The sequence below is a fragment of the Bradyrhizobium sp. MI1.10 genome, from assembly GCF_055811035.1.
Genome location: NZ_JBVVPN010000004.1, coordinates 1 through 113,500, shown reverse-complemented (window position 1 = coordinate 113,500; position 113,500 = coordinate 1). Strand labels below are relative to the sequence as shown.

The window sequence follows — 113,500 nt, the reverse complement described above, 5'->3', positions numbered from 1 at the left end:
TCTCGGTGTTGTCGGCGGTCGAGGGTCTGAAGCTCGCCACGCCCGCCTTCGAGCACTATGTGGTTCCCCTGACCGTCCTCATCCTGGCGCTGCTGTTCGCGGTCCAAAGCAAGGGGACGGCGCTGGTGGCCTCGGCCTTCGGGCCGGTGATGGTCGTCTGGTTCACCGTTCTTGCCGTGTTGGGCGTCGTTCACATCGCCGACGATCCGTCGGTGCTGGCAGCGATCAATCCCTATTACGCGCTGCAATTCCTGCTGTCGCACGGCACGATCGGCCTGGTGACATTGGGCGCGGTGTTCCTCGCGGTGACCGGCGGTGAGGCGCTCTACGCAGATCTGGGCCATTTCGGCCGCAAGCCGATCCAGTCAGCCTGGATGTTCTTCGTGCTGCCCTCGCTCCTGATCAACTATTTCGGGCAGGGCGCGCTGGTGCTGTCCGATCCCAGCGCGATCGAGCACTCTTTCTATCGCATGGTCCCCGAGCACTTCGTGCTGCCGCTGGTCGGGCTTGCGACCGCGGCGACGGTGATCGCGAGCCAAGCGGTGATCACAGGGGCCTATTCGCTGGTCTATCAGGCGGTGCAGCTCGGCCTCCTGCCGCGCTTCGAGGTGCGCTTCACCTCGGAAACCCACGCCGGCCAGATCTATCTGCCGCGTGTCAACCGGCTGCTCCTGATCGGTGTGATGCTGCTGGTGCTGTTGTTCCACACCCCCAGCAATCTGGCTTCGGCCTACGGTATTGCGGTCTCCACCACCATGGTTGCCGACGGCATCATGGGCTTCATCGTGATCTGGAAATTGTGGAACTGGCGCGCCGCGACGGCCGCAGCGGTGATCCTGCCCTTCGTCGTGGTCGACATAAGTTTCTTCAGCGCGAATCTTCTGAAGCTGCTTGAAGGCGCCTGGGTGCCGCTGCTGTTCGGCGCGATCATGGCCGGGACAATCTGGACCTGGCGGCGAGGGTCCGCGATCCTGATCCAGAAAACGCGCCGCATCGAGGTGCCGCTGGACGATTTGATCCGGAGCCTGGAGAAGCGGCCGCCGCACATCGTCAAGGGCACCGCGGTGTTCCTGACCAGCGATCCCTCCTTCGTGCCGACCGCGCTGTTGCACAATCTCAAGCACAACAAGGTGCTGCACGAGCATAACGTGGTCCTGACCATCGAGACCGCGCATACGCCGCGGGTCGATCTGTCGGAGCGTTTCCGGATGGAGAAGATCAGCGACAAGTTCTTCAAGGTCCGCCTGCGCTTCGGCTACATGGAGCAGCCGAACGTGCCCAAGGCGCTCGCGATCGCGCGCAAGCAGGGCTGGCAGTTCGACATCATGTCGACCTCGTTCTTCGTGTCGCGGCGCTCGCTGAAGGCGTCGGCGCAGTCCGGCATGCCGCTTTGGCAGGACCATTTGTTCATCGCGCTGAGCCGGTCCGCCAACGACGCCACCGACTATTTCCAGATTCCCACGGGCCGGGTGGTTGAAGTCGGAACCCAGGTCACCATCTAAGCGGCGATTGGCAGAGACATGTCAAATTGCATACCTAAGCCCCAAAATCGGCCTAGGCTATGCCGGTAGCGCAGGCCTATAAGCCCCGCGCTCCCCGCCGTTGTGCAGTGAAGCATTTTTTAGAGGCCATCAGGCTCTCCCATGACAAGTGATGTAGCGATTTCCGCCCCGGAAACGGCGGCGGCCAATGGGCATGGCGACGCCCACACCACCGCCGGTTTCGGTGCGCTGACACTCGGCAGCATCGGCGTCGTCTATGGCGATATCGGCACCAGCCCGCTCTACGCGTTCCGCGAGGCGGTGATGGCGGCGTCCGGCGCGGAGGGGGTGCCGACGCCGGCGGCCGTGCTCGGCGTGCTCTCCCTGATCCTGTGGGCGCTCATCATCGTGGTGACGCTCAAATACGTCGTGATCCTGCTCCGTGCCGACAACAACGGCGAGGGCGGCACGTTGGCGCTGATGGCGCTGGCCCAGCGCGCAGTCGGCACCCGCGGAACAACCATCGTCCTGCTCGGCATCATTTCCGGCGCCCTGTTCTATGGCGACGCCGTGATCACGCCGGCGCTCTCGGTGCTGTCGGCGATCGAAGGCATGAAGGACATCACCCTGCTCGAGCCCTACATCGTACCGCTGACCGTGATCATCCTGGTCGGTCTGTTTGCTGTGCAATCCCGCGGCACCGCTCGCGTCGCCGCCTTCTTCGGCCCCATCATGTGCGTCTGGTTCGCTGTGATCGCGATCGCGGCGATCCACCCGATCATCCAGCAGCCGCAGGTGCTGTTGGCGCTGAACCCGCTCTACGCGGTGTCGTTCATGCTCCACCACGGCATCATCGGATTCGTGACGCTGGGAGCGGTGTTCCTGGCAGTCACGGGCGCGGAGGCGCTCTATGCCGACCTCGGCCATTTCGGCAAGCGGCCGATCCAGACCGCCTGGCTGTTCATCGTGCTGCCGTCGCTGGCGCTGAACTATCTGGGGCAGGGTGCGCTCGTGCTCGGCGATCCCGGGGCGATCGTCAGCCCGTTCTTCCAGCTCTTTCCGCAAGGTTTTTTCCGCGGCTGCATGGTCGTGCTGGCGACCGCCGCAACTGTCATCGCGAGCCAGGCGGTCATCACCGGTGCCTATTCGCTGACGCGTCAGGCGATCCAGCTCGGTCTGTTGCCGCGCTTTGAAATTCGCCATACGTCTGAAGCCCATTCCGGCCAGATCTTCATCCCGCGCATCAACCAGCTCCTGCTGGTCGCGGTGGTCCTGCTGGTGCTCTTGTTCCGCTCCTCCAGCGCGCTGGCCTCGGCCTACGGCATCTCCGTCACCGGGACCATGGTGGTCACGGCGATGATGGGCTTCGTGGTGATCTGGAAGGTATGGCGGTGGTCGCCGTTCACGGCTGCCGCCCTGATCGCGCCGTTCCTGTTTCTCGACCTCACCTTCCTGGCCGCCAATCTGCTCAAGGTGTTCGAGGGCGGCTGGGTGCCGCTGGCGCTCGGCGCGCTCATGATCATCCTGATGTACACGTGGCGGCGCGGCAGCCGGCTGCTGTTCGAGAAGTCGCGCAAGCTCGAATTCCCGCTCGCCGACCTCGTGGCGATGCTGGAGAAGCGGCCGCCGCAGCGCGTGCCCGGCACCGCCGTGTTCCTGACCAGCGATCCCCTCAGCGCGCCCACGGCGCTGATGCATAGTCTGAAGCACTACAAGGTGCTGCACGAGAAGAACGTCATTCTCACCATCGAGACCGCGCAGACCCCGCGCATCGATCCGGCCGAGCGGGTGAAGCTGGAGCAGATCTCGCCGACCTTCTCCAAGGTGACGCTGAAGTTCGGCTTCATGGAATCGCCCAATGTGCCGAAGGCGCTGGCGATCGCCCGCAAGCTCGGCTGGCAGTTCGACATCATGTCGACCTCTTTCTTCCTGTCGCGGCGGGCGCTCAAGCCGGCCGCCCATTCCGGCATGCCGCGCTGGCAGGACCGGCTGTTCATCTCGCTCAGCCGTTCCGCCAACGACGCCACCGACTATTTCCAGATCCCCTCCGGCCGCGTTGTCGAGGTCGGCACCCAGGTCACCATCTGAAGCGACGATCTGATCCTCCATTTGAAGGTCGCACTTCAAGTCGCTGCGATTTAGCTTTAACTTGCGCAAGGCAGCTCAAGCCTTTGTAGCGCTTGATTTTCACCGGCCGAGAGGCGAGGTTGCCGGCCGCCGGGATCGCCCCGGCAGCGGCCCGCGACGTTGGAGGATGATGTGGCAAATCAAGTACAGGATCTGACCCCGGACGAGGTCTCCAAGGGTGTCGCGGAGGGCCGCTATCTCCTCGTCGACGTGCGCGAGCCGAACGAGGTCGAGGCCGAAGCCTATCCTTTCGGCGTGGTCGTGCCGCTCTCGACCTTCGATCCCAAGGCGATCCCCGATCCCGAGGGTAAGGAGGTCGTGTTCGCCTGCCGTTCGGGCAAGCGTTCGGTGACGGCCTCGCTGGCGGCGCAGGCGGCAGGGCTGCCGTACGACAAGCATCTGGCCGGCGGCATGCTCGGCTGGAAGGCGGCGGGTCTTCCCAGCAAGGTCGGCGGCTGACCCCGCCGATGTCCAAGAGCTCGTCCCTCAACAAGGTCTTCGCGGACCTTCCGGTCACCATCTTCGAGGCGATGTCGCAGGCCGCGCGCGACAACGCCGCGATCAATCTCGGCCAGGGCTTCCCTGATGATCCCGGCCCCGAGGACATCCGCCGCGCCGCGGCCGAGGCTTCGCTGAACGGCTACAACCAGTACCCGTCGATGATGGGCCTGCCGGAGCTGCGCCAGGCGATCGCGACCCATTACGGCCACTGGCACGGCCTCGAGCTCGATCCGATGAGCGAGGTGATGGTGACCTCCGGCGGCACCGAGGCCCTGACTTCGGCCATCCTCGCCGTCGTCCAGCCCGGTGACGAGGTGGTGTGCTTCCAGCCGGTGTACGATTCCTACCTGCCGATCATCCGCCAGGCCGGCGGCATTCCGCGCCTGGTCCGGCTCGAGCCGCCGCATTGGCGGCTGAATGAGGACATGCTGAAAAGCGTCTTCAATTCAAAGACCAAGGCGGTGCTCTTCAACAACCCCCTGAATCCGTCCGCAGTGGTGTTTCCGCGCGAGGACCTCGAACTGCTGGCGCGCTACTGCCAGGAGTTCGACGTCATCGCGATCTGCGACGAGGTCTGGGAGCACGTCACTTTCGACGAGCACAAGCACATCCCGCTGATCACCATCCCCGGCATGCGCGACCGCACCATCAAGGTCGGCTCTGCCGGCAAGATCTTCTCGCTGACGGGCTGGAAGATCGGCTTCGTCTGCGCCGCGCCGCCGCTGCTGCGCGTTGCCGCCAAGGTGCACCAGTTCCTGACCTTCACCACCGCGCCGAACCTCCAGGCCGCCGTCGCTTACGGGCTCGGCAAGCCGGACGAGTATTTCCTGTCGATGCGCAAGGACCTGGCGCGGAGCAGGGACCGCCTCGCCAAGGGACTGGAGAGCCTCGGCTTCCCGGTGCTGAAGTCGCAGGGCACCTACTTCCTCACCGTCGACCTGTCCCCGCTCGGGCTGAACGAGAGCGACACCGAGTTCTGCTGGCGGATCGTGAAGGACTACAAGGTCGCGGCAATTCCGGTGTCGGCCTTCTACGAGCAGGACCCTGTGACCTCGGTGGTGCGCTTCTGCTTTGCCAAGAAGGACGAGACGCTCGACACCGCGCTGGAGCGGCTGTCGGACGCGGTGCGCGGGCGCAAGAGGTAGGAGAGATGACGAACGTCAGCCGCTTTGGTTTTGGCCTCGCGATCGCCGCCGCGCTGACGTTGCTCTCCGCCCCCGCACGGGCCGAGGAGCGGGTCGTCAACTTCTACAATTGGTCGAACTACGTGGCGCCCGACATTCTCGAGGCCTTCACCAAGGAGACCGGCATCAAGGTGGTCTACGACACTTTTGATGCCAACGAGACCCTGGAGACGCGCCTGATGGCCGGCAAATCCGGCTATGACGTCGTGGTGCCCACCGCCTATTTCCTCCAGCGCCAGATCAAGGCCAACATCTTCCAGAAGCTCGACAAGTCGAAGCTGCCGAACTTGGCCAATGCCTGGCCGGTGGTGACCGAACGTCTCGCGATCTACGACCCCGGCAATGTCTACGCCGCCAATTACATGTGGGGCACGACGGGCATCGGCTACAACGTCGCAAAACTGAAGCAGATTCTCGGAGCGGATGCGAAGATCGACAGCTGGGACATCGTGTTCAAGCCGGAGAACCTCGCAAAATTCAAAGACTGCGGCGTCCACATGCTCGATTCCGCCGACGACATTTTTCCGGCGGCGCTGAGCTGGCTCGGGCTCGATCCGAACTCGACCAAGCAGGCCGACCTCGAGAAGGCCGCCGATGTCGTCGCCAAGGTGCGGCCCTCCGTGCGCAAATTCCACTCGTCCGAATATCTCAGCGCGCTCGCCACCGGCGAGATCTGCTTGGTGGTCGGCTGGTCCGGCGACATCATGCAGGCCCGCGCCCGCGCTGCCGAAGCCAAAAGCGGCATCGAGATCGGCTACGCCATCCCGAAGGAGGGCGCGCAGATGTTCTTCGACAATCTCGCAATCCCCGCGGACGCCAGGAACGTTAGGGAGGCCTACGAGCTGATCAACTATCTCTACCGTCCGGACGTGGCCGCCAAGAATACGGACTTCCTGTCCTACGCCAACGGCAACCTCGCCAGCCAGAAGCTGGTCGACCCGAAGATCCTGAACGACAGGAACATCTATCCGGACGAGGCGACGCTCGCAAAGCTGTTCGTGATCACGGCGCGTGATCCGGCGACCCAGCGGGTTATCAATCGGCTCTGGACCAGGGTGAAGACGGGAAGGTGAGACGCCGCGGTCGTGCTGGGATTAACCCGGCAAGTCATTTTCTGCAAAACAACCCCATCACAGTAGAATCGCGACTGGCGCGCCGCTGGCAGTGCCCAAGCCGTAGTGCGGCTTGGCTTAATCGACGCGCCGGCGCAATGACCCGAAGCAGCGCGCGTGCGGGCGCGAAATGAAGCGCGATGGAGGCCGAACGCGCGTGACGTCACAGGCTCCGCTCATTTGCCTCGTTGGCAAAACAGCGGCAAATTGCATCGTGGCCATCGGGCTTAGATAAGTGACGCGTTGGACGCGTAGCCGTCAGGTCGATCAATCGTTCGCAGCAACTTCTTGAATTCCTTGCCACTGGAACACAAGCACGGATCATAAACCTTCGTGTTCGCGGCAAGCTCGACCGCACTGCTGTCTCGGCGAAGCCCAGGGGTCATGCGCCGCTGTTTGCGCATACGCAAACCCCCGTCCAACGAAGGAGAAGTTTGTGCAAAGGAGCTTGCGTGCTCCGACGTCAATACCGAATTACCGTCTCATGGCCCCCACCGGCTCGTTGAAAAAGCTCAACCTAGGCTAGACGGCGCCTGGCCGAGGTGAAACAGTACGAGCTTTCAATCGTGGGATGAATTTAACGTCGGGAGTTTGGGGGCTGCTTTGTTTAAGTGTGCATTTGTGCTGTCATCCGTTTTCTTGTCCGTGTTGTGTGGGGCTTGTACCCGAGCCGAGCTCGTGAACAAGGCCGATGCTTACGACGCGGCCATCTGGGACTCCAACAATAGGCAAATCCTGTTGAATGCCGTTCGTGCGAGCCAGCGCGCGCCTATGTCGTTCGTGGGGCTCGGCGATGTCTCCGCCAGTCCGGTGTTCTCAGGCAGCACCAACGGTACTTTCAATTTAAGCCCGAGTGCCCTCACAGGCTACTCTTTGAATCCTACCGTGTCCTATGGAGGAGGGTTCACGTCGTTCCAGATGAACAATCTGAACCATGTGCAGTTTGCGAGCACGATGCATCAGCCATTGAGCCGCAAGATCGTTGATTACTTCAATTCAGAGAAGTGGCCCGAAGAAGTCGTTCAGCGCATCCTTTTTCAGCGGGTTGAATTGACACCTGCAGAATATACCAAGGCTCGCAGCATGAAGGACCTCAAATGCCGCGAGTCCGATCCGCGCACCATGGAAATATGCCGTCAAATTGCGGAAGATGAATATCTACAGGACCATTCCGAATTCAATTGTCCGCCGCCCCGCCTCTCGAAGGGACGCTACGAATTTGTCAACTCGGCACGTGAATTCTGCTCGATGAACCAGTTTCAGATTTTGCTGAGAACATACCGACTGTTGGGTTATGAATTCAAATCCACCTACATGCGGTCGGCAGAAGGCATTCTATATTTCTTGGGCGAACTCATCGCTGCGCAGAACTACTCGGCACAAGGTTATGAGCCGAAGGTCCTTCTCGGAGGCCCGGACGGACACCATCATCTGGTGAACTTGTTTGTCGTCAGGCGCGGCAACCCCGGACCACCGGTCGCGGCCGTACAAGTCAATTTCAACGGTGAAGACTTTTTCATACCGCGACCGCAGCTCGGCGCTCTTGATGAAGACCGATCGCTTCAGGTGCTTGATCCCGCCGCGACGGCGATCGTCTTGGCCACCCTCAAGGAAGACTTGCCGAAATCGAGCAATATCAACTTGGTCTCGGCACGGTAATCCAGCGCGCACTACGGTTCATTCGCTCTGATTGTCGCATAAATGAAACTTGCGACATCTAACCTGTCTTCGGAGGCGACATGTCTGAAATCGATAGAGCCCGCGACCGCAGATTAGAAGTCGTGCGCACTGCCGCCAAACGCTGGCAAGCCCGCACACAGAGCCGAACGTCCGATGCCGCTACGATCGCGCGTTCGGGGCCGGGCACGGCGGACAGTCCGATGCGGCAGGCGAGGTTTGCCGTACGGCAAGACCTTCTGGCGCATGCCGCCAATCTCCGCGAACGAGGCCGACTTCCAATCTTCATCGAGCGAAAAATTGGTCCGACACTCGACTTGATTTCAATGGCACCGAGCGAGGCGGCCCGCAAGGTTGGGCGACCCGTCGCTCGCATCGTCAGCTCTGTCGATCCAAGGGTCCAACCGGAGGGGTTTGCGTCGGGGTTTCTGGTCTCGCCGAGGCTGCTTTTGACGAACTGTCACGTGTTTCCAGATGCAGCCTCGTCTCACGGTACTGGCGCCAATTTCTTGCACGAGTTCGACGAGCATGGTCTCAAGGTGGGTGTGACGTTTGCGATCGATGCCAGCAGCTTCTTTGTCTGTGACAATCATCTTGATTTTGCCTTGGTCGGGGTTAGCCCCATCGCGAATACGGGTGAGCCGATCGAGAGCCTCGGAGCAATCCCGCTCTCGGAGGCAACGTCCAAAGTCCTCAAGGGCTACCCCATTGGGGTGATCCAGTATCCTGACGGCGGTGGCAAGCAATATGCCATCATGAACAACCGGCTGCTCGACGTTCTCGATGAAGGCTTCCTACATTACGAGACCGATACTTTGGAGGGATCATCAGGATCGCCGGCCTTCAGTGAGGCGTGGGAACTGGTTGCCCTTCACCACGCCGGGATACCTGAAATGCGGGGCGATGACATCGTCGCAACCGATGGCTCCGTCTGGACCGAAGATATGGGTGAAGACAAGGTTCATTGGGTCGCCAACGAGGGTATCCGCATCAGCTCAATCGTCCAGGCGTTGGGCAAGGTCAAATTGACCAATGCCAAACAGGCGAAAATCCTAAGCGATCTGCTCGCGGGCACGACGGACCCCGCCGATGATGTCAGTCAAATGCTGAGGGGAGCCGCTCCTACCAGTCTCTTTGCGGCAAGCTCTGGCGGCTCGGAAAACAACCAATTACTAACCCAAAGAGTGGCATTTGAGGAGAGAAGCATGTCCGGTACAAACATGAATTTTAGTGGCCCTGTCACCATCCATGTTTATGCGGAGCAAACGGCTCCGCCACAGCCGGGTGCGGAGTCCGCTGTCGCCGCCCTCGAAAAGACGTTGCGGTTCGATCCGAACTATGAGGATCGCGAGGGTTATCAAGAAGCATTCTTGGGTACTGACGTGGTCGTACCCGTTCCAGGAATCGTGGCCGCGCGGTCTGGCGAGATGTACAAGGAAAATGGTGAAATCCTAATTCTCAAATATCACCACTATAGCCTTGCGATGAATAAAGCTCGTAGGCTCCAGATGTGGTCGGCCGCAAATGTGGACTACAATCCCGATCTTCGAAAACAAAATGGTCGGGCATTTTTCGGAACCGACCGCTGGGTCGCCGATCCGCGGATACCCAACAAATTCCAAATTGCCGATCCAGATTTCTATAAGCCTGCCGGGCAGATCGATCGTGGACATATCGTTCGCCGCGAGGATAGCGCCTGGGGCGAAACCGCAAAAGAACTCGAGTTCTCGAACTCGGACACCTTTCATTGGACGAATTGCACGCCACAGCACCAGGCTTTCAATCGTGAGTCTCCCGGGTCGGCGTACGGCGGCATCAAGGGCCTGTGGGGCGGCTTCGAGGCCTATATTCAAAAGAGCCTGCAGCACGATGATACGAGGGCTTGCATCATCGCTGGGCCGATCCTCGCCGCCGATGATCCAACGGCGGACTTCGGCTCAGGACCGATCGCTTACCCTGTTCTGTTCTGGAAGGTTGTGGCGGTGGCCGCCAAGGACGCTGGAAGCCGATCGCGGCTCTTAACCTACGGCTTCCTTCTTAGTCAGAAGAACGTGGTCGACGATTTCGGCATCGAGTTTGCCCCCGGTCAGTATGCTCGGTATCAGCGGCCACTTGCCGAAATTGCCGAGCTTGCAGGTGTCACTTTTGATGAAAGACTTCTGGCCGCCGATGCCAAGGCACAAGCCGGAGCCTGATTGCGACCGACTGCGCGGCTGCGGCCCGGCACGACCTGGCTCAACGTCTCGCCGCCGATGAAGAACGCGCAAGTCCGATCTGTATCGCAGCCTGGGATCGCGTCGTTCAGGCCGAAGTCGGCGCGGAACTGCCGGAGCGGTGAGTTCTCCGTCATCCGGGATGGTGCGTCAGCACCAGACCCGGAATCTCGAGATTCCGGGTTCGATGCTTTCGCATCGTCCCGGAAAGACGATCGAGCGCCTACCGCCACCTTCGGTGCAGCCACAGCCACTGCTCGGGATGCTCGCGCACCCAGCCTTCCACCACGCTCGTGATCGCCTGGGTCGTGCCCTGGATGTCGATCTTGCCGTCGGCGTCGCGCACCGGCTGGACCTCTTCGGTGATCTCGGCGGTGAAGCGGCCGCCGGGCAGGCGGATGACGCGGACGCCGTGGATCGGGCATTCGACCTGGCGCAACAGGCGCGCCAGCATTGGATTGGCGCGGGTCTTGCGGCCGAAGAAGGTGACCTCGACGCCGCCGGTCAGATATTGGTCGATCAGCATCGCGACGTGCTTGCCGTCTTTGAGCGCCTGCGCGAGCCGCAGCGGCGCGTCGCGCCCCGCGGGGATCAGTGTGCCCATGTTGACCTGGCGCATCTCCTGGATGATGCGGTCGGCGGAGGCGATGTTCGGGCGGCGGTAGAGGATCGCCGCATCGAGCCCGTGTGCGACGGCGGCGAGCGCCGGCAATTCCCAATTGGCCAGATGCGCGGCGAAGATCAGCGCCGGCTTGCCGTCGTCGCGGATGCGGTCGAACAGCTCGATGCTGCGGTCGGGCAGTTCGATCCGGCTGTTGTCGGGATGATCGCGGTCATAATCCCAGACGTGGTCCATGTGGGCGAATTCGGCGCCGACGCGGCCGAGATTGTCCCAGACGCCCATCAGGATGGATTCGATTTCCTCGGGCGACTTGTCCGGAAAGGCGGCGGTGAGATTGGCGCGGCCGATGCGGTGCTCGCGAAGGCGCGGCCCGATCAGCCTGGTGACGCGTGCGAAAAAGTCCGAGGTCTTGGCCGGATCGAAGTAACGCGTGGTGCGCAACATGCCGACGGTGGCAGCCCCGATCAGGCCTCCACCGATCGATTTGGCCGTCTGCCGCGCGCGCGCCTTCGTCCTCGCAGGAAGCAGCGCCATGCGTCCGGTCAGGCCGGTTCGCGGGTCAGGATCAGCGAGGCGTTCTGGCCGCCGAAGCCGAACGAGTTCGACATCACCGCGGTGACGCGGGCATCGCGTGCCTTATTGCCGACGACGTCGAACAGGATCGTGGGATCCGGATTGTCGTAGTTGATCGTCGGCGGGATGCGCTGATGCTCCAGCGTGAGCAGCGAGAAGATCGCCTCGACCGCGCCGGCGGCCGAGATGGTGTGGCCGACCATCGACTTGTTGGAGGTGACCGGAATCTTCGAGACGAGCTCGCCGAACACGGCCGATGTCGTATTGTACTCCATCTTGTCGTTCTCGGGCGTCGCGGTGCCGTGCGCGTTGATGTGGTCGATCTGGTCCGGCGTCATGCCGGCATCGGCCAGCGTCTTGTTCATGCAGCCGATGATCGGCTTGCCGTCGGGCGAGGAGCGGGTGCGATGGAAGGAATCGGTGAGCTCGCCGCAGCCGGCGATCACGCCGAGGATTTTTGCGCCGCGCGCGGTGGCGGCTTCATAGCTTTCGAGCACCAGCGCACCGGCGCCTTCGGCCATGACAAAACCGTCGCGGTTCTTGGAGAAGGGACGGGAGGCCGCCTGCGGCGGGTCGTTCTGGGTCGACAGCGCCGAGAGCAGCGAGAAGCGCACGAGCGCCTCCGGATTCACGGTGCCGTCGGTCGCCACGCACAGCGCGGCATCGGTTTCGCCGCGGCGGATCGCCTCGACGCCGAGTTGGATCGAGGTCGCGCCCGAAGCGCAGGCCGTCGACAACGAGATCGGCGAGCCCTTAGTGCCGAAGGTCTCGGCGAGGTAGGCCGCGACCGAACCGAACATGAAGCGGTGGTGATAGGCGCTGTACTTGCCGCCGCCGGAGATGCGCAGCAGATCGTCGTAGTTGAAGTCGAGCTTACCGACGGCGCGGCCGAGCTCGCGGCGCTGCGGCCATTCGACTTCGACAGGTGCGACCGCAAGGAAGAGAGGACCCGGGAAATCCGCCTTGGCGCCGATGCCGGCCTGGTCCAGCGCCTCCTGCGTCACCAGTTCGGCCATCCGCTCGGACAGGGCGGTGGAGGAGAACGGATCGACGCTGACGAAATCCACCGTGCCGGCCATCGTGGTTTTCAGGCCGTCGACCGGAAAGCGCGTGATGGTGCGGATGCCGGATTCGCCGGCGACGAGCTTCGCCCAATTGTCGGTCTTGCCGTTGCCGAGCGAGGTCATGATGCCCATGCCGGTGACGACGACGACGGGACGCCCGAGTTTGTCGCGTGGTGCAGTCATGTCGATCCCCGCTTGAGCTGGAGCAAGATCCGAAAAAGCGTGACGCGGTTTTTCGAGAAGATCATGCCCAAACAATAACCTGCCAAAGCGCAACGCGCTTTAGCTTACTGCCTCGACCAGCGCCATGCCTTCGCCGCGCCAGTGTCCGGCCCCCACCACCACAATCTGGGTGGGCGCTCCCTGCATTTCAATCTCGGTGCCCGTGGAATCGTTCGGCGGAAACAGGGCGCCGCGCGAGATCGACAGCGCGGCGAGCGCGATGCCGAGCGGGAATTGCGTCTCCATGGTGTGGCCGAACATCGTGCCGGTCGAGCGCACCGGGAACTCGGCGTGGCCCTTCAGGAAGCCGCGCTCTTCCGATGTCGCCGGCTCAGCGCCGGTCGCACCCGATATGATCGCGCCCTTGCCGTCGCGCTTCGGCAACTTTGCCCAAAGCTTCTCCAGCGTCGCGGCCATGTCGCCGGGGGTCTTGCGCCGGGCAAGGTCGGCAACGACGCTCGACAGCTTTGCGAATGGCTTTGCGCCGCGCGCTTCCGCATGCGCCTTCGACTCCAGCACCAGGAACGCGCCAGCGGAGCCGAGCGCGAAGCCGGCGTGATCCTTGCGCGCCCACACGGGGGCGAACTTGTCCTTCAGATTGAAGTCGCCGAATTCGTAGAGGACCATGAGGTCCTTGCGCTCGCCATTGTGCGAGCCGCCGATCAGCGCGATGTCGCTCTCGCCGGAGGCGATCCGCGACAATGCAATGCGGGCGGCATCGGCGCCGGCAACCTCTTCACCCATGAAGGTGCGTGAGGTGCCGCCAATGCCATGCACGATGGCGATATTGCCGGCGAGCAGGTTGGAGAGCTGGGCCAGGAACAGCGTCGGCCTGAGATCGCTCATCAGCCGCTCGTTGAGGAAGCCGGGCGCGTTGGCGCCCTTGGCCTCGGCCGTGAGCACGCCGGTGTCGACGTTGAGATCGCGCTCGCCGCCGCCGGCGGCGACCACCATGTCGATCTTCGACAGGATGTCCTTGTTGCCCTTGATCCCGGCGGAGTCGAGCGCAAGCCCGGCCGCATAGGTGCCGATGCGCTGCCAGGCTTCCATCTGGCGCTGGTCGCCCTTCTTCGGAATCTGGCTGTCGAAGGTAACAGGCATCAGGGGGTGCACGATGTAGGGCGCAAACCCCTTCTCGTCGACATTGATGCGCTTCTCCTGAAGCGCGGCCCAGTTGGCGTCCAGGCCCTCGCCGAGCGAGGTGGCGAGGCCAATGCCGGTGATCCAGACTTCCGTCTGGGCGGGCTTCGAAGCAGTCTCGGTCATGGCGATACGGCCTGTTGCGGAAAGCCGACGCGTTTGGCGACCGCGTCCATGTGGGCGCGCATATCCGCATGGGGAAAGGGAATCTGCGTGAAGGTCAGCGTCGAATTCGCGCGCAGCTTGCCGCCGACCTTGATCTTGGCTTCGGTCACGGCGTAGCCCGAGCCCTGATGGGTCAGGCTCGCCTCGATGCTCATGAGATCGCCGGGGAAGACCGAGCCGCGGACCTTGGCCTCCTTGACGGCAGCCAGGATCGGCATGCGCTCGAATTTGAGCACGCCAAGCTGAAGCCAGCCCGAGGCCTGCGCCATCGATTCGATCAGGAGCACGCCGGGCATCAGGGGATAGCCCGGGAAGTGCCCCTCGAAGATGGTGCTTTCCATCGGGACCTGAGCCTCGACGACAATCGTCTTCGCGTCGACGTTGAGGTCGACGACGCGATCTATCATGTGAAAGTATTCGAGTTGCATGACCGCGCGCTTAGGCGCTCGCGCCCTTGGCCGCAACCAGTTCGTCGATGCGGGCACACAGGTTTTTCAGCACGAAGTACTGCTCGGTGGTCGCTTTGCCGTCGTTGACCTCCTGGGTCCACTTTTCCAGCGGCAGCTTGATACCGAACTGCTTGTCGATCGCGAACGCGATGTCCAGGAAATCGAGGCTGTCGATGCCGAGGTCATCGATGGCATGGCTATCCGGCGTGATCGTGTCGCGCGGGATGTCGCAGGTTTCAGCGATGATCGTAGCGACCTGATCGAATGTGGAGGACATCACTAAGCCTTTGATATTTTGCAGATATTTGTCAGATTGTCCAGAGTGGAACGGTGGGTGGGCATCGCGCCCCGATGACGCCCTCAACCCCCCTCTGGCCGGGTCGAAAGCCCGTATATCGGAGCGCCGCCCTGAGTTCAATGGAGCCGGCGGGTGTGGGGACAGGGCAGGGATGCCCGGCTGAGCCGTTTCCGCCGAAGTACCGCCGGCGGGCCTCGCCAGACGTCTTGCTCGCCAGACGCCTTGCCTAGATGTGCGGCGTCGTGATCTTCACGCAGTCGCGGCGGCCCATCAGCACGCAATCCTGGGTCCGACGCAGGTCGGCGATGCTCACCGCGAGCCATATCCCGATCGCGGTCAGTGCGATGGTGAAGGCCAGCGCCGCGATGTTGGCGAGCATGCGATGGCGGAAATCGTCCGGTTCAGTGCGGGGCTGCTCGTAGCGCGACAGGTCGAGCGGCTCGGGCGCGACGCGCAATTGCTGCACGCTACCGTTGCCGCGGTAGCCCGTCGGGGAAGGCGAGGTGCGCGGCCTGAACTGGAGCACCCGGTGCTCGTCATCCGAGCTTATGGGCCGCTGGGTTGTCATGGTGCAGGGATCACTCCGAAGCAGCGATTTTTAGATAGCATACGTGGTGAACGCGTTGCAGAAAATCTTCTCAACGCGCACGTGCATTGCGCGTCCGCACTATCCTGCAGGGCTGCGAACGAAGGATCGTGGAACCGTGGTCGTTCCGGCATGCAGAGGGTGCGATGCAATAATCCCACCGAACCGAATGCATTTGCCGGCGCGATGCCCATGGCATAGTCCAGGGAACCTGACCACGCAGTTGCAACCATGTTAAAGGCCTTTCGACCATGACCAATACGCGCGAACCGAGAGTGCATCCGGTGTCGATCCTGTCGCTGCGGCCGACGCAGATGACGGTCGGAATGCGCGAGGTCAAGGAGAAGCGCAAGCGCTGGCGCGAGCACGACAAGAAGAAGCAGGCCGATCTGCTCGGCAAGCATATGATCCCCGTCGTGCACGGCCCCGACGAGCGCTATTACGTGATCGACCATCATCATCTCGGTCGCGCGCTGCACGACGAGGGCGTCAAGGAGGTGCTGGTCACCATCGTCGGCGACCTCAGGATGGTCGAGCGCGAAGCTTTCTGGGGCGTCATGGACAACAAGCGCTGGGTCTATCCCTACGACGCCAAGGGTGAACGGCGACCGTTCCGCGATTTGCCCAAATCCGTCGTCGATCTCAAGGATGATCCCTTCCGGAGCCTTGCCGGCGAGCTGCGCCGCATGGGCGGCTTCGCCAAGGACACCACGCCGTTCTCCGAATTCCTGTGGGCCGACTTTCTGCGGCGAAAGCTGTCGCGCAAGGCTGTGGATGCCAATTTCGACAAGGCACTTGAGAAGGCGATGTCCTCAGCCAAGAGCAAGGATGCGATCTATCTGCCCGGCTGGTGTGGGCCAGCGGAGGATGATTAGACGCAACGCTCGCAGCAGTACGGCATGCAGCTGCGCAAACCTGATCTGATCACAGCCTCTTGAGCGAAACCATCTTCCGTCCGCGCGAAGCCGTGCTGAAACAAAACCGTGCCATCTGTTGGGATTGTCGAGCTCTCATAGGAGGCCGAAATGCGCCGTCTGGTTTTCGCCGTTGCCCTGCTCGTGGTCGCTTCAGCCGGGATATCGGCATCGTTCGCGGCAGTTCACCATGCCAAGACATTGACGTTTTCAGAGCGCTTTGCCCCGGCGCTCGAGTTGATGGCGAACCGCTAGGACAGATTCACGCCGGTTCAACCAGCAGCGTCGCGATCGATTTTGCGCAGCCGCACAAAGGCGGCCCAGGCCCGCGGATAATCCTTGTCCGTGGGATCGATCGTAAGAAGCGCGCGGCATGCTTCCTTGATCTCCTCAGGCGAAGGACGCTTGGCCGGAACGCCGGATGATTTGGCGTCCTCCCATCGACCCTCGATATCTTTCGCGAAAGCCAGGGCCTCGGCGCTCGTCCGCTTCTGGGTCGATTTCGCCAGCGGATGGTCCGACGGGAAATTCGGCCATGCGTTCGGCGGCTGGTCGACACGCCACGTCAGTTCATCTGCTTGTCGTGACTCCACGCCCGAACTCGAATGCTGGGCTGCTGGCGCCCATCCTGCCCCTGCTGAGCCTGCCGAACCCGATGAGCCGGCCGATCTCCGCGGGACCGCCGAACCTGGCGCGACCGCCGCTGTCTGTCCGGCCAGCTGGCCAAGCTGTTGTTCCATCGTTCCGCCGCTGGACTTGGGGATGATTTTTTCGACGGTCTTGATCATCGACAGCGCGCCGGGGGATATCAGCGTGTTCTGGTCGGCAATTTTGTCGTCGGCCGCGTCTGGGCAGGGCCTGTAAGCAGAGCGCTGCGACGTCATCCGGCCGTCGTCGTCGATACGGGCAAAATCGATCGCGACGGTGTAAACGAACGCGGCCTCGACATACTGCCTCTCCTTATCCATCGCCTTTACGGAGCCGCATACGTATCTTGCCTTGTCTGCATCGACCGTTCGCAGGCCGTTGAAGTGAGCTGAATTCGGCGCAATGAGGACGCGTAAGACGGCAGCCCGTGCCTTGCCATGCTCCGATTCGAACATGCTCCATATCTCGTTCGCGTTGATGATCTCCGGCTGATAGTTCCAGGCGTATCCGACCGCGAAGAATGCCGTGCCGATACAGGTCGCGACAACAAATGCCCGCACGTTCATGAGAAGCCCCCAACAGGCACGACTCATCCACGTCTCCGGTGACGGAAACTACGCAAGTTGTGCCAAAGCGTTTGTGCTAGTTGAGGGTGAGATTCTTAATAAAACGTATGCGATTGCGAAAACACAGAGTTCCCGTCAAACGGGAGCTCATCCACTGCGTTTGTCGGCGACCCGGTCCTTACCGCGTTCGCGGCAGTCGGTCATTTCTTCGGCAGCCGTCCCATCAGATAGAATTCGTCATTCGGCCGCATACCGGTGAAATTCGCCAGCCGGTTCGACAGTGCGAAGAAGGCTGAGATTGCGGCGATGTCCCAGATGTCGTCGTCGCTGAAGCCATGCGGCGCGAGCGCGGTGAAATCGTCCTCGGAAATCCGCTGCGCATCGGCCGAGACCTTCATCGCGAAGTCGAGCATCGCCTTTTGCCGCGGCGTGATGTCGGCCTTGCGGTAGTTCGTGGCGATCTGGTCCGCGATCAGCGGGTTCTTGGCGCGGATACGCAGGATCGCGCCATGCGCGATCACGCAATACTGGCACTGATTGGCCGCCGAGGTCGCGACCACGATCATCTCGCGTTCGGCTTTGGTAAGGCCGCCGTCCTTCTCCATCAGCGCGTCATGGTAGGCGAAGAAGGCGCGGAACTCGTCCGGGCGGTAGGCCAGCGTCAAGAACACGTTCGGCACGAAGCCGCTCTTCTCCTGCACGGCGAGGAGACGTGTGCGGATGTCGTCAGGGAGCGCATCGAGGGCGGGAGCGGGGAAGCGTTGCGCGGGCTTTGTCATGGGCATGGATTCCGGCTTGGGGCCGGCAACCATAGTCGATGCCGGTGCCATGCTCAACGTGACGCCGGGCTGGCAATGCCGGAGCTGGAAAACGAGTGTTGCTTTACCGCAGCGGCTTCTTCAGCAGCGAGAAGCGGTCCGGATCCAACCCCATCGACGGTTGCAGCATCGGGGCTTCGACGTTGGAGAGCGTCTTCGCGGGCGGCGCCGAGAACACCGGATCGTTCGGCACGTCGCGCTGCGAGGTGGCACCGCGCCAGCGCTCGAGCACGGCGCCGACGAAATGCATGTCGTGACCGGAGGTGACGGACGGCACGCTGCTGATGGTGGCTTCGCCGCGCGGCAATTGATGCGGCGGTACCTCCTTGAAGCGCAGCCGCGTCGGCAGTGCGACACCTTCGCCGAACGCCAGCACTTCGCGGGTACCGAGCGAGGGCACGAACGAAAGCAGGTTCGCGGCTGCATCCGACACCGCGGCGCGCAGCAGCGCCTGGTCGCGCTCGTTGGCAAGACGCATCGTGAACAGCGTGTTGCACTGGGAGATGATGGTGGCGTCGAGCTCGGCCGGACGCTGGGTGATGAGGCCGAGATAGACGCCGTATTTGCGGCCTTCCTTGGCGATGCGCGACACCGCCTTGCGGGTCGGCCCGAAGCCGACATTGCGATCGGCGGAGGCGTAGCGGTGAGCCTCTTCGCAGACGAACAGCATCGGCGAAACGCCGTCGCTCCACAGGCCGAAGTCAAAGGCCATGCGGCAGAGCACCGAGACGACGGAATCGATGACCTCGGCCGGGAAGCCGGCGAGCTGCATCACCGTCATCGGCTTGCCGTTGGCCGGCAGGCGGAACAGATGACTGATCACCTCGGCCATGGTGTCACCGCCGACATTGGCGTTGTCGAACATGAAGGCGTAGCGCGGGTCGTTGCGGACCGCCTCGATGCGGGAGATCAGCTTGTGATAGATGATGCGCGAGGAGCGGTTCTCGAGCTTGCCCATGCGCTCGTCGATCAGCGACATCAGATCGACCAGGCGATAGGGCACCGGCGTATCGACGGTGTAGCCGATCTGCTTGGGATCGATGCGCTTCAAGCCGATGCGGTCGGCGTTCTGGTATTGGGTGTAGACGCCCTTGGCGAGCGGAATGACTTCTGCGAGGACGTCGAGCTCTTCAGGCACGCCGGCGCGGCCGCCGAACAGCACGTCGACGATTTCCTCGAAATTGAACAGCCAGAACGGCAGTTTCAGATTGCGCGGGTTGAGCACCAGCGCGCGGTCGCCGAAGCAGCGGCCATATTCGTTGTGCACATCGAGCAGGAAGATGCGCAGGTTCGGGCGTGCCTTGAGGATCTCGTTGAGCAACAGCGACACGCCGGTCGATTTGCCGACACCGGTCGATCCCAGCACCGCAAAGTGCTTGGAGAGCATTTCCTCGATGTCGACATAGGCGACGACGGAGCTGTCCTGCTGGAGGAAGCCGACATTGATCTGGTCGGAACCGGTGGGCGCGTAGATCGTGCGCAGCTCCTGGCTCGTGATCAGATCGACCGAATCGCCGATGGTCGGATAGTTGGTGACGCCGCGCTGGAATTTGGCCTTGCCGGTCGCGTTGAGGATTTCGCCCAGCAGGTCGACCGAGGCGATGGCGATCAAATTGTCGTTGCTCGAGAGGTTCTCGCAGGACACCTCGGTGATCATGGCGACGATGACCGAGCTGGCGCAGCGGATGCTGACGAAGCGGCCGACAGTGGCCCGAACTTCCGAGACCGGCATCCGGCTTTCAGCCAGCAGCCCGACCCGGGCGAGCGACCCGCGAACTGAAATCACGCGTCCAAAGGATGTCACAATGAATGAACCTGGCAAGAGCAACGGGTTGCCCCGGACTATGCACGGCCGCCGCTGGACAAACGGTTAAACGGCAGGCGCCGGCGCTTCGTTAAATCCGCGACAATTCGGGTGCGAGGTTTGTTCCCAATACATACTTGCGGGCAGAAACGGCCGTAAAATGCTGCTTTTTTCCGGCCGGCGGGCCTGGGAGTGCTTAAGGAAGATTTTACCATTCAGGCAGTCGGTCCGCCGTTCGGGGGACGAGTTGTCATCCTGGATGGCCCGTCATTCGCTCGGGGGCGATGTTTGATTTGTTGACGGGACCTAATCATTTGTACATTAGTACAAATGAACCGGCGACCCCGGTGCCGCCCGCCGGCGCGTGAGCGGATTACAGCCGGCGCCAGATCGCGGGATCCGGTCCAGCGGATCGCAAGCCACGCCTCGGAGGACACCATGCAGCCCGAACCGATCCTCGATCTCGCTCATCTCGGCCACATGGAGCTGTTGACGCCGAAGCCGGACGAGAGCCTGAAATTCTTCGTCGACGTCATGGGCATGACCGTCAGCGGACAAAAGGGCGAGTCGGTCTATTTGCGCGGCTGGGACGATTACGAGCGCTATTCGCTCAAACTGACGGCGTCGAAGACGTCAGGCATGGAGCACATGGCGTTGCGTGCGCGCAGCCAGCAGGCGCTGGAGCGCCGCGTTGCGGCGCTGAAAGGGTCCGGCTTCGACATCGGCTGGATCGACGGCGATATGGGGCAGGGGCCGACCTTCCGCTGCCGCGATCCCGATGGACACATCGTCGAGCTCTATTACGAGACCGAATGGTATCAGGCGCCACCCGAGCTGAAGCCCGCACTGAAAAACCAGGCGCAGCGCTTTCCCGCGCGTGGCGTCAACGTCCGGCGCCTCGACCACCTCAATTGCCTCGCCGTGGACATCAAGGCGAACCGCGAGTTCTTCGAGAATTATCTCGGCTGTCGGCTCACCGAGCAGATCGTGCTCAACGACGGCCGCGAAGCGGCGATGTGGCTGACGATGTCGAACAAGAGCTACGATTTCGCCTATTCGCTCGACCATTCCGGCACGCCCGGCCGCTTCCACCACGTCACCTACGCGCTCGACAGCCGCGAGGAGATCTTGCGCGCCGCAGATATCTTCCTGGAGAACGGTATTCACATCGAGACCGGGCCGCATAAGCACGCGATACAGCAGACCTTCTTCCTCTATGTCTACGAGCCCGGCGGAAACCGCGTCGAAGTCGCCAATGCCGGCGCCCGTCTCATCCTCGCGCCCGACTGGAAGCCGATCGTGTGGACCGAGGAGGAGCGCAAGAAGGGACAGGCGTGGGGCCTGAAGACGATCGAGTCGTTCCATACTCACGGCACGCCGCCGGTGGACGTGAAGAAGCACGCTTAATGTGCTGAGGTCCGGAGGCGCGTGACTGTCTCGCGCACGCCGGTCCATGCTGGCCTGTCCGGTGCGAACTGCTTGCGCAGGAACGTGACGAGTTCCTCGACCTGTGCGTCGCTCATGCTGTTCTTGAATGCCGGCATGTAGCCGAGATCGCTCGACACCGGCTCGGCGATGCCGTGCAGGATGATTTGAACGAGATTGTCCGATGTCGCGCTGTGCAGATTGCTGTTGAGCGCGAGCGAGGGGCGGCTGCCGAACAGCGGCAGGCCGCCGACCTCGTGGCAGACGGCGCAGGCGCCCTGATAGAGTCGCGCGCCGGCTGAGGACGCCATCGTGACTTGCGTTGAAGCTTCGAGCTTTAGAGCAATCGCATCCTGGGCTTTCCCGTCGGTCGCGGCGTCACTGAACGAGTTGAGATAGACGGCCATGGCGCGGATGTCCTGGTCGGGCAGGGCCGCGAGATCCCTGACGATCGGCGCCATCGGTCCGGCGGCGACGCCATGATATCGCGAGTGGCCGGTGCGCAAATAGGCGAAGAGCTCGTCCTCGCTCCATGGGATCGGCGCATGCGAGAGCGAGGTCAGCGGCGGCGCCTCCCAGCCTTCGGCAAAGCCGCCGGCGAGATAAGCGCCACGCTGCTCGGCGCCGAGTGCGTTGCGCGGCGAATGGCAGCCGCTGCAATGGCCGAGGCCCTCGACGAGATAAGCGCCGCGATTCCAGACCTCGGATTTGGCGGGATCAGGCTTGAACTCCCGCGTCTGGTGGAACAGCGCATTCCAGCCCGCGAGCAGCGGGCGGAGATTGAACGGGAAGGCGAGCGTATTCGTAGGCTGCGTCGAGCGCACTGCTGGTTGCGCCATCAGATAGGCATAGAGCGCCTGCATGTCGGCATCGCCAGTCTTCGAAAAGTGCGTGTAGGGGAAGGCGGGATAGAGCTGCCGTCCGTCGCGATGCAGCCCGTCGCGCATCGCGCGCTCGAACGCGGGATAGGACCAGGCGCCGATTCCGGTCTCGATATCTGGCGTGATGTTGGTCGCGTAGATCGTGCCGAACGGCGTCCCCAGGGCGCGGCCACCGGCGTTGAGCGCACCGCCGATCATGGTGTGGCACTCCGCGCAATTGCCGAGTGCGGCCAGTTGTTGCCCGCGCGCGATCGTTGCGGCGGAATAGACGGATGCATCGGGTCGGGTGATCGGCGCGATGGCCCGGCCCGGCAAAAGAGCCGCACCGATGCCGATTGCCGCGGTGCAGACTGCCGCGATCGTCGCGAAGACGCCGGCGCGTTTCGCGAAGGGATTTTCCCAGATGCGGGATGGCTGTGGCGTAGCGGGAGCTGGCAGCGCCTGCGGCGTGGCCGGGGCGCCGCCGTGCAGCCCCTTGAGGATACGCTCAGGCGTGAACGGCGGCTCGCGAAATCGGACGCCGGTGGCATCGAAGATCGCGTTCGCAATCGCGGCCGCACTCGGGACCGAGGCGGATTCGCCGACGCCGAGCGGCGGTTGGTCCTGCCGCGGCAGCAACAACACGTCGATTTTGGGCACGTCAGGGAAGGGGATGATCGGATAGGCACCCCATTCACGCGCCGAGACTGCGCCGCGCTCGAACGAGACCTCCTCCATCAGCGCGCGGCTGGTGGACTGGATGACGTTGCCGTGGATCTGGTGGCGCACGCCGTCCGGGTTGATCATCAATCCGGAGTCCTGCCCGGCGACCACGCGCGTCACGCTGACGTCGCCGGTGGCCTTGTTCACGGCAACGTCGGTGACCCAGGCCGACCACGCCGCGCCGTAGCCGGGGAATTTGCTGTGGACGTAGAGCGCATAGGCAAAGCCGCGCCCATGCACGATCTCGCCGTCTTTCTCTTCGCGCACCGGCCGCGGCGTCCAGCCCGCCCGCTCGGCGACCGCATGGACGAGATCGACGGCGCGCTGGTCCTTCAGGTAACGCAGGCGATATTCGATCGGGTCGACGCCCGCCTCGGTTGCGGCCTCGTCGATATAGGATTCATGCGCAAAGGTGTTCGGCAGGGCCGAGACGCCGCGAAACCAGGACGCACGCACGATCGGCGCCATGTCGTGTGCGACGACGCGCATGTGGTCGTAATCGTAAGGCGGGATCGCGGTGCGGTCGCCCATCTGGAGGACGTCCGGCCTCGGCGATATCCGCCCCGTCAGCAACAGCGCCAACGTCGGGGCGGCATTCGACGGATAGCGCGTGGCGAGATCGTAGGCGGCGACGTCGCCCGCCGCGTCTAGGCCGCCATTGACGTCGATGAGCTGCGCGGCGCCTTTGGGCTCCCAGGCGTGCTCCTGTTCGCGCGTCAGCTGCACGCGCACGGGCCGGCCGACCGCGCGCGAAAGCAACAACGCGTCCGCGGTGACATCGTCGGCGCAGTTGCGGCCGTAGCAGCCGGCGGCCTCCAACCTGATGACCTCGATCTCGCTCTCGGGACGCTCGATCAGCAGCGACAGGTCTGCGCGCAGCACGTGCGGGTTCTGCGTGCCCGACCAGACACGGATGTTACCGTCCTGGAAGTCGGCGACCGCGCAAGACGGGCCGATCGAGGCATGCATCTGATATGGCCAGACGTAAGTGCGCTGCATCGGTTTGGCCGCACCGGCAATGGCAGCGTCGACGTCGCCCTTGTCGATCAGCGTCCGCGGCGTCGATGGATTGGCGCGCAGCGCGTTCTCGACGTCGGCGAGATCGGTCAGTTCAGGCGTCGGTCGCCAGCTCACCGCAAGCTGCTCCGCCGCGCGGATCGCGTTCTCCTCGCGCTCCGCGACGACGCCGACGAAATCGCCAATCCGTACGACGGCCATGATGCCGGGAATGTCGCGCACCGAGGATTCGTCGACCGAAATCAGGCTGGTGCCGACGAACGGGCCGGCGTCGACCCCGGCATAGGGCGGGCGCACCACGCGGCCGTGCAGCATGCCGGATACGCGGATGTCGTGCACGAAGGTCAGCTCGCCCGTGGCCTTGGCCGGGAGGTCGACACGGGGCATCGATTGGCCGACAATGGCGTAATCGCCCACCGGCTTGAGGGCGACGTCGTCGGCAAGCTCGAGACGAATGGTCTCTCCACCGATCAACTCGCCATAGCTGATGCTGCGATTGTCGTGCCCGCGCACGAGGCCGTCTTCGATCCTGAGATCGGCTGCCGGCAGCTCCAGGTGCTCGGCCGCACGTGCGATCAGGAAGTGTCGCGCCTGCGCGGCGGCTTTGCGCAGGGGAACGGCGGTAATCTGGATGGTCTCGCTCGCGATCGTCGCGCCCTGGTTCGGCGCCGTTGCGGTGTCGCCGAGCACGACGACGACGCGGGCAAAGGACACATCCAACTCCTCGGCCACGATCTGGCCAAGCGCCGTGCGGATGCCGGTGCCGAGATCGACATGACCATTGTAGGCGCTGACCAAACCCTCCGCGGTAATGCGGACGAAGGTCTCGGAGGTGCACTCGTCCACCGTGCGGACGACGACGAGCGAGCCGGATTGCAGCTCAGCTCCGTTCGGATGCGGGGAGGCCATCAATCACCGGCCTCGGCGAGCTGGCCAGACGCACGCATCACGGCGCGAAGAATTTCGATATGCGTGCCGCAGCGACAGAGATTGTAGCGCAGCGCCGCCAGCGCCTCCTGCTCGGTGGGCCGCGGGTTGATCGCAAGCAGCGCCTTGGTGGTCATGATCATGCCATTGAGGCAATAGCCGCATTGCGCGGCCTGCTCGTCGATGAAGGCCTGCTGCACCACATCCGGGTTGTCGCGGATACCGAGCCCTTCGAGCGTCACGATGTCGCGGCCGGCGCAGCCACTGATCGGAATGACGCACGAGCGCGCCGCCGCGCCATCGATCAGGACAGTGCAGGTGCCGCATTCACCGAGGCCGCAACCGTATTTCGGACCGTTGAGCGCGAGATCGTTGCGCAGCACATAGAGCAGCGGCGTGTCTCGCGCCGCAGTGAGCTCGTGGATTCTGCCGTTCACGGTGAGGCGGATCGGTGTCTGCGTCATCCTCGTTCCCAAGTCGACTCGTTGAGCGCCGCGGCCAAAGCTTCGCGAATTCCAAGTCCGCTCAAAATCTACGTTGCGACGATACCGTTTGTACACAAACGTGCAAGCCGTGCATGCCGCAGTGCAGCGCGAATGCCTTCTTTGTGGACAGGGCGGGTAGGCAAATGAGGTTTTATGCGGCAGGCGTATGTTTTGCGCCGCACCGCCGCTTGACAGCCATCGGGAGGGCGCGCAACATCGTTCGTGTACAAATGATAACTGCACTGTCGGCTGGCTTTGACATGGTGACTGAACCTACGAGCGCCGCCATCGACAAGATCCGCTGCGATGCGTGTCCGGTGATGTGCTACATCAAGCCGGGCGCGGCGGGCGCCTGCGACCGCTATGCCAATCACGAAGGCAAGCTCGTCCGCGTCGATCCGCATGTGATCCTGGAGCGCACCGTGTCGCATGGCGGCAAGCTCGTTCCGTTCAGCCGCACCGAAGATTGGGACGGCAAGATCGTCCACGAGCCTTCCACCTTTGTAACGGCGATCGGCGCGGGGACGACCTATCCCGACTACAAGCCGGCGCCGTTCATCGTCTCGGCCGAGGTCGACGGCGTCGACATGGTGACTGTCGTCACCGAGGGCATCTTCTCCTATTGCGGCATCAAGGTGAAGATCGACACCGACCGCTATCTCGGGCCGGAGACCGCGACCGTCCGTGCACAAGGCGAGGCGGTCGGCCATGTCACCACCAGCGAATACGGTTCGCAGATGCTGTCGCTCGGCGGCGTGCATCATCTGACCGGCGGCTCCAAGAAGGAGGGCCGCGTCACCTGCGACACGCTGATGGATCTCGCAAATTGCAAGGCGGTCGAACTCACCATCGACGGTGGCGCGAGCGTGGTGGTGCAAGCCGGCCAGCCGCCGATCGTCAACGGCATGAAAGAAGAGCGCATGCGCGTCGGCTGCGGCTCGGCGACGATCGGCATGTTCGCCAAGCAATGGCACGGCAAGGTCGACGAGGTCGTCGTGGTCGACGACCATATCACCGGCGTGCTCTCGGAGCACCAGGCCGGCAAGCTGCTCGACATCGCCGATACCGGCATCAAGATGAAGGGGCGCCGCTCGACGCCCGGCCGCTATTTCCAGGTCGCCGATCCCGGCACGGGTTGGGGCGGCACCAATATCTCCGATCCGCTCGCAATCCTGGGACCGTTCGACGCGAAGGAGGCCAAGCCTGGCCTCACCATGCTGATGGTCTCCACGACGGGCGAGCATTCGTCCTATTACGTGCTCGACGAAGCCTTGAAGCCGGTCGAGACCGAAATGCCTGACGACCTCAAGTTCTCGGTCGAGCGCATTCAGGAGAATTGCGAGCCAGCGCTGTGTACGGTGCTGTTCATGGCCGGCGCCGGTGGTTCCTTGCGGGCGGGCGTGACCGACAATCCAGTGCGGCTGACGCGCTCGGTGAAGGACGCCCTGACGCGCGTCACCAGTGGCGGCGCGCCGGTCTATGTCTGGCCGGGCGGCGGCATCACCTACATGGTCGACGTGACGCAGATGCCGGCGGGGGCGTTTGGTTACGTGCCGACGCCGGCGCTGGTCGCGCCCATCGAATTCACGATGAAGCTGTCGGACTATGCGGCACTCGGCGGGCACATGGATTATGTGAAACCGCTCTCCGAAGTTCAGGGCGGCGAGGATGTCCGCCAATTGCCCTGGCAGAACCCGATTCCGGGGCCTCGGGCATGACAAGGCTCCCGCAAATCGCGTTGCTGTCTGATGGCCGGCGGCTGCATTTGCAGGATGGACCGATTGATTTGATCGTCGAGGCGAGGGGGGCTGCCGACGCAGTGCGCGCGGCCTATGAGGCTGCGGCCCGGCGCTTCACGGGTTTGCTGGACGAGCTCTGCGCGGAACTGCCAGAACTGCGGGCGGCAGCTGAGCCGGAGCGGACATTGCTGGTAGGCGTCGTGGCGCGCCGCATGCACGCCGCGGTGGCGCCCTATGCCGCTGATGACTTCATTACGCCGATGGCGGCGGTTGCCGGCGGCGTGGCGGAGGAGATTCTCGGCGCAATGCTGAACGCTGCGGCGCTCGATCGAGCCTATGTCAATAATGGCGGCGACATCGCCCTGCATCTCGGCGACGGCCAGCATTTTTCGGTCGGCCTGATGGACCGGCCCGATCGCGGCGGCGTGATGCGGGCAATCAGGGTGGATGCCGATGATACCGTGCGGGGCATTGCGACCAGCGGAAGGCACGGCCGCAGCTTTTCGCTCGGGATTGCCGATGCGGTGACCGTGTTGGCCGGAACGGCCTCGCAAGCCGATGCCGCCGCGACGATCGTTGCGAATGCCGTCGATCTGCCGGGGCATTCGGCGATCATCCGAAAGCCAGCGTGCGAGCTTCAGCCCGACAGCGATCTCGGCGCGCGGCTCGTGACCCGCAACGTTGGTGGATTGTCGCAGAACGAGATCGCCACCGCGCTCGAATCTGGCGCGGAATGTGCACGGCAATTATTCGATCGCGGATTGATCGAGGGTGCCGTGTTGCAGCTTTGTGGTGATATGCTTGTCATCGGGACCAAGGATATTGAACGGCAACGATCGCGCCCGCTTGTACAAGAGAACGCGGTTCATGCCTGAACAGGGAAGCGGCTCGAGGAAAAAATCATGAGCGCGATCATCCGCAAGATCGTCACCGTTGTCGAAGAGACGCAGATGGAGATGGGCCGCCAGGTCTCGCCGGCGACGCGGCGTGCGGCGGCAATCGCCGTGATCGAGAACCCGTTTGCCGGAAAATATGTCGAGGATCTCTCGCCGCTGATCGCGATCGGCGAGGAGCTCGGCGAGCTGCTGTCGAAGCGCGCGGTGGCGGCGCTTGGCATCGACGGGTCCAAGGCGCAGAGCTATGGCAAGGCCGCGGCCGTCGGCGAAAACGGCGAGCTGGAGCATGCAGCCGCCATCCTTCACCCGAAAATGGGTGCGCCGGTGCGCAAAGTGCTAGGCAAGGGCGCTGCGCTGATCCCGTCGTCGAAGAAGCGCAGTGGACCCGGCACGACGCTGGACATTCCGTTGGGCCACAAGGATGCAGCCTTCGTGCGCAGTCATTTCGACGGCATGGAAGTGCAGATCAACGACGCGCCGCGCGCCAACGAGATCATGGTCGCGGTCGCCGTCACCGACAGCGGCCGTCCTTTGCCGCGCGTCGGCGGGCTGACCGTTGCGGAGATCAAGGGCGAAGACGGACTGCGTTAATCTTTTCAGAAAAGTGGAGGTTGGGATGCGAGCAAAGAACTATTTTGTCGGCGCGGCGTTCGCGCTGTTGGCAAGCGGCATGGCTCATTCGGCCCTGGCGGAAGACATCAAGATCGGCGAGATCAACAGCTACTCGCTGCTGCCGGCATTCACCGAGCCCTATCGCAAGGGCTGGCAGCTTGCGGTCGAAGAGATCAACGCAGCCGGCGGCATCAACGGCAAGAAGCTCATCGTCGTGTCCAAGGACGACGGCGGCAAGCCGGCGGATGCGCAGACCGCGGCCAACGAGCTGGTGTCGAGCGAGGGCGTGGCGATGCTGACGGGTACGTTCCTGTCGAACATCGGTCTTGCGGTCAGCGACTTCGCCAACCAGAAGAAGGTGTTCTTCCTGGCGGCCGAGCCGCTGACGGACGCCATCACCTGGTCGAAGGGCAACAAGTACACGTTCCGACTGCGCCCCTCCAATTACATGCAGGCGGCGATGCTGGTGGAAGCAGCCAGCAAGCTGCCGGCAAAGCGCTGGGCGACGATTGCGCCGAACTATGAATACGGCCAGTCCGCGGTCGCGGTGTTCAAGAAGCTGATGTCGGAGAAGCGGCCCGACATCCAGTGGGTCGACGAGCAGTGGCCGCCGCAGGGCAAGATCGACGCCGGCCCGGTGGTGCAGGCGGTTGCCGCGGCCAATCCCGAAGCGATCCTCAACGTCACCTTCGGCGCGGACCTCGTGAAGCTCGTGCGTGAAGGCAACACCCGCGGCCTGTTCAAGGGACGCGAGGTCGTCTCGTTCCTCACCGGCGAGCCCGAATATCTCGACCCGCTCAAGGAGGAGACGCCAGAGGGCTGGATCGTCACCGGCTATCCCTGGTACTCGATCAAGACGCCCGAGCACGACGCGTTCCTGAAGGCCTATCAGGCCAGGTACAACGACTATCCGCGCCTCGGCTCGATCGTCGGCTACCAGACCATCAAGTCGGCGGCGGCGATCCTGGCGAAGGCCAATTCGACCGATCCGGAGAAGCTGATCACTGCGGCGGAAGGGCTGTCGATGCCGTCGCCGCTGGGCGAGATCACCTTCCGCAAGATCGATCACCAGTCGACGCTCGGTGCCTATGTCGGCAAGACCGCGCTGAAGGACGGCAAGGGCGTGATGGTGGACTCGTCTTACAAGAAGGGCGCGGATTATCTGCCAAGTGATGCCGAAGTCGAGAAGCTGCGTCCGAAGGATTGATCTCCGCTGCCGTAGGGTGGGTTAGCCGGAGGCGTAACCCACCACGGTCTGTACCCGCAGAACCAGAAGAGGTGGGTTACGCTGCGCTAACCCACCCTACGAAGCTCTCTCTCCCCGCAAGCGGGGAGAGGTGATGCAACACTAACCCGGACCGCCGATGGCCTTTTATGTCGTACAGTTTCTGACCGGTCTCGCCAGCGCAGCGTCGCTGTTCCTGGTGGCGTCGGGCCTGTCGATCATCTTTGGCGTGACGCGGATCGTGAATTTCGCGCACGGCGCCTTCTACATGATTGGTGCCTATATCGCCTTCACGCTCACCGAGCGCCTATCGGGGACGTTCGGCTTCTGGGGCGGGATCGTCATCGCTGCGCTTGCCGTGGCGGTGATCGGCGTCATTGTCGAGATGGTGCTGCTCCGGCGGATCTATCACGCGCCCGAGCTGTTCCAGCTGCTTGCGACCTTCGGCCTGACCTTGATGGTCGAAGACCTCGTCGTCCTGATCTGGGGCCCGGACGATCTCGTCGGGCGCCGTGCACCCGGCTTCAAGGGGGCGATCGACTTCTTCGGCCAAAACATCCCGAGCTATGATTTATTCCTGATCGTGCTCAGCCCGGTCGTGCTCGGCATTCTCTGGCTTTTGTTTCAGCGCACGCGCTGGGGCGTGCTGGTGCGCGCAGCGACGCAGGACCGCGACATGGTCGCAGCGCTCGGCGTCAATCAGAAATGGCTGTTCACGAGCGTGTTTGCGGTCGGCGTTTTCCTCGCCGCTCTCGGCGGTGCGCTCCAGATCCCACGCGATGCCGTGCATCATGCGATGGATTTGCGCATCATCGTCGAGGTCTTCGTTGTCGTGGTGATCGGAGGCCTCGGCAGCATCATCGGTGCTTTCGTCGCGGCGGTGCTGGTCTCCGAGCTCAACGCCTTCGGCATCCTGATCTTTCCCAAAATCTCCATCATCCTGGTGTTCCTGGTGATGGCGGCGGTGCTGATCGTGCGGCCCTGGGGCCTGTTCGGCAAACCAGAGGCCCCCGCGCGCAAGACGCCGGGTCTCACCGTCAATCCCTGGCGGCCGCTGATGTCGAATGAGCGGCTGGCTGCGCTTGCAGCGCTCGTCATCGCAGCGACGCTGCCGCTGTTCGCCGGCAACTATGCACTGACCGTCGGCTCGGAGATCGCGATCTCCGTGATCTTCGCCGTCAGCCTGCACTTCCTGATGTCGGTCGGCGGGCTCGCGTCCTTTGGCCACGCCGCCTATTTCGGCCTCGGCGCTTACGGCGTCGCTTTCCTCGCCAAGATGGCGGGGCTGCCGATGATCGTCTGCCTGTTGCTCGGTCCGCTGCTCGGCTGCATGGGCGCTGCCGTGTTCGGCTTCTTCGCGGTACAGCTCTCGGGCGTCTATTTTGCGATGCTGACGCTCGCCTTCGCGCAGATCGTCTGGTCGATCGCGTTCCAGTGGGTGAGCGTCACCGGCGGCGACAACGGCATCCTGGGCGTCTGGCCCGCGAGCTGGGCCGCGAGCCCATCGCATTTCTATTGGCTGTCGCTCGGTGTTGCTGCGCTCGTGACGATCGCTTTGCGGGCAATGGTGTTCTCGCCATTCGGCTATGCGCTGAGAGCAACGCGCGACTCGCTGCTGCGCAGCGAAGCGGTCGGCATCAACGCCAAGCGCATCCAGTGGACGGCCTTCGTGATCGCGGGCACGACCGCGGGCATCGGCGGCGCGCTGTTCGCCTACCTCAAGGGTAGCGTCTTCCCGGACAATCTCGGCATCTCGCTCTCGGTCGATGCGCTGGTCATGGTGCTGCTCGGCGGCGTCGAGACGGTGTCGGGCGCGGTGATCGGCGCCATCGTCTACAAGGCCTTGAACATCTGGCTGGTCAGCCAGACCGATCTGTCAAAACTCGTGCTCGGCGGCTTCATCGTTCTGATCGTCGTCGTCTTCCCCAAGGGCATCGTCGGCATGCTGGAGATGCTGGCGCAGCGCCGCAGGAAGGCATCGCCGCCGGGCTCCCCCTTGCTTGCCAAGCCGATCGAGTCCGCCGAATGAGCGTCGCCCCCCCACTTCTCGCGGTCGAAGGACTGACCAAATCCTACGGCGGCGTCCACGCCGTGCGCGGCGTCTCGTTCTCGCTGCGATCAGGCGAGATCCTGGCGCTGATCGGACCGAACGGCGCGGGCAAGAGCACTTGTTTCGATATGCTCAACGGACAGAACAAGCCTGACACCGGCCACGTCCGCCTGCTCGGCGAGGACACAACCGGCAGGAAGCCGCGCGAGATCTGGCGGATGGGCGTGGGCCGCACCTTCCAGATCACCGCGACTTTCGCGACCATGACGGTGCGCGAGAACGTGCAGGTCGCGCTGATCTCGCACGGCAAGCAATTGTACAATCTTTGGGGCTCGGCACCGAACTTCGACCGCGGCGAAGCCGGGCGACTGCTCGAACTGGTCGGCATGGGCGGCTATGCGGATCGCCCTTGTGGCGAGCTTGCCTATGGCGATCTCAAGCGGCTCGAGCTCGCCGTCGCGCTCGCCAACCAGCCAAAGTTGCTGCTAATGGACGAGCCGACCGCCGGCATGGCGCCGCGCGAGCGCGTCGATTTGATGCGACTGACCGCGCAGATCGCCCGGGAAAAATCGATCGGCGTTCTCTTCACCGAGCACGACATGGACGTGGTGTTCGAGCACGCCGATCGCATCATCGTGCTCAACCGCGGCACGCTGATCGCCGAGGGCTCGCCGGCCGAGGTCCGCGGCAATCCGCAGGTGCAGGCGGTCTACCTTGGCGAGGGCCTGCTATACGATGCCGGGCATCGCGAGGGAGCATCGGCATGAAGCTCACGGTGCAAGACCTCAATAGTCATTATGGCCCGGCCCATATCCTGTTCGACATCGGCTTCGAGGTCGGCGAGGGGGAAGTCGTGGCATTGCTCGGCCGCAATGGCGCCGGCAAGTCGACGACGTTCCGCTCGATCGTCGGGCTCGTCGCGCAGCGCTCAGGACGGATCATGTTCGAAGGCAAGGATGTCTCGGCGCGTCCAACGCATGAGATCGTGCGCGATGGGCTTGGTTACGTGCCGGAGGAGCGGCGTATCTTCACCGATCTGACGGTGGAAGAGAATCTGGAAGTCGGCCGCCAGCCGAAGCGCCCGAACGCGCCGCACTGGACCCGCGACAAGCTGTTTTCGCTGTTCCCCAACCTCGGCGAGATGAAAAATCGCCCGGGTGGCCGCATGAGCGGCGGCGAGCAGCAAATGCTCACCATCGCACGCACGCTGATGGGCAATCCGTCGCTGGTGCTGCTCGACGAGCCCTCGGAAGGCCTGTCGCCGAAGATCGTGGAGCAGATGGTTGAGGCCATCCTGACCATGAAGAAGGAGGGCGTCAGCATCGTCGTCTCCGAGCAGAATCTGCACTTTGCGCGGCTGATCTCCGATCGCGCCTATATCATCGAGCGCGGCCGCATCTGTTTCGGCGGCACCATGGCCGAGCTCGATGCGCGTCCGGATATCCGCGACGCACATTTGTCGTTGTAGGGGGCGGGGAGCGGATGGCGAGAAGCGTCGCGGCGAAGAAAAGCGTCAAACCGGCAAAGCCGCCTTACGTGCTCGATGAGCAGGTTGGCTTCATCCTTCGACAGGTCTGGCAGCGTCACAGCGCGATCTTCTCTCGCGAGATCGGCACCAATATTACGCCGACGCAATGGGCGGCGCTGTCGAAGCTCGCCGAGGCCGGGCCATGCTCGCAGAACCAGCTCGGGCGCCTGACGGCGATGGATGTGGCGACCATCAAGGGCGTGATCGATCGTTTGACGGCGCGCGGCCTGACCGAAACCAGCCAGGATCCCGAGGACGGACGGCGGCTTCTGGTCAGCCTGACGCGCGCGGGCCAGCAGCTGGCGGAAAAGGTCGCGCCGAATGCGCTCGCGATCACCCGGGAGACGCTGGCGCCGCTCGAGGCAAAGGAGCGCGAGATGCTGATGGCGCTGTTGAACAAGCTGCGGTGAGGCGCGACTAACCTCGATGAAGGTCTTGTCGAGGTTTTTCGGTATGAGAGCGGCGACGCAGTTTGCGACGGTTCTGAGTATGAGCGCGGTGCTTGCGGGCCAGTGTGCTCCAGCCCTCGCGGCGCAAGCCTATGAGGGGTTCTGGGCGTCAACCAAAAAGGATTGCCGCGACCAGGACAGCGCCAACCGCATGAGCATCGAGGGCGGCAACCGCCTCTATTGGTACGAGACCAGGTGCCGCGCCAGCGAGATCACCGCCGATGGAAAGCTCAGCTGGAAAATGAAGCTCGCCTGCGAAGGCGAGGGCGAGAAGTATCGCTCTAGTCCCCGGGTTTCCATTGCCGCTGATGGCAAGCTGGTGATGGACAACAGCCCGGTCGGGCAAGGCAAGCGCCAGACCTACGTGCGTTGTGAAATCGCTAAGCGCCGTTGATTGGGTGATCTGCTTTTCCCGAGGGACCGCGCGGAGCGGCGAGCCGCTCCGGCTGCGTCACTTCGCCACCACCTCCGGCACCCTGCCGGCCGGCGGAGTGTTGCGGCTGCGCTGGGTGCGCACGATACCGTCGATGATGGTCATGCCGATGCCGGGCAGGTCGCCGAGCTGGACGCTCTCCAGGATGTTCTTGCCGGCCGAATGCTGCGCCTTGTCCATGATGACGAAATCGGCGGAACGGCCGACTTCGATCAGGCCGCAATCCAATTCGCGCATCCGCGCGGTGTTGCCGGTGGCAAGGCAAAACGCGACCTCGGCCGGCAGGTCGCCAAGCGAGGACAGCATCGACACCATGCGGAGAATGCCGAGCGGCTGCACGCCGGAGCCGGCCGGCGCGTCGGTGCCGAGGATGACGCGGTGCAGATCGCCCATCTCGCGCGCGATGCGCAACGTGAACAGCGCCGAGCGCTCGTTGCCATTGTGGACGAGCTCGAGGCCGCGCTTGCAACCCTCGCAGATGCAGCGGATCTGGTCGTCGGGAAGCGCGGTGTGGCCGCCATTGATGTGGCCAACCACGTCCGTGTCGGCCTCCAGCACCACGTCCTTGTCGATCAATCCGGAGCCGGGGATCGAGGGACCGCCGGTGTGGATCGTGCTCTGGATGCCGTATTTGCGGGCCCAGCCGACCATTTTTCGCGCTGTGGGGCCGTCCTTGACGCCGCCCAGGCCCACTTCGCCGAGCAGCTTGACGCCGGCTGCGGCCAACTCCTTGAAGTCCTCCTCCACCATCTCGCACTCGATCACAGGCGCGCCGGCGTGAACCTTCACGCCGCCAGGCCGCAGATTCCAGAATGCGCGCTGGGCGAAGATTGCCATCGCCTTCAACCCGACGACGTCGCGCGGGCGGCCGGGCATGTGCACCTCGCCGGCGGAAATCATCGTGGTGACGCCGCCATGCAAATTGCTGTCGATCCAGCCGATCTGGTTCTGGCGCGGCGTCCAGTCGCCCGCAACTGGGTGGACATGGCTGTCGATCAGGCCGGGCGCCACCGTGGTGCCGTTGGCCTCGACGATGGTGGTCGCGCCTTCGGCGTTGAGGTCCTTGAAGCGGCCGATCGCGGTGATCTTGCCGTTCTCGGCGACGATGGTGTCGCCGTCCAGGATCGGCTTTTCCAGCGCGCCGGACAGGATCAGGCCGATATTGCGGATCACGAGCTTCGAGGGTCCGGCGGCCTGGGGTGCGTCATGCGCCATGGAATGGGTCCTTATCCTTAACTGCAACGCTTCCGATCTTGGGCAGCCTTGACCCCGGGATCAAGCCGGATTATTCATTAGTATACAAATGATCGTGTACAAACGACGCATAGCTGCCGCCTTGAAAACCGCCACGACACACCACGGAAGGGTGAGATGAGCAATTTCAATCGGGAAGCCGTTTTGAGCGTCCACCACTGGACCGACACGCTATTCTCCTTCAAGACCACCCGCAGCCCGACCTTCCGCTTCCGCAACGGCGAATTCACCATGATCGGCCTCAAGGTCGGCGAGAAGCCGCTGCTGCGGGCCTACAGCGTCGCCAGCGCCAATTACGAGGACACGCTGGAGTTCTTCTCGATCAAAGTGCCGGACGGCCCGCTCACCTCCCGGCTCCAGCATCTGAAGGAAGGCGACGAGATCATCGTCAGCCGCAAGGCCACCGGCACGCTGGTGATCGACAATCTGGAGGACGGCCGCAACCTCTACCTCATCGGCACGGGCACGGGCCTTGCGCCGTTCCTAAGCGTGATCAAGGACCCCGAAACCTACGAGCGGTTCGAGAAGGTCGTGCTGCTGCACGGTTGCCGGCACGTGAAGGAGCTCGCCTATGGCGAGATGATCACGGAGACGCTGCCCAAGGACGAGCTGATCGGCGAGTACATCCGTAGTCAGTTGATCTACTATCCGACCGTGACGCGCGATCCCTTCCGCAATCGCGGCCGCATCACCGACCTCATCACCTCGGGGAAGCTGTTTTCCGACATCGGCCTGCCGGCCTTGGAAGCCGCCCACGACCGCGTCATGATCTGCGGCAGCCCGGCGCTGGTGGCGGATACCCGCGTGCTCCTCGGCGAGCGAGGGCTTGTCGAGGGCAATCACGGCGAGCCGGCCCAATTCGTGGTCGAAAAGGCCTTCGCCGAACGCTAGGCCCGGAATTTTCGCGCAATAAGACCGTATTTTCGCCGCCGGACGCCCGTTGCGGCGCCGATTCGGCGCGCGATACACTGTGGGAACGAATCAGCGGAGTTCCCACATGGTTGCGGACAGCGACAGCAACATCGCCTGGCACCGGGTTCAGTTGAAGAAGAACCGCGCCGAGCTGAAGGCGCTCGAGACCGCGCGCTTCACGATGGGCGAGATCGCGTCTTCGAAACGGAACGGCCAAACCCAGAAGGCGGTCGGGGAACTCAGGCGCAAGATCGCGCAATCCGAGCGCGCCATCGCCGATCACGACAAGCGCACGCGCCGTCCGCTCACCACCGACCTGCAAAGCCTCAGCAAGGGCAGCTGGAGCAATTGGGACGCCTACACCAACCAGCAGCAGCGCAAGATCAGCCCGCGTTCGCCGGGGCGGGGGTAGATTCGTCTCTCTACGCCTGCACCGCCGAAGCGCAGGTTCCGCACCCCTTGCGCGGGCGGCGTCGTGCACCATCTCGGTGAGACGCCATCAACCGCTTCGGTGATCACATGGCGCCACGCCTCGATTTCACCAGCGAGGCCTTCTTTCGCGATCCACCCAGGGCGATCGCGACGTTGCGCATGTCCGGTGCTGTTGTCGCGGTGCGATTTCCTCTCGTCGGCGATGTCTGGATCACCACGACCTATGAGGCCGCGGCGCAAGTCCTGAAGGAGGGCAGCAATTTCACGCTGCGCAAGGAGGATGGCGACGTCGCAGGTTTGCGCTGGTGGATGCCGAACTACGTTAGAACCATCGCCAACAACATGCTGACGATGGACGAGCCTGACCACACAAGGCTGCGCAGCATCGTGGACGAGGCGTTCCGACGCCGCGCGATCGTCGCGATGGAGCCGCGTATCCGCGCCATCGCGGAGGGTCTCGCCGACGAGCTGTTCTTGGCAGGAAGCCCGGCCGATCTCGTCCAGCGCTATGCCCGCATCCTGCCGCTCGCGGTGATCTCCGAGCTGCTTGGGTTGCCGTTGGCCGATCGCCCTCGCTTCATCGCCTGGGCCAATACGATGTCCTCGCTCACGAACGTCGCCAGCTTCTTCCGGCTGCTGTTCGCGTTCCGCAAGATGCGAGCCTACCTCGAACGGCAGCTTCAGATTGCGCGCGCGCGGGGCGGCGAGGGCCTGATCTCGGAGCTGGTCCAGGTCGAGCGCGAGGGCGGCCAGATCACGCCGGACGAAATGGTGTCGATGGTGTTCCTGCTGCTCGCGGCGGGCTCCGAGACCACCACGCATCTCATCAGCGGTTCCGTCTACGAGCTCCTCAGAAATCCTGGCGTCCGCGACTGGCTGGCACAGGACTGGAGCCGCGTCGGGCTTGCGGTGGAGGAATTCCTGCGCTTCGTGTCGCCGGTGCAGTTCTCCAAGCCGCGCTATGTGAGGCGGGATATCGAGCTCGCGGGCGTGCGTCTCAAGAAGGGCGATCGCGTCATGGTGATGCTCGCCGCGGCGAACATGGACCCGGCGGCGCATGATCGTCCCGACAGCCTCGATCTCGCGCGCAAGCCGAACCGTCACATTTCCTTCGGAACGGGCATCCATTTCTGCCTCGGTCATCAACTTGCCCGGATCGAGGCAGCGTGTGCCTTGCAAGCGCTGTTTGTGCGATGGCCGAAACTTGGTTTTGCTGTGGACGTGTCTCAGATCCACTGGCGCAAGCGACCGGGCATGCGTGCGATCGCGAACCTCCCTGTCGTGCCCGACGGCCACGGAGCACAGGCGACAGCGTCAGCTGGATCGATGACGGTTCGTTCCCAGCCAGTGGCCTGCTGAGACTTACGCCTTGCGGAAAATTTTCTCTGCACTCGTCGGTAGGAACGGCATGCCGTTGCTCTAGTTGTTTTTGCGACATCGAAAGCCGCGATGAGTTCCTCCGGTCGATGTCGTGTCAACAACAGGAGACAGCATCATGACCGGCAAGATGCCACCTGTTCCGGCCGAGAACCAAAGCCCAAAGGGAACCGGCGACAGCAAGCAAGTGTCCTCGACTGCCCCGCACGGCCAGCAGCGTGCGCAAAATCCAGACCAGCAAGGGCAGCAGGGCAACATCAAGCAGAACACCACCAACCAAGGCTATCAGCAGGATCGCTGAGGAGGTGACATGTCGACATCCACCAAGACACCGAACAGCATCCGTCAGGGCGGACCTGGCGCTTCGCATGAGAATGCGAAGGCACCGCTCGAAGTGAAGAAGCCACCGGCGGACGACCCGCAGCGCAACCACAGCCGCGTCTCCGGCGGAGGTGGCGAGCACGATTCACACCACAGGCATGACGAGGCCGGAAAGGGCGGAGGCAGGTGAGGCATGACCAATAGGCAACCCAAACTCTACGCACCGACCGAAAAGGATCTGCACGAAAATCCCCTGATCGGCGGATCGAAGGGCGCAACGATGGCCGGTATCTCGCCTGAGGACCTCGAGGACGCCCTGGGCGAGAACACGATCGAAGGCGACGTCGAGAACGACGTGAACGCCACTGGCGGCATCGACAAGGACGTCGCGCGCAGTGGCACGCACCGACGAGACCGATAGCTCCGGAGGACGAGCATGCAAGGCAAGAAGACCCACGAGCAACAGGTTCGCATCCTCGAGCGCAAGCCGGATGTTCCAGACGCGCGAGAGCTTGACCAAGCCATCGGCCACAATCCGGAGGACACGGCCGTCCATCGCGCGCGACCCGAGGCGCGGCAGAGTGAATTTCCGGTGAGCCGGGGCGGCCTCAACCAGGAGAGCGACCACAACAAGCACAACGACACCGGCCAGAGCGGCCACAAGCCCCCGAAACCGACGCCGGCCCAGCAGAAGCACTGAGCCTCACGGGCGATCAAAGCAAGAGGAGAAAAAGATGCCAGGTGGTCATGGCAGCAAGACGCATTTCAGATCGGGCATGCACGGCAAGGGCGACGGCACCGGCGCCATGACGGACGTGTCCAAGGACAAGATCGGCGACAACATGGTCCTTTCGAACCGCGACAAGAAGCAGCATTCGGACATTCGCGGCATGGACGGCAAGTCGATCCAGACGGATCAATATCAGGATCACTCGGCCAACCGACTCGATGAGGAGCCGGGCAGCGACGAGACCTGAGAGCGGCGCTCCTTTCCGCTGAACTCGCGGACCGGTTTTCAGCCGGTCCGCTTTTTTGCCGGCCCGAGATCGCGCTCCCAGCCGAACACGGAGCGGCCGTCGAGATCGGGCGAGGCGGCACGCTCTCCGGCGATGAACGTATCGACCGATGGCCCGTGCGCGGTGCGCTCCAGCCGCCGCGCCTGGTCGTCGAGGCGCTTGATCGCCTGCATCTCTTCCTCGCGCCCGAGCTTTGCGTTCTGAATCGCTCCCTTCAGCACGCGAATGGTTTCGTCATAGACCTTGATTGGAACAGGGTAGGGATGCCGGTCCTTGCCGCCGTGGGCAAGCGAGAAGCGGGCGGGATCGTTGAAGCGGTAGGGCGCGCCGTGCACGACTTCGGCGACCATCGCCAGCGAACGCACCGTGCGCGCGCCAACGCCGGGCGTCAGCAGCAGCTCCGGAAAGTCGACCGGGCCGCGCTCGGCCGCGGCCGCGAGTGTGCCGTGCAGGCGGCGCGCGAACACATCTTTTGGCCGGACGTCGTGATGCGCGGGCATGATCAGGTGCGGCAGCATCGCCTGCGCGGGCTCTGGCGCAGTCCCGGTGAGCCGCTCGAATTCGGAAAGAATGCGATCGGGGCCGAGATCACTCAACAGTTCGAGCTGCGCGGAGCGCGAGATATCAGCGCGATGATCGGTGAGGTTGACGATCTCGCCTTGCAGCGGCCCGTCGATCGCGCTGTGCGGTGCGTCGACAAAACTCTTCAGTGCCTCGGAATGCCAATGATAGCGGCGGGCCTGCCGCTTGTCGCCGTTCATGCCCTGCTGCACCACCGTCCATTTGGCGTCGGCGGTGACGAAGAATCCGTGCAGGTAGAGGTCAAAGCCGTCCTGGACCGCGGCGCTGTCAACCTTCGCAACGAGGCGACTCGCACGCGTGAGCATTGCGCCGTCGAAGCCGACGCGGTCGCCGAGCTGCATCAGTTCGTCCGGGGTCTTGCGCGAGTGCTGGCCGCGCCCGCCGCAGACGTAGATTCCGAGCTCATCCTGCAGCGGGCCCAAACCCCGCTTCAGCGCGCCAATCACCGACGTCGTGATGCCGGAGGAGTGCCAGTCCATTCCCATTACGGCGCCGAAGGACTGGAACCAGAACGGGTGCGAGAGCCGCTGGAGGAATGCATCGCGCCCGTAATGATGGACGATCGCCTGCGTGACGATCGCGCCGAGCGAAGACATGCGGGTGGCCAGCCAGGGTGGAACCCGGCCGGTGTGAAGGGGAAGATCGGCGCTGCCGGTCCGTCGAGTCATGATTGACCACAAATAGCGCAGTTCGGCGATGATTGCACCAGAGGGATGCTGCGTTGCACAGAGCGGGGGAGCGAACCACGCTGCGACGCGTTGAACGGCAAGCGCGAATGCAAATACGGGGACTTTAATGAATCGGCAGACCCTTTTGGCCGACATCGACAGGATGTTCGGGTGGATACCGTCGTGGTTCGTCGGCCTGTGTCTGGTCGTTGGCGCGATCCTGATGGCCCTGTCGATCTACCGTCTCGCGGTTTGGCTGTTCAACCGCGCGTTCGGAACCCGTCTCCCGCTCGTGAGCGTGTTCATCGAACGCACGGCGGGCCCTGCTCAGCTGGCCGTCTGTCTTGCCGCCGTGGCGTTGGTGCTGCCGCTCGCGCCGCTGGACGACGCCTTCCGCACGCCGCTGACGCGCCTGTTCGTCGTTGCTTTCATCGCGCTGATCGGCTGGATCTCGATCCGGATCGTGGATATGAGCGCGGCACGGTATCTCCTGAACTTTCGCGACGTCACCGAGAATTTCGTCGCGCGCAAGCACGTCACCCAGGTCCGCGTCTTCAAGCGCGTAACCGATATCATCATCGTCATCATCACAGTGTCTACCGCGCTGATGACGTTCGACTCGGTCAGGCAATATGGCGTCAGCCTGTTCGCCTCCGCCGGTGCCGCAGGTATCATCGTCGGTCTTGCCGCCCGGCCGCTGCTGAGCAATCTGATCGCGGGCATGCAGATCGCGATCACACAGCCGATCCGCATCGAGGATGCCGTGATCATCGAGAACGAGTGGGGCTGGGTCGAGGACATCGCCTCGACCTATGTCGTGATCCGTCTGTGGGACTGGCGCCGCATGGTGGTGCCGCTGTCCTATTTCATCGAAAAACCATTCCAGAACTGGACCCGCGACACCGCGTCCCTGATCGGCGTGATCGCGCTCCACGTCGACTACCGCGCGGACGTTCCGCGGATCCGGCGCTGGCTGGAAGAAGCAGTGAAGGAATCCAAGTTCTGGGACGGCGAGGTGGTCAATCTCCAGGTGATCGACGCGGATGCTCGCACCATCGAGCTTCGCGCCCTCGTCAGCGCCAGGAACGCGCCACAGTCCTGGGACCTGCGCTGCGAGATGAGAGAGAAGCTCATCGCCTTCATCCGCGACGAGATGCCGGAAGCGCTGCCGCGCGAGCGCGCGATCCTGATCCCGTCGGGGGGAGGCGACGATGACGCCGATTTCGTGCGGCGTCCCGCGCCGCCGGAGAAGAGGCGGGCGAGCGCACGCAATTGACCTACTCGCGCGCCGCCTTCGTCGCGCCGCGCAAGCCCGCTCGCTGCTGGATCGTGTCGAGCGCGCCGGTCCTCATGCGAAGCACCTCATTGCGCGCGGATGTCGGCGGCCTTCAGCACCGGCTCCCATTTGGTCGCCTCGGCATGCATGTAGGCGTCGAAATCCTTGGAGGAGGAGCCGACCGGGGCTGCGCCGATCTTGCCGAGCGTCGACAGTACGTTCGAGTCCTGCAACGCCGCCTTCAGATCGGTTTCGAGCTTCGCCACGATCTCCGGCGGCATTTTCGCCGGGCCGAGAACGCCCCACCAGACGGAGACGTCGTAACCCGGCACACCCGACTCGGCGACGGTCGGAACATTGGGCAGCGCCTTGGAGCGTTCGGCCGAGGTTACTGCGAGCGCGCGCACCGGGCCGCCTTCGATCTGGCTGATGGCTTCTGCAAGTGGATTGATGCTGAGCGGGATGTCGCCGGCGATTACGGCGGTCAGCGCGGGGGCGCCGCCCTTGTAAGGGATCGCGACGATCTTGGTGCCGGACATATATTTCAATAGCTCACCGGCGAGATGCGCCGAGGTGCCGTTGCCCGACATGCCGTAGGAGAGCTTGTCAGGGTCCTTCTTCGCCGCAGCGAGGAGATCGCCGAGCGTCTTGTAGGGGCTGTCTTTGGCGACGACGATCGCGAGCGGCGAGGAAGCGACTTCGGTGATCGCGGTAAAATCCCTAAACGTGTCGTAGGGCACGCTCGGATAGATGAACTGATTGAGGGGATGACCGCTCGCGACCAGGATCAGCGTGTATCCGTCGGGGGCGGCTTGCGTCAGCGCCTGCGAGGCGACGATGCCGCCGGCGCCGGGACGGTTGTCGATCACCGGCTGCTGGCCCCAGGTTTTCGCCAATGCCTGTGCGAGCGTGCGCGCGAGCACGTCGACCGCGCCACCGGCGGCATAAGGGACAAGGATGTGAACCGGCTTGGTCGGATAGTTGTCGGCGGCCTCGGCGCCGCCGCCTCCCAGCAGCAGGCCGGCACCCAGCATCAAGCTGCCGATCTTCTTGTTCAAACCCAGCATTTCCAGCACTCCTTGCGGGCGTCTGCGCGCGGACCGTCGGTCTTTCGAGCCGTCCGGACGCCGCCCATGGTGCTTGTTGACGAGACCTGATCTTTTGTACGATAGTACAAATCACATGACGCGCAACCCCGCCAGCAAGGAAACGGCCCGCAAGCCGAACATGCGTGAGGCAATTCTCGCCGCGGCCGAGGAGCTGTTCGCCACCAACGGCTTCAACGCCGTGTCGGTGCGCGATATTGCACAGGCCGCCGGCGCCAATCCCGGCAGCGTCACCTATCATTTCAAGACCAAGGACGGCCTGCTGCTGGAGATCTACCGGCGCCATTGCGGGCCGATGAATTTGCGCCGTTCCGAGCTGCTCGCGGCCGCCAAGCGCGTGCGCGATCTCCAGGACCGGCTCGAAGCGGTGGTGCGGGCCTATGTCGTGCCGGCCTTCACCTCGGGCAGCGATCTTGCCGGGGGCGGAGCGCGGTTCACACGGCTGCGCGCGGTGATGTCTGCGGAGGGCAATGAGGTCGCGCGGAAAATCATCGCGCAGACGTTTGACGACACCAGCCACGCCTTCATCGACGCGATCCACGAAAGCCTGCCGCACGTTCCGCGCACCGACATCGTCTGGCGCAGCCACTTCCTGCTCGGCGCGCTCTACTACTCGCTGGTGACGCCGGATCGCGTCTCGCGCCTGTCGCGCGGCGAGGCCGACGGCAGCGATGCCGCAAGCGCCATCGAACAATTGGTGCAAGCCACCGTGGCCGCGTTCCAGGCGCCGGCGCTCGATCAGGCTGCACCGGCACGGCGACGACCGGTCGTCAGCAGCAAGACTTGAACACTCGGTCTCGTTCGGCGGTTTATCCGATGGCAATGATGTACACACCGACCATCCCGCCGCCCGATCCGAACACGCGCACGCCGAAGTTCAAGCTGCCGAAGCTGGCTTGCGATGCGCATTGCCACATCTTCGGGCCCGGCGCGACATACCCTTACGCGCCGGTCCGTTCCTACACGCCGCCCGATGCGCCGCTCGCCGATTTCCGCACGCTGCATGCCAAGCTCGGCGTCGAACGTGCCGTCATCGTCAATGCCAGTGTGCATGGCACCGATAACACGGTGGCGCTCGACGCCATCGCGCAGAGCAACGGCGCCTATCGCGCGGTTGCCAATATCGATGACACCATCACGGAGCGCGGGCTCCGCGTGCTGCACGAGGGCGGCTTCCGCGGCTGCCGCTTCAATTTCGTCCACCATCTCGGCGGCGTTCCCGACAAGCGTGTGTTCGACCGCATCGTCGCGATGGTCGCGCCGCTCGGCTGGCACATCGACCTGCATTTCGACGCGATCGATCTGCCTGAATATGCGGACATGCTGACAAGGCTGCCGCTGAGCTACACGATCGACCATATGGGACGGGTGAAGGCGTCCGAAGGGCTCGATCAGCTTCCGTTCAAGATCCTGATCGAGCTGATGCAGCGCGACGAGAAGTGTTGGGTCAAGATCTGCGGATCGGAGCGGGTGTCATCGGCCGGTCCGCCGTTCACCGACGCCGTGCCATTCGCGCGAAAGATCGTCGAGACCGCGCCCGACCGCGTCATCTGGGGCAGCGATTGGCCACATCCCAACGTCAAGGCGATGCCGAACGACGGCGACCTCGTCGACCTGATCCCGCTGTTCGCGCCGGAGCCGGAGTATCAGCAGAAGATCCTCGTCGATAATCCAGCGCGGCTGTTCGAGTTCGAGCGATGACGGCGCTGGCGATCGACAAGCCGCGTGGACGGGCCTGGTGGAAGGAGCTCTGGATCCAGGTGCTCATCGCCATGGCCGCCGGCGTCGCGCTTGGGATCGTCAATCCCGAGGCGGGCGCCAGGATGCAGCCTTTGGGCGACGCCTTCATCAAGGCGATCCGGATGCTGATCGCACCGATCATCTTCTGCACGGTCGTCCATGGCATTGCCCATATGGCCGACATGGCGCGGGTGGGCCGCGTCGCGGTCAAGGCGATCGTCTATTTCGAGATCATGACCACGATTGCGCTGATCATTGGCCTTGTTGCGGTGAACTTGCTCAAGCCCGGCGTCGGCATGAACATCGATCCAGCCACCATCAATGCCAGCGCGATCGAACCCTATGTCAAGCAGACCGGCGTGATCGGCTTCGTGCCGTTCCTGATGAACATCGTGCCCGCGACGTTCATTGGCGCCTTTGCCGAGGGCAACATCCTCCAGGTGCTCTTCATCGCCGTACTGTGCGGATTTGCGCTGGTGCAGCTCGGCGAGCGCGCCGCGCCGCTGGTCGATCTCATCGACATCGCCGCCAAAATGGTATTCACCGTCGTCGGCTTCGTGATGTGGGCCGCGCCGATCGGCGCCTTCGGCGCCATCGCTTTCACGGTCGGCAAGTTCGGCGTGGGATCGCTGGCCTCGCTCGGCAAGCTGCTGGGCGGCTTTTATCTCACCTGCATGATCTTCATCGTCGTGGCGCTCGGTCCCGTCGCGCGGCTGTGCGGCTTCTCGCTGCTCAAGCTGATCCGCTACATCTGGGAAGAGCTGCTGATCTGCATCGCCACGACGTCGTCCGAGACAGTGCTGCCGCGGATGCTGACCAAGCTGGAGCAGGCCGGCTGCGAGCGCAGTGTCGTCGGCCTCGTAATCCCGACCGGCTATTCCTTCAATCTCGACGGCACCTGTCTCTACCTCGCCGCCGCCTCGGTGTTCCTGGCGCAGGCGACCAACACGCCGCTCGGGCTCACCGAACAGATCGAGCTGCTTTTGATCCTGCTCGTGACTTCCAAGGGCGCGGCGGGCATCGCGGGCGCCGCCTTTGTCGTGCTGGCGGCAACGCTGTCCGCCACCGGCAGCATTCCGGTGACGAGCGTGGCGCTCGTGCTCGGCATCCACCGCCTGATGTCGGAGGGGTTGACGCCGACCAATCTGATCGGGAACGCGGTCGCGACGATCGCGATTGCCAAATGGGAAGGCGCGCTCGATCACGAGCGCCTGCGACGGGTGCTCGACGGCGAGGAGCCCGCGGCCGCGGCTCGATGAATTTATGACGTTGACGAACAGAAGAGGGGAGTTTGTCCCATGAAAACAGGTCTCGTGATCACGGCCCATCCGGGCGATTTCGTCTGGCGCGCTGGAGGTGCCATCGCGCTGCATGCGAAGAAGGGCTATCGCATGAAGATCGTCTGCTTGTCCTTCGGCGAGCGCGGCGAGAGCCAGTTCGCCTGGAAGGAGAAGGGCGCGACGCTGGAATCGGTCAAGGCCGGCCGCAAGGACGAGGCGGAGCGTGCTGCAAAACTGCTCGGCGCCGAGATCGAGTTCTTCGACTGCGGCGACTATCCGCTGAAGCTGACCGAGGCGCATTTCAACCGCATGGTCGACATCTACCGCGAGCTCAATCCGAGCTTCGTGCTGACGCATGCGCTGGAGGACCCCTATAATTTCGACCATCCGAACGCGGCGCATTTCGCGCAGGAAACCCGCGTGGTCGCGCAGGCCATGGGTCACAAGCCCGGAGCGCAGTACAAATATTCGGCGCCGCCGGTGTTCCTGTTCGAGCCGCACCAGCCGGAGCAATGCAATTACAAGCCGGACCTGCTTCTCAAGATCGACGAGGTCTGGAAGGAGAAGTACGAGGCGTTCCAGATCCTCGCTGCGCAGAAGCATCTCTGGGGCTATTACGAGCGCGTCGCGCTCAATCGTGGCATCCAGGGCAGCCGTAACACCGGCGTGCCGATGACCTATGGCGAGGCCTATCAGCGGCTGTTCCCGACGGTAGCGGAGGAGCTGGCATGAAGCCCGTCGTCGTTCGTAACATCAAGCGCGCCGATCCCGCCGCCATGGCGGAGTACGGCGTCTCGACCGTGCACGAGGCCTATGGCCGGCTCGGCCTGATGAAGCCGTATTTGCGGCCGGTCTGGGCTGGCGCCGCGATTGCCGGTCCCGCCGTCACTGTGCTGGCGCAACCCGGCGACAACTGGATGATTCATGTCGCGGTCGAGCAGTGCAGGAAGGGCGACATTCTCGTCGTCGGCTGCACCACCGACAACACCGACGGCATGTTCGGCGAGCTGCTCGCAACCTCGCTGCAGGCGCGCGGCGTGCAGGGGCTGATTATCGATGCCGGCTGCCGCGACGTCAAAGCGCTGCACGAGATGAACTTTCCAGTGTGGTCGCGCGCGGTCTCGGCGAAGGGCACGGTGAAGGCGACGCTTGGCTCGGTCAATGTCCCCGTGGTCTGCGCCGGCGTCAACGTCGATCCCGGCGACATCGTCGTGGCCGATGACGACGGCGTCGTGGTCGTGCCGAAGCGCTACGCAGCCGAGGTCGCCGAGAAGGCGAAGAAGCGCAACGCCGACGAAGGCGGCAAGCGCAAGCGGCTGGCTTCGGGCGAGCTGGGCCTCGACATGTACCGCATGCGTGAGGCCTTGGCGAAAGCGGGGCTCGTTTACGTCGACGATCCCGAGGATGTCTGAGCGTAGTATTTTTTGAGCATGATCTATTCGGAAAACCGCTTCACACTTTTCCGGATCATGCTCTCGAGAAGCGGAGTGGGCCGATGGATCGTCTCAAGCTGAAGGCCGTGCTCGGCAGTCACCGCCATGTCGAGGCGGTGAAGAGCGGCGAGCTCCGCTCCGACCGCTTCGACCTCGACTTTATCGAATACACGCCGACCAACACTGCGTTCAAACCGATGGTGCGCGAGCAGGCCTTCGACGTCTGCGAGATGGCAATCGTCACCTATCTGATGGCGAAGGCGCATGGCAAGCCGCTGGTGCTGCTGCCTGCAGCCATGCTCGGCCGCTTTCAGCACTCCTACGCGCTCTATAATCCTGCGCGTGGAACGCTTGGGCCGTCCGATCTGGAAGGCAAGCGCATCGGCATCCGCTCCTTCACGACCACGACCGGAGCCTGGATCAGGGGCATCCTCGCCAACGACTACGGCGTCAACCTCGGCAAGATCCGCTGGGTCACCTTCGAGGATCCGCACGTCGCCGAATATGTCGACACCACCGAGCGCGCGCCGAAGGGCAAGAAGATCTTGCAGATGCTGCTCGACGGCGAGCTCGACGCCGTCCTCGGTGAGGCCTCGAGCGATCCGAAACTGAGGCCGCTGTTCCCCGATCCGGCCGCGGAAGCCGCCATATGGTACGCGCGCCGCAGCGTGGTCCCGGTCAACCATCTCGTGGTCGTGACCGAGCAGCTGGCGAAATCGCGTCCTGACGTGGTTTCGGGCGTCTATGATCTGCTCAAGCAAAACAAGGCGCAGGCGGGGCCTGCGGCAACGCCGGACCTTGTTCCGTTCGGAATCGAAGCGAACAGAAGGTCGCTGGAGCTGATCGTCGACTACGCGTTCCAGCAGGCGCTGATCCCGCGCCGCTATGCTGTCGAGGAGCTGTTCGACGCAACAACACGAGGACTGAACTGATGGCGGGCGATCCCAGGCGATGGCAGATCGGACTGGTCGGTTACGGCGAGGTCGGCAGGATCCTGGCCGAGGATTTGCGCCAGCAGGACATCACGGTCACAGCCTTTGACATCAAGCTCGGGGGCGAGCAGGGCGCACCGCTGATGGAGCATGCGGCGAAATTCGGTGTGGCGCTGGCGGTGTCTCACGCCGAGCTGGCCGCGAAGTCCGATTTCATCATCTCCGCGGTCACGGCGAGCCAGGCCGTGCCGGTGGCAGAGGCCTGCGCGGCCGCGATCAATCAAGGCACCTGGTTCCTGGATTTCAATTCGGCGTCTCCCGGCGCCAAGCAGTGCGCTGCCGCGCTGATCGATGGGGCCGCCGGACGTTATGTCGAGGGCGCGGTGATGACGTCGGTGCCGCCTTATCGCATCAAGGTGCCGTTGCTGCTCGGTGGTCCCGACGCCAGGGAACTCGAGCCGCTCTTGAACGCGATCGGTTTTGCGGCAAAGGTTGCGAGCGACAAGCTCGGGGTTTCCTCGGCGGTGAAGATGTGTCGCAGCATCATGATCAAGGGCCTGGAAGCCATGGTGATCGAGAGCTTCACCACCGCGCGCGCCTATGGCGTCGAGGATGCGGTACTGGCTTCGCTGGCGGAAACCTTTCCCACGATCGATTGGGAGAAGCAGGGCGCTTATTGCTTCCAGCGCGTGATCGAGCATGGCCGCCGCCGCGCCGAGGAAGTACGCGAGGTCGCCGAGACCGTGCGTGAAGCGGGGCTGACGCCGTGGTCCGCGCAGGGCACCGCCGAGCGGCAGGCCTGGGTGGCGGACCTCGCCGATGAGGGCCTGTTCGGAACGAAAGGCACCAAGGAGTTCGCCTGCAGCGCTGATTGGCGCACCGAGGCGGACCGAATCCTGGCGAAGATCAATCGCGAGAGCTAGGGCGGCTCCTGCTCAGGACTTTGCCGTGCGACTGCCGGTGAGCTCGTCGCGGGCGCGTTCGATCAACGCCATCAGGTCTTCCGTCTTGCGGGCCAGCCGATCATTCGCGGCTTCGGTCCGGAATTCTGCGCGGATCGATCGAATACACTTGTCGGCGGTATCGAGCGTCAGGAGCATGCGCGTTAGCTCATCCTGTGTCCGGACGCCCGCCAGATCGAGGTCCGACAGGACGTGCCCGATGCCGTCGAGCCGCTTCACCGCGGCCTCGCTGGGCGTTCTCGCTCGATTGGATTGGTGCTCGATGCCGCTGAATGCGCTGAACATGTCGATGCTTCCCCGTTGAATGCAGACATCAGTGCCGATCCTACTATGACGGGCACCGCGGGACTTGCAATGCGCGCAGCTATCGAGAATCAGCAAGAATCTACTATCCGGGAATCTACCGGATTCGGAATTGCGGAACGATGGGCGGTAACATCGAACGGAAGCTGCGGGGGAATCAGACGCCCTTCAATGCAGATATGCATTGAGAGCGGATCAGGAACCAGGGCGAAATAGAGTGGGCCGTTGCCGTGCAAAAGTCTGTCGGCCGCTCTTGAAGCCCATCACGATATCCGGCAGCTCGGCGATGGCGAAGCGGCTGTCTTGCGTGTCGAGCACAACGAGATCGGCCGGATTCCCAACCTCGATGCCGTAATCCCCGAGGTTCATCAGCCGCGCCGGCAGCTCGGTCACGAGATCAAGGCAGGTATCGAAGTCGTTGACCGAGGCATGCGCGACGTTGGCGTAGAAATTCGCCATTCGCAGCAGTGAGGCATCACCGAACGGCGTGAAGGGATTGAGCACGTTGTTGGTCGCGATCGAGCACAGCACGCCGTCGCCGGCGAGCTTGTGGACGAGCGTCAGCCCGCGTGGCACGTTGTGGGTCGCCTCGCGCCCCATCAAATAGAGATCGGTTGCCGGCAGCACGGTGACGGCTACGCCGGCCTTCTCCAGTTGCGCAGTGGCGGCCCTCAGCCGCTCCGGTGGCAGTGCGGAGAGCTTCGTCGCATGGCCGATTGCCACGCGGCCCCCGTAGTTGCGCCGCTCGGTCTGCCGGCAGACCTCGTCGAGGTGCCACCAGGAGGGATTGAGATCAAAATCGAGATGGAGATCGACGTCCACGTCGAACGCCTCGGCGAGGTCGAAGATGCGTGCGAGATGGGCGTTCGGATCGGTGTCCGTGTAAGGACAGCCGCCGATCACCGCGCCCCCGTCGCGCAGCGCCTGGATCAGAAGCTCCTCGCTGCCGGGATCGTTGGTGAGGCCTTCCTGCGGAAAGACACAGAGCGACAGGTCGATCGCCCAGGCATAGTCACGCTTCAGCGCCTTCACCGCCTCGAAGCCGCGCAAGCCGATGCGCGGATCGATCTCGACGTGGGTTCGCATGCGCGTGGTGCCGTGGACGATGGCACGTTCGAGCACCCGGGCGCCGCGCGCGTAGACGTCCTCGACCGAGAAATCCTTCTTCATCCCGGAGACGGCGCGGATCGCTTCGGAGACGCTGCCGTGATCATGCCCGCAGCGGCCGAGCAGGCAGGCTTTATCGAGATGGATGTGGCTGTCGACGAAGCCGGGCAGGGCGAGACGCCCGCCGACATCGACCTCAACGGCCTCGCAGGCGAGCGTCGGTTCGATGGCGGTGATCCGGCCGCGCGTGACGCCGATGTCCATCGGGTCGGCGGCACCACGCAGCAAGGCGTTGCGAAAGATGAGGTCAAAGGCGGGTTGCGTTGTCATGGCTCTTGGGGAAGGAATTTAGTGCATTCGGCCGCGTTTGGCGGCTCCAGATTGTCGGCAGTGTAGCGACGGAAATGTTCAAAATATATGCACGTATTCCCCGAGAGCGGCGTTAGTATTCCGCAACCCCGGGAGAATGACCATGTCCGCTACCGCAAAAGCCGAAGCCGGTCCGTCGTCCGACGCCGAGATCGTTGAAGCCTATCTCACGGCGTCGATGATCCCCGATCCGGACGCCGCGGCGGCCTATATGGCGCCGGGCACGGTGATCACCTTTACCGGCGGGCGCGAGTTCGATCATCCGCGGGGCCCGGCCGGGTTCAACGCCAAGCGCTACCGCTGGGTCAAGAAGAAGATGGATCGGTTCGACGTCTGCCCCGGCGACGGCGAGACCGTGGTCTATAGTGTCGGCACGCTCTACGGCGAATGGAAAGATGGGACCTCATTCGAGGGCAACCGCTACGTCGACCGCTTCGTGGTCCGGAATGGCCAGATCACCAAGATGGATGTCTGGAACGACAGCGCCGAGCGCATCCTGGTCCAGCGCGGTATCGATGCGTAAGCGCCATCCTGGCGCTTGAGCTGCCCTGACTCCACAGAGACAAACGGCCGGTCACCATATCGCAAGCCGCGATAGCTGGTAGACGCAAGCTCGTCTGGCGGCTGCCGCGCCCCTGCGTTATCAACGGTGCGATTGCTGCGCCCGGCATGGAGGCGCGAGCCTCCTCGAGGAGTTCCCAATGCGTTTACCCACTGTTGTCCTGGCCTTCACATGCCTTGCAACTGCCGCCTCCGCCGAAGACCTGTCGGGTACGCTTCAGAAAGTCAAAGAGACCAAGAAGATCACGCTGGGCTATCAGGAGGCTTCGGTCCCGTTCAGCTATCTCGATGGCAACCAGAAGCCGGTCGGCTTTGCCATGGATATCTGCCTTAGAATCGTGGATGCCGTAAAGAAGCAGCTCGGCATGCCCGACATCGCGGTCGACACTCTCGCCGTGACGTCGTCGAACCGGATTCCGCTGATGGTCAACGGGACGCTCGACCTGCATTGCTCGGCGACCACCAACAATGCCGATCGCCAGAAGCAGGTCGCCTTCACCAACACGCACTTCCTCAGCGCAACGCGATTTGCGGCCAAGAAAGCCGCAAAGATCAACACCATCGACGATCTCAAGGGCAAAGCGGTGACCGCGGTGGCCGGCTCGGTCAATTTGACGCAGCTCGCCAAGGTCAACACCGAGCGCAATCTCGGCATCAACGTGATGCCGGCCAAGGACCAGGCCGAGGCCTTCCTGTTGCTGGAAACCGACCGCGCCCAGGCCTACGCGCTCGACGACGTGCAGCTCGCGGTCGCGATCGCGCGCTCGAAGGAGCCGCAGCTGTTCATGATCAGCGAGGAGACGTTCTCGAAGCCCGAGCCTTACGGGATCATGCTGCGGCGGGAGGACGCGCCGTTCAAGGCGCTCGCCGACCGCGCGACTGCAGAGCTGTACGCCAGCCAGGAGATCGAGGTCCTCTACAAGAAGTGGCTGGAATCGCCGACGCCGCCGAACGGCCTCAACTACAACGTCCCGATGTCGGGCGCCTTGCGCAACGCCTTCAAGAAGCCGAGCTCCAGCTTCGATCCGGATGTGTACGTGGTCAACTGAGGCGAGGGCGCCAAGGCGCTGGTTGCAATCGGCTGCGTGTCATTGTGCCCTCGCCCCTTGCGGGAGAGGGCATCTCCGCTGGTGGACGCAGACTCGCTCGGGTGAGGGGTCTGTCTCCGCGGATAGATACCTCTCGTCCGGCGCTTCGCGCCACCTTCTCCCGCAAGGGGAGAAGGGAAGATGGCACTGTGCTTCCGGCGAGTGCAGTGTTTTACGCGTTCGAATATTTCTTCAGCTCGAACCGCGCGATCTGGTTCCTGTGGACCTCGTCCGGGCCGTCGGCGAGACGCAGCAAGCGCGCGGTCGCGTAGGCCTGCGTCAATCCGAAATCGTTCGACGTGCCGCCGCCGCCATGGGCCTGGATCGCCCAGTCGATGATCTGGCAGGCCATGTTGGGCACAGCGACCTTGATCATCGCGATCTCGGCTTTCGCCACCTTGTTGCCGACGGTGTCCATCGCGTGGGCGGCGTTGAGCGTCAGCAACCGGGCCTGCTCGATCATGATGCGGGCTTCAGCGATTCGCTCCTGCGTCACCGTCTGCTCGGAAACCGGCCTGCCGAAGGCGACGCGGCTGCGCACCCGGCGGCACATCTTCTCCAGTGTGCGCTCGGAGAGCCCGATCAGCCGCATGCAATGGTGGATGCGGCCGGGGCCGAGGCGTCCCTGCGCGATTTCGAAACCGCGGCCCTCGCCGAGCAGCATGTTCTCCTTGGGCACGCGCACATTGGTGAAGACGACCTCGGAGGCACGGTCGGGCACGCCGTAGAAGCCGAACACGGGCAGGGGACGCTTGACCTCGACGCCCGCTGTGTCCATCGGCACCAGGATCATGGATTGCTGCTTGTGGCGGTCCGCATTGTCAGGATCGGTCTTGCCCATGAAGATGCAGATCTTGCAGCGCGGGTCGGTCGCGTTGGTGGTGTACCATTTGCGGCCGTTGATGACGTAATGGTCGCCGTCGCGGACGATCGAGCTTTCGATGTTGGTCGCATCGGACGATGCGACGGCGGGCTCGGTCATGGCGAAGCAGGAGCGGATTTCGCCAGCGAGCAGCGGCTTCAGCCAGCGCTCCTTGTCGTTCTCCGTGCCATAGCGCTCCAGCACCTCCATGTTGCCGGTATCGGGCGCCGAACAGTTGAAGACTTCGGGCGCGAGATGCGAGCGGCCCATGACCTCGCAGAGCGGGGCATATTCGAGGTTGGTGAGGCCCGCACCGTAGCCGGAGTCCGGCAGGAACAGATTCCAGAGGCCTTCGGCGCGCGCCAGCGGCTTCAGCTCCTCGACGACCGGATAGACCTTCCAGGGGCCCAGCTCCTCCGCCTCGCGATAAAAGCGTTCCTCGTTCGGATAGATGTGCCGGTCCATGAAACTTTCGAGCCTGCGCTTGAGCTCAACGATTTTGGGGGACATCGAGTAGAGCATCTTTGGTCTCCTCAATCGATGGACAGGCCGGTGCGCAATCGGCTCAGGCGACGCGATACTCTTTGAATTTCTCGCGCAGCGCGGATTTGAGCACCTTGCCGGTGCCGGTCATCGGGAACTCGTCCATGAATTCGACGGCGTCGGGCATCCACCAGCTCGCGATCTTGGGGCGCATGTGGTCGAGCAGCGTCTTGCCGTCGACGGTCGTGCCCTTCTTGCGGACGACGAGGAGCAGAGGCCGCTCCTGCCATTTCTCATGGTTGATCGCGACCACGGCGGCTTGCAGCACATCGGGGTGAGACAAGGCGACGTCCTCGAGCTGGATCGAGGAGATCCATTCGCCTCCGGACTTGATGACATCCTTGGAGCGGTCGGTCAGCGTGACGTGGCCCTGGGGGTCGATCACGGCCATGTCGCCGGTGATCAGCCAGCCGTCGCGGTCCAGGCCTTCTTCGAGTTTCATGTAGCCGGACGCAACCCACGGTCCTCGCGCGCGCAGATGGCCGACGCTCTTGCCGTCGCGCGGCAGCTCGTTGCCGCCGTCGTCGACGATGCGCAAGGCGGTGCCGAAACAGGCGCGGCCGGACACCTGGCGGCGGTCGAACCTCTCCTTGTCGTCGAGATGCTCGGAGCCCGGCCGCAGGCCAGGCATTGAGCAGCCGAGCGCCTCGGTCATGCCCCACGCCTGGATGTAGTCGATGTCATACTCACGCTTGAGCTTCTCGACCATCGCGCGCGGCGGCGCCGAGCCAGACGACAATGTTGCACGAAGCGTCGAGAACCTGTTGCTGGTGCGTCCGAGCCAGTCGAGCAGGATCAGCCAGAAGCTTGGCACGCCCGCCGACAGCGTCACCTTCTCGCCTTCGAGCAATTCGTAGAGCTTGTCCGGCTCGTAATTGCGGCCGGGCAGCACCAGCTTCGAGCCGGTATAGGGCGCGGTGAACGGCATGTTCCAACCGTTGCCGTGGAACAGCGGCGCCATCGGCATCATCACCTCGCGCACGCCTTCCAGGTGCCCGGGCAGGAAGTCGAAATTGCAGGAGACCATGGTCTGCAGGATCGCGGCGCGGTGCGAATAGATTACGCCCTTCGGATTGCCGGTGGTGCCGGAGGTGTAGCAGATCGTGGACGCCGACTTTTCGTCGAACTCCGGCCAGACGAAGCCGGCGTCGTGCTCGTTCTCCAGCAGGTCCTCGTAGCAATGGACGTTGGCAAGCCTGGTCTCCGGCATCCGCTCGCGCGAGGACATCACGACATAGGCTTCGATCGATGTGAGCTGCGGCGCGATTGCCTCCACGATCGGCAGCGTGGCGCGGTCGATGAACAGCAGGCGGTCCTCGGCGTGATTGACGATGTAGACGAGTTGTTCGGGAAACAGCCGCGGGTTGACGGTGTGCAACACGTAGCCCATGCCCGGCGCGGCATAGAACATCTCGAAGTGACGGTGCGTATTCCAGGCCAGCGTGCCGACCCTGTCGCCGGGCATCATGCCGAGCCTCTTGAGGGCCAATGCCATGCGCTTGATGCGCGGATGGGCGTCGGCATAGGTGTAGCGATGGATGTCGCCCTCGATCTCGCGGGCGACGACCTCGGCCTCGCCGTGATAATCGGCCGCATACTGGATCAGGCCGCTGATCAGGAGCGGCATGTCCATCATCAATCCCTGCATCGTCTCCTCCGGACCGCCATGTCGTTGCATGGCGTGCGCTTGTGATGTGCGCTTGAGGTTAGCGGAACGCCACGCGACGTTCACGTAAAAAGCGAGGGACGTGATTGCATGCGTCTCTTTTTCAGGGCTAAGTGATGCGAGCTGCCGGCGAAGCAGTTTCCGCCCGGGAGGAAATGAATGTCAGCGGAAAGACACAAGACCGGTGCAGCCGGCGAATCTACACTCGACATTGACGCACTCCGTGCGCGCTATCGCGACGAGCGCGATCGGCGCCTGCGCGCCGAAGGCAAGGCGCAATATGTCGAGATGACCGGCGAGTTCGGGCGCTATCTCGACGATCCCTGGGCCAATTCCGGATTCGCGCGCGAGGCCGTCAGCGAACAGAACGAGGTGCTCATCGTCGGCGGCGGCTTCGGCGGCCTTCTGTGTGGCGCGCGACTGCGCGAAGCCGGCATCGATGATTTCCGGGTCGTGGAAAAGGCCGCCGATTTCGGCGGCACCTGGTACTGGAATCGCTACCCTGGTGCGGCCTGCGATACCGAGAGCTACATTTACCTGCCGTTGCTGGAAGAGACCGGCTACATGCCGGTGCGCAAATATGCGCGAGCACCCGAGATCTACGAACATTCGCGCCGCATCGGCCGTCACTTCGGCCTCTATGAGCGCGCTCTGTTTCAGACCGTCATCACGCGCATGGAATGGCAGGAGTACGAGGCACGCTGGCTGGTCGAGACCGATCGCGGTGATTGCATCCGCGCGCGCTTCGTCATCCTCGCTGGCGGCCCGTTGAGCCGTCCGAAGCTGCCGGGTATTCCCGGCATCGAAAGCTTCAGAGGACACAGCTTCCACACCAGCCGCTGGGATTACGCCTACACCGGAGGCACGGCCGAAGGTGGTCTGACCGGTCTTGGCGACAAGCGCGTCGGGATCATTGGCACCGGCGCCACCGCCGTGCAATGCGTGCCGCATCTCGGCCGCTCGGCCAAGGAGCTCTACGTCTTCCAACGTACGCCGTCGGCGATCGGCGTGCGCGACGACCGCCCGACGGATCAGAGCTGGGCGCAGGGGCTCAGGCCTGGCTGGCAGCGCGAACGCATGGACAATTTCACCGCCGTGATCTCGGGCGAGCCATTCGAACAGGATCTGGTGCAGGACGGCTGGACCGGCCTGCTCGGCGAGATCCTGCTGGCGCCGCGCCGCCAGCCCCAGCCGGTGACCTCGATCGAGGAGGCGCTCAAGGTCATCGAGCAGGCTGATTATCGCAAGATGGAAGAGATCCGGGCGCGCGTCGATGCGATCGTCAAGGATGAGATGACTGCTTCGGCGTTAAAGCCCTGGTACAAGGCCTTCTGCAAGCGGCCGTGTTTCCACGACGAATATCTCGACACGTTCAATCGTCCCAATGTGCATCTCGTCGATACCAGGGGACAGGGCGTCGATCGCATCACCGAGAATGCCGTCGTGGTCGACGGCCACGCCTACGAACTCGACTGCCTGATCTATGCCAGCGGTTTCGAAGTCGGTACCGATTACGCCCGTCGTATGGGCTTCGAGATTTATGGACGCGATGGCACGCGCCTGTCCGAGCGCTGGCGCGACGGCGTCAAGACGATGCATGGCTTCTACAGCCGCGGCTTCCCGAACTGCTTCCTGATCGTCATGGTGCAGGCCGGCCAGAGCGCCAACTTTCCGCACATCATCGACGAGCAGTCGCAGCACATCGCCTATGTGATCGCCGAGGCGCGCAAGCGCAAAGCGCGGACGCTGGAGCCGACGCTCGATGCCGAGAACGCCTGGGTCGAGGAGGTGGTCAAAGCCGCGCTCGGCCGCCAGACCTATCTCGCTGAATGCACGCCCGGCTACTACAACAATGAAGGCGTGTTCGATCCGATCGCGGCGAGAAACAGCCAGTATTGGCGCGGGCCGGTGGCATTCCTGCGGCTGCTCGACAAGTGGCGCAAGGAGGGCAATTTGGATGGACTGGAACTGTCGTATGATCACGCCATGGAGTCGGCGCCTTCGTCCGGGTAAACTCGGGCATTGGATCGCGCCAGAGAGAGGACATTAGACATGATCAGGGGCAGAACTGTAGCTGCGGCGGTTTTCGGGGCGATGACGCTGCTCGGCTGCCTGGCGCCCGCCGCCCAAGCCGCGCAATGCGGCAGTTCGTCGGCCGGCTTCGAGACCTGGAAGCGCGAGTTCAGTGCGGAAGCGCAGGGCAAGGGCATCGGCCAGACCGCGCTCGCGGCGCTGATGCAGACCAATTACGCGAGTGCCACCATCGCGGCCGACCGCGGCCAGCGCAGCTTCTCGCTGTCGCTCGACCAGTTCCTCGCCAAGCGCGGCGCCACCACCATCGTCGCCAAGGGGCGTCAGCTCAAGAACTCGCAGGCCGCCTTGTTCGCCTCGATCCAGCAGCGCTATGGCGTCCCGCCGGGGCCGCTGATCGCGATCTGGGGCATGGAGACCGGATTCGGCAGCCAGCGCGGCAACCAGAACATGCTCTCCTCGATTGCGACGCTCGCCTATGACTGCCGCCGTCCCGAATTCTTCACCGAGCAGCTCTATGCGGCGCTGAAGCTGATCGATCGCGGCACGCTGTCGGGGGCAACCCGCGGCTCGATGCACGGCGAAGTCGGTCAGACCCAGTTCATGCCCAAGAACATCCTGGCCTACGGCACCGGCAATCTCGAAGTTGCCGCCAATGCGCTGAACTCGACAGCGAATTTCCTGAAAGCCCATGGCTGGCGTGCCGGAGCGGGTTACCAGCCGGGCGAGCCGAATTTCGCCGCCATCGAAGCCTGGAATGCCGCCGGCGTTTATCAGAAGGCGATCGCCCTGATGGGACGGCAGATCGATGAGGGCGGAGGTACGGCCGCCTCGCGCTGACCAGAGCCCCGTTTCCAACGGGGCTCTGGCTCCTTGTTTTGGCGCGTTTTCCTCAGGCGAACCGGCATCCACTTCGCTTGGACACGCTCCTGCTCAGCAAGGCGTGATGCGCGGGCAAGAGAAAGTTGTTGCCAACTGGAACCGACGGCACGAGGTTTGCTTTGATCGAACAGGGCTGGGCATGAGGAGACTCAACATGGCAACCCAGATCGTGATGGACCAGACTGGCGACACGCGCCACGAGTTTGATCCTGGCAATGCCGAAGCGCTGGCGCGGGCCGAACGGCGCTTTCGGGAGCTGACCGGAGCGGGCTTCACCGCCGCGCTGCGAACCGGACCTGGCGAAGTCACCCGGATCCGATCGTTTGACCCGACCGCGCAGGAAACGCTGTTCTATCCCCGCCTGGTCGGCGGTTGATCTGAGCTGCTCATGATCGCGGCAGTCTGGCTCCGCGCGCCGGCGCGTGCGCGTTTGCATGCGCTACGCGAACTCTATCGGCGCTTCTTCGGCGAGAACACGCCGGATGCCCGGGGTCGCCGGCTCCTGGCCGAATGGCTGTCACCGGCGCAGCGCGCGCAATTCGAGCAGTACCGGCATTTCGATGTCGTCGGCTGCGATACCGGCAAGACGTATCGCATCCATTATGGCACCGCCGCAAATGTCCATGAGATCGACGCGGCCGGAAATGCGACGATGGGGTGGTGCTTCGTCCCGTCAGGCTTTCTCGTCCCCGGCGACGTCATGCTCGCACAGAAGATCGCGCTCGAGACCGACGAAAGGGGAGCTCTCGCGCTCGCCAACAGGTTTCCGCCGGCAACACATTCGGAGCACTTCTACCGGCGGCCGTTCTAGGGTGGGCCTATCAGTGCCCATCAGTAATGTGTGGTGCGATAGGCATCTACCGCGTGCGCTGCAAAAACGCCGACGCTGCAAAGCGCAAGCAAGGCCGAGATCAGTTCGATCATAGCTCGTCCTCCTGCAGCGGTAGGGCGACGAGGTGCTGACAGCAGGAGTAATCCCAGATCAGGTCGAGGAAGAATTGCATGATGGCCGTCCCTGTATGATTTTGACAACTAGATAACCGACCATCTGTTTCAGGCGTGTTTCGTCGCATCTGGAAACGGGTTTCTTGGGGGAGTCCCAGGCTAGTTTGTGCGCTGCGGAGCCGCTACATCCCGCTCTTGCTCAACCCTGTTAGCCGCGAGGCGGCGCATCACATTGCGAGGCGAAATCATGGCGCAGGTCGAGTGGTTCGACGATCTCACCATTGGAATGCAGTTCAAATCCCCCGAAGTTCACGTCACCGAGGCCGACATCAAGCGGTTCGCGGCCGAGTTCGATCCGCAGCCGATGCATCTCGACCATGAAGCCGCCAAGCGGACCCTGTTCAGGGGTCTCGCTGCCTCGGGATGGCACACCGCCGCGATTGCCATGAGCCTCGCGATCCAGACCCGCCCCTTCGGCCCGCATCCGCTGATCGGCGCCGGCGTCGACGGGCTGCGCTGGACCATCCCGGTACGGCCCGATGACCGCCTGCATCTGGTCGGGGAGGTCATCAGCCTCACGCCGTCGAAGTCGAAGCCGCAGGGCATCGCGCTGGTGAAATGGACCATGTTCAACCAGAACGGCGAGGAGGTTTACACCTTCACCCCGATCGCGATCGTGCCGCGGCGGGAGTAGGGCAGGGTCGGCGCCCTACGCAGCCGCCAGAAGCCCTTGCGGGTCACCGGCAGAGGTGGTCATCTCGGTCCGGGGAACACGCTGGAGGCTGACATGAAACGATCTCTTCTCGCCGCCGGGTTGCTGACCGGCGCCTTGAGCGCAGTCGCTTTGACCGCAAGACCGGTGCAGGCGCAACAATCCAAAGTCGGCGACTGGACCATCGAGAAGCGCACGCAGGACGCACATTGCAATGCGAGCCGCGGCTACAAGGACAAGGAAGACGAGAACCGGGACTACGTCATCGTCATCACCTATTCCGAGAAGGCGATCGTCATCGTCATGATCTATGACGGCTGGGAGTGGGACAAGGTGGGCGAGATCCTCCGAGCCGATGTCGGAACCGATGACGCCGATATCATGAAGAAGGCCAAGTGGGAGGTCATGGACAAGACCACCGTGCGCGGCATTTTCGAATACGATCAGTCCATGATGGACCGGCTGTCCAGGGCCAAGCGCCTCTCGCTCGATTTCGAGGACGATGACGACGACAGCATCGAGATACAGGTGCCGCGTGCCGGTGAAGCGCTGGCGGCGCTGAAATTCTGCGAGGAGAATCGCAAGTAGGTTGCCGGAGCCGGATGCGAGGCCGGCGGGATCGGTGGCGAAAGGGTTCTGCAGCGCGACCGGCGCCTGACGTATCGCACACGTGACTCATCGCACACAGTCCGCGCGCTGTTCGCATTTATCCTAGTCTTTGGCGAAAACGTCCAAGCCGCATTCTGCGGTTGACGTTACGCAAGGACGATGTTCGATATTCCAGCATTTCGTTGCAACGTTTTCTCCGCGTCGAAGGCGGCGATTGACCGGCCCGTCTCCTCCGGCTGGCCCCGGATCGCGATCTCTCTCTCGCGCGCGAGCCATACGCAGATTGCATCGTCCGGCCGATGACAATCCTCCACGCAAATCGATTTTCGTCCCTCGTCGGCGAGATCTACGACGCGGCGGTCGATCCCGCGTTGCGCAGCGGGGTGCTGGAACAGATTTCGCATTTCGTCGGCGGATGTGCCGCGACCATCCTGTCCAGGGACAGAGCCCGGCTCTCGATCGAGATCCACGAGCATTTTGGCACCGAATCCCGCTTCCGCCAGCTTTATCGCGACCGATACGTGGAGCTGGACCCTCTGCTCGATCGTCATCTCTCGCTCGCGGCGGAGCAGACGATCGGCGTAGCCGACATCATGCCTCAGGCGGATTTCCTGGCAACGAGCTTCTATCGCGAGTGGGTGGAACCACAAGGAGCGATTGACCTTGCAACCGTCGCGCTCGAGAAGTCGGAGACACGCACCACCATCCTGCAGGTGTTGCGCCACCGCTCGCGCGGACTCGTTGACGAGCCGATGCGCGAGCGCATGCGGCTGCTCGCTCCGCACCTCCAGCGTTCCAGAATCATGGGCCGGCAGATCAGGGCACGCTCGCATACCGTGGACGACCTTGCCGATGTCCTCGATGGGCTGAGCACGGCGATCTGCCTGCTCGACGCAGATGGCCGGGTCGTGCATGCCAACGCAGCATCCCGCGGGCTGTTCGCCGATGCCAGCCTGCTCGCAATGGTCGGTGACCGGATCGTGGCCCGCAACACCCAGACGGACAAAATATTCCGCGGCCTGTGCGAAATCGATGCGGGCAACGAAACTCGTTCCGCTGCCCCCCGTCAGATCGAGCTTGCGACATCAGTTGATGGGCAGCACTATCTGCTCCACGCTTTTCCCTTGAAGCGCGATCGCACTCCATCGCGAGATGCTGCAGCCACGGTGCTGTTCGTTCAGAAGGCATCGGCGGCGACATGGCTCGCAGCCGATGCGATCGCTGCGGCCTTCAGGCTGACACCGTCCGAATTGCGCGTATTGATGGCAATTATCGAGATTGGCGGCGTTCCCGACATTGCGGCAAAGCTCGGCATCGCCGAAACGACCGTGAAGACGCATCTCGGCCGCCTGTTCGAGAAGACTGGCGCCGGCAGGCAGGCCGACTTGGTCAAGATTGCCACCGGCTTTGCCGTTCCATTCGCGCGCCGCACGAACGACGGTGACGATGCCTTGTGATTTATTTCACATGGTTCGCCGGCTATGTGCCGCAATCTCAATCCATTGTGATGAGCCGAGCTCCGGTGTCCTCCGAATGCAGGACGCGAGTCATTTGAGACTTTCGTATATCGCGTTCTAGAAAAGTGAAGAGCAGCGAGCGCCGGCGAAGAGATGCCGCGACGGCGTCGAACGCGAGTGTGAGGAAACGACAGCGCGCGGCCGGACCTGCTCGTCGGTTGGAGGATTGCAGTGACCCAGTTTGATTTTTCCGTTATCAATGTTTCAACGAACGAAATTCCCGAAAACGAGCGTATCCCGCTGCTTCGCGATTTCTACTGTCGCGGGGTGTTGAAGGCGGAGGTCGAGGTGAGGGAAGGAAAGCCGTTCGCGGCGAGCTTCACGTCCCACGTCTTGCCGGAAGCCCAATTGCTGATCGGAGGATTGTGCGGAGCGCGGATCATTCGCACCAAGCACCTGATTGCCGATGGCGATGATAGTCTGGCCCTGATCGTGAATCGATCCGGCGTGCTTGGGATATCCGAGCGAGGGCACGATCTGAGCCTCCGTGCCGGAGAGGCTGTCCTGACGAGCGCGGAGGACGTCACGACGTTCGAGCGATTGTCGCTGGGTAGCTGTTTCTCGCTGCGTGTGCCGAGACGCGTGCTGGCGCCGATGATCGTGGATGTCGATGACGCCGTGATGCGGGTCATGCCGGAGAGTTCAACGGGACTTCGGCTGCTGGTCGATTACGCGGTGACGCTGGTGCGGGAGAAGGCATTCGCGATGCCCAATTTGCGCAAGCTCGGCGTGGGGCATCTGCACGATCTTCTGGCAATCGTCCTCGGTGCCACCAACGAGCCGCGGGAGCTGGCCGGGCGGCGCGGCGTCAAGGCGGCACGGCTGCAGAAGGCCAAAGTCTCCATCGCCAACAATTGCTGGCGGCAGGACTTGTCGGTGGCCACGGTTGCCCAGGAACTCGGCGTGACGCCGCGTTATCTCCAACGCCTGTTCGAGGCCGACGGCAAGACGTTCTCGTCCTTCCTGATCGAACAACGCGTCAAGCGTGCGCATCGCATGTTGCGCGAACCCGGACACGCCGAGCGGACGGTCAGCTCGATCGCCTACGATGTCGGTTTCGGCGATCTCTCCTATTTCAACCGCTGCTTCCGGCGGACTTATGGCGCCACGCCCAGTGACGTCAGGAGCCGCGAGATGTCGTGAACGCGCGCGATTGAATGTCAGGTCAAATGCCGATTGGAGACGGCACGGGCGTGCGCCGCCCGCAGTTGGAGTGTTGTGTTGCATGCGCCGTTTTTTCTTTGATCTTATGCTCGGCAATATCGTGAAGATCGATCCGGGTGGCATGGTGTTCGAATGCCCCGAAGCGACATTCGTGGTAGCCAACGAGATGGCAAGCCACCTGTTCGTCTGGCGCGACGATTTGCGCGGCCGCGATGCCTGCATCCGGGTCAGAGACACCGACGGGCGCGAGATCTATCGCGCCGCCGTCTGGTCGGAGAATCTGGAGAAGGTCGGCTGGGACGAGGTGTGAGCGGCCCGGTGCGCTATCGCGACTCTGCATCAGTAGCACCCGAAACGGATATCCGTTCGTTGCCCGGCCGGCGCCTCCTCCGATCGGAGGATGCCGCATGCTGTGGTTGTGGTATGCTTGGTGATATTGATCACATAGGCCATTTATAGCTATGCACGGACCGCGGAAGCTGCCCGATCTCGTCGAAGCCATCTACGATGCCGGACTCGATCCTTCGCTGTGGAACAATGTCGTCACCGGCATTCGTGACTTCGTCGGCGGCCAGGCCTGCGGACTGTTTTCCAAGGATTCCATCAGCAAATTCGGCGTCACGCACTATTATTGCGGGGCGGACCCGCACTACATCAAGCTCTATTCCGAGACGCATTCGAAGTTCGATCCGCTGACGGTCCTGCCGCCGCACGGCCAGATCGTCAGCATTCCCGATCTCGTCAATTTCGATCAATACCGGGGCGGACGCTTTTACCAGGAATGGATGCGGCCGCAGGGTTGCAGCGATGCGGCCAACGTCGTGCTCGAGAATTCGAATGCGAGCTGCCCCGTGATGATGACGGTGCTGTCGGGCCGCCGGATGGTGGATCCGGTGATGAAGCACCGGCTCTCGCTGGTCGTGCCGCACGCCAGCCGTGCGTTGCTGATCAACCGCGCCATGACCTCGCAACTGACGTTGGCGACGGCGTTGGCGGAGGTCCTGGACAATCTTGCCTGCGGCATCTTCCTGCTCGATGGCTTCTGCCGGCTGGTGCACGCGAATTCCGCGGGGCACGCCTTGCTTGCGGCCGACGATCTGGTTCGGTCCGTTGCCGGGCAACTGGTGACCAGCAGTGCGGAGGCCAATCAGACGCTGCGGGAAGCGTTCGCGACGCGCAATGAAATTGCCCTGCTTGCCGCAAGGGAGCAGGCGTTTTCGCTGCTTTCGCCCTCGGGCGAGCGCTACGTCGCGCACATCCTGCCGCTCTCCTCGGTCCTGCGGCACGGCAGCGAGCGGGTGGTCGATGCCGTCGGTGCGCTGCTCCTGCGCAAGGTATCGCTCGGCGGACAGTCCTACGGCGAATTGATCGCGCGGACTTTCGACCTTACACCGGCCGAGCTGCGCGTCTTCCTGTCGATCGTCGAGGTTGGCGGCGTCCCGGAGACGGCAGTCGCGCTCGGTATCGCAGAAACGACGGCGAAGACGCATCTGCATCGCGTGTTCGCCAAGACGGGCGTTTCGCGTCAGGCCGATCTCGTCAAGCTCGCGGCAGGATTCTCCAATCCGCTGGTCAACTAGGCGGCTCATTGCGCCCTCAGGATTGAACCTTTCCCTCCCTCGCCAGACTCACAGGAGCCGCCGGGCATGAAGAACATGTCGCCATCTCCATGTGTCACTACTGGCTCTTCCGATGCCCCGACTTCCAAAACCGTCCGAGTTGATCGAGACTATCTATGACGCAGGTCTCCACCCGGAGTTGTGGAGCGAGGTCGTTGTCAAGCTCAATGCCTTCATCGGCAGCCAGGCCTGTGGTCTGATTTCGAAGGACCCGGTCAGCAAATCAGGCGCGACGCATTATTATTGCGGGGTCGATCCGCACTACATTCAGCTCTATGCGGAGACCTACTCCCGGTACGACCCGCTTGCTCGGCTTCCGCGCTATGGCGAGGTGCGCAACATCCCCGATCTCGTGGATTTCGACGAATATCGCCGCGGCCGCTTCTACCAGGAATGGCTGCGCCCCCAGGGCTGCGTCGACGTCGCCAACGTGGTGCTGGAGCAGTCGAAGTCGCCGTCTCCGATGCTGATGACCGTGATCCCGGGCAGGGAGATGCTCGATGCCGAGCAACGGGCGCGGATGCAGTTCCTGGCTCCGCATGCGAGCCGGGCGCTGTTGATCAACCGGGCGATCGAGCGGAAGCAGCAGCGCGCGATCGCGCTCGCCGACGTCGTGGACCAACTGAATGCCGGTGTCATCCTGCTCGATTCGACCTGTCATATCGTCCACAGCAATCCGGCCGCGGCGACGATCCTGGCCGTCGACGATGTCCTGCGGTCTGTCTCGGGCCGGCTGGTGGCAAGATCCTCCGCTGCTAATTCGGCCCTGCGCGATATTTTCCGTGACACAAGCGAGGTCGCGTTGGCGGCATCTTCGGGACGGAAAATTCCGCTGATGTCGCATGACGGTTCTTACTACGTCGCGCAAATCATCGCGCTGCCATCACTGCTGCGCGAGGGTAGGGCCGAGCGCAGTTCGGCCGTCGGAGCCTTGTTCATCTGGAAAGCGGAGCTCGACGGCCGCTCGTGTGCCGGTCTCATTGACCGGACCTTCGAACTCACGCCTGCGGAACTGAGGGTCTTGCAGTCGATCGTCGATGTCGGCGGCGTGCCGGAGACGGCGGTTGCGCTCGGTATCGCGGAGACGACGGTGAAGACGCATCTGCATCGCGTGTTCGCCAAGACCGGCGTTTCTCGTCAGGCCGATCTCGTCAAGCTCGCAGCTGGATTCTCCAATCCGCTCGTGCACTGAGACGCCTTCAACAACACACGCGAGTCGCTGCAGCTCGCAATAGGTTCAATCAGAAGCATCATTAGAAAGTTATCGCACGTCGTTCGATCGAATGACGCGATTTTCCACGCGCTATTCTACTGAACATCACACGGTCTGTTGTTCGACGCGTCAGGCATTTGTGTGAAGCAACTCACTGCAGGCGGAAGTGGATCCCGTCAATCTCTCGAACAGGTTGAGAGGAGATTGTCATGCGAACGACGTCACCGGTTCTGACAGGCAGGTTCCGCGATATCGTCGCCCGCATAGGCGCGATACTCCGCGCGCAGCGGGAAATCGACGCGCAGCGCGTGTTGCAACGCTATCGCCACCTGCTGGACCAGCCGCACGAAGCGCCGTGTTTGAATGAAATTATTCCCGTCTCCCGCGAAGAGGATACTTTTGAAAATGCCAACGGAGTTGATCCGCGCGAGCGCACGACCGGCCATCCCAAATTCGAGCGTGCGTAACGTCAGCATCGTCGCCATTGCGCTGACCGCGGCGCTCGTTGCTCTCCAACTGGTCGGCCTCGCGATGCTGGAGCGATCGCACGCTTACGCGCATCCGTCGGCTCCACTCGAGCCGGCCGCTTGCACGGAGAGCGCCGATATCTCTGTCTCGCAAATTCCCTACGACTGACCGGAGGGCGGATTGTGCCTGATGTCACGACTCTGATGCTGCTCAGCGTTGCCGTGTTCGCCGGTGCCTTCGTCTCCGGGCTCTCGGGATTTGCCTTTTCCGCAGTGGCGGGCGCCATCCTGCTCCGGGTGTTTCAGCCGCTCGAAGCCGTGCCGCTGATGATGGCGTGCAGCATCGGCGTGCAGGCCACCAATCTGTGGGCGCTTCGGCGCAATATTCGCTGGGAAGGCAGTCTGCTGCTGATCGTCGGTGGCTTGATCGGCGTTCCCATCGCGGTATCGCTGCTCCAGAGCACTGATACGCATCTGCTCCGGCGCGGCTTCGGCATTATCGTTGCACTCTATGCGGCCTACATGCTGCTGCGGCCGACGCTGGTGACGGCCGGCGAGGCGGTCGGGCGGCACTGGGTCGCGTTGATCGGGTTCGGGGGAGGGCTGGTCGGCGGGCTGACCGCGATGCCCGGCGCGATCCCGACGATTTGGTGCGACATGCGCGGCATGCCCAAGAGCGAGCAGCGCGGCCTGGTGCAGCCGTTCATCGCCGCGATGCAGCTGTTCGCGATCGCGCTGCTGGTCGGACATCAGGACCTGTCGTCGAAAGTCTTCGTCGATCTCGCGGTCAGCCTGCCGGCGCTGTTCGCAGGCTCCGCGCTCGGCGTGATCGCCTTTCACCGAGTCAACGAGACGGTCTTTCGGAAGACCGTGCTCGTTCTGTTGTTGCTGTCGGGGATTTCCCTGATCTAGTGCCCGGCGCCCTGAACCGGTGCCGCGCTGATGTCGCTGCCGTGATGGACCAGCGGCTTCATGCCGGTAACGGTCCGCAGCAGCACATAGAACACCGGCGTCAGGAACAGGCCGAACACGGTGACGCCGATCATGCCGGAGAACACGGCAACGCCCATGGCGCGCCGCATCTCCGAGCCTGCACCGGTCGAGAGCACCAGCGGCAGCACGCCCATGATGAACGCCATCGACGTCATCAGGATTGGACGAAGCCGTAAGCGGCTCGCCTCGATCGCAGCCCGGATCGGCGTGCGTCCCGCAAATTCGAGCTCGCGCGCGAATTCGACGATCAGGATCGCGTTCTTGGCCGAGAGGCCCACCAGCACGATCAAGCCGATCTGGGTGAAGACGTTGTTGTCGCCCTTGGAGATCCAGACGCCGAACATCGCAGCCAGCAGGCCCATCGGCACGATCATGATGATCGAGAGCGGCAGGGTCAGGCTCTCATAAAGCGCGGCCAGCACCAAGAACACCAGGAGGATCGCCAGCGGGAACACCCACAGTCCGGAATTGCCGGCGATGAACTCCTGATAGGTCAGGTCGGTCCATTCGAAGGCAAAGCCGGGCGGTAGCGTTTCCGCCGCGATCCGCGTCGCGACCTCCTGTGCCTGTCCGGAGGAGAAGCCGGGCGCAGCCGCCGCGTTGATGTCGGAGGACAGGAAGCCGTTGTAGCGGATCGCGCGCTCGGGACCCGCGCTTTGGCGAACGCTCAAAAGCGCCGAGAGCGGCACCATGTCGCCCGAGGACGAGCGCACCTTCAACTGCCGGATGTCGTCGGCGCGGGCGCGGAACGGCGCGTCGGCCTGCACCCGGACCGAATAGGTGCGGCCAAACTTGTTGAAGTCGTTGACGTAGTAGGAGCCCAGGTAGATCTGCAGCGTGTTGAACACCTCCGTCACGGGCACGCCCAATTGGAGCGCCTTGGTGCGGTCGATGTCGGCGAACAGCTGGGGCACGTTGACCTGGAAGCTCGAGAACACGCCGGCGATCTCCGGCGCCTTCTGCATCGCCGCCATGAACGCCTTGGTCGCCTCGTTCAGCGCCTCATAGCCGAGACCGGCACGGTCCTCGATCTGCAGCTTGAAGCCGCCGATGGTGCCGAGGCCGTTGACCGGCGGCGGCGGGAACATGGCGATGAAGGCTTCCTGGATGCCGGCATATTTCTTGTTCAGCTCGGCCGCGAGCGCGGGGCCGCTGAGCGAAGGATCCTTGCGCTCGTCGAACGGCTTGAGCGTGGAGAACACGATGCCAGCATTAGAGGAGTTGGTGAAGCCGGCGATCGACAGGCCCGGAAAGGCGACCGAACTCTCGACACCGGGCTGGGTCAGCGCGATGTCGCTCATCTTGCGGATCACCTCTTCAGTGCGATCGAGCGCTGCACCGTCAGGCAGCCGCGAGAAGCCGACCAGATATTGCTTGTCCTGGCCCGGCACGAAGCCACTCGGCACCTGCTGGAACAGGAGCGCGGTCACGCCGACCAACACCACATAGAGCCCCATCACCGCAGCCTTGCCCGAGATCACCTTGGTGACGGTGCCGCTGTAATTCTCTGACGAGCGTGTGAACACCTTGTTGAATCCGCGGAAGAACCAGCCGAGGCCCTTTTCCATGATGATCGTCAGCCGGTCCTTAGGCTCATTGTGTCCCTTGAGCAGCAGCGCCGACAGCGCCGGCGACAGCGTCAGCGAATTGATGGCGGAGATCACGGTTGAGATCGCGATCGTCAGCGCGAACTGCTTGTAGAACTGCCCGGTGAGGCCGGAGATGAAGGCGAGGGGCACGAAGACCGCGATCAGCACCATCGCGATCGCGATGATCGGGCCGGAAACTTCACGCATCGCCTGATAGGTCGCATCGCGCGGCGACAGCCCGCCCTCGATATTGCGCTCGACGTTCTCGACCACGACGATGGCGTCGTCGACCACGATACCGATCGCGAGCACGAGCCCGAACAGGCTGAGTGCGTTGATCGAGAAGCCGAACACGTGCATCACCGCGAAAGTGCCGACGATCGATACCGGCACCGCGAGCAGGGGAATGATCGAAGCGCGCCAGGTCTGCAGGAACAGGATCACCACCAGCACCACCAGCGCGATCGCCTCCAGCAGCGTGTGGATGACGGCCTCGATCGAGGAGCGCACGAACTGGGTGGGATCGTAGACGATCTGGTAGGACACGCCTTCCGGCATGTTCTTCTTGATCTCGGCCATGGTGGCACGGACGTGATCGGATATCTCCAGCGCGTTGGAACCGGGCGCCTGGAAGATCGGGATCGCCACCGCCTGCTTGTTGTCGAGCAGCGAGCGCAGGCCGTATTCGGACGCGCCGAGCTCGATGCGGGCGACGTCGCGCAAGCGCACGACTTCGCCACGCGTACCGGTCTTGACCACGATGTCGCCGAATTGCTCTTCGTTCGCGAGCCGCCCTTCCGCATTGACGGACAGCTGCAGGTCGATGCCCTTGACGTTCGGGGAGGAGCCGACCACGCCGGCGGCCGCCTCGACGTTCTGCGCCTGGATTGCCTTGACGATGTCGCTCGCAGTCAGTCCGTGTTCGGCGGCCTTCTGCGGGTCGACCCAGACCCGCATCGAATAGTCGCCGGCGCCATAGAGCTGGACATCGCCGACGCCGTCGATCCGTGCAAGGCGGTCCTTGACGTTGAGCACGGCGTAATTGCGCAAATAGGTCATGTCGTAGCGCCCGTTGGGCGACAACAGATGCACGACCATGGTGAGGTCGGGCGACGACTTCTTGGTGATGATGCCGAGCTGGCGCACCACAGCGGGCAGGCGCGGCTCGGCCTGCTGCACGCGGTTCTGCACCAGCTGCGTCGCCTTATCGGGGTCGGTGCCGAGCCGGAACGTCACCGTCAGCGTCATCGCGCCGTCGGTGGTGGCCTGGCTCGACATGTAGAGCATGCCTTCGACGCCGTTGATCTGCTCCTCGATGGGAGTCGCCACCGTCTCGGCGATCACCTTGGGATTGGCGCCGGGATAGGTCGCGCGCACGAGGACGGAGGGCGGCACGACGTCGGGATATTCCGAGATCGGCATCGCGAACAGCGAGATCAGGCCGGCGAGGAAGATCAGGACCGACAAGACGCCGGCAAAAATCGGACGATCAATGAAGAACTTCGAGAGATTCATGGCTTTGCCCCTGCGCGAGAGACAGCTCTCCCGTCATTCCCGGGCGCGGGCAAAGCCCGCAAACCTGGAAATCCAGAAGTGATGTCTTGGTAGTTCAACCAATTCGACAATCCGGCTCGCGCTGCCCGCGCGTTCCGGCATGGCGGAGACGCTAACGCTGCACGACGTCCTGATTACTGTGGTTGGAGGCCTGCTGCGGCCCGCGCGCGCCCATTGCCGCGATCTCCGTCTTAAGCAGGGCGCCCGGGCGCACGCGCTGGAGGCCGTTAACGACGATGCGGTCGCCGGACTTCAGGCCCGCGGTGACGATGCGCAAGCCATCGACCGCGCCCCCGAGCGTGATCGGCCGATAGACCGCGCGGCTGTCGTCGCCGACCGCCATCACGAACTTCTTGTCCTGGTCGGTGCCGATCGCGCGCTCGTCGATCATGACCAGCGCCTGCTGCTTTGGCTGGCCCATGCGCACGCGGGCGAACTGACCGGGGATGAGACGCCCGTCCTCGTTTCTGAACACCGCGCGGACACGGATGGTGCCGCTCTGGCCGTTGACCTGGTTGTCGATGAGCTGGATGTGGCCCTTGGCCGAGAGGCCGCCTGAGGTCGTCATCTCCACCGGGATCTGGTCTAAATTGCCGCGCTTGCCGGAGGCATCTGCGATCGAGTTCAGCGCCCGCAGCACCACCTCCTCATCCGCATCGAACGACGCGTAGATCGGATTGACCGAGACCAGCGAGGTCAGCACGGGGGAGGCGGTGCCGGCGGCGACGAGATTGCCGACGGTGATCTCGATCTTGCCGACGCGGCCGTCCACGGGCGCGCGCACCTCGGTGTAGTCGAGATTGAGCTTTGCGGTCTGGAGCGTCGCCTCGGCCGCCTTCACGTTGGCGATGGCCTCGCGGTAGGCATTGTCGCGCTGGTCGTAGTCGCGCCGCGTCACCACGGCGTTGCCGACCAGCTGCGCGCCGCGCTCGAGCTCGCTCTGCGTGAACACCACGCGCGCTTTCGCCGCTTCGACCTGGGCGGCGGCCTTGTCGACCTCGGCCGCGTAAGGCGCCGGATCGATCTTGAACAGAACGTCACCGGCCTTCACCAGCGCGCCTTCGGTGAAGTTGGCCGACAGGATCGCGCCAGCCACGCGCGGGCGAAGCTCGACGCGTTGGATCGCCTCGAGCCGGCCGGAGAAATCGTCCCACAGCACCGTCTGCTTTGGTTCGATCAGCGCGACAGTGACGGGGACGGCTTGCTCGGCCGCGGCGGTCGCGGTCGCCTGCGCGGCACGAAAGTAATGGCCGGTCGCGATCGAGCCGGCTACGACGAGAGCGCCCACGATGGCGATACCGCCGAGAAGGCGGCGGACACGGCCAGGGCGAGAGGTATTTTGGGAGGGGGGCATTTGCGCGCTCCAGATATGTAGTGTTCACTACAGATGTGGAGCTGGATACCGCAGCGCAAGATACTTATGTACCGTCCGCTAAGAAAATTGTAGCCGCTTACCGCAAGAGTTGGCAAGTGGAAGAGAAAATAAAGCGAGAACAAATAGATAGGATCAGGCGTTAGGTCAGGGACGACGCCGATTTCGAGGAGAACAGGCACATGGGCATGGGACGCCCCCGCGAATTCGACGCCGAGACGGCGTTGGATCAGGCGATGGAAGTGTTTTGGCGCCATGGCTATGAGGGTGCCACGATCGCTCAGTTGACCGAGGCTATGGGCATCAATCCGCCCAGCCTCTATGCCTGTTTCGGCAACAAGGAAGGGCTGCTGAAGGCCGCGCTCGACCGCTATACAAAACTGCGCAACGTCTGGATGGACGAGGTGGTGGCCGCGCCCACAGCCCGCGACGTCGCCGAACGGATGCTGATGGGCATCGCCGACAAGCAGACCGATCCGGCCAACCCGCCCGGCTGCCTGCTCGTGCAGGGCGGCATTGCGTGCGGCACCGGATCAGAGAGCGTCCCCTTCGAGCTCGCCGCCCGCCGCGCGGAGAACGAGGACCAGCTTCGCGACCGTTTCATCCGCGCCAAGGCCGAAGGCGATCTCAAGCCGACCTCGGATCCCGCGGCACTCGCGCGCTACGTCTCGGCCGTCTCGGTCGGCATGGGCGTGATGGCGTCCTCAGGCTCCGATCGCGAGGCATTGCAGCAGGTCGCGAGCGTGGCCGTGCAGGCGGTCGAGGCACAGTCGGCCGACAGAACTTAATCGCCCTCGATCAGCTCGCCATTACTTTGCAGCCAACAACGGCGGCGGGACGAAGCCGCCGAACTCGCGTTCGATCAGTCCGGCGAGCGCAATCGTCGTGCGATCCTCGAGATAAGGCCCGATGATCTGGACGCCGATTGGCAGGCCCGATGGCGTGCGCTCGATCGGAACGGCCGTTGCAGGCAGTCCGCAGGTCGAAGCGGGGTCTGCCCAGATGAAGCACGCATCGGCATAGGGATAGAGCTGTCCATCGATATCGAGTTGCCGCGCGTCGAACGGCTCGGACTGGTCCTGTGGAAAGGCCGGCACGGCGGCGGCCGGGTAGATCACTGCGTCGAAATCGCGGAACAGCTCCTGCCACCGTTGTTGCAGCCGCAAGCGCGTCGCATCGGTCGCGAGCCATTCGCGATGGATCATGCCCCAGCCGCGCGCGCGCTCGGCCTGCAGGCTGCGGTCGTCGGGCGAGAGTGCCGCGGCAACGCCTTGCGCCTCTGCGAAGGCGGCCGGTGTCAGGCGTGGACTTCGCGCCGCGTTCAACAGCTTCATGTAGAGCCGCGCGGATTCGGCGAGATCGGGCAGTGACGCACTCGAGCGCGCGACCCGTGCGCCTGATCGTTCGAGCCGTTCCGACAGCCGCCCGATGGCGGAACGCACGGCATCGCCCGTCGGCATCAACGGATGCGTATCGATCACGAGGATCCTGAAATCCCTGAGCCGGTCGTGTCGCGGGGCCGGCAGCGCAAGACGATAGCCGATCCCGTCGCGCGTCTCATCCGGCCCCGCGATCACGTCGAGCGCGAGTGCGAGATCCGAGGCGGTGCGCGTCATCGGCCCGACGACAGCCAGATCGCCCTGGCCAGGCACGGGCGGCGCCGGCGGCAGGTTGTATCCGCGCAGCGGGACCAGGCCGTGGCTCGGCTTGTGTCCGAACACACCGCAGAAATGTGCCGGCACCCGGATCGAGCCGCCGATATCCGAGCCGATCGAGAGCGGACCGAACCCTGCGGCCAGCGCCGCGCCCGATCCGCCTGAGGAGCCGCCGGGCGATCGGCCGAGATCCCACGGATTGTTCGTCGTCCCGTAGATCTCATTGTAGCTCTGAAAATCCCGCAGACCGATCGGGATATTGGTCTTGCCGATGATGACAGCGCCCGCCGCCTTCAACCGCGAGACGACAAGGGCGTCTTCCGCCGGTTGGAAATCCCTGAACTGCGGAAAGCCCCATGTCGTCGGCAGGCCGGCGACGTTGAATGGTTCTTTCAACGTCACGGGGATGCCGAGCAATGGCTGCCGCTCGCCGCGGCCAAGCGCGGCATCGGCGGCGCGCGCGGCGTCTCGTGCGTGATCGAAATCGCGAACGATGACGGCATTGATCCGCCCGTCCAGCGCCTCGATGCGCGCGATCGTATGCTCGATCAACTCCGACGCAGAAATGTTGCGCGCGTGTAGGGCGCTCAGCAATGTGCTGATCGAACCATAGTCCCAGTCAGTGGCGGTCGATCCGGGCGGCATCACGATCTCCATTGTCTTGCATCGCCGCGTCGATGTCGCTCGGCTGCAAATCGATCCGAGTATCGAGCATGCAATTTGGCAGATGGGATGAGGAGGCCGCGCAACGGGAACCAGATCTGTCCGCCGGTCGGGGGCCGAAGGCGGCGCCCGGCCATCAGATCGCGGGATACGCACTCTTGCGGCGCTCTATGGGCTCTGTACGCGCTGCTACTCACGTGGCATTGGGGGCGGTGAAGCCTGGATACTGACGAGCATGTTCGCCCTGACATTCCTTGGGACCTCCGCCAGCGTTCCGTCGGCGGAGCGCAACCATCCGGCTCTCCTGGTGGAGGCGGCGGGCAAGCGCGTCCTCATCGATTGCGGCGAGGGTACGCAGCGCCAGTTGCTGCGCAGCGGCGCGGGCTTTCGACGGCTTGGCCGCATCCTGCTGACGCATGCCCATCTCGATCACGTGCTCGGCATCCCCGGTCTCTTCTCGACGCTGGGGTTGCGCCAGCAATCGGACGTGATGACCGTCCATGGAGGCCAGGGCACGCTCGACATCGTCACCCGCATGCTTGCCGGCCTGTGGGGCGCGGGCAGGGCGCCGATCCCTGTGGAGTTCGCACCGCTAGCCGAAGGACAGGTTATCGACGCCGGCGACTTCACCATCGACTGCTTTCCGGTTCGCCACCGCGACACCGACAGCTTTGGTTTTTGCTTCCAGAGTCCCGCACGTCGCCATCTTGAGCGGGAGCGCCTCGCCGAACTCGGTGTTCCCGATGGGCCGCTACGTGGAGAACTGGCCGCGGGACGACCAGTCGTGATCGCCGGCCGTACGATCGATTCGGAAGACGTTCTGAGGCCACCGAGCGGCGGCAGGAAGCTCGTGGTCATCGGCGACACCGAAACTACCGACGGGCTGTCCGAACATGTCGCCAACGCCGATCTGCTGGTGATCGAGGCGACCTTCCTCGATCGAGACGCCGCGACCGCACGGGATTATGGCCACCTCACCGCACGCGAGGCGGCTTCATTTGCCGCTGCGAACAATGTCGGGCAACTCGTGCTGAATCACATGTCGGGGCGTTATCGGGACGAAGAGATTTTGGCCGAAGCGACCATGATTTTTCCGAACACGCGGATCGCCGCCGACTTCGATCGCATCGTGATTTAGCGGCCGCTCAAATAGAGCGCAACCTCTGACGATCTGATTGTGAGCTGCCTATCTGGAGTGGCTGGGGAACTAGGATTCGAACCTAGACAAACAGAGTCAGAGTCTGTTGTGCTACCGTTACACCATTCCCCAACGGAATAGCCGAACAAATTCAATGACTTGTTGATTTGTCCGGCTGTGGCCGATGGCACTTATCGCGCAAATCACGGCTCAGGCGTGGGAGGGTTTCTACCCGCTCGGCTGTGGGCTGGCAAGCGCTGCGAGGCAGGGTGTTTTGCGGTCCACTTGGGGCGTGCGGGCCGTGGGATCGCGGACTCCGGCGGCGCGCCCCGGCGGCGCGCGACCGTTTGCCTCATCCGAAAATCACGCTTCCTGGTCGGATCGTCAGGCGCCGCATCGTCCTTCGGACACACACACCAAGGAGATCCGTGATGCCCTATGTCGATGGTTTCGTGCTGGCCGTGCCGAAGGACAAGATCGAGGCTTACAAGGCGCTGGCGAAAACGGCCTGCGCGATCTGGATGGAGCACGGTGCGCTCGATTACGTCGAATGCATCGGCGACGACGTGCCCTATGGCGAGCTCACCTCGTTTCCGCGTGCCGTGATGGCGAAGGAGAACGAGATCGTGGTGTTTTCCTGGATCGTCTATCGCGACCGGGAGACTCGCGACGCCGTCAACAAGAAGGTGATGGCGGACCCGCGGCTGAAGTTGGACGGCATGCCGTTCGACGGCAAACGCATGATCTATGGCGGCTTCACGACGCTGCTGAGGGCGAGCGACCCCGTGTGGTGAGGGCGCTGACCAGCCCACACGTCGCTGCTTGTCAATGCAGCCTCGTGGCAAGCCGTCACTTGCCGATATAGCCTTTACGTCAAGGCCGGCCATCTCGTGCACGACCTCAACATCGGCGGCAGTCATCAGATCGTCCGCTCGGAGCGCAAGATGCCGTCGGCCGCGACCGAGGCAGCCCGGTGTCGCATTGCGTGACGCCGTTCGAATTCGAAGGACGGCTCTCGCGCGTCACCGTCACCATGCACGACGACCAGAAGCTCGACGGCGACGCCGTCGGCAACGCGCAGATGGCGCGGCAGTGAACGCGCGAAAGAGCTACTTGATCTTGTCGTAGGCCGCCGCGAAATCGCCGAGCGGCATCGGGATCGCGATCGTTTCCTTGGCCATGTTCTGGAAGGAGACCTTGAGCTGTTTGCCAGACCGCAAGGTCGCAAGCAGGTCCGGTGCGATCGGCGTCGAGGCGTAGCAGCCGCGGTTCTCGCAGGTCTGGATCTGGAGATCGATCGTCTTGCCGTCGTCGACCTGGAGCTTGGCGCCGATGGGAAGGTTGAGGCCGAGCGGCAATTGCAGCAGCGCCACCGGTGTGCGGGTGTCGGGCGCGATGCGGATGTTGATCAGGACGATGGTCTGGCCGGTCTTGGTCAGGACCGCGTTCTGCTCCATCGCGCATTCGAGCGGTGCGTCGCGGCTGACGCTGGTGCAGCGCACGACCCAGCCGGGCTGCTGCGCCGGAGCGCCGTCAGCCTGCGGTTGCGCCGGAGCCGGTGCGGGCTGTGCCGCCGGGGCAGAGGGAGCCGCGTTCTTCTTGGCGCCTTGCTGGGCATGCGCGGCACCCGCCGACAACAGGACAGCGGCGATAAGGGCGACAAGTCTGGATTGCATGGGCATGGCAAAACCGCGTTGACGTGAAGCGAGGGCCTCGCTGTAACGTCGTGAGGCGCGCGGTGCAAGCTGCTACTCGGCAGCTTCCTTAACGGTGCCGTGCTCGACTGTCTCGTCGCCTTCGCCGTCACCCTTACGGCCCCAGCCCGAGAACCAGTTGTTGAGCTCGTCGAGATAGAGATAGACGACCGGGGTGGTGAACAACGTCAGCGCCTGGCTGACGATCAGACCGCCGACCATGGCGTAGCCGAGCGGCTGGCGAATCTCGGCGCCGGTACCGTGGCCGAGCATCAGCGGCACGCCGCCGAGCAGGGCAGCCATCGTCGTCATCATGATCGGACGGAAGCGCAACAGCGCCGCCTGCCGGATCGATTCCGCCGGTGTCTTGTGCTCGTCGCGCTCCGCAGCGATGGCGAAGTCCACCATCATGATGCCGTTCTTCTTCACGATGCCGATCAGCAGAATGACTCCGATCAAAGCAATGAGGCTGAACTCGAAGCCCGCCGCCATCAGGATCGCGAGCGCGCCGACACCGGCCGAGGGCAGGGTCGACAGAATCGTGATCGGATGGATGTAGCTCTCGTAGAGGATGCCGAGGATCAGATAGACCACGACCAGCGCGGCGAGGATGAGGAGCGGCACGGTGCCCAGCGACTGCTGGAACGCCTGTGCCGTGCCCTGGAAGCTCGAATTGAGCGTCGGCGGCGCGCCGAGATCGGCCATCGCCTTCTGCACGGCCTCCGTGGCCTGACCGAGCGCGACGCCCTGGGCGAGGTTGAAGCTGATCGTGATCGCCGGGAACTGGCCCTGGTGGCTGATCGAGAGCGGGCGGACCGGATCGGTGCTCCAGGTCGCAAATGTCGACAGCGGCACCTGGTCGCCGGTCAGCGGAGATTTCAGGTAGAGCTTGTTCAGGCTCTCGAGGCTGCCCTGCATCTCCGGCAGGATCTCGAGGATCACCTTGTAGGTGTTGAGCTGGGTAAAATACTGCGTGACCTGACGCTGTCCGAAGGCGTCGTACAGCGTGTCGTCGATCAGCTGCGGCTGGATTCCATAACGCGCTGCGGTATCACGATTGATCTTGAGCTGAACCGTGGTGCCCTGGGTTTGCTGGTCTGTCGCGACGTCGCGCAGTTGCGGCAAGGTCTGCATCTTGGCGAGGATCTTCGGCGCCCAGTCGTTGAGCTCAGTGAGATCGGCGTCCTGTAGAGTGAACTCGAACTGCGTACGCGTCGGGCGGCCGCCGAGCCGAACGTCCTGAGCCGCCTGCATGTAGAGGCGGGCGCCGGACACCTTCTCGAGCTTGGGACGCAGCCGGGCGATGATCTGCTGCGCGGAGGCTTCGCGTTCGTTGCGCGGCTTCAGCGTGATGAACATGTTGCCGTTGTTGCCGGCGCGGCCGCTGCCGCCGATGTTCATCGCGATGGATGCGATGTCGGGATCGTCCATCACGATCTTGCCGAGCTCGACCTGGCGGCGCTGCATCTCCGCGAACGAGATGTCCTGGGAGGCTTCCGAGGTCGCGGTGATCAGGCCGACGTCCTGTTGCGGGAAGAACCCTTTCGGGATCAGCACGAACAGATAGACCGACAGGGCGAGAGTCGCGAAGAAGATCGTGAGCGTGGTGCGGCGCCAGGCCAGGGCATGGTCGAGCACCCATTCGTAGCCGCGCAACATCGCATCGAAGCCGCGCTCGCTCCACTGGTAGAATTTGCCGTGGGTGACCTCGCCATGGGCGCGTAGGAAGCGTGAGGCCATCATCGGCGTCAGGGTCAGCGACACGAACATCGAGACGAAGATCGTCATCGCCAGCACGACGGCGAATTCGCGGAACAGGCGTCCGATGATCCCGCCCATCAGCAGCAGCGGAATCAGCACCGCAACCAGCGAGATGCTGATCGACACGATGGTGAAGCCGATTTCCTTCGAGCCCTTGAAGGCCGCCGCCATCGGCGATTCGCCTTCCTCGATGTAGCGCGTGATGTTCTCCAGCATCACGATGGCGTCGTCGACGACGAATCCGACCGCGATGGTGAGCGCCATCAGCGACAGATTGTCGAGCGAATAGCCGAACACCCACATCAGCGCGCAGGCGCCCAGCAGCGCTAGCGGCACCGTGATGGTGGGAATGACGGTCGCCCAGAAGCTGCGCAGGAAGATGAAGATGACCATGACCACCAGCGCAATGGTCAGCAGCAGCGTGAACTGGACGTCTTCGACCGCGGCGCGGATTGTCGTGGTGCGGTCGCTGATGACCTCGATCTTGATCGCGGGAGGGATCGCTGCGACGAGGCGAGGCAATGTCGCCTTGATCCGGTCGACGGTCTCGATGACGTTGGCGCCGGGCTGCTTGAACACCACCAGGAACACGCCGCGTTTGCCGTTGGCCCAGGCCGCCTGCTTGGCGTCCTCGGGGCCGCTGACCGCCTGGCCGATGTCGCGGATCCGCAACGGACCGCCGTTGCGATAGGCGATGATGACGTCGTTCCAGTCCTTGGACTGGGTCAGCTGGTCGTTGGCGTAGATCGTGTAGGCGCGTTTGTCGCCGTCGATGTTGCCCTTCGGACTGTCGACCGTGGTGATCGCGATCTGGCTGCGCACGTCCTCCATCGACAGGCCCTTGGCGACGAGTTTCGCCGGGTCGATCTGGATGCGGATAGACGGCTTCTGCTGGCCGCCGATGAAGACCTGCGCCACGCCGGAAAGCTGGCTGATCTGCTGGGCGAGCTGGGCATCGACCGCGTCGCTGACGCTGGTCAGCGGCATTGTCTCGGAGGTTGCCGACAACAGCAGGATCGGCGCGTCGGCCGGGTTGACCTTGCGGTAGGTCGGCGGCGAGGGCAGGTTCTTCGGCAGCTGACCGCTCGCGGCGTTGATGGCGCCCTGCACGTCGTTGGCGGCGCCGTCGATGCTGCGGTTGAGGTCGAACTGGATGGTGATCGACGCGGTGCCCAGATAGCTCGTCGAGGTCATCTGGGCGATGCCGGGAATCTGGGCGAATTGCCGTTCGAGCGGCTGGGCCACCGACGAGGCCATGGTCTCCGGGCTGCCGCCCGGCAGATTGGCGGTGATCTGGATGGTCGGGAAGTCCACCTGCGGCAGGGGCGCGACGGGCAGCAGGGGATAGGCGACGAGACCGACGAAGAGAATGCCGGCCATCAGCAGCGAGGTGCCGATGGGATAACGGATGAAAGGTGCCGAAATCCCGCCCGCGTTCATTCCCGTCGAACCTTGTTCTGGGCCGGATCCGTACTCGCCACGGCCGTGGAGACGAGGCTTCCGGGCTGGACTTTGAATTGGCCGCCGGTGATCACCTGCTGTCCGGGCGTGAGCCCTTCGTCGACGACCGAACGTCCGTCGATGGCGTAGCTGACCTTGATCTTGTGCACCTCAGCCTTGTTGTCCTGATTGACAGTATAAGCGTAGAGGCCGTTGGTGGAGTGCTGGACCGCGTCATCCGGGACAACGGTCGCATCCTTCAGGGTGCGCACCAGCAGGCGCGTCGACACCGATTGACCGGGCCAAAGCGCGTGGTCCTTGTTCTCGAACACCGCCTTGAGCCGGATCGTGCCGCTGCTCGTGTCGACCTGGTTGTTGATGACCGCGAGCTTGCCCTCGGCCAGCGTCTTCTTGCCGTCGGTGGTGAAGGCGATCACCCTGAGCGCGCCAGTTTTCTGGCCCTCGCTGATATAGGGCAACTGATCTTCCGGCGCGGTGAAGATCACCGAGATCGGCTCGACCTGCGAGATCGTGACGATGCCGGTCTGCGTCGAGGAATTGACGATGTTGCCGACGTCGACCTGGCGCAGGCCCGCGACGCCGGTGATCGGCGCCTTGACCTGGGTGTAGTCGAGCTGCGTCTGCGCGTTGGAGATCGAAGCTTCGTCGGCGGCGATCTGCGCGGTGAGCTGGGCGACCGTGGAGCGCTGGGTGTCGACCCGCTGTGCGGTGGCGAATTCGCCGAGTTTCATGGCGCGCTGGAGCTCGAGATTGGCGTTGGCCAGATTTGCCTCGTCCTGGGCCTTCTTGGCCTTGGCCTGGTCGAGCGTGGCCTGATAGGGGCGGGGATCGATCGAGGCGAGGAGCTCGCCCTCCTTGACGATCTGGCCTTCGGTGAAGGCGATCTTGTCGATCTGGCCGTCCACCCTGGTCCGGACTTGGACGGTGTTGAAGCCCGCAACCGTGCCGAGACCGGTCAGGTAAACCGGAAAGTCCACCTTCTGGACCGGCGAAACGCTCACGGGGACGGCGGGCGGGCGCTGCGGCCCCTTCTGTGCGGTCTGGGTTTTTCCGGCGTCGGGCGAGCCGAATTTCTGCCAACCATAGTAACCCGCGGAGGCCACGGCCGCGACGATCAGAATCCAGAGGATCAGCCGGGACTTTTTCATTTCGTCTCGTGTCAGCTGGTATGCCCTTAGTTACGAATTTTGGGGCAATCATAGGGTTCCAGCGCGCTTGTATAATACACGCCAAGTTCCAGTGTAAACAGCACTATCGGCTGAGAATCCTAAACAATTGGAAAGCTTTGCACTGCTTAGGCAGCTCCGTGTCACTACGGTGTGCAGTGCTGCATTCCCCCGCGACGAACGATCCGCGAGTAAATCTTGTGCAATGCTCGGAAGCGGTGTGCGCGGGATAGGGATGCGCTGCGCGGGGCGGCTCGCAAGAACGGTTCTAAGTCGCGCGGAGGCCGTTTCGGTTGTCAGGCAAACCGGCATCAGTCATATCGGCGCGCCACAACGGGAGCGCAGGATGGACGAACTGAACGGCAAGCTGATCGCGTGTCAGATCCTGATCACGGGACTGATCGCACGCGTCGCCAACGAGCAGCGTGATCCCTTGCGCTTTCTCACCGACTTCCGCGACGAGATCAGAGCCGTCGTCGGCGGCGTCAACATTGCCGGCATGGACAACAGCGATCGCGTGCGCGCCGTGGCGCAGAAGACCGTCGACGAATTGTTCTCGCTGATGAAGCCGCCAAGTAGCGATTGACGATGCGCGCGCGATCGCCGATCTCGCGGCATTTTCGTGCGCTCTTTAGAACGAATCCAATCGTGCTTTAGAACGATTTCAAACTGCAGTTTAGAATCGCTTTGATCTGGACTTATTCAAGGGTTCTCGCGGCTTACTCGCATTGACCCGCTATTTTGCGGTCGATACCAACACTCCAATCGCTCGTCGAAGTGAATGGGCGAACAGGAATATGGGGCGTGTTGGTAATGGGGCAGGTGGTCGCACCGAAGTCGTTGCGTTCGGTCGCAGCATTCGATGAGAAGTTTACGAGCGTTTCCGGCAAGAAGGTCTCCGCAGTCGCCGGCCTGATCGCAGCAGCATCGGTGTCGAGCGGTGCGGAGGCGCAGCAGTCGAACCTGCCGCCGGTAACGGTCGATGCGCCGGTCGCGCGTCCGCGCCCGGCGGCTTCGAAGCCGACGGCGGACCAGGTCCGCGCGCGCAATGCGCTTCGCCGCGCCGCGCAGCGTCAGCAGGCGGCGCAGCAGACCGCTCCCACCACGCCGTCCGGCGAAGTCGACCGTAATCCGTATTCCGATCCGGCGGCGCCCTACAAGGTTGACCACGTCCAGGCCTCCGGCAAGTTTCCGGAGCCGATGCTGAACACGCCGAAGACCATCACCGTGCTCAGCAAGGAAGTGCTCGAGGACAAGAACGCCACGACGCTGAAGGAGATCGGGCGCTCGACCGCCGGCGTGACGCTGGGATCTGGGGAAGGCGGCAACGCGTTCGGGGATCGCTTCTTCATCCGCGGCTTCGATGCGCGCAACGACGTCTTCATCGACGGTATCCGCGATCCCGCGGTCTCGATCCGCGAGAACTTCTTCACCGAGCAGATTGAGATTCTGCGTGGGCCGGCCTCGTCCTACGCCGGCCGCGGCACCGCCGGCGGTGCCATCAACATCGTTACCAAGCAGGCTGGCGACGTCAATTTCAAGCGAATGGACACCGAGTTCGGCACCGACCGGACCAAGCGGGTCACGCTCGACGTCAACCAGGTCATCGATCCCACGTTCTCGGTGCGCGCCGGCGGCCTGTTCCAGGACGCCAACGTCGCCGGCCGCGATTACGTCACCGACAATCGCTGGGGTTCGTTCATCTCGACCAGGTATACCCCGACCAACGACATCAAGATCACGACGAACTACGTCCACACCGACCTCAGCGGCTATCCTGATTTCGGCGTGCCCTACTACAAGCAGGGCAACGTCCCAGTGACGTCGGCGGGCATTCCGCGTGGCAACTGGTACGGCTTCCTCAACCGCGACTTCCAGACCGCGCGGCAAGATTTCGGCACCGGCACGATCGAGTACAAGGTCAACGAGGCCATCACGCTGAGCAGCAAGGTGCGCGGCGAGCACTCGCTGCTGAATTATATCGGCACGCTGCCGCAGAACCCGGTTACGACGAGCCCCAATCCGCTGCTCTGGACGACGACGGCGAGCGCGCAGAGCCGCTACCAGAACGTGGACGTGTGGGCCAACCAGAACGAGGCCACCTTCAAGCTCGACACCGGCGGGGTCAAGCACACGGCGGTGTTCGGCGTCGAATATTCGAACGAGAATATCTCGATCGACCGTTACACCGGCCTCTCGTCGGAACTGTTCGGCGGCGGCTCGACCAGCAGCGGGGCGGTCACGGGGGTGAACCTTTACTCGCCGCAGTACACCTACATTCCCTTCAGCAACACGCCGTCGCTGGTTGGAAATCCGACGCGCTATGGCGTCAACACCAGCAGCGTCTACGTCATGGACACCGCGAACTGGCAGGACACGATCATCGTCAATGGTGGCGTGCGCTACGATGGCTACAGCCAGAGTTCGTCGACCAACGCGGACCATCTCAAGCAGAACGCCGATCTCGTCAATTACAACGTCGGCCTGGTCTACAAGCCGATGTCGATCGGCAGCCTCTATGCGGCCTATGCGACCTCCGCCAATCCGTTCGGATCGGAGCTTGATGCGACCGCCACCGATTACGGCGGCATTCCTGCCAACACGGCTATCTTGCTCGGGCCGGAGCGCAATAAGGCAGCCGAGCTCGGCACCAAATGGGAGCTAGCTGATCGCCATTTGCTGGTCAGCGCCGCGCTGTTCCAGACCACGAAGGACAATGCGCGCGAAACCGTCAGCGGCCTGCTGACTTCGGGCGCTGCCTACAGGATCCAGGGCATCGATATCGAGGCCGAAGGCAAGATCACCGATCGCTGGAGCATCTTCGGCGGCCTGGTGTTGATGCAATCGAAGGTCACGCAGAGCGGTGTCGCCTCAAATCTCGGCCTGCAGCTTGCCAACGTGGCTCATCAATCGTTCAGCATGCTGACCAAGTACAAGTTCGACGACGGCTGGGAGCTGGGCGGTCAGGCGGTGTACCGTTCGAAGGTGTATGGCGGCACGTTCGCCGCCAACACCGGCAACGAGCTGCCGAGCTACTGGCGCTTCGACGCGTTCGTCGAGAAGAAGATCGACAAGAACTGGACGATGAAGTTCTACGCCCAGAATCTCACCAACAAGCTCTACTACGACACGCTCTATCGCAGCGCGGTTCCCTTCGTCGCGGTCGCGCCGGGGCGGGCGTTCTACCTCATCACGACGGCGAAGTTCTGATCATGTTGACCTGCCTTCCTGGCGTCCTGAGCAAAGATGATGTGGCGGATTTCCGCCGCATCATGGACGCCAGCAATTGGGAAGACGGGCGCTCCACCGCGGGCTCGCAGTCGGCGATGGTCAAGCGCAACGAGCAATTGCCGCCGGACAGTGAGGTCGCGCGCAAGCTCGGCAACCGCATCATCTCGGCATTGACGTCGAACCCGCGCTTCATCGCGGCGGCGATCCCGCTCCAGATCTTCCCGCCGCTGTTCAACCGCTATGCAGCCAGCAGCGGCCACCATTTCGGCCTGCATGTCGACAATGCCATCCGCGGCGACCGCCTGACCGGCCTTCGCATCCGCACAGACCTCTCGGTGACGCTGTTCCTGGCCGAGCCGGAGGAGTACGACGGTGGCGAACTTGTGATCGAGGACAGCTACGGTTCGCACGAAGTCAAGTTGCAAGCCGGGGACTGCGTGCTCTATCCCTCGACCAGCCTCCATCTCGTGACCCCGGTGACCAGGGGAACGCGGGTTGCATCTTTCTTCTGGCTTCAGAGCATGATACGGGACGATCAAGCCCGGAGCATGATCTTTGACCTCGACACCGCGATACAGGCGCTGGTGGAACGGCTCGGGCGTGACGATCCCGAAACGGTCAAATTGACGGGTATCTATCACAACCTCATTCGCTACTGGGCCGAAGTATGAAGATCATGTCCTTCCAAGCAAGCCTTGCCGCAGCTCTGGTGCTGGCGGCCGCCTGGCTTGCATCCCCTGTTTCTGCCCAGACGCAAGCCGCGCCCGCGGCACCGGTTCAATCGACGGCTCAGCCGTCAGCGGTCAGCCCGGCCCCGGTTGTTGCTCCGCCTGCGGCGCCCCAAGCTGCCGTGCCGGCGGCTGCAAAGTCCGATACGGCAGCCGGCATCGCGCCCGCCATGAAGGAATTGTCGCCCTGGGTGATGTTCATGTCGGCGGACATCATCGTGAAGGCGGTGATGATCGGGCTGGCCTTTGCATCGCTGATGACCTGGACGGTGCTGATCGCGAAGTCGATCGAATTGTCGATCGCCGCGACCAAGCTTCGTTCGGCGCTGAAGAAGATCGCAGAGGCGCGCTCGCTCGCGGAAGCGCAGATGGCGCTCGGCGCCAAGGCGGGCATCCTGCCGTCCTTCCTGGCGGCGGCGCTGCGGGAGGCGCGGATGTCGGCCGGCCTCTCCAGCGACACCGCCATCAAGGAGCGGGCGGCTTCGAGCTTCTCCGAGATCATGCGGGCGGAGGCGCGGCGCATCCGCGTCGGTATGGGCGTGCTCGCCACCATCGGCTCGACCTCGCCCTTCGTCGGTCTGTTCGGCACCGTGTGGGGCATCATGAACAGCTTCATCGGCATCTCGAAGTCGCAGACCACGAACCTCGCCGTCGTCGCGCCCGGTATCGCCGAGGCGCTGCTCGCCACAGCCATCGGTCTGGTCGCCGCCATTCCCGCCGTCATCATCTACAATTACTTCTCGCGCGTGACGAAGAGCTATCTCGAGCTCGTCAGCCGTGCCTCGGGCGCTGCGGGGCGGTTGCTCTCGCGCGATCTCGACCGCAGCCACGGCAGCGTGCATTCGCGCGCGGCGGAGTGAACCATGGGCGTTTCGCTCGCAGACAATGATGACGACGACGATTTCGGCGAAACGCATGAAATCAACGTCACGCCGTTCATCGACGTCATCCTGGTGCTGCTGATCATCTTCATGGTCGCAGCGCCGCTCTCGACCGTCGACCTGCCGATCGATCTGCCGATGTCGAGCGCGACGCCGCAGAAGAAGCCGGACAAGCCGACCTATCTCAGCATCAAGCCCGATTTGACGCTTGCCATCGGAGAGAACCCGGTCCACCGCGCCGAGTTGATCGGCACGCTCGATGGTCTGTCCGACATGAGCAAGGACAAGTACGTCTTCCTGCGCGCCGATCGCTCGGTGCCGTATGGCGAGTTGATGGGCGTCATGGAGCTGTTGCGCTCCGGCGGCTATTCGCGGGTGAAGCTGGTTGCGCTGGAAGGCGCTCCGGGAGCGCCTGCGGCAGGCGCCGCTCAGCCTTAGAGGCCCGCGATGTCGGATGAGTCCAGACCAGCCCGGACGCTTTGGATTTTGGCAGCGCTGGCGGCGCTCGCGCTGCATCTCGGTGGTGCCGCGCTCGCGCTGGCGCACCTGCGGGCCGACGACGGCGACGATGGCCTCGGCGCGGCCGGCGCGGAGTTCGCTGTCGAGATGGCCTCGCCGAAGGCGCCTGACACCGACCTTCCGCCGGGACCGGATAGTGAGGCGATGCAGGAGCAGCAGGCGCTTCCCGAGCAAAAGGCCGAGACCAAGGAAACCGAGCTTCCAAAGGATCAGTCGCAACAGGTCGACGATCCCGATCGGGTCGTCACCGAGAACATCTCGAAGAAGCCGCAGGACGAGGATCCGAAGATTGCGGCGGTCGAAACGCCCGCTGCGGAAGCTTCGCCGAAGTCCGTTGCGACGGCGCGGCAGACGCTCGACGAGGACGCGCGCGAGGCCGAGAAGGCGCTGGCGCCTGTGCTCGGCATCGGCAAGGATATTTTGAAGCTGACAGCCGACTGGAATCGCAAGATCAGCGCGCATCTCACGGCCCACAAGGTCAATCCGGAGGGCAAGGAGCCCAACAATCAGAAGGTCAAGGTCAGCTTCGCGATCAATCGGCGGGGCAACGTGCTTTCAGTCGACGTCGTCGAGTCGTCCGGGGATGCAGCTTACGATGCGGCCGCGATCTCGATTGTCCGCAAGTCCGATCCCATCCCGCAGCCGCCCGCCAGCCTGACCGACGACCGGTTCGAGCGCACCGTCGACATCATCTTCACGCCGCCGGACGCAAAGAAAAAGAAGAAGACGGCTCAGCGCCAGTAGAGCCTGATCCCGACATAGACCACGACAAGGCAGGCGAAGATCAGGGCCACCGGGAGCGGCCGTTTCTGGGTTGTGCCCGCGGTCGCTGCCCCGAAGAAACTGGTCTTCTTCGGCTTCGGTTCTGGGCGGCGGAAAGCGGTAACATTGTCCGCAGCCGGTTCGGCCGCCCGAGGGCGGACATCAGGCGGGGTTCCCGCGCCGCCCATCTCGGCATAGTAGGCCTTGTAGATGGCGCCGATGGTGGCCTCGGTCGCCTCACCCTCGTTCATCTGCGCCTGCAGGTTCTTGTAGCTCACGAGGAACTCCTGCGCCCCAGGAGGCAGCGCGGACGACCCGTTGAGCTTGGCCATCATCTTCCAGGTGGCGAAATCGGCGCGGGCGCGGGTATCGGCGCGTCGCGCGATCAGCATATCGGCAGCTTTGACCAAGTCGGCCTCGAGCCCTTCGGCTTGTGTTCGGGTGTGTCGCTGTTCAACTACGCATTGCCGGTCAGAATGAGAACAGCCTGAATCACATAACCGGTCAACGTTCGCAGTATTGCTGAAATAACATCAAGATTTAGACCGAACTGGGAGCCCGCCAGCGGTAGCAGGATCAGCAAGCCGATCAGGATCAGCATCCCGAACGGCTCGAGCCGCGCCAGGGGCAGGGCGAGCGGCCGCGGCAGCAGCCCGACCGCGACGCGCCCGCCGTCGAGCGGCGGGATCGGCATCATGTTGAACACCGCCAGCACCGCGTTGATCAGCAGTGCGTTCTTGAGATTGTCGAAGATCCATTGCGCCGAGTTCGCGGGAGCCCAGGGCAGGGCGTGCAGGGCAAGAGCTGCGGCCAGCGCCAGCAGGATGTTGGTGGCGGGCCCGGCCAGCGCCACCCCTACCATGCCGAGCCTGGGGTCGTTGAGCTTGCGGAAATTCACCGGCACAGGCTTGGCATAGCCGAACAGGAACGGCGAATGCGCGAACAGCAGCATCGCCGGCAATATCAGCGTGCCGAACGGGTCGATGTGCCTGATAGGGTTGAAGCTGACACGGCCGAGCTGCCATGCCGTGTCGTCACCGAGACGATATGCGACGAAGGCGTGCGCAGCCTCGTGGAAGGTGATGGCGAGCACCAGCGGCAGCACCCACACCGAGAGGTCATACAAAGAAATGTTCACGGCTCGTCCGTCCCGATTTGCCTGCGGTCTTGCAGCCGACCCAGCCAACCGGTGGTGCAGCAACGCTTCACCTCAACATAGGGTGGGCGGTTCCGAAATGCCACGCCGCAAATAATCGGCGAGACCGGCGGCCATGACGTCGAGCCTTGGCGCCGGATGAGCTACGTCGGGATCGTCCCCTCATATCGGATCATGCCGTCCTCGATCGTCACCCAGCCCATCTTTTCGCTGACCCAGATATGCTCGGTCGGCACAAACGCGTTGCGATCGTCGAAGGTCGCCAGCGCGACGCCCGCCAGTGTGCCATTGCGCCGCCAGGCGAACAGGCGCGTGCCGCAGCGTTTGCAGAACACCCGGTCGATGCGCTCGGACGATGCATAGCGGTCGGTGTCGCCCTCGACGGTCAGCGCGCGCTGGTCGAATTGCGCACGGGCGAAATAGGGCGAGCCCATCGCCTTCTGGCAGAGGCGGCAATGGCAGATGCGGACGTTGAGCGGCTCGCCCTCGGCCTTGAATCGCACCGCGCCGCACAGGCATCCGCCTTCCCGGATCATGCGACCCGCCACTCGGCGACCTGACGCGCCATGCTCCAGTTTAGCTTGTCGAGTTCGCCGTCCATGTCGGAACTCCTGCGTCTGGTGTTGGTGAAGGCGGCCCAGCAGAAGCCGCCATGGGTCCGTACCGCAATCGTGCTGGTGCCCGGCAGGCTGCCATTGTGCCACCAATTGTCTGACTTGTTGACGCAGAAGCCTTTGGCGTAGTTGGGGCTGTCAGCGGGTGCGGTGGTCATGATCTCTATGGTGCGCGGCCGTAGGATGTTCGCGGGCTTCGTGTAGCCGTCGACATGCATCAGAAACTGAACCAGATCCGCCGGCGTCGCGATCCAGCCACCATGGGAATCCATCCGCGGGACGTTCATGCCGTAGGGATTTTCGCCCTGGCCGTAATAGACGACTTCGCCGTCCTGGCGCTGCTCGCGCGTGTCGCGCGCGATGGTCATGTCGGTGACGCCGCAGCGTGCGAGCACCTCGCTGCGGACATGCTCGGCATAGGATTGGCCAGTGAGCTTCTCGATGACGCGCCCCAGCACGCAATAGCCGAAATTCGAGTAGGCGTAGCGTTGGCCCGGCAAGAGGTCCAGCGGCCGGTTGGCGAGCGTCCAGGTGATCAGCCCGGCATGATCCATCCGGGTATGCGTGAACATGGGATCGCGGTTGTCGTTGCTCCAGCCGCCGGCGGTGTGCGTCAGGAGATGCTCGAGCGTGATCTGGTCGATACCGGCAGAGTAGGGCGGCGGCCCGTATTCGGTGCCGAGCAGCGCGCCGGGGCCGAACACCCGGTCCGTCAGCTTGAGGCGGCCCGCCTCGATCAGGCGGAAGATCGTGACCGACGTGATCATCTTGCTGACGCTGGCAATCCGGAACAGATGCCGCGGCGTCAGGGCCTCGTTCCGCTCGATATCGGCAACACCGAAGGCGTCCTCGTGGACAACAGTGCCGGCATAGCCGATCGCAAAGGACAGCGCCGGCACGCCATATCTGTCCATGAAGCTGTGCGCGAGCCGTGCCATGGCGTCGCGCTCGGCCGGCGACGGCGGGCCGATGTTCGCCGGGTTGGGCGTGAGTTGCGCAAGCGCATCGTGCGAAAGCAACGGCAGCGCGCTCGCCGCGAGCTTCACAAAATCACGCCGCCCAAACCGCATGGTGCGCCCCTTCGGACGGCCGTTGCCTCAGTACGTCGCCCGTCCGCCGGAGATATCAAACACCGCGCCGGTGGAGAAGGCGCAATCTTCGGATGCGAGCCAGCTCACCATCGCGGCTAGCTCTTCCACCAGCACAAAGCGCGCTTTCGGAATCTTCGACAGCATGAAGTCGATATGCTGCTGCGTCATCTGGTCGAAGATCGCGGTCTTCGCAGCCGCGGGCGTGACCGCATTGACGAGGATGTCATGTGCGGCCAATTCCTTGCCGAGCGACTTGGTCAGCGCGATCAGGCCGGCCTTGGAGGCCGAATAGTGCGAGGCGTTCGGATTGCCTTCCTTGCCGGCGATCGAGGCGATGTTGACGATGCGCCCGTATTTCTGCTTGAGCATCGCGGGCACGATCGCCTTGCAGACGATGAAAGGACCGTCGAGGTTGATGCGTAGAACTTTGCGCCATTCCTCGAGGTCGGTCTCCCAGACCGGCTTGTTGACCCCGGCAATGCCGGCATTGTTGACGAGGATGTCGATCTTGCCGAAGGCGGCAAGCGTCGCGTCGCGGGCCTGCTCGACGGCCGCGGTATCGGTGACGTCGACCTTGAAGACTTTTGTTTCGCCGCCAATTTCCTTTGCCGTCTTCTCGGCCAGCGCGGCGTCGAAATCCCAGATCGCGACCTTGGCGCCGGAGGCGACGAAGCGCTGAACGATGGCGCGGCCGAAGCCCTGCGCGCCGCCGGTGACGATGGCGACACGGCCGTTGAGATCGATCTTGTTCATGCCAAATCCCCTTATCTGTCCCTCATGGTGAGGAGCGCGCACTTGCGCGCGTCTCGAACCATAGAGCCCGTGGCCTATCCCTCGAGACGGCGCTGACGCGCTTGCTCGGGATGAGGAGTGATCAGAGCATGTAGCCGCCGTCGACCACGAGGGCGACGCCGGTAGTGAAGGCGCTCTCGTCACTGCCGAGATAGACCGCCATGGACGCGATCTCGTCGGCGGTGCCGAGCCGGCCCATCTTCTGGCGGGAGACGAACATCTCCTTGCCCTGCGGTCCTTGCGCCGCGGCGCGGTCGAGCATCGAAGGCGTCTCGACGGTGCCGGGGCAGATGCTGTTGCAGCGGATGCCCTTGGTGATGAAGTCGAGCGCGACCGCGCGCGTCAGCAGCGACACGGCCGCCTTCGAGGCGCTGTAGACGTAGCGGTTGGCCGGCGGCCGCAGCGCCGCGCAGGAGGAGATGTTGACGATGCTGCCGCCGCCGCCCGCGAGCATGTCCGGCAGGAAGGCCCTGATGGTCCGGTGCATCGACTTGACGTTGAGGTCGAACGAGAAATCAAAATCCTCTTCCGAGCATTCGAGGATGGTGCCGTGGTGCACGAAGCCGGCCGCGTTGAGCAGGATGTCGACCTTGCCGACGCGCTTGGCGAAGGCGTTGACGTCGGCGGTGCTGCGCACGTCGAGCTTGGCGACCTCGGCGATGCCTTCCTTGGTCAGGCTCGCGATGCCGCTCTCGTTGATGTCGGTGGCGATGACGGTTGCGCCTTCACGCGCGAAGGCGACGGCGCATGCGCGTCCGATGCCTGCCGCTGCAGCCGTGACGACGGCGCGCTTTCCCTTGAGGCGGTCTGCCATTTTCTTCTTTCTCCTCGATGTGCTCAGTGCCGTAGCCCGGATGAGCGCGCGAGCGCGATATCCGGGAGCCGATGTCCCGGGTGTCGCTTCGCTCACCCGGGCTACGTGTTCCTAATTCAGTGATTATCCCGCGCCACACCAAAGCTGCCGGCGACGTTCTGGTAGCGCGTGGCGAGCTCCATGCAGGCGCCGGTCGCGTGCTGGCCGACGGTGTTGCGATAAAGCTCCTGCCACGGCGTCTGGTTCGGCGGATGCTTGAAGCCGCCATTGGCCTTGAGCTCGGCGTGGCGCTTCTTCACCTCGTCGTCCGAGATGAGAATGTTGGCGCTGCCCTTGTTCAGATCGACGCGCACCTTGTCGCCGTTCCTGAGGATCGCGAGCCCGCCATTGGCGGCGGCTTCCGGCGAAGCATTGAGAATCGAAGGTGAGCCCGAGGTGCCTGACTGCCGGCCGTCGCCGATGCAGGGCAGGGACATGATGCCGCGCTTGATCAGCGCCGCAGGCGGCTGCATGTTCACGACCTCGGCGCCGCCGGGATAGCCGATCGGGCCGGTGCCGCGGATGAACAGCACGCAGCGCTCGTCGATCTCGAGCGAGGGATCGTCGATCCGCTCGTGATAGTCCTCAGGCCCCTCGAACACGACGGCGCGGCCCTCGAAGGCATTGAGATCGGTCGGATTGCTGAGGTAGCGATCGCGGAATTCCTTGGAGATCACGCTGGTCTTCATGATCGCGGAATCGAACAGATTGCCCTTCAGCACCAGGAAGCCGGCGTCCTTCACCAGCGGCTTGTCGTAAGCCCAGATCACGTCGTTGTCGGGCTTTGGTGCATTGGCGCAATTCTCGCCGATGCCGCGTCCGTTGACCGTGACCGCGTCCTCGTGGATGCGCTTGTGCTTCATCAACTCGCGCACCACGGCCGGCACGCCGCCGGCGCGGTGGAATTCCTCGCCGAGATAGAAGCCGGCCGGCTGCATGTTGACCAGCAGCGGCACGTCGTGACCGACCTTCTGCCAATCGTCGATGGAGAGCTCAACGCCGATGTGGCGCGCCAGCGCGTTGATGTGGATCGGTGCGTTGGTCGAGCCGCCGATCGCCGAATTGATCACGATACAGTTCTCGAACGCCTTGCGGGTCAGGATGTCCGAAGGCTTGAGGTCTTCCCAGACCATGTCGACGATGCGTTTTCCCGTCTCGTAGGCGATCTGGCCGCGCTCGCGATAGGGGGCGGGGATCGCCGCACAGCCCGGAAGCGAGAAGCCGAGCGCTTCGGCGAGCCCGTTCATGGTGGAGGCGGTGCCCATGGTGTTGCAATGGCCGACTGAGGGCGCCGATGACGCCACGATCTCCATGAATTCTTCATAGTCGATCTCGCCGGCGGCGAGCCGCTCGCGCGATTTCCAGACGATGGTGCCAGAGCCGGTGCGTTCGCCATTGTGCCAGCCGTTCAGCATCGGCCCGCCCGACAGCACGATCGCAGGCAGGTTGACGGTCGCCGCCGCCATCATGCAGGCTGGCGTAGTCTTGTCGCAGCCGGTGGTTAGCACCACGCCGTCAAGCGGATAGCCGTAGAGGATTTCGACGAGGCCGAGATAAGCGAGGTTGCGGTCGAGCGCCGCGGTCGGGCGCTTGCCGGTCTCCTGGATCGGATGGGTCGGGAATTCCATCGCAATGCCGCCGGCCTCGCGGATGCCTTCGCGGACGCGGTGGGCAAGCTCGATATGGTGTCGGTTGCAAGGGGAGAGGTCGTTGCCGGTCTGCGCGATGCCGATGATCGGTTTGCCGGACTGGAGCTCGGTGCGGGTGAGACCATAGTTCAGATAGCGCTCCATATAGAGCGCGGTCATGCCCGGATTATGCGGATTGTTGAACCATTCCTGCGAGCGGAGGTGGCGGCGAGCGCCGTTGCCGGCGGGGGCATGCCCATTGGTTGGTCTTTTTGTCATTGGTTTCTCCTGCAATGCAAACGCACTGGCGTCCGTTTTATGGTATCGGCTTGTGCGATGCCCAACGGCGCGAGCGACGATTTGCCTGCCCGCTGGCGGGTCGTTTCCTCACAAATCCGATACTAGTCATGGCCGCTTGGTAACGCTACCATTTTGTTCGCAGCGCCTGTGCCTGAAGCGGCTGGCCGGTTGTCCGACCGCCGGGCCGACGAGCTTTGCCGCTCGATCACCTTGAAGCCAAGATCGAGCACCGGATGTTCCGGGCGCCGTCCGTCGATCGCGTCGATCAGCATGCTGGCGGCCGTGTTGCCCATCTCGTAGCGGTTGGTGCGCACGCTCGTCAGAGTCGGGACCGCGGAGGCCATGAATTCCAGATCGTTGAAGCCGACGATCGCGATCTGTTCGGGGATGGCGATCTCGCGGCGCCTGCATTCGAACAGCACACCCAGCGCGAGGTCGTCATTGGCGCAGAACACCGCATCCATGCCTGGCTCCCGCGCCAGGAGATCGGTGAACAGGGCGCCTCCGAGCGTCACCGAGGTCGGAGTCGCCGTCGTGACGACGAGGCGTTGCTCGAATAGTCCTGCGTCCTTCATGGCCGAGACGTATCCGTCGAGCCGCCGCTGTACCCGCGGATCCATCCGCGCGCCGACGAAGCCGATCTTGCGGTGACCTTGCGCGAACAGATGTGCAACCGCCGCACGGGCTGCGTCATAGTGCGAAAAGCCGATCATCATGTCGACCGGATGGGGCCCGATCTCCATGATTTGCACGATCGGGCAGTCGGCGGCATCGAGCATCGCGCGCGATTCCGTGGTCTGGTCGATGCCGGTGACGATCAGCCCGGCCGGCTTCTGCGCGAGAAACAGGCGCAGCAGCTTCTCCTCCTGGAGAATACTGTAGCGTGTGTTGGACAGCTGGATCGAGTAACGGCTGTTTTCGGAGGCGTCGTAGATGCCGCGCAGCACGTCGGAGAACACGTTATTGGTCAGTGACGGAATCAAGACACCGATCACCTCGGTGCGCTGCGAAGCCAACGCGCGCGCCGCCAGGTTCGGCACATAGCCGAGCTCCCTGGCCGCGCTCTCGACCCGTGTCCGTTTGGCGAGCGACAGCGCCTCGGGATTGCGGAAGAAGCGGGACGCTGTGATCGGGCTTACGCCGGCGAGCTCGGCGACTTCCGCCAGCCGGATTTTGCCTGACTTGGTGCGGTTTCGACCCATTTGCTGCTCTTAACACACTCACTGTCGCAAACAAAGGAACGTTGACAGCGCTACCAGCACGGACTAACCAAAGACAAATTGCCAAAACCGCACAAACTGCCGACAATGTCGCCCGCTAAGGTTGGGCTTCGTTCGGTGAAGTCTGAAAAAACAAGACGGTCGCGGCGCGAGATGCGTCGTGGACTTTCGAGGAGGGAGCTAGATGTCGTCTGTGCAAATCCGCGACGTGCGGAAATCGTTCGGCAATTTTGAAGTCCTGCACGGCGTTTCGATTCCGATCGAGGACGGCCAGTTCGTTGTCCTGGTTGGTCCCTCCGGCTGCGGCAAGTCGACGCTTCTGCGCATGCTCGCCGGTCTCGAGAATATCACCTCAGGCACGATCTCGATCGGCGACCGCGTCGTCAACAATGTCCAGCCGAAGGAGCGGGACATTGCGATGGTGTTCCAGAACTACGCGCTCTATCCGCACATGACGGTCGGCGAGAACATGGGCTTCTCGATGAAGCTGCGGGGCGAGAGCACCGAAGAGATCAACAAGCGCGTCAAGCGCGCCGCCGAGATCCTGGCACTGTCGCCGCTGCTCGAACGCTATCCGCGCCAGCTCTCCGGCGGCCAGCGCCAGCGCGTCGCCATGGGCCGCGCCATCGTGCGCGACCCGCAGGTCTTCCTGTTCGACGAGCCCTTGTCGAACCTCGACGCCAAGCTGCGCGTCGCGATGCGCACCGAGATCAAGGAGCTGCACCAGCGGCTGAAGACCACGACGGTCTACGTCACCCACGATCAGATCGAGGCCATGACCATGGCCGACAAGATCGTCGTCATGCATGACGGCATCGTCGAGCAGATGGGTACGCCGCTCGAGCTCTACGACAAGCCCGAGAACCAGTTCGTCGCCGGCTTTATCGGCTCGCCGTCCATGAACTTCCTGAAGGGGCATGTGCGCGTCAACGGCGTTGCGACCTTCGAGGGGCCGAATGGCGTGAAGCTGCCGCTCAGGAACGCGCCGGCGGCGTCCGACGGGCGTCCTGTCGTTTACGGCGTACGCCCAGAGCATTTCACCATCGCTGACGACGGCGCCGATGCCGAGATCGTCGTGGTCGAGCCGACCGGCTCGGAAACGCAGGTGTTTGCGAAGCTCGGCGGTGAGCAGGTCGTCGCGGTCTTCCGCGAACGTCACCAGTTCAACCCGGGTGACAAGGTCAAGCTGAAGCCCGATCCTTCCGTAATTCATCTGTTCGACGAGGCGACGGGCAAACGCGTGTAGCGACGCCGAAGAACTGCCCAATACAAGACGACCCAATACAAATATAAAATTTAGGGAGAGAACGATGAGCGATTTCGACAGGCGAAGTGTGCTTAAAGTCGGTCTGGGCGGCGCGGCGCTGCTGGCCGGCCCGGGCATCGTCCCGGTGCGCGCGGCGGAGTGGACCAACACGCCCGAGGCGAACGCCTCCATCCGCGTGCTGCGCTGGAAGCAGTTCATTCAGGCCGAGTTCGACAAATTCGCCGAGCAGACCAAGGCGTTTTCCGAGAAGACCGGCGTCAAGGTCAAGCTCGAGGCCGAGAGCTGGGAGGACATCCGCCCGAAAGCCGCGGTCGCCGCCAATGTCGGCGCCGGTCCCGACCTGATCATCGGCACGCTCGATGATCCCCACAAGTTCCCGGAAAAGCTGATCGACATGACTGACGTCGCCGACTATCTCGGCGCGCAATATGGCGGCTGGTATCCGGTTGCTGAACGCTACGGCAAGAAGGGCAACAGCTGGATCGCCATTCCCCAGGGCGCGACCGGCGGCTGCCTCAACTACCGCGTCAGTCACGTGAAGGCCGCCGGCTTCGATGAATTTCCCAAGGACACCGCCGGCTTCCTCAAGCTCTGCCAGGCGCTGAAGAAGAACAACACGCCGGCCGGCTTCGCGCTCGGCCACGCCACGGGTGACGCCAACGGTTGGTGCCAGTGGGCGCTGTGGGCCTTCGGCGGCAAGGTCGTCAACGAGAAGAACGAGGTCGTGATCGACTCGCCGGAGACGATCGCCGCGCTCGAATACGTCAAGCAGCTCTACGAGACCTTCATCCCCGGCGTGCTGTCGTGGAATGACTCGAACAACAACAAGGCGTTCCTCAACGGCGAGCTCAGCCTGACGCTGAACGGCATTTCGATCTGGACCGTCGGAAAGAACTCGACCGATCCGAAGCAGCAGGAGATCGCCAAGGACATGAACCACGCGCCGATGCCGATCGGGCCCGTGGGCGTGTCGACCGAGCAGCAGAACGTACTCGTCTATTACGGCTACAAGCACTCGAAGTATCCGAAGGCGGTCAAGGAATACATCAAGTTCATGATGGACAAGCCGAACTACGACGCCTGGGAGGTCTCCTCCAACGGCTACGTGTCGCCGCCGCTTCCGGCCTACAACGACAACCCGGTGTGGACGTCGGATCCGAAGATCACGCCGTATCGCGACTGCCTGAAGCGCTGCCGCGACAACGGCTATGCCGGCGATCTCGGCTATGCCTCCGCCGCCGTGATGGGCGACTTCGTCGTCGTCGACATGTTCGCCGAGGCGGCGTCGGGCTCCGTGACGCCGAAGGCGGCAGCCGCACGCGCAGCCGAGCGCGCCAAGCGCTACTACCAGGTCTGATCAGCTCCAATCTGCACGGCGTCCGGTTCGCCGGACGCCGCGACTTTTCGTCGAGGGGAATCCGACATGGCAGTTATGGCCGAGTCCACTGTCGCGCAGGCCAAGCGCAGCAGCTTGTGGACCAGAGCATTCGAGAGCCGGCATTTCCTCGGCGCGATGTTCATGGTGCCGGCGATCGCCATCCTCATTCTGTTTCTGGCTTACCCGCTGGCGCTCGGCTTCTGGCTCGGCATGACCGACACCAAGATCGGCGGTGCCGGACGCTACATCGGCTTCCAGAATTTCGTCTCGCTGGCGAAGGACTCGGTGTTCTGGCTGTCGGTGTTCAACACCATCTTCTACACGGTCGCCGCCAGCGCGGTGAAATTCGCCATCGGCCTTTACCTGGCGCTTCTGCTGAACGAGCGGCTGCCGATGAAGTCGATGATCCGGGCAATCGTGCTGTTGCCCTTCGTCGTGCCCACGGTGCTCTCTGCGATCGCGTTCTGGTGGATCTATGACAGCCAGTTCTCGATCATCTCCTGGGTGTTGATCAAGGCCGGCCTGATCACACGCTATATCGATTTCCTTGGCGATCCCTGGAATGCGCGCTGGTCGGTGGTCGCCGCCAATATCTGGCGCGGCGTTCCTTTCGTGGCGATCACGCTGCTGGCGGGACTTCAGACCATCTCGCCCTCGCTCTATGAGGCCGCCAATCTCGACGGCGCCACCAATCTGCAGCGCTTCCGCCACATCACGCTGCCGATGCTGTCGCCGATCATCGCGGTCGTGATGACGTTCTCGGTGCTGATGACCTTCACGGACTTCCAGCTCATCTACACCATCACGCGGGGCGGGCCGATCAACTCCACCCATCTGATGGCGACGCTGTCATTCCAGCGCGCCATCACCGGCGGCAATCTGGGCGAGGGCGCGGCGATCTCGAACGCGATGATTCCGTTCCTGGTCGCGGCGATCCTGCTCAGCTTTTTCGGGCTTCAGCGTTCCCGCTGGCAGCAGGGCGGGAGGGACTGACCATGACCACAGCGGACGACCAAAGCGTCGGAATGGACTATCTGGAAAGTTTTCCGCGGAAGTTTTTTCGCGTCTACCTTCCGCTCGGCCTGATCATCTTCTTCCTGCTATTCCCGTTCTACTGGATGGCGGTCGCGACGTTCAAGCCGGACGCGGAGATGTACGACTATGAAAAGTACAATCCGTTCTGGATTGTGCATCCGACGCTGGAGCACATCAAGAAGCTGTTCTTCGACACCGACTATCCGCTCTGGATGTGGAACACCGTGATCGTCTCGGTGTCCTCGACCTTCATCTCGCTGTTCGCCAGCGTCTGCGCCGCGTACGCGATCGAACGCCTGCGCTACAAAGGCTCGCGCTATGTCGGCCTTGCGATCTTCCTCGGCTATCTCGTGCCGCCCTCGATCCTGTTCATTCCGCTGGCGGCGATCGTGTTTCAGCTCGGGCTGTTCGACGGCAACCTGGCGCTGATCCTGACCTATCCGACCTTCCTGATCCCGTTCTGCACCTGGCTCCTGATGGGTTATTTCCGCACCATTCCCTATGAGCTGGAGGAGTGTGCGCTGATCGACGGGGCGACGCGGCTGCAGATTCTGATGAAGATCACGCTGCCGCTGTCGCTGCCGGGCGTGATCTCGGCGGGCATCTTCGCCTTCACGCTATCCTGGAACGAGTTCATCTACGCGCTGACCTTCATCTCGTCGTCCGAGAACAAGACGATCCCCGTCGGCGCGATCACCGAGCTCGTCAATGGCGACGTCTACCATTGGGGCGCGCTGATGGCGGCGGCCCTGACCGGCTCGGTTCCCGTAGTTATCCTTTATTCCTTCTTCGTGGAGTATTATGTGTCGGCGATGACCGGCGCCGTGAAGGAATGATCGCGGGGCCTGCCTTGAGAGCGCGCCAGGACGAATCGCCGAAATCGGCGCGTTCCGGCCAATAAAAAGGAGTAGGCTCTTGCACATTCTGGTTCTGGGCGCCGCCGGCATGGTCGGCCGCAAATTGTGCGAACGGTTGTTGCGCGACGGCCGGCTTGGCAAGAGCGACATCACCAAGCTGACCATGCATGACGTGGTCGAGCCGAAGGCGCCGGAAAAAGCCGGTTTTGCCATCGAGACGGTGTCGAGCGATTTCGCCATGCCGGGTGCGGCCGAAAAGCTGATCGCCGGCCGTCCGGACGTGATCTTTCATCTCGCCGCGATCGTCTCGGGCGAAGCCGAGCTCGATTTCGACAAGGGCTACCGCATCAATCTCGACGGCACGCGGATGCTGCTCGATGCCGTCAGGCTCGCAGGCGGCAGCTACAAGCCGCTCGTGGTCTTCACGTCCTCGATTGCGGTGTTCGGCGCGCCGTTCCCCGATGCGATCGGCGACGAGTTCTTCCACACGCCGCTTCTGAGCTACGGCACGCAGAAGGCGATTGGCGAACTGCTGCTGGCCGACTATTCCCGCCGCGGCTTCCTCGACGGCATCGGCATCCGCCTGCCGACCATCTGCATTCGGCCCGGCCTGCCCAACAAGGCGGCATCGGGGTTCTTCTCCAATATTCTGCGCGAGCCGCTGGCCGGCAAGGAAGCGGTCCTTCCCGTGTCCGAGGACGTCCGCCATTGGCATGCCACGCCGCGCTCAGCCGTCGGCTTCCTGCTGCATGCCGGCACCATGGACCTCGCCGCGGTGGGGCCGCGCCGTAATTTGACCATGCCGGGCCTGTCGGCGACGGTTGGCGAGCAGATCGCTGCGCTGAAACGCGTCGCCGGCGACAAGGTCGCCGCCCGCATCAAGCGGGAGCCCGATCCCTTCATCGTCGGCATCGTCGGCGGCTGGCCGCGCAACTTCAATGCAAAGCGGTCGCTCGAGCTCGGCTTCACCACCGCCGAAAAGACTTTCGACGACATCATCCGCATTCACATCGAAGACGAGCTCGGCGGCAATTTCGTCGCGTGATCTCTGACTGAGCGGGTAAAGTGATGGCGAGCGTTGCTTGCATCGGCGAATGCATGGTCGAGCTCCGGCAGGCCCAGGGTGGACAATCCGGCGGGCAGGGCGGGGGCCTCTACTCGCGTGGATTCGGCGGCGACACTCTCAACACGGCCGTGTACCTCGCGCGGCTCGAGGTCAAGGTCGACTATTTCACCGCGCTTGGCGACGATGCCCTGAGCGATGAGATGATCGCGGCCTGGACAGCCGAGGGCGTCGGCACGAGGCGCGTCGCGCGGCTGCCGGGCAAGCTGCCCGGCCTCTACATGATCCAGCTGGACGCGAAGGGCGAGCGCCAGTTCTTCCACTGGCGCGACAGTGCGGCGGCGCGCCAGCTGATGAATCTGCCGGAGACGGACGATCTCCTCAACTCCCTGATGAGCTACGACATCGTCTATCTCTCTGCGATCACGCTCTCGATCTACGACGCGGCCGGGCGCGAGCGCCTGTTCGCGGCGATCAAGCGTGCGCGCCTGCTCGGCACCCGCTTCGTGTTCGACACCAATTTCCGCGCGCGGGGATGGCCGGATCGCGATGTCGCGCGCGAGGTGTTTTCGGCTGCTTTCGCGGCTGCCGACATCGTGCTGACCTCGACCGAGGATCTGCTCGCTCTCTATCCCGGCGAGAGCCACGAGCAGTTGATGGCGCGCATCCCGACCCCCGAGCTGGTGTTCCGGCTCGCGGAGCCGGTCAGCCTGCTGCGCTTTCCCGGGGGCCCCTACGAGATCCGCGCCGAGCCCATGACCAAGCCCGTGGTCGACACCACCGCGGCCGGCGACAGCTTTGCGGCGGCCTATATCGCTGCACGGCTCGCCGGTTCCGACCCGGTCGAGGCCGCCCAGGCCGGGCACCGCCTCGCCAGCCTCGTGATCTGCTATTCCGGCGCCATCATTCCGGGTTATGCCATGCCACCGAAGAAACGGCACCGGCCGGCGACCACGCGTCAAGCGACCAAGTGAAACGAAAGCCAAGATGACCACGACTGCCCAACAGAACCACCTCGCCGCGCTGTTCAAGGCCGCGACCGTCATTCCCGTCCTCACCATCGAGCGTATCCAGGATGCTGTGCCGCTGGCGCGTGCGCTGGTCGCCGGCGGCGTCCGCACGCTGGAGGTGACCATGCGTACCCCCGTTGCGATCGAGGCGGCGAGGGCGATGATGGCCGAGGTGCCCGAGGCGATCGTCGGCATCGGCACGATTCTCAATCCGGCCGACTTCACGCGTGTCGAGAAGCTCGGTGTTGCGTTCGGCATCAGCCCCGGCTTGACCCCGGACCTGTTGAAGGCCGCCACCCATAGCTCCTTGCCGTTTGCGCCCGGTATCGCCACGGCGTCCGAGCTGATGATGGCGCTGTCCTACGGCTTCGACATCGCAAAATTTTTCCCGGCCGAGCAGGCTGGCGGCATCAAGGGGCTGCGCTCTCTGGGTGGGCCGTTCCCGAACGTGCGGTTCTGCCCCACTGGCGGGGTCGGCGAGGCCAATGCGGCAACCTGGCTCGCGGAGCCCAATGTGGTCGCTGTCGGCGGTTCCTGGCTGTGCCCGACGGCGGAGATCAGGGCCGGGAACTGGGCCGGCATAACTGCCATCTGCCAGCGCACCCTCCAGGCGCTTAAACCCGCGTGAAGTCTTGCCATCCCTGAGCTAAGACTTAGGTCAGCAAGAGACCGCCAGGGAGAAAGACCATGACCGCCAGCATCGTCGGATGGGCGCATACGCCGTTCGGCAAGTTCGACACCGAGACCGTGGAAAGCCTCGTGGTGAAGGTCGCCAATGAGGCGCTGGCGGATGCCGGCATTTCGGCTGGCGATGTCGACGAGATCGTGCTCGGCCATTTCAACGCCGGCTTCTCGCCCCAGGATTTTACCGCCTCGCTGGTGCTCCAGGCCGACCCGCAGCTGCGTTTCAAGCCGGCGACCCGGGTCGAGAACGCCTGCGCCACCGGCTCCGCCGCCGTCCATCAGGGCGTGCGCGCGATCGCGGCCGGCGCGGCCAGGATTGTCCTCGTTGTCGGCGTCGAACAGATGACGCGCACGCCGGGGCCGGAGATCGGCAAGAATCTGCTCAAGGCGTCCTATCTGCCCGAGGACGGCGACACCGTCGGCGGCTTCGCCGGCGTGTTCGGCAAGATCGCCAGCTCCTATTTCCAGAAATACGGCGACCAGTCCGACGCACTGGCGCTGATCGCGGCCAAGAACCACAAGAACGGTGTCGCCAATCCCTTCGCCCAGATGCGCAAGGACTTTGGCTTCGAGTTCTGCCGCGCCGAGAGCGAGAAGAACCCCTACGTTGCCGGTCCCCTGAAGCGCACCGATTGCTCGCTGGTCTCGGACGGTGCCGCTGCCCTGGTGCTGGCCGACGCGGAAACCGCCAAGGGCATGAGCAAGTCGATCGGCTTCCGCGCCACCGCGCACGCCCAGGATTTCCTGCCGATGTCCAAGCGCGACATCCTCCAGTTCGAGGGCTGCACGGTCGCCTGGCAGCGCGCGCTGGAGAAGGCGGGCGTTACACTGTCGGATCTCTCCTTCGTCGAGACCCATGACTGCTTCACCGTCGCCGAGCTGATCGAGTACGAAGCGATGGGGCTGACGCCGAGGGGGCAGGGCGCCCGCGCCATCAAGGAAGGCTGGACGCTCAAGGACGGTAAGCTCCCGGTCAATCCGTCCGGCGGCCTGAAGGCCAAGGGCCATCCGATCGGCGCCACCGGCGTCTCCATGCACGTGATGACCGCGATGCAGCTCGCCGGCCAAGCGCCCGAGGGCATGCAGCTCAAGAATGCAAAACTCGGCGGCATCTTCAACATGGGCGGTGCGGCGGTTGCCAACTACGTCTCCGTGCTGGAGCCGCTGAAGTAAGCTCCGACCTTGTAGGGTGGGCAAAGGCGCAGCCAGCGCCGTGCCCACCATCTTGTTTGCGCTAGATCATGGTGGGCACGCTTCGCTTTGCCCACCCTACGGCACTGATTGATTCGCGGGACATGCATCATGAGCAATGACTACGAAGATTCGCTGTCGATGGACGCACTCAACGATCGCATCGCGATTCTCGAGGACAATATCCGCCAGCTCATCGAGCAGGCCGCGGCCGCCTCGGGTGAGCAGAACGAGTCGCGGATCGCAGACCGCATCAACCAGCAGAACGAGGAGCTCGACCGTCTCCTCAAGGTTCGCGAATCCCGTCAGAAGAAATAGCCCTTAGCGGCCGGCGCATGCGGCCATACGCCGGCCGCCCTTGCGCATGCGCCGCCGCTGCCGTTAGCTGGACCGAAATCGCAGGGCTCGCTTGAGCCCGCGCAATCGGGAGTGAACGATGGGGCCGCTGAAGGGCATCAAGGTCGTCGACATGACCACCGTGTTGATGGGTCCCTATGCGACCCAGATGCTCGGCGACTATGGCGCAGACGTCATCAAGGTGGAGTCTCTGGACGGTGACGTCACCCGCCTGATCGGTCCGATGCGGCACGCCGGCATGGGCCCGGTGTTCCTCAACACCAACCGCAGCAAACGCTCGATCTGCCTCGACCTGAAGAAGCCCGCCGGCCGCGAGGCCGTGCTGCGCTTGCTGAAAGACGCCGACGTTCTCGTCTACAACGTCCGCCCGCAGGCGATGGCGCGGCTTCAACTGGGCTATGACGTTGTTTCCAAGATCAATCCGCGTCTGGTCTATGCCGGCGTGTTCGGCTTCGGCCAGGACGGGCCGTATGCTGCAAAACCCGCCTATGACGACCTGATCCAGGGCGCCACCGCGCTGCCGGCCTTGATGGCGCAGACGGGCGACGGCGTGCCGCGCTATGTGCCGAACGCACTGGTCGATCGCATCGTCGGCCTCACCGCCGTGGGCGCGATCTGCGCCAGCCTCGTGCATCGCGACCGCACCGGACGCGGCCAGCGCGTCGACATCCCGATGTTCGAGACCATGGCCGGCTTCGTCATGGGCGACCACATGGGCGGGCTCACCTACGAGCCCCCGCTCGACAAGGGCGGTTACGCCCGCCACCTCTCGCGCGATCGCCGGCCCTACAAGACCTCGGACGGTTATCTCAGCGTCATCGTCTACAACGACAAGCAGTGGGAGAACTTCTTCAAGGCGACGGGACGCGACGACCTGCGGGCCGACGCGATGTTCGCGACATTCGCCGGCCGCGCCGCCAATATCGACGTCGTCTATGCCGAGCTCGCGCGCATCTTCGAGACGCGCAGCACCGAGGAATGGATCGACCTGCTGACCAAGGCCGATGTGCCCGTGATGCCGATGCACGACCTCGCGTCGATGCTGCATGATGAGCATCTGGAGGCGACCAACTTTTTCCCGGTGGTGAACCATCCAACAGAAGGGCCGATCCGGAGCATGAGGGTGACGGCGACCTGGTCCGAGACCGGGGCCGAACCGGTGCGGCTCGCGCCGCAGCTCAACGAGCACGGCGCGGAAATCCTGCGTGAGATCGGCTATTCCGCCGACGAGATCGACGCCATGGTCCGCGATGGCGTCACCCGTTCGCCGCCCCGGAATGACGATGCACTGGTGCGCCCATGAGCTTTATCAGGCGTCGGCCTCACGCCTTTCGGCAAGCACGAAGGCTCGTCCTCGCTGGACCTGATGAGCAAGGCCGCGCAGGCCGCGCTCGACGATGCCGGGCTCGAGCGCGCCGAGATCGACGGCATCCTCTGCGGCTACTCCACCGTTTCGCCGCACATCATGCTGGCGACCGTCTTTGCCGAGCATTTTGGCATCCGCCCCAGTTACGCCCATGCCGTCCAGGTCGGCGGCGCGACCGGGCTCGCGATGACCATGCTCGCCCATCATCTCGTCGAAGCAGGCGTCGCCCGCAATGTGCTCGTCGTCGCAGGCGAGAACCGTCTCACCGGACAGAGCCGCGATGCCTCGATCCAGGCGCTGGCGCAGGTCGGCCATCCCGATTACGAAGTGCCGCTCGGACCGACGATTCCCGCCTATTACGGCCTGGTCGCGAACAGGTACATGCACGAATACGGCGTGACGGAAGAAGACCTTGCCGAATTCGCGGTGCTGATGCGCACCCACGCCTGCACTCATCCCGGTGCGCAATTCCAAGATCGCATCGAGGTCGCCGACGTCATGGCCTCGAAGCCGGTGGCGATGCCGCTGAAGCTGCTCGATTGCTGCCCGGTGTCCGACGGCGGCGCAGCCTTCGTCGTTAGCCGCGAGCGGACCGGAGAGGCCGGCGTGCGCATTCGCGGCTGTGCCCAGGCCCATACCCATCAGCACGTCACTGCAGCGCCCGCCCTGAGCGAGCTCGGCGCGGAGATCTCCGTCGGCCGCGCCAAGGAGGCGACCGGCCTTGCGATCTCCGACGTGCGCTACGCCGCGATCTATGACAGCTTTACGATCACGCTCGCGATGCTGCTGGAAGACCTTGGCCTTGCTGGCCGGGGCGAGGCAGCCGCGCGCGTGCGCGCAGGCCATTTCAGCCGCGACGGCGCGATGCCGCTGAACACCCATGGCGGCCTGCTCAGCTACGGTCATTGCGGCGTCGGTGGCGCGATGGCGCATCTTGTCGAAACGCATCTGCAGATGACGGGGCGGGCGACGAATCGTCAAGTGCGTGACGCCTCGATCGCGCTCCTGCACGGCGACGGCGGCGTGCTGTCGTCTCACGTCAGCATGTTCCTGGAGCGGGTGCGATGAGCGAGCGAATCGCGGATTGGACCCAAGGTGTGCAAGTCATCACCTTTCAGACCTGCACCTCCTGCAGCCATGTGCAGTATTTCCATCGCGCCTTCTGCGCCGCCTGCGGTGCGCCCGATCCGCGCGAGCAGCGTGCCAGCGGCAAGGGCAGGGTCTACGCGACGTCGCTGGTCTGCCGCGCCGCGACGCCTGAGACGCGGTCGCACGTGCCCTTCAACATCCTGCTGGTCGATTGCGCCGAGGGTTTTCGCATGATGGCGCATGGTGAGAATGATCTCGCCATCGGCGATGAGGTCAGTGCGAGCTTCAAACCGTTCGCTGGCAGGCTGGTGCCGTTCTTCGCCAAAGATGGATAGTGAAATTTGGATGCTCGAATGTAGCCCGGATGGAGCGCAGCGAAATCCGGAATTTTCACCTCACCGATAGACTTTCCCGATTGCGCTTCGCTCCATCCGGGCTACTGCAAAGCCAGCGGTGGGATTCGTCATTCGGGGGCGGTCCTGAGAGACCGAGCCTGGAACGGGAATTCTGGGCCTGGCCTGTGCGAGGGCCACCCCGGAATGACGAAAGCTCTCACCCGACTCTTAACTAGCGCCCGTAGAACAGGATGCTGGCGATGACGAGCATCGCCATCACCGCCAGCATATGCGCGAGCGCCTCCGAGGCCGCCCCCTTGGTGGCTTCCTTCATGCCATTTTCTCCCTAGACTTGGGCGTGACTCATCGATGCGCGGTTAGCGCCCAACGGCCAATTGTTTTTACTCGGAACACCCCTTGCGAGTATCCGCCGCGATCAAGTCCCCACGCGGCGAATATCGACTGTACCAAGGTCGTTCAGCAATGCGGCGGCATTTTGACTCGATGTTGTTGCTCCTGCGGACGCGCAAGAATACAGTTTCGTGGAACTTTCGCCGCTAACGACAAAAAGCATTAAAGGCTTAGGGAAAAACTTCAGGAAAATCATGGCCCGCATCAACTACAGCGACCCGTCCAAGGCATCCGACCGCACCCGCGAGATCCTCGACAAGAACCGCAACGCCAACATCTTCCGGATGATGTCGCATTCGCCGAGCTATTTCGAGCAGTACTGCCGGCTCGGCGGCGCCATCCGTCACAAGGGCGAGCTCGATCCGATCGTGCGCGAACTCGCGATCACCCGCACCGGAATTTTGTGCGAGGCGCCGTACGAGATCGTCGCGCACAAGCGCATCGGCAAGAATGTCGGCGTCACCGACGAGCAGAACGAAGCGCTCGAGAACTGGCAGGACGCCAAGTGCTTCGACGAGGTGCAGCGTGCCGCGCTCGCCTTCACCGACGAGATCGTGAAATTGAACAAGCCGACCGCGGCGATCTTCAACGCGATCGCATCGAAGCTGACACCCGCCGCACTCGTCGAGTTGCAGCTTTCGGTCGGCTTCTACATCATGACGTCAAAGTTTTTGGAGACGTTTGAGATCGATCTTCAGCCGGTCACGGAAGTGGTTGGCTGATCCAAAGCCGCGGCGAGGGATGCCGATGACGATCGATGAATATGCGGCCTGGGCCGCCACCGTTGCAAAAGTCGATGAGCATCCGTCCAACGAACGGCTGTCCTATCTGGGCCTCGGTCTCGCCGGCGAATCCGGCGAGGTCGCCGAGCACATCAAGAAGCTGCTGCGCGATGACTGGCTCGACCAGGCAGGCCTCGTCGAAGAGCTCGGCGATGTCATCTATTACTGGGCCTGCCTATGCGCAGCGACCGGCCAGCAGCCGTCCGAATTGCTCAAGGCGAGTGCGGCCAAGATCAATCGGCGGATCAGTGAGGCGGCGGGCCGCTAGGCCGCTCAGGTCGAGGTCAAGATATCCACCCTGGCGTTGGCGACGATCAGACGGTCGGCGAGAAGCTGCGCAAGATTGCGCATGATGCGTTCGCTGGCGTGCGGGTGCTGCTTGCGGAAGCGCTCGAACGCTTTCAGGGGCGCTTCGAACGCGGTCGCCGCCATGTCCACGAACACGTCGGCGGAGCGAGTGGTCTCGATCAGGGCCATTTCGCCGAAGGCCATGCCGGCGGTGAGCGTCGCCAGCCGCACGCCGTCGGGCAGCGTGACATGCACGGCGCCGCTGCGCAGGAAGAACAGAGCATCGGCGGGATCGCCCGTGGTGAGGATCTTTGTCCCGGATTGATAGGTCCGGATCGTGCAGATCGAGGCGAGGTCGGTCAGCTCTTCCTCGCTCATGCCGGCCAGCAGCGGCTGTTCGGCAAGCTCGGTGGTCTCGTGGAAATCGATCGAGCCTCCGTACCGATAGATGATCTGGTCTTCGGCCCATTCGATCGCGGTGTCGAGCAAATAGAAGTCGCGGACGTTCTTGAGCTCGGCGGTCCATTCCCGCAGGCTGTCCCATTCCTTGGAGGCGCGCCTGACGCCGGACAGTACGACGGTCACATTCAGCGCCGCCAGCTCCTCGAACGCTTCGGCCACCAGCCGCGCCCCGGCGCGCGTGGTGGAGGTGACGCGGTGGAGATCGAAGATCACGAATTGCGGCCGCGGCCGGCCCGCAAGGCGGCGCGAGACATAGTCGACCGCCGACAGCGACAGTGTGCCGACCAGCTCGATGATCCGCACCTCCTGCTCATGCGCCGCGAGAATATCGCGCTCCTGTGGGCGGCGCACGCGCCGCGACGGGCTCTTGCCGATGTCGTAATCGGCGATGACGGCATTGCGCGCATCGTCACTGCGGTTGAGCATGTGCAAATCGTAGTGCGAGGACAGCGCCTCGCAGACCTTGATGCCGCGCACGCTGTTGCCATGCTTGTCGAGCCTTGGCGAATAGCTGCCGAGCCCGAGGCGCGCGGGGAGGGCTGCGAGAATTCCGCCGCCGACGCCGCTCTTGGCGGGGATGCCGATCCGGTAGATCCATTCGCCGGCATAGTCGTACATGCCCGACGACGTCATCACCGACAGCGTGCGCGAGATTGCGTAAGGCGTCAGCACCTGCTCGCCTGTGACCGGGTTGACGCCGCGGTTGGCGAGCGTTGCCGCCATCACCGCGATGTCGCGCGCGGTGACCAGCACCGCGCATTGCCGGAAATAGACGTCGAGCACGGCAGCGACATTGTCCGAGATCACCGCGTTGGTCTTGAGAAGATAGCCGATGGCGCGGTTGCGGTCGCCGGTCTGGCTTTCGGAAGCGTAGACGGCCTCGTCGACGGCGAGGTCGCGGCCGGCAAAACGACTGAGCGCGAGGCGAATTTGCTCGAAGGCGTCCGTACCCTTGCTGTCGTGGATCAGCCCCGTGCAGGCGATCGCGCCGGCATTGACCATCGGGTTGAACGGATGGTTCTCCGAGTTGAGCCGGATCGAGTTGAAGGGATCGCCTGAAGGCTCGACGCCGATCGCGCTCTCGACCCTGTTTGCGCCGAGCAGGTCCAGCGCGAGTGCGAACACGAACGGCTTTGACATCGACTGGATGGTGAAGGGCGCCCTGGAGTCGCCGACCTCGTAGACATGACCGTCCAGGGTCGCGAGGCTGATGCCGAAACAGGCAGGATCGGCCTTGCCGAGCTCGGGAATGTAGTCGGCGACCGCGCCCGAGGTCTCCGCCGAGAATTCGCTGAGGCAATTGTCCAGAAACCGCAGCAAAGGCGGCTTGGAGCGGGTCCAGGCGGTGGCGAGAGGCGAAAGCTGTTTCATCGCCTCTCTTTGTGCAACGCAATCAGGGCACGCGCAACCCGTCCGGCACCATGGTCTGCCGCCGGACCAGCAGCAGGGCGAGCAAAACCGTGGGGACGAGGATGGCGAGGCCGAGCAGCGTCACCTGCATCTGCGACAGCGGCATGATGCCGCCGCCGGGGGTGGCCACCACGAACCCGCCGATCACCAGCAGTACGCGGATCGGCCATTCCAGCGCACCGGCGCCGCGGAGATCGCCAACGAAGGGCTGGTAGCCCTGAATGCCGCCGCAGATGAACAGCGTGCCGAACGCCGCGAGCGCCATCAGCCCGAGACCGGCGAGATAGGGGCTCGGCCCCTGCAGCACCAGCGCGGGATTGAGCACGAAGAAGAACGGGATGAAATAGATGATGCTGCCGACCCACATCGATTCCCAGCCCGTCTTCATCGCCGGCGAACCGGCAATGCCTGCGGCCGCGAACGAGGCGATCGCGACCGGCGGGGTGATCGACGACAGCATGCCCCAGTAGAAGATGAACATGTGCACGGCCATCTTGTTCAGCCCGAGTTTCTCCAGCGCCGGTGCGACCAGGATGGCGAGGAAGATGTAGCAGGCCGTCGTGGTCAACCCGAGGCCGAGGATCAGGCTGGTGAGGGCGCACATGCCGAGCAGCAGGAACGGATTGTCACCGGCAATGCGCAGCAGGTCGTTGGCAAGGCTCGACACCACGCCTGTCATCGAGAAGGCGCCGATCAGCAGGCCGCAGCCGGCGAGGATGCCGACAAGCTCGACGAAGGTGCGGCCGTTGACCTCGAGGAATTTGCCGATGGTCGCGACAGTCCAGCGCGTGTCCTTCGAGAACAGCTGGTTGAGGACCAGAAGCAGGGCGGTAGCGTAGAACGGCGCATGGCTCTCGCGCTTGAAGTAGAGCAGCATCACGATCAGCAGCGCGATCACGAAGACGTAGTACCAGCCGTCCTTGATTGTATCCATGACCCGCGGCAGCTCCGCGCGCGGAATGCCCTTCAGCCCGTGTCGTGCGGCGTAGGAATCGACCTGCATGAACAAGCCGACGTAATAGAGCGCGGCGGGAATGATGGCCGCAATCGCGACGTCGGCGTAGCTGACATTGAGGAACTGCGCGATCACGAACGCGGTCGCACCCATCACCGGCGGAGCCAGCACCGCGCCGGTCGAGGCACACGCCTCGATCGCGCCGGCGTAGGAGGCGCGGAAGCCGCTCTTCTTCATCACCGGAATGGTCATGGTGCCGGCGGTGAGCACGTTGGAGATGATCGAGCCCGACATCATGCCGAGCAGGCCGCTGGCGAAGATGCAGACCTTCGCCGCGCCGCCGCGGAAGGTGCCGCACAGCGCGAAGGCGAGATTGATGAAGAACTTTCCGGCGCCGGTCATCATCAGCGCCGTGCCGAATACCAGGAAGCCGATCACGGTGTCGGCAAACGCCTGGATGGGAATGCCGAGCAGGCTCTCGCCCGACAGCACGTGATAGGCGGTCGCCTGCTCCAGCGTCGATTGTGTGCCGCGGAACGGCCCGAGCCAGCTGGATTCCGCGAACAGCGGATAGACGGTGAAGGGGAGCACGCTCAGTAGCAGGCTCCAGCCCCCGGTCCGCCGCAGCGCCTCCATCAGCATCACCCACATCACGAGACCCGCCGCGGTCACGCTGTTCGGCGCGCCGCCGAATTCCCAGCCGGCCTCCGCGGCTTTGCGGACGTTCAACATCAGCAGCAGCGCCGCGGCAAAAGTTACGACGAAGCAGAGAAGGTCGTACCAGGGAATGCGGTCGAGCGGCGCGCGCGGGGTTCCCGGGAAGATCAGGAACGTGAACGGCAGCATCAGGGCGATCAGGAGATAGAAATACTCCGTGTTGAGCTGGGTGTAGCCGACGAAGAAGCGCAGCGAGAATTGCTGGTTGATGCAGAGCAGGATGGTCGCGGCGGTCGCGACGACGAGCGTCCAGCGCCACGCGCCGCGCAAGCTTCGCACGCGCGTGACCTCCGCTTCCTGCATGTTGGCGGCGGCGCCATGCGGGTCCTCGAACACGATCCGCTTGCCCTCGTCCTGCGGAGCGGTGGACTCTGAAGCAGACATGATCGACCCCGCGCGTGGGTTGCTAAGTGCTGACGAATGCGAATGGGTTGAAGCGGTCGGGCCGTGGGCTCCTCAACCTCTCCCGCTTGCGAGGGCTTTGCTTAATTGGCCGAGCGGGAGTGAGGCTCGATATGGGGTATTTTTTTGTGCGGCCTC

107 protein-coding genes, 1 tRNA gene and 1 pseudogene (1 of these 109 cut by a window edge) are annotated in these 113,500 nt (G+C 63.5%); 74 read left to right on the top strand and 35 right to left on the bottom strand.

Annotated features, from left to right (window positions below):
- From AC0L3K_RS06470 to AC0L3K_RS06440, 7 genes are all read left to right on the top strand, one after another.
- Positions 1-1,502, top strand: the 3' portion of a protein-coding gene (locus tag AC0L3K_RS06470; protein ID WP_007592495.1) for a potassium transporter Kup. 397 nt of this gene lie to the left of the window's left edge; the window shows 1,502 of its 1,899 coding nt (coding positions 398-1,899); the start codon falls outside the window, past its left edge; the stop codon is at positions 1,500-1,502.
- Positions 1,503-1,643: 141 nt separating this feature from the next.
- Positions 1,644-3,569, top strand: coding sequence for a potassium transporter Kup (locus tag AC0L3K_RS06465; RefSeq protein WP_473365618.1), 1,926 nt, complete (start codon positions 1,644-1,646; stop codon positions 3,567-3,569).
- Between the two features lie 171 nt (positions 3,570-3,740).
- Positions 3,741-4,067 (top strand): rhodanese-like domain-containing protein, encoded by a 327-nt coding sequence (locus AC0L3K_RS06460; protein WP_007592491.1) that lies wholly within the window; start codon positions 3,741-3,743, stop codon positions 4,065-4,067.
- Positions 4,068-4,075: 8 nt separating this feature from the next.
- Complete coding sequence (locus tag AC0L3K_RS06455) at positions 4,076-5,254, top strand: aminotransferase (RefSeq protein ID WP_007592485.1); 1,179 nt, start codon at positions 4,076-4,078, stop codon at positions 5,252-5,254.
- A gap of 5 nt (positions 5,255-5,259) precedes the next feature.
- Entirely contained in the window at positions 5,260-6,366 is a 1,107-nt protein-coding gene (locus tag AC0L3K_RS06450) for a polyamine ABC transporter substrate-binding protein (protein ID WP_007592484.1), read from the top strand.
- Positions 6,367-7,083: 717 nt separating this feature from the next.
- Positions 7,084-8,064: a hypothetical protein gene (locus AC0L3K_RS06445; RefSeq protein ID WP_473365617.1), complete on the top strand. Its 981-nt coding sequence runs from the start codon at positions 7,084-7,086 to the stop codon at positions 8,062-8,064.
- An 80-nt stretch (positions 8,065-8,144) separates the two neighbouring features.
- On the top strand, positions 8,145-10,277 hold the full coding sequence (locus tag AC0L3K_RS06440; protein WP_473365616.1) for a DNA/RNA non-specific endonuclease: 2,133 nt from the start codon (positions 8,145-8,147) through the stop codon (positions 10,275-10,277).
- A gap of 241 nt (positions 10,278-10,518) precedes the next feature.
- Here AC0L3K_RS06440 and AC0L3K_RS06435 read toward each other — a convergent pair whose 3' ends face one another.
- From AC0L3K_RS06435 to AC0L3K_RS06410, 6 genes are all read right to left on the bottom strand, one after another.
- Positions 10,519-11,451: a lipid A biosynthesis lauroyl acyltransferase gene (locus AC0L3K_RS06435; protein ID WP_007592481.1), complete on the bottom strand. Its 933-nt coding sequence runs from the start codon at positions 11,449-11,451 to the stop codon at positions 10,519-10,521.
- An 8-nt stretch (positions 11,452-11,459) separates the two neighbouring features.
- Positions 11,460-12,737: a beta-ketoacyl-ACP synthase gene (locus AC0L3K_RS06430; RefSeq protein ID WP_007592479.1), complete on the bottom strand. Its 1,278-nt coding sequence runs from the start codon at positions 12,735-12,737 to the stop codon at positions 11,460-11,462.
- A gap of 99 nt (positions 12,738-12,836) precedes the next feature.
- Positions 12,837-14,042, bottom strand: coding sequence for a beta-ketoacyl-ACP synthase (locus AC0L3K_RS06425; RefSeq protein WP_007592478.1), 1,206 nt, complete (start codon positions 14,040-14,042; stop codon positions 12,837-12,839).
- On the bottom strand, positions 14,039-14,509 hold the full coding sequence (locus tag AC0L3K_RS06420) for a 3-hydroxyacyl-ACP dehydratase FabZ family protein (RefSeq protein WP_007592477.1): 471 nt from the start codon (positions 14,507-14,509) through the stop codon (positions 14,039-14,041). Before AC0L3K_RS06420 ends, AC0L3K_RS06425 begins: the two co-directional genes overlap by 4 nt.
- Before the next feature lie 10 nt (positions 14,510-14,519).
- A complete protein-coding gene (locus tag AC0L3K_RS06415; RefSeq protein WP_007592476.1) occupies positions 14,520-14,807 on the bottom strand; it encodes an acyl carrier protein in 288 nt (95 codons plus the stop codon).
- 247 nt (positions 14,808-15,054) lie between these two features.
- Entirely contained in the window at positions 15,055-15,396 is a 342-nt protein-coding gene (locus AC0L3K_RS06410; RefSeq protein ID WP_007592473.1) for a hypothetical protein, read from the bottom strand.
- Positions 15,397-15,665: 269 nt separating this feature from the next.
- Here AC0L3K_RS06410 and AC0L3K_RS06405 point away from each other — a divergent pair, with 269 nt between their 5' ends.
- Positions 15,666-16,289: a ParB-like protein gene (locus AC0L3K_RS06405; protein ID WP_007592469.1), complete on the top strand. Its 624-nt coding sequence runs from the start codon at positions 15,666-15,668 to the stop codon at positions 16,287-16,289.
- Between the two features lie 150 nt (positions 16,290-16,439).
- Entirely contained in the window at positions 16,440-16,583 is a 144-nt protein-coding gene (locus AC0L3K_RS06400; RefSeq protein WP_007592467.1) for a hypothetical protein, read from the top strand.
- Positions 16,584-16,600: 17 nt separating this feature from the next.
- On the opposite strand, the gene AC0L3K_RS06395 is transcribed toward AC0L3K_RS06400, so the two are convergent.
- The 3 genes from AC0L3K_RS06395 to AC0L3K_RS06385 all read right to left on the bottom strand — a co-directional run bounded on the left by AC0L3K_RS06395 (position 16,601) and on the right by AC0L3K_RS06385 (position 20,164).
- Positions 16,601-17,542: a hypothetical protein gene (locus tag AC0L3K_RS06395; RefSeq protein ID WP_473365615.1), complete on the bottom strand. Its 942-nt coding sequence runs from the start codon at positions 17,540-17,542 to the stop codon at positions 16,601-16,603.
- A 200-nt stretch (positions 17,543-17,742) separates the two neighbouring features.
- Entirely contained in the window at positions 17,743-18,321 is a 579-nt protein-coding gene (locus AC0L3K_RS06390) for a peroxidase-related enzyme (protein ID WP_007592464.1), read from the bottom strand.
- A 103-nt stretch (positions 18,322-18,424) separates the two neighbouring features.
- Entirely contained in the window at positions 18,425-20,164 is a 1,740-nt protein-coding gene (locus tag AC0L3K_RS06385; RefSeq protein ID WP_007592463.1) for an ATP-binding protein, read from the bottom strand.
- Positions 20,165-20,602: 438 nt separating this feature from the next.
- Between AC0L3K_RS06385 and AC0L3K_RS06380 the strand changes: the two genes are divergently transcribed.
- Positions 20,603-21,571 (top strand): catechol 2,3-dioxygenase, encoded by a 969-nt coding sequence (locus tag AC0L3K_RS06380; RefSeq protein ID WP_007592461.1) that lies wholly within the window; start codon positions 20,603-20,605, stop codon positions 21,569-21,571.
- On the opposite strand, the gene AC0L3K_RS06375 is transcribed toward AC0L3K_RS06380, so the two are convergent.
- The gene (locus tag AC0L3K_RS06375) at positions 21,568-25,098 is read right to left on the bottom strand and encodes a molybdopterin cofactor-binding domain-containing protein (protein ID WP_473365614.1); all 3,531 of its coding nucleotides are present in this window, start codon (positions 25,096-25,098) and stop codon (positions 21,568-21,570) included. The genes AC0L3K_RS06380 and AC0L3K_RS06375 overlap by 4 nt on opposite strands.
- Complete coding sequence (locus AC0L3K_RS06370) at positions 25,098-25,580, bottom strand: (2Fe-2S)-binding protein (protein ID WP_007592457.1); 483 nt, start codon at positions 25,578-25,580, stop codon at positions 25,098-25,100. The genes AC0L3K_RS06375 and AC0L3K_RS06370 overlap by 1 nt, the downstream gene beginning before the upstream one ends.
- A gap of 281 nt (positions 25,581-25,861) precedes the next feature.
- Here AC0L3K_RS06370 and AC0L3K_RS06365 point away from each other — a divergent pair, with 281 nt between their 5' ends.
- The 9 genes from AC0L3K_RS06365 to AC0L3K_RS06325 all read left to right on the top strand — a co-directional run bounded on the left by AC0L3K_RS06365 (position 25,862) and on the right by AC0L3K_RS06325 (position 34,494).
- A complete protein-coding gene (locus AC0L3K_RS06365; protein ID WP_035992890.1) occupies positions 25,862-27,319 on the top strand; it encodes a hypothetical protein in 1,458 nt (485 codons plus the stop codon).
- Positions 27,316-28,215, top strand: coding sequence for a UPF0280 family protein (locus AC0L3K_RS06360; RefSeq protein WP_473365613.1), 900 nt, complete (start codon positions 27,316-27,318; stop codon positions 28,213-28,215). Before AC0L3K_RS06365 ends, AC0L3K_RS06360 begins: the two co-directional genes overlap by 4 nt.
- Before the next feature lie 27 nt (positions 28,216-28,242).
- On the top strand, positions 28,243-28,827 hold the full coding sequence (locus AC0L3K_RS06355) for an amino acid synthesis family protein (protein ID WP_007592453.1): 585 nt from the start codon (positions 28,243-28,245) through the stop codon (positions 28,825-28,827).
- Positions 28,828-28,852: 25 nt separating this feature from the next.
- Positions 28,853-30,055, top strand: coding sequence for an ABC transporter substrate-binding protein (locus tag AC0L3K_RS06350; RefSeq protein WP_007592452.1), 1,203 nt, complete (start codon positions 28,853-28,855; stop codon positions 30,053-30,055).
- Positions 30,056-30,212: 157 nt separating this feature from the next.
- A complete protein-coding gene (locus AC0L3K_RS06345) occupies positions 30,213-32,102 on the top strand; it encodes an ABC transporter permease (RefSeq protein WP_473365612.1) in 1,890 nt (629 codons plus the stop codon).
- Positions 32,099-32,890 carry an ABC transporter ATP-binding protein gene (locus tag AC0L3K_RS06340; RefSeq protein ID WP_473365611.1) on the top strand — a complete coding sequence of 264 codons (792 nt, stop codon included), beginning with the start codon at positions 32,099-32,101 and terminating at the stop codon, positions 32,888-32,890. Before AC0L3K_RS06345 ends, AC0L3K_RS06340 begins: the two co-directional genes overlap by 4 nt.
- Positions 32,887-33,591 carry an ABC transporter ATP-binding protein gene (locus AC0L3K_RS06335; RefSeq protein ID WP_007592446.1) on the top strand — a complete coding sequence of 235 codons (705 nt, stop codon included), beginning with the start codon at positions 32,887-32,889 and terminating at the stop codon, positions 33,589-33,591. The genes AC0L3K_RS06340 and AC0L3K_RS06335 overlap by 4 nt, the downstream gene beginning before the upstream one ends.
- A 14-nt stretch (positions 33,592-33,605) precedes the next feature.
- On the top strand, positions 33,606-34,061 hold the full coding sequence (locus AC0L3K_RS06330) for a MarR family winged helix-turn-helix transcriptional regulator (protein WP_007592445.1): 456 nt from the start codon (positions 33,606-33,608) through the stop codon (positions 34,059-34,061).
- 43 nt (positions 34,062-34,104) lie between these two features.
- Positions 34,105-34,494, top strand: a complete 390-nt coding sequence (locus AC0L3K_RS06325; protein WP_007592444.1) for a hypothetical protein — start codon at positions 34,105-34,107, stop codon at positions 34,492-34,494.
- Between the two features lie 57 nt (positions 34,495-34,551).
- Here AC0L3K_RS06325 and AC0L3K_RS06320 read toward each other — a convergent pair whose 3' ends face one another.
- A complete protein-coding gene (locus AC0L3K_RS06320; RefSeq protein ID WP_007592442.1) occupies positions 34,552-35,748 on the bottom strand; it encodes an amidohydrolase family protein in 1,197 nt (398 codons plus the stop codon).
- Positions 35,749-35,904: 156 nt separating this feature from the next.
- On the opposite strand from AC0L3K_RS06320, the gene AC0L3K_RS06315 reads away from it, so the two are divergent.
- From AC0L3K_RS06315 to AC0L3K_RS06280, 8 genes are all read left to right on the top strand, one after another.
- Positions 35,905-36,678, top strand: a complete 774-nt coding sequence (locus AC0L3K_RS06315; protein WP_473365610.1) for a ferredoxin--NADP reductase — start codon at positions 35,905-35,907, stop codon at positions 36,676-36,678.
- A 106-nt stretch (positions 36,679-36,784) separates the two neighbouring features.
- The gene (locus AC0L3K_RS06310; RefSeq protein ID WP_007592438.1) at positions 36,785-37,111 is read left to right on the top strand and encodes a hypothetical protein; all 327 of its coding nucleotides are present in this window, start codon (positions 36,785-36,787) and stop codon (positions 37,109-37,111) included.
- A 107-nt stretch (positions 37,112-37,218) separates the two neighbouring features.
- A complete protein-coding gene (locus AC0L3K_RS06305) occupies positions 37,219-38,490 on the top strand; it encodes a cytochrome P450 family protein (RefSeq protein ID WP_007592436.1) in 1,272 nt (423 codons plus the stop codon).
- A 136-nt stretch (positions 38,491-38,626) separates the two neighbouring features.
- A complete protein-coding gene (locus AC0L3K_RS06300) occupies positions 38,627-38,809 on the top strand; it encodes a hypothetical protein (RefSeq protein WP_007592434.1) in 183 nt (60 codons plus the stop codon).
- 9 nt (positions 38,810-38,818) lie between these two features.
- Positions 38,819-39,019 (top strand): hypothetical protein, encoded by a 201-nt coding sequence (locus AC0L3K_RS06295; protein ID WP_007592432.1) that lies wholly within the window; start codon positions 38,819-38,821, stop codon positions 39,017-39,019.
- 3 nt (positions 39,020-39,022) lie between these two features.
- Complete coding sequence (locus AC0L3K_RS06290) at positions 39,023-39,250, top strand: hypothetical protein (RefSeq protein ID WP_035992886.1); 228 nt, start codon at positions 39,023-39,025, stop codon at positions 39,248-39,250.
- A 15-nt stretch (positions 39,251-39,265) separates the two neighbouring features.
- Positions 39,266-39,529, top strand: coding sequence for a hypothetical protein (locus AC0L3K_RS06285; protein WP_035992883.1), 264 nt, complete (start codon positions 39,266-39,268; stop codon positions 39,527-39,529).
- Between the two features lie 34 nt (positions 39,530-39,563).
- Positions 39,564-39,806 (top strand): hypothetical protein, encoded by a 243-nt coding sequence (locus AC0L3K_RS06280; protein WP_007592431.1) that lies wholly within the window; start codon positions 39,564-39,566, stop codon positions 39,804-39,806.
- Positions 39,807-39,844: 38 nt separating this feature from the next.
- Here the strand turns inward: AC0L3K_RS06280 and AC0L3K_RS06275 are convergent, their stop codons facing one another.
- Positions 39,845-41,095, bottom strand: coding sequence for a DUF763 domain-containing protein (locus tag AC0L3K_RS06275; protein WP_473365609.1), 1,251 nt, complete (start codon positions 41,093-41,095; stop codon positions 39,845-39,847).
- Positions 41,096-41,222: 127 nt separating this feature from the next.
- Here AC0L3K_RS06275 and AC0L3K_RS06270 point away from each other — a divergent pair, with 127 nt between their 5' ends.
- Positions 41,223-42,371: a mechanosensitive ion channel family protein gene (locus AC0L3K_RS06270; RefSeq protein ID WP_473365608.1), complete on the top strand. Its 1,149-nt coding sequence runs from the start codon at positions 41,223-41,225 to the stop codon at positions 42,369-42,371.
- 86 nt (positions 42,372-42,457) lie between these two features.
- Here AC0L3K_RS06270 and AC0L3K_RS06265 read toward each other — a convergent pair whose 3' ends face one another.
- Positions 42,458-43,438, bottom strand: coding sequence for a tripartite tricarboxylate transporter substrate binding protein (locus AC0L3K_RS06265; protein WP_473254257.1), 981 nt, complete (start codon positions 43,436-43,438; stop codon positions 42,458-42,460).
- 115 nt (positions 43,439-43,553) lie between these two features.
- Between AC0L3K_RS06265 and AC0L3K_RS06260 the strand changes: the two genes are divergently transcribed.
- The 7 genes from AC0L3K_RS06260 (at position 43,554) to AC0L3K_RS06230 (ending at position 49,785) form a co-directional block, all read left to right on the top strand.
- Entirely contained in the window at positions 43,554-44,264 is a 711-nt protein-coding gene (locus AC0L3K_RS06260; RefSeq protein ID WP_219682583.1) for a TetR/AcrR family transcriptional regulator, read from the top strand.
- 29 nt (positions 44,265-44,293) lie between these two features.
- The gene (locus AC0L3K_RS06255) at positions 44,294-45,178 is read left to right on the top strand and encodes an amidohydrolase family protein (RefSeq protein WP_007592423.1); all 885 of its coding nucleotides are present in this window, start codon (positions 44,294-44,296) and stop codon (positions 45,176-45,178) included.
- Positions 45,175-46,476, top strand: coding sequence for a C4-dicarboxylate transporter DctA (dctA, locus tag AC0L3K_RS06250; RefSeq protein WP_473365607.1), 1,302 nt, complete (start codon positions 45,175-45,177; stop codon positions 46,474-46,476). Before AC0L3K_RS06255 ends, dctA begins: the two co-directional genes overlap by 4 nt.
- A 39-nt stretch (positions 46,477-46,515) precedes the next feature.
- A complete protein-coding gene (locus AC0L3K_RS06245; protein WP_219682585.1) occupies positions 46,516-47,229 on the top strand; it encodes a PIG-L deacetylase family protein in 714 nt (237 codons plus the stop codon).
- Positions 47,226-47,909: a 4-carboxy-4-hydroxy-2-oxoadipate aldolase/oxaloacetate decarboxylase gene (locus AC0L3K_RS06240; RefSeq protein ID WP_473365606.1), complete on the top strand. Its 684-nt coding sequence runs from the start codon at positions 47,226-47,228 to the stop codon at positions 47,907-47,909. The genes AC0L3K_RS06245 and AC0L3K_RS06240 overlap by 4 nt, the downstream gene beginning before the upstream one ends.
- Positions 47,910-47,992: 83 nt before the next feature.
- Positions 47,993-48,862 carry a substrate-binding domain-containing protein gene (locus AC0L3K_RS06235; protein WP_007592417.1) on the top strand — a complete coding sequence of 290 codons (870 nt, stop codon included), beginning with the start codon at positions 47,993-47,995 and terminating at the stop codon, positions 48,860-48,862.
- On the top strand, positions 48,862-49,785 hold the full coding sequence (locus tag AC0L3K_RS06230; RefSeq protein WP_007592414.1) for a DUF1932 domain-containing protein: 924 nt from the start codon (positions 48,862-48,864) through the stop codon (positions 49,783-49,785). The genes AC0L3K_RS06235 and AC0L3K_RS06230 overlap by 1 nt, the downstream gene beginning before the upstream one ends.
- A 12-nt stretch (positions 49,786-49,797) precedes the next feature.
- Here the strand turns inward: AC0L3K_RS06230 and AC0L3K_RS06225 are convergent, their stop codons facing one another.
- Both AC0L3K_RS06225 and AC0L3K_RS06220 read right to left on the bottom strand, forming a co-directional pair.
- Positions 49,798-50,109 (bottom strand): hypothetical protein, encoded by a 312-nt coding sequence (locus AC0L3K_RS06225; RefSeq protein WP_007592412.1) that lies wholly within the window; start codon positions 50,107-50,109, stop codon positions 49,798-49,800.
- Positions 50,110-50,322: 213 nt separating this feature from the next.
- Positions 50,323-51,564 carry an amidohydrolase family protein gene (locus tag AC0L3K_RS06220; RefSeq protein ID WP_007592410.1) on the bottom strand — a complete coding sequence of 414 codons (1,242 nt, stop codon included), beginning with the start codon at positions 51,562-51,564 and terminating at the stop codon, positions 50,323-50,325.
- A gap of 142 nt (positions 51,565-51,706) precedes the next feature.
- Between AC0L3K_RS06220 and AC0L3K_RS06215 the strand changes: the two genes are divergently transcribed.
- Positions 51,707-52,126 (top strand): nuclear transport factor 2 family protein, encoded by a 420-nt coding sequence (locus tag AC0L3K_RS06215; RefSeq protein ID WP_007592408.1) that lies wholly within the window; start codon positions 51,707-51,709, stop codon positions 52,124-52,126.
- Positions 52,127-52,304: 178 nt separating this feature from the next.
- Complete coding sequence (locus tag AC0L3K_RS06210; protein WP_007592406.1) at positions 52,305-53,213, top strand: amino acid ABC transporter substrate-binding protein; 909 nt, start codon at positions 52,305-52,307, stop codon at positions 53,211-53,213.
- 211 nt (positions 53,214-53,424) lie between these two features.
- Here AC0L3K_RS06210 and AC0L3K_RS06205 read toward each other — a convergent pair whose 3' ends face one another.
- Both AC0L3K_RS06205 and AC0L3K_RS06200 read right to left on the bottom strand, forming a co-directional pair.
- On the bottom strand, positions 53,425-54,636 hold the full coding sequence (locus AC0L3K_RS06205; RefSeq protein WP_473365605.1) for an acyl-CoA dehydrogenase family protein: 1,212 nt from the start codon (positions 54,634-54,636) through the stop codon (positions 53,425-53,427).
- Between the two features lie 43 nt (positions 54,637-54,679).
- Positions 54,680-56,305, bottom strand: coding sequence for a long-chain fatty acid--CoA ligase (locus AC0L3K_RS06200; RefSeq protein WP_007592405.1), 1,626 nt, complete (start codon positions 56,303-56,305; stop codon positions 54,680-54,682).
- Positions 56,306-56,482: 177 nt separating this feature from the next.
- Between AC0L3K_RS06200 and AC0L3K_RS06195 the strand changes: the two genes are divergently transcribed.
- From AC0L3K_RS06195 to AC0L3K_RS06130, 14 genes are all read left to right on the top strand, one after another.
- Positions 56,483-58,336 carry a flavin-containing monooxygenase gene (locus AC0L3K_RS06195; protein ID WP_007592403.1) on the top strand — a complete coding sequence of 618 codons (1,854 nt, stop codon included), beginning with the start codon at positions 56,483-56,485 and terminating at the stop codon, positions 58,334-58,336.
- A 39-nt stretch (positions 58,337-58,375) separates the two neighbouring features.
- Complete coding sequence (locus AC0L3K_RS06190; RefSeq protein WP_007592401.1) at positions 58,376-59,194, top strand: lytic murein transglycosylase; 819 nt, start codon at positions 58,376-58,378, stop codon at positions 59,192-59,194.
- 196 nt (positions 59,195-59,390) lie between these two features.
- A complete protein-coding gene (locus AC0L3K_RS06185) occupies positions 59,391-59,612 on the top strand; it encodes a hypothetical protein (RefSeq protein ID WP_007592399.1) in 222 nt (73 codons plus the stop codon).
- Positions 59,613-59,624: 12 nt separating this feature from the next.
- Positions 59,625-60,047, top strand: coding sequence for a hypothetical protein (locus tag AC0L3K_RS06180; RefSeq protein WP_007592397.1), 423 nt, complete (start codon positions 59,625-59,627; stop codon positions 60,045-60,047).
- A 381-nt stretch (positions 60,048-60,428) separates the two neighbouring features.
- Positions 60,429-60,875 carry a MaoC family dehydratase gene (locus AC0L3K_RS06175; RefSeq protein WP_354161313.1) on the top strand — a complete coding sequence of 149 codons (447 nt, stop codon included), beginning with the start codon at positions 60,429-60,431 and terminating at the stop codon, positions 60,873-60,875.
- 93 nt (positions 60,876-60,968) lie between these two features.
- The gene (locus AC0L3K_RS06170) at positions 60,969-61,481 is read left to right on the top strand and encodes a hypothetical protein (RefSeq protein WP_007592391.1); all 513 of its coding nucleotides are present in this window, start codon (positions 60,969-60,971) and stop codon (positions 61,479-61,481) included.
- 320 nt (positions 61,482-61,801) lie between these two features.
- Positions 61,802-62,959: a helix-turn-helix transcriptional regulator gene (locus AC0L3K_RS06165; protein ID WP_007592388.1), complete on the top strand. Its 1,158-nt coding sequence runs from the start codon at positions 61,802-61,804 to the stop codon at positions 62,957-62,959.
- A 231-nt stretch (positions 62,960-63,190) separates the two neighbouring features.
- Positions 63,191-64,162 carry a helix-turn-helix transcriptional regulator gene (locus tag AC0L3K_RS06160; RefSeq protein WP_007592387.1) on the top strand — a complete coding sequence of 324 codons (972 nt, stop codon included), beginning with the start codon at positions 63,191-63,193 and terminating at the stop codon, positions 64,160-64,162.
- Positions 64,163-64,244: 82 nt separating this feature from the next.
- Positions 64,245-64,493, top strand: a complete 249-nt coding sequence (locus tag AC0L3K_RS06155; protein ID WP_007592384.1) for a DUF6894 family protein — start codon at positions 64,245-64,247, stop codon at positions 64,491-64,493.
- A gap of 151 nt (positions 64,494-64,644) precedes the next feature.
- Positions 64,645-65,763, top strand: coding sequence for a helix-turn-helix transcriptional regulator (locus tag AC0L3K_RS06150; RefSeq protein WP_473365604.1), 1,119 nt, complete (start codon positions 64,645-64,647; stop codon positions 65,761-65,763).
- A 112-nt stretch (positions 65,764-65,875) separates the two neighbouring features.
- Positions 65,876-66,994 carry a helix-turn-helix transcriptional regulator gene (locus tag AC0L3K_RS06145; RefSeq protein ID WP_007592380.1) on the top strand — a complete coding sequence of 373 codons (1,119 nt, stop codon included), beginning with the start codon at positions 65,876-65,878 and terminating at the stop codon, positions 66,992-66,994.
- 230 nt (positions 66,995-67,224) lie between these two features.
- Positions 67,225-67,482 (top strand): hypothetical protein, encoded by a 258-nt coding sequence (locus AC0L3K_RS06140; RefSeq protein ID WP_007592378.1) that lies wholly within the window; start codon positions 67,225-67,227, stop codon positions 67,480-67,482.
- Positions 67,475-67,651, top strand: a complete 177-nt coding sequence (locus tag AC0L3K_RS06135) for a hypothetical protein (RefSeq protein WP_245285863.1) — start codon at positions 67,475-67,477, stop codon at positions 67,649-67,651. The genes AC0L3K_RS06140 and AC0L3K_RS06135 overlap by 8 nt, the downstream gene beginning before the upstream one ends.
- Positions 67,652-67,665: 14 nt before the next feature.
- Positions 67,666-68,394, top strand: coding sequence for a sulfite exporter TauE/SafE family protein (locus AC0L3K_RS06130; RefSeq protein ID WP_007592375.1), 729 nt, complete (start codon positions 67,666-67,668; stop codon positions 68,392-68,394).
- Here the strand turns inward: AC0L3K_RS06130 and AC0L3K_RS06125 are convergent.
- Both AC0L3K_RS06125 and AC0L3K_RS06120 read right to left on the bottom strand, forming a co-directional pair.
- Positions 68,391-71,579 (bottom strand): efflux RND transporter permease subunit, encoded by a 3,189-nt coding sequence (locus AC0L3K_RS06125; protein ID WP_007592372.1) that lies wholly within the window; start codon positions 71,577-71,579, stop codon positions 68,391-68,393. The genes AC0L3K_RS06130 and AC0L3K_RS06125 overlap by 4 nt on opposite strands.
- A gap of 151 nt (positions 71,580-71,730) precedes the next feature.
- A complete protein-coding gene (locus AC0L3K_RS06120; protein WP_007592370.1) occupies positions 71,731-72,972 on the bottom strand; it encodes an efflux RND transporter periplasmic adaptor subunit in 1,242 nt (413 codons plus the stop codon).
- 200 nt (positions 72,973-73,172) lie between these two features.
- On the opposite strand from AC0L3K_RS06120, the gene AC0L3K_RS06115 reads away from it, so the two are divergent.
- The gene (locus AC0L3K_RS06115) at positions 73,173-73,778 is read left to right on the top strand and encodes a TetR/AcrR family transcriptional regulator (RefSeq protein ID WP_007592368.1); all 606 of its coding nucleotides are present in this window, start codon (positions 73,173-73,175) and stop codon (positions 73,776-73,778) included.
- A gap of 21 nt (positions 73,779-73,799) precedes the next feature.
- Here the strand turns inward: AC0L3K_RS06115 and AC0L3K_RS06110 are convergent, their stop codons facing one another.
- A complete protein-coding gene (locus AC0L3K_RS06110) occupies positions 73,800-75,290 on the bottom strand; it encodes an amidase (protein WP_473365603.1) in 1,491 nt (496 codons plus the stop codon).
- A gap of 253 nt (positions 75,291-75,543) precedes the next feature.
- Between AC0L3K_RS06110 and rnz the strand changes: the two genes are divergently transcribed.
- Entirely contained in the window at positions 75,544-76,446 is a 903-nt protein-coding gene (gene rnz, locus AC0L3K_RS06105) for a ribonuclease Z (RefSeq protein WP_007592364.1), read from the top strand.
- 58 nt (positions 76,447-76,504) lie between these two features.
- On the opposite strand, the gene AC0L3K_RS06100 is transcribed toward rnz, so the two are convergent.
- Positions 76,505-76,578, bottom strand: a tRNA-Gln gene (locus tag AC0L3K_RS06100).
- Positions 76,579-76,877: 299 nt separating this feature from the next.
- Between AC0L3K_RS06100 and AC0L3K_RS06095 the strand changes: the two genes are divergently transcribed.
- A complete protein-coding gene (locus AC0L3K_RS06095; RefSeq protein ID WP_007592362.1) occupies positions 76,878-77,240 on the top strand; it encodes a DUF1428 domain-containing protein in 363 nt (120 codons plus the stop codon).
- Positions 77,241-77,555: 315 nt separating this feature from the next.
- Here AC0L3K_RS06095 and AC0L3K_RS06090 read toward each other — a convergent pair whose 3' ends face one another.
- From AC0L3K_RS06090 to AC0L3K_RS06080, 3 genes are all read right to left on the bottom strand, one after another.
- Entirely contained in the window at positions 77,556-78,128 is a 573-nt protein-coding gene (locus tag AC0L3K_RS06090; RefSeq protein WP_035992875.1) for an invasion associated locus B family protein, read from the bottom strand.
- Between the two features lie 66 nt (positions 78,129-78,194).
- Positions 78,195-81,341, bottom strand: coding sequence for a multidrug efflux RND transporter permease subunit (locus tag AC0L3K_RS06085; protein ID WP_007592357.1), 3,147 nt, complete (start codon positions 81,339-81,341; stop codon positions 78,195-78,197).
- Positions 81,338-82,510, bottom strand: a complete 1,173-nt coding sequence (locus tag AC0L3K_RS06080) for an efflux RND transporter periplasmic adaptor subunit (protein WP_473365602.1) — start codon at positions 82,508-82,510, stop codon at positions 81,338-81,340. Before AC0L3K_RS06080 ends, AC0L3K_RS06085 begins: the two co-directional genes overlap by 4 nt.
- 364 nt (positions 82,511-82,874) lie before the next feature.
- Between AC0L3K_RS06080 and AC0L3K_RS06075 the strand changes: the two genes are divergently transcribed.
- The 6 genes from AC0L3K_RS06075 (at position 82,875) to AC0L3K_RS06050 (ending at position 88,631) form a co-directional block, all read left to right on the top strand.
- Complete coding sequence (locus AC0L3K_RS06075; protein WP_007592354.1) at positions 82,875-83,114, top strand: hypothetical protein; 240 nt, start codon at positions 82,875-82,877, stop codon at positions 83,112-83,114.
- Between the two features lie 227 nt (positions 83,115-83,341).
- Complete coding sequence (locus AC0L3K_RS06070) at positions 83,342-85,738, top strand: TonB-dependent receptor (protein ID WP_035992874.1); 2,397 nt, start codon at positions 83,342-83,344, stop codon at positions 85,736-85,738.
- A 2-nt stretch (positions 85,739-85,740) separates the two neighbouring features.
- Positions 85,741-86,430: a Fe2+-dependent dioxygenase gene (locus AC0L3K_RS06065; protein ID WP_007592351.1), complete on the top strand. Its 690-nt coding sequence runs from the start codon at positions 85,741-85,743 to the stop codon at positions 86,428-86,430.
- The gene (exbB, locus tag AC0L3K_RS06060) at positions 86,427-87,347 is read left to right on the top strand and encodes a tonB-system energizer ExbB (RefSeq protein WP_473365601.1); all 921 of its coding nucleotides are present in this window, start codon (positions 86,427-86,429) and stop codon (positions 87,345-87,347) included. Before AC0L3K_RS06065 ends, exbB begins: the two co-directional genes overlap by 4 nt.
- A 3-nt stretch (positions 87,348-87,350) precedes the next feature.
- Positions 87,351-87,806 (top strand): TonB system transport protein ExbD, encoded by a 456-nt coding sequence (gene exbD, locus AC0L3K_RS06055; protein ID WP_007592347.1) that lies wholly within the window; start codon positions 87,351-87,353, stop codon positions 87,804-87,806.
- A gap of 9 nt (positions 87,807-87,815) precedes the next feature.
- Positions 87,816-88,631 carry an energy transducer TonB gene (locus AC0L3K_RS06050; protein WP_007592345.1) on the top strand — a complete coding sequence of 272 codons (816 nt, stop codon included), beginning with the start codon at positions 87,816-87,818 and terminating at the stop codon, positions 88,629-88,631.
- Here the strand turns inward: AC0L3K_RS06050 and AC0L3K_RS06045 are convergent.
- The 8 genes from AC0L3K_RS06045 to gntR all read right to left on the bottom strand — a co-directional run bounded on the left by AC0L3K_RS06045 (position 88,619) and on the right by gntR (position 96,285).
- Positions 88,619-89,041 (bottom strand): hypothetical protein, encoded by a 423-nt coding sequence (locus AC0L3K_RS06045; protein WP_035992870.1) that lies wholly within the window; start codon positions 89,039-89,041, stop codon positions 88,619-88,621. The genes AC0L3K_RS06050 and AC0L3K_RS06045 overlap by 13 nt on opposite strands.
- 65 nt (positions 89,042-89,106) lie before the next feature.
- On the bottom strand, positions 89,107-89,787 hold the full coding sequence (locus AC0L3K_RS06040) for a site-2 protease family protein (RefSeq protein ID WP_007592341.1): 681 nt from the start codon (positions 89,785-89,787) through the stop codon (positions 89,107-89,109).
- A gap of 161 nt (positions 89,788-89,948) precedes the next feature.
- Positions 89,949-90,341, bottom strand: a complete 393-nt coding sequence (locus AC0L3K_RS06035; RefSeq protein WP_007592339.1) for a GFA family protein — start codon at positions 90,339-90,341, stop codon at positions 89,949-89,951.
- Positions 90,338-91,489, bottom strand: a complete 1,152-nt coding sequence (locus tag AC0L3K_RS06030; protein WP_473365600.1) for a serine hydrolase domain-containing protein — start codon at positions 91,487-91,489, stop codon at positions 90,338-90,340. The genes AC0L3K_RS06035 and AC0L3K_RS06030 overlap by 4 nt, the downstream gene beginning before the upstream one ends.
- 27 nt (positions 91,490-91,516) lie before the next feature.
- Positions 91,517-92,263, bottom strand: a complete 747-nt coding sequence (locus tag AC0L3K_RS06025; protein ID WP_007592336.1) for an SDR family NAD(P)-dependent oxidoreductase — start codon at positions 92,261-92,263, stop codon at positions 91,517-91,519.
- Between the two features lie 121 nt (positions 92,264-92,384).
- Positions 92,385-93,116 (bottom strand): SDR family oxidoreductase, encoded by a 732-nt coding sequence (locus AC0L3K_RS06020; protein WP_473365599.1) that lies wholly within the window; start codon positions 93,114-93,116, stop codon positions 92,385-92,387.
- A 116-nt stretch (positions 93,117-93,232) separates the two neighbouring features.
- On the bottom strand, positions 93,233-95,062 hold the full coding sequence (locus tag AC0L3K_RS06015; RefSeq protein WP_473365598.1) for an IlvD/Edd family dehydratase: 1,830 nt from the start codon (positions 95,060-95,062) through the stop codon (positions 93,233-93,235).
- Positions 95,063-95,184: 122 nt separating this feature from the next.
- Positions 95,185-96,285: an HTH-type transcriptional regulator GntR gene (gntR, locus tag AC0L3K_RS06010; protein WP_007592329.1), complete on the bottom strand. Its 1,101-nt coding sequence runs from the start codon at positions 96,283-96,285 to the stop codon at positions 95,185-95,187.
- Between the two features lie 202 nt (positions 96,286-96,487).
- Here gntR and AC0L3K_RS06005 point away from each other — a divergent pair, with 202 nt between their 5' ends.
- The 14 genes and pseudogenes from AC0L3K_RS06005 to AC0L3K_RS05940 all read left to right on the top strand — a co-directional run bounded on the left by AC0L3K_RS06005 (position 96,488) and on the right by AC0L3K_RS05940 (position 109,396).
- On the top strand, positions 96,488-97,549 hold the full coding sequence (locus tag AC0L3K_RS06005; RefSeq protein WP_007592328.1) for an ABC transporter ATP-binding protein: 1,062 nt from the start codon (positions 96,488-96,490) through the stop codon (positions 97,547-97,549).
- Positions 97,550-97,613: 64 nt separating this feature from the next.
- Complete coding sequence (locus AC0L3K_RS06000) at positions 97,614-98,927, top strand: ABC transporter substrate-binding protein (protein WP_007592326.1); 1,314 nt, start codon at positions 97,614-97,616, stop codon at positions 98,925-98,927.
- 66 nt (positions 98,928-98,993) lie between these two features.
- Complete coding sequence (locus AC0L3K_RS05995) at positions 98,994-99,941, top strand: carbohydrate ABC transporter permease (RefSeq protein WP_007592324.1); 948 nt, start codon at positions 98,994-98,996, stop codon at positions 99,939-99,941.
- 2 nt (positions 99,942-99,943) lie between these two features.
- A complete protein-coding gene (locus tag AC0L3K_RS05990; protein WP_007592322.1) occupies positions 99,944-100,819 on the top strand; it encodes a carbohydrate ABC transporter permease in 876 nt (291 codons plus the stop codon).
- Between the two features lie 79 nt (positions 100,820-100,898).
- Complete coding sequence (gene denD / locus AC0L3K_RS05985) at positions 100,899-101,885, top strand: D-erythronate dehydrogenase (RefSeq protein WP_473365597.1); 987 nt, start codon at positions 100,899-100,901, stop codon at positions 101,883-101,885.
- A gap of 23 nt (positions 101,886-101,908) precedes the next feature.
- Positions 101,909-102,877 carry a sugar kinase gene (locus tag AC0L3K_RS05980; RefSeq protein ID WP_007592318.1) on the top strand — a complete coding sequence of 323 codons (969 nt, stop codon included), beginning with the start codon at positions 101,909-101,911 and terminating at the stop codon, positions 102,875-102,877.
- 13 nt (positions 102,878-102,890) lie between these two features.
- Positions 102,891-103,541: a bifunctional 4-hydroxy-2-oxoglutarate aldolase/2-dehydro-3-deoxy-phosphogluconate aldolase gene (eda, locus tag AC0L3K_RS05975; RefSeq protein ID WP_007592316.1), complete on the top strand. Its 651-nt coding sequence runs from the start codon at positions 102,891-102,893 to the stop codon at positions 103,539-103,541.
- A 59-nt stretch (positions 103,542-103,600) separates the two neighbouring features.
- Complete coding sequence (locus AC0L3K_RS05970) at positions 103,601-104,770, top strand: acetyl-CoA acetyltransferase (RefSeq protein ID WP_007592314.1); 1,170 nt, start codon at positions 103,601-103,603, stop codon at positions 104,768-104,770.
- 129 nt (positions 104,771-104,899) lie between these two features.
- Positions 104,900-105,106: a hypothetical protein gene (locus AC0L3K_RS05965; RefSeq protein ID WP_007592312.1), complete on the top strand. Its 207-nt coding sequence runs from the start codon at positions 104,900-104,902 to the stop codon at positions 105,104-105,106.
- A 118-nt stretch (positions 105,107-105,224) separates the two neighbouring features.
- Positions 105,225-106,448: a CaiB/BaiF CoA transferase family protein gene (locus AC0L3K_RS05960; RefSeq protein WP_007592310.1), complete on the top strand. Its 1,224-nt coding sequence runs from the start codon at positions 105,225-105,227 to the stop codon at positions 106,446-106,448.
- 3 nt (positions 106,449-106,451) lie between these two features.
- Positions 106,452-107,579: pseudogene (locus AC0L3K_RS05955) on the top strand (thiolase family protein); the annotation flags it as partial.
- Positions 107,576-107,935 (top strand): Zn-ribbon domain-containing OB-fold protein, encoded by a 360-nt coding sequence (locus tag AC0L3K_RS05950; RefSeq protein ID WP_007592309.1) that lies wholly within the window; start codon positions 107,576-107,578, stop codon positions 107,933-107,935. The pseudogene AC0L3K_RS05955 and the gene AC0L3K_RS05950, both read left to right, overlap by 4 nt.
- A 605-nt stretch (positions 107,936-108,540) precedes the next feature.
- Positions 108,541-109,068 carry a carboxymuconolactone decarboxylase family protein gene (locus AC0L3K_RS05945; protein WP_007592305.1) on the top strand — a complete coding sequence of 176 codons (528 nt, stop codon included), beginning with the start codon at positions 108,541-108,543 and terminating at the stop codon, positions 109,066-109,068.
- A 25-nt stretch (positions 109,069-109,093) separates the two neighbouring features.
- Complete coding sequence (locus tag AC0L3K_RS05940; protein WP_007592303.1) at positions 109,094-109,396, top strand: nucleoside triphosphate pyrophosphohydrolase family protein; 303 nt, start codon at positions 109,094-109,096, stop codon at positions 109,394-109,396.
- A gap of 5 nt (positions 109,397-109,401) precedes the next feature.
- Here the strand turns inward: AC0L3K_RS05940 and glsA are convergent, their stop codons facing one another.
- Positions 109,402-111,249 (bottom strand): glutaminase A, encoded by a 1,848-nt coding sequence (gene glsA, locus AC0L3K_RS05935; RefSeq protein ID WP_354127905.1) that lies wholly within the window; start codon positions 111,247-111,249, stop codon positions 109,402-109,404.
- Between the two features lie 22 nt (positions 111,250-111,271).
- Positions 111,272-113,344 (bottom strand): TRAP transporter permease, encoded by a 2,073-nt coding sequence (locus AC0L3K_RS05930; RefSeq protein ID WP_473365596.1) that lies wholly within the window; start codon positions 113,342-113,344, stop codon positions 111,272-111,274.
- Between the last annotated feature and the right edge of the window lie 156 nt (positions 113,345-113,500).

Bases quoted from the DNA above. Each gene is read 5' to 3' on its own strand.
- AC0L3K_RS06465 (WP_473365618.1), top strand. From the start codon at position 1,644: ATGACAAGTGATGTAGCGATTTCCGCCCCGGAAACGGCGGCGGCCAAT.
- AC0L3K_RS06455 (WP_007592485.1), top strand. From the start codon at position 4,076: ATGTCCAAGAGCTCGTCCCTCAACAAGGTCTTCGCGGACCTTCCGGTC.
- AC0L3K_RS06450 (WP_007592484.1), top strand. From the start codon at position 5,260: ATGACGAACGTCAGCCGCTTTGGTTTTGGCCTCGCGATCGCCGCCGCG.
- AC0L3K_RS06440 (WP_473365616.1), top strand. From the start codon at position 8,145: ATGTCTGAAATCGATAGAGCCCGCGACCGCAGATTAGAAGTCGTGCGC.
- AC0L3K_RS06435 (WP_007592481.1), bottom strand. From the start codon at position 11,451: ATGGCGCTGCTTCCTGCGAGGACGAAGGCGCGCGCGCGGCAGACGGCC.
- AC0L3K_RS06430 (WP_007592479.1), bottom strand. From the start codon at position 12,737: ATGACTGCACCACGCGACAAACTCGGGCGTCCCGTCGTCGTCGTCACC.
- AC0L3K_RS06425 (WP_007592478.1), bottom strand. From the start codon at position 14,042: ATGACCGAGACTGCTTCGAAGCCCGCCCAGACGGAAGTCTGGATCACC.
- AC0L3K_RS06420 (WP_007592477.1), bottom strand. From the start codon at position 14,509: ATGCAACTCGAATACTTTCACATGATAGATCGCGTCGTCGACCTCAAC.
- AC0L3K_RS06415 (WP_007592476.1), bottom strand. From the start codon at position 14,807: ATGTCCTCCACATTCGATCAGGTCGCTACGATCATCGCTGAAACCTGC.
- AC0L3K_RS06410 (WP_007592473.1), bottom strand. From the start codon at position 15,396: ATGACAACCCAGCGGCCCATAAGCTCGGATGACGAGCACCGGGTGCTC.
- AC0L3K_RS06405 (WP_007592469.1), top strand. From the start codon at position 15,666: ATGACCAATACGCGCGAACCGAGAGTGCATCCGGTGTCGATCCTGTCG.
- AC0L3K_RS06400 (WP_007592467.1), top strand. From the start codon at position 16,440: ATGCGCCGTCTGGTTTTCGCCGTTGCCCTGCTCGTGGTCGCTTCAGCC.
- AC0L3K_RS06395 (WP_473365615.1), bottom strand. From the start codon at position 17,542: ATGAACGTGCGGGCATTTGTTGTCGCGACCTGTATCGGCACGGCATTC.
- AC0L3K_RS06390 (WP_007592464.1), bottom strand. From the start codon at position 18,321: ATGACAAAGCCCGCGCAACGCTTCCCCGCTCCCGCCCTCGATGCGCTC.
- AC0L3K_RS06380 (WP_007592461.1), top strand. From the start codon at position 20,603: ATGCAGCCCGAACCGATCCTCGATCTCGCTCATCTCGGCCACATGGAG.
- AC0L3K_RS06375 (WP_473365614.1), bottom strand. From the start codon at position 25,098: ATGGCCTCCCCGCATCCGAACGGAGCTGAGCTGCAATCCGGCTCGCTC.
- AC0L3K_RS06370 (WP_007592457.1), bottom strand. From the start codon at position 25,580: ATGACGCAGACACCGATCCGCCTCACCGTGAACGGCAGAATCCACGAG.
- AC0L3K_RS06365 (WP_035992890.1), top strand. From the start codon at position 25,862: ATGGTGACTGAACCTACGAGCGCCGCCATCGACAAGATCCGCTGCGAT.
- AC0L3K_RS06360 (WP_473365613.1), top strand. From the start codon at position 27,316: ATGACAAGGCTCCCGCAAATCGCGTTGCTGTCTGATGGCCGGCGGCTG.
- AC0L3K_RS06355 (WP_007592453.1), top strand. From the start codon at position 28,243: ATGAGCGCGATCATCCGCAAGATCGTCACCGTTGTCGAAGAGACGCAG.
- AC0L3K_RS06350 (WP_007592452.1), top strand. From the start codon at position 28,853: ATGCGAGCAAAGAACTATTTTGTCGGCGCGGCGTTCGCGCTGTTGGCA.
- AC0L3K_RS06345 (WP_473365612.1), top strand. From the start codon at position 30,213: ATGGCCTTTTATGTCGTACAGTTTCTGACCGGTCTCGCCAGCGCAGCG.
- AC0L3K_RS06340 (WP_473365611.1), top strand. From the start codon at position 32,099: ATGAGCGTCGCCCCCCCACTTCTCGCGGTCGAAGGACTGACCAAATCC.
- AC0L3K_RS06335 (WP_007592446.1), top strand. From the start codon at position 32,887: ATGAAGCTCACGGTGCAAGACCTCAATAGTCATTATGGCCCGGCCCAT.
- AC0L3K_RS06330 (WP_007592445.1), top strand. From the start codon at position 33,606: ATGGCGAGAAGCGTCGCGGCGAAGAAAAGCGTCAAACCGGCAAAGCCG.
- AC0L3K_RS06325 (WP_007592444.1), top strand. From the start codon at position 34,105: ATGAGAGCGGCGACGCAGTTTGCGACGGTTCTGAGTATGAGCGCGGTG.
- AC0L3K_RS06320 (WP_007592442.1), bottom strand. From the start codon at position 35,748: ATGGCGCATGACGCACCCCAGGCCGCCGGACCCTCGAAGCTCGTGATC.
- AC0L3K_RS06315 (WP_473365610.1), top strand. From the start codon at position 35,905: ATGAGCAATTTCAATCGGGAAGCCGTTTTGAGCGTCCACCACTGGACC.
- AC0L3K_RS06310 (WP_007592438.1), top strand. From the start codon at position 36,785: ATGGTTGCGGACAGCGACAGCAACATCGCCTGGCACCGGGTTCAGTTG.
- AC0L3K_RS06305 (WP_007592436.1), top strand. From the start codon at position 37,219: ATGGCGCCACGCCTCGATTTCACCAGCGAGGCCTTCTTTCGCGATCCA.
- AC0L3K_RS06300 (WP_007592434.1), top strand. From the start codon at position 38,627: ATGACCGGCAAGATGCCACCTGTTCCGGCCGAGAACCAAAGCCCAAAG.
- AC0L3K_RS06295 (WP_007592432.1), top strand. From the start codon at position 38,819: ATGTCGACATCCACCAAGACACCGAACAGCATCCGTCAGGGCGGACCT.
- AC0L3K_RS06290 (WP_035992886.1), top strand. From the start codon at position 39,023: ATGACCAATAGGCAACCCAAACTCTACGCACCGACCGAAAAGGATCTG.
- AC0L3K_RS06285 (WP_035992883.1), top strand. From the start codon at position 39,266: ATGCAAGGCAAGAAGACCCACGAGCAACAGGTTCGCATCCTCGAGCGC.
- AC0L3K_RS06280 (WP_007592431.1), top strand. From the start codon at position 39,564: ATGCCAGGTGGTCATGGCAGCAAGACGCATTTCAGATCGGGCATGCAC.
- AC0L3K_RS06275 (WP_473365609.1), bottom strand. From the start codon at position 41,095: ATGACTCGACGGACCGGCAGCGCCGATCTTCCCCTTCACACCGGCCGG.
- AC0L3K_RS06270 (WP_473365608.1), top strand. From the start codon at position 41,223: ATGAATCGGCAGACCCTTTTGGCCGACATCGACAGGATGTTCGGGTGG.
- AC0L3K_RS06265 (WP_473254257.1), bottom strand. From the start codon at position 43,438: ATGCTGGGTTTGAACAAGAAGATCGGCAGCTTGATGCTGGGTGCCGGC.
- AC0L3K_RS06260 (WP_219682583.1), top strand. From the start codon at position 43,554: ATGACGCGCAACCCCGCCAGCAAGGAAACGGCCCGCAAGCCGAACATG.
- AC0L3K_RS06255 (WP_007592423.1), top strand. From the start codon at position 44,294: ATGGCAATGATGTACACACCGACCATCCCGCCGCCCGATCCGAACACG.
- dctA (WP_473365607.1), top strand. From the start codon at position 45,175: ATGACGGCGCTGGCGATCGACAAGCCGCGTGGACGGGCCTGGTGGAAG.
- AC0L3K_RS06245 (WP_219682585.1), top strand. From the start codon at position 46,516: ATGAAAACAGGTCTCGTGATCACGGCCCATCCGGGCGATTTCGTCTGG.
- AC0L3K_RS06240 (WP_473365606.1), top strand. From the start codon at position 47,226: ATGAAGCCCGTCGTCGTTCGTAACATCAAGCGCGCCGATCCCGCCGCC.
- AC0L3K_RS06235 (WP_007592417.1), top strand. From the start codon at position 47,993: ATGGATCGTCTCAAGCTGAAGGCCGTGCTCGGCAGTCACCGCCATGTC.
- AC0L3K_RS06230 (WP_007592414.1), top strand. From the start codon at position 48,862: ATGGCGGGCGATCCCAGGCGATGGCAGATCGGACTGGTCGGTTACGGC.
- AC0L3K_RS06225 (WP_007592412.1), bottom strand. From the start codon at position 50,109: ATGTTCAGCGCATTCAGCGGCATCGAGCACCAATCCAATCGAGCGAGA.
- AC0L3K_RS06220 (WP_007592410.1), bottom strand. From the start codon at position 51,564: ATGACAACGCAACCCGCCTTTGACCTCATCTTTCGCAACGCCTTGCTG.
- AC0L3K_RS06215 (WP_007592408.1), top strand. From the start codon at position 51,707: ATGTCCGCTACCGCAAAAGCCGAAGCCGGTCCGTCGTCCGACGCCGAG.
- AC0L3K_RS06210 (WP_007592406.1), top strand. From the start codon at position 52,305: ATGCGTTTACCCACTGTTGTCCTGGCCTTCACATGCCTTGCAACTGCC.
- AC0L3K_RS06205 (WP_473365605.1), bottom strand. From the start codon at position 54,636: ATGCTCTACTCGATGTCCCCCAAAATCGTTGAGCTCAAGCGCAGGCTC.
- AC0L3K_RS06200 (WP_007592405.1), bottom strand. From the start codon at position 56,305: ATGCAGGGATTGATGATGGACATGCCGCTCCTGATCAGCGGCCTGATC.
- AC0L3K_RS06195 (WP_007592403.1), top strand. From the start codon at position 56,483: ATGTCAGCGGAAAGACACAAGACCGGTGCAGCCGGCGAATCTACACTC.
- AC0L3K_RS06190 (WP_007592401.1), top strand. From the start codon at position 58,376: ATGATCAGGGGCAGAACTGTAGCTGCGGCGGTTTTCGGGGCGATGACG.
- AC0L3K_RS06185 (WP_007592399.1), top strand. From the start codon at position 59,391: ATGGCAACCCAGATCGTGATGGACCAGACTGGCGACACGCGCCACGAG.
- AC0L3K_RS06180 (WP_007592397.1), top strand. From the start codon at position 59,625: ATGATCGCGGCAGTCTGGCTCCGCGCGCCGGCGCGTGCGCGTTTGCAT.
- AC0L3K_RS06175 (WP_354161313.1), top strand. From the start codon at position 60,429: ATGGCGCAGGTCGAGTGGTTCGACGATCTCACCATTGGAATGCAGTTC.
- AC0L3K_RS06170 (WP_007592391.1), top strand. From the start codon at position 60,969: ATGAAACGATCTCTTCTCGCCGCCGGGTTGCTGACCGGCGCCTTGAGC.
- AC0L3K_RS06165 (WP_007592388.1), top strand. From the start codon at position 61,802: ATGACAATCCTCCACGCAAATCGATTTTCGTCCCTCGTCGGCGAGATC.
- AC0L3K_RS06155 (WP_007592384.1), top strand. From the start codon at position 64,245: ATGCGCCGTTTTTTCTTTGATCTTATGCTCGGCAATATCGTGAAGATC.
- AC0L3K_RS06150 (WP_473365604.1), top strand. From the start codon at position 64,645: ATGCACGGACCGCGGAAGCTGCCCGATCTCGTCGAAGCCATCTACGAT.
- AC0L3K_RS06145 (WP_007592380.1), top strand. From the start codon at position 65,876: ATGCCCCGACTTCCAAAACCGTCCGAGTTGATCGAGACTATCTATGAC.
- AC0L3K_RS06140 (WP_007592378.1), top strand. From the start codon at position 67,225: ATGCGAACGACGTCACCGGTTCTGACAGGCAGGTTCCGCGATATCGTC.
- AC0L3K_RS06125 (WP_007592372.1), bottom strand. From the start codon at position 71,579: ATGAATCTCTCGAAGTTCTTCATTGATCGTCCGATTTTTGCCGGCGTC.
- AC0L3K_RS06120 (WP_007592370.1), bottom strand. From the start codon at position 72,972: ATGCCCCCCTCCCAAAATACCTCTCGCCCTGGCCGTGTCCGCCGCCTT.
- AC0L3K_RS06115 (WP_007592368.1), top strand. From the start codon at position 73,173: ATGGGCATGGGACGCCCCCGCGAATTCGACGCCGAGACGGCGTTGGAT.
- AC0L3K_RS06110 (WP_473365603.1), bottom strand. From the start codon at position 75,290: ATGCCGCCCGGATCGACCGCCACTGACTGGGACTATGGTTCGATCAGC.
- rnz (WP_007592364.1), top strand. From the start codon at position 75,544: ATGTTCGCCCTGACATTCCTTGGGACCTCCGCCAGCGTTCCGTCGGCG.
- AC0L3K_RS06095 (WP_007592362.1), top strand. From the start codon at position 76,878: ATGCCCTATGTCGATGGTTTCGTGCTGGCCGTGCCGAAGGACAAGATC.
- AC0L3K_RS06090 (WP_035992875.1), bottom strand. From the start codon at position 78,128: ATGCCCATGCAATCCAGACTTGTCGCCCTTATCGCCGCTGTCCTGTTG.
- AC0L3K_RS06085 (WP_007592357.1), bottom strand. From the start codon at position 81,341: ATGAACGCGGGCGGGATTTCGGCACCTTTCATCCGTTATCCCATCGGC.
- AC0L3K_RS06080 (WP_473365602.1), bottom strand. From the start codon at position 82,510: ATGAAAAAGTCCCGGCTGATCCTCTGGATTCTGATCGTCGCGGCCGTG.
- AC0L3K_RS06075 (WP_007592354.1), top strand. From the start codon at position 82,875: ATGGACGAACTGAACGGCAAGCTGATCGCGTGTCAGATCCTGATCACG.
- AC0L3K_RS06070 (WP_035992874.1), top strand. From the start codon at position 83,342: ATGGGGCAGGTGGTCGCACCGAAGTCGTTGCGTTCGGTCGCAGCATTC.
- AC0L3K_RS06065 (WP_007592351.1), top strand. From the start codon at position 85,741: ATGTTGACCTGCCTTCCTGGCGTCCTGAGCAAAGATGATGTGGCGGAT.
- exbB (WP_473365601.1), top strand. From the start codon at position 86,427: ATGAAGATCATGTCCTTCCAAGCAAGCCTTGCCGCAGCTCTGGTGCTG.
- exbD (WP_007592347.1), top strand. From the start codon at position 87,351: ATGGGCGTTTCGCTCGCAGACAATGATGACGACGACGATTTCGGCGAA.
- AC0L3K_RS06050 (WP_007592345.1), top strand. From the start codon at position 87,816: ATGTCGGATGAGTCCAGACCAGCCCGGACGCTTTGGATTTTGGCAGCG.
- AC0L3K_RS06045 (WP_035992870.1), bottom strand. From the start codon at position 89,041: ATGCTGATCGCGCGACGCGCCGATACCCGCGCCCGCGCCGATTTCGCC.
- AC0L3K_RS06035 (WP_007592339.1), bottom strand. From the start codon at position 90,341: ATGATCCGGGAAGGCGGATGCCTGTGCGGCGCGGTGCGATTCAAGGCC.
- AC0L3K_RS06030 (WP_473365600.1), bottom strand. From the start codon at position 91,489: ATGCGGTTTGGGCGGCGTGATTTTGTGAAGCTCGCGGCGAGCGCGCTG.
- AC0L3K_RS06025 (WP_007592336.1), bottom strand. From the start codon at position 92,263: ATGAACAAGATCGATCTCAACGGCCGTGTCGCCATCGTCACCGGCGGC.
- AC0L3K_RS06020 (WP_473365599.1), bottom strand. From the start codon at position 93,116: ATGGCAGACCGCCTCAAGGGAAAGCGCGCCGTCGTCACGGCTGCAGCG.
- AC0L3K_RS06015 (WP_473365598.1), bottom strand. From the start codon at position 95,062: ATGACAAAAAGACCAACCAATGGGCATGCCCCCGCCGGCAACGGCGCT.
- gntR (WP_007592329.1), bottom strand. From the start codon at position 96,285: ATGGGTCGAAACCGCACCAAGTCAGGCAAAATCCGGCTGGCGGAAGTC.
- AC0L3K_RS06005 (WP_007592328.1), top strand. From the start codon at position 96,488: ATGTCGTCTGTGCAAATCCGCGACGTGCGGAAATCGTTCGGCAATTTT.
- AC0L3K_RS06000 (WP_007592326.1), top strand. From the start codon at position 97,614: ATGAGCGATTTCGACAGGCGAAGTGTGCTTAAAGTCGGTCTGGGCGGC.
- AC0L3K_RS05995 (WP_007592324.1), top strand. From the start codon at position 98,994: ATGGCAGTTATGGCCGAGTCCACTGTCGCGCAGGCCAAGCGCAGCAGC.
- AC0L3K_RS05990 (WP_007592322.1), top strand. From the start codon at position 99,944: ATGACCACAGCGGACGACCAAAGCGTCGGAATGGACTATCTGGAAAGT.
- AC0L3K_RS05980 (WP_007592318.1), top strand. From the start codon at position 101,909: ATGGCGAGCGTTGCTTGCATCGGCGAATGCATGGTCGAGCTCCGGCAG.
- eda (WP_007592316.1), top strand. From the start codon at position 102,891: ATGACCACGACTGCCCAACAGAACCACCTCGCCGCGCTGTTCAAGGCC.
- AC0L3K_RS05970 (WP_007592314.1), top strand. From the start codon at position 103,601: ATGACCGCCAGCATCGTCGGATGGGCGCATACGCCGTTCGGCAAGTTC.
- AC0L3K_RS05965 (WP_007592312.1), top strand. From the start codon at position 104,900: ATGAGCAATGACTACGAAGATTCGCTGTCGATGGACGCACTCAACGAT.
- AC0L3K_RS05960 (WP_007592310.1), top strand. From the start codon at position 105,225: ATGGGGCCGCTGAAGGGCATCAAGGTCGTCGACATGACCACCGTGTTG.
- AC0L3K_RS05950 (WP_007592309.1), top strand. From the start codon at position 107,576: ATGAGCGAGCGAATCGCGGATTGGACCCAAGGTGTGCAAGTCATCACC.
- AC0L3K_RS05945 (WP_007592305.1), top strand. From the start codon at position 108,541: ATGGCCCGCATCAACTACAGCGACCCGTCCAAGGCATCCGACCGCACC.
- AC0L3K_RS05940 (WP_007592303.1), top strand. From the start codon at position 109,094: ATGACGATCGATGAATATGCGGCCTGGGCCGCCACCGTTGCAAAAGTC.
- glsA (WP_354127905.1), bottom strand. From the start codon at position 111,249: ATGAAACAGCTTTCGCCTCTCGCCACCGCCTGGACCCGCTCCAAGCCG.
- AC0L3K_RS05930 (WP_473365596.1), bottom strand. From the start codon at position 113,344: ATGTCTGCTTCAGAGTCCACCGCTCCGCAGGACGAGGGCAAGCGGATC.